At 68.7% G+C, this 95,861-nt stretch carries 82 protein-coding genes and 1 tRNA gene; 37 read left to right on the top strand and 46 right to left on the bottom strand.

The annotated features are described in order from the left end of the window. The 6 genes from groL to ACJ8AT_RS32975 all read left to right on the top strand — a co-directional run. The coding region (groL, locus tag ACJ8AT_RS33000; RefSeq protein WP_407741926.1) for a chaperonin GroEL at positions 1-1,263 on the top strand (1,263 nt) is incomplete at its 5' end. 146 nt (positions 1,264-1,409) lie between these two features. Next, a complete protein-coding gene (gene grxC, locus ACJ8AT_RS32995) occupies positions 1,410-1,667 on the top strand; it encodes a glutaredoxin 3 (protein WP_407741925.1) in 258 nt (85 codons plus the stop codon). A gap of 92 nt (positions 1,668-1,759) precedes the next feature. Then, positions 1,760-2,170, top strand: coding sequence for a hypothetical protein (locus ACJ8AT_RS32990; protein WP_407741924.1), 411 nt, complete (start codon positions 1,760-1,762; stop codon positions 2,168-2,170). 65 nt (positions 2,171-2,235) lie between these two features. Then, positions 2,236-3,261, top strand: coding sequence for a hypothetical protein (locus ACJ8AT_RS32985; protein WP_407741923.1), 1,026 nt, complete (start codon positions 2,236-2,238; stop codon positions 3,259-3,261). Positions 3,262-3,361: 100 nt separating this feature from the next. After that, positions 3,362-4,753 (top strand): sigma 54-interacting transcriptional regulator, encoded by a 1,392-nt coding sequence (locus ACJ8AT_RS32980; RefSeq protein WP_407741922.1) that lies wholly within the window; start codon positions 3,362-3,364, stop codon positions 4,751-4,753. Between the two features lie 36 nt (positions 4,754-4,789). Further along, the gene (locus tag ACJ8AT_RS32975) at positions 4,790-5,983 is read left to right on the top strand and encodes a hypothetical protein (protein WP_407741921.1); all 1,194 of its coding nucleotides are present in this window, start codon (positions 4,790-4,792) and stop codon (positions 5,981-5,983) included. A gap of 125 nt (positions 5,984-6,108) precedes the next feature. On the opposite strand, the gene smc is transcribed toward ACJ8AT_RS32975, so the two are convergent. Next, positions 6,109-9,708, bottom strand: coding sequence for a chromosome segregation protein SMC (gene smc / locus ACJ8AT_RS32970; RefSeq protein ID WP_407741920.1), 3,600 nt, complete (start codon positions 9,706-9,708; stop codon positions 6,109-6,111). Between the two features lie 394 nt (positions 9,709-10,102). Here smc and ACJ8AT_RS32965 point away from each other — a divergent pair, with 394 nt between their 5' ends. Further along, complete coding sequence (locus tag ACJ8AT_RS32965; RefSeq protein ID WP_407741919.1) at positions 10,103-10,690, top strand: hypothetical protein; 588 nt, start codon at positions 10,103-10,105, stop codon at positions 10,688-10,690. Between the two features lie 9 nt (positions 10,691-10,699). Here the strand turns inward: ACJ8AT_RS32965 and ACJ8AT_RS32960 are convergent, their stop codons facing one another. From ACJ8AT_RS32960 to ACJ8AT_RS32945, 4 genes are all read right to left on the bottom strand, one after another. Further along, complete coding sequence (locus tag ACJ8AT_RS32960) at positions 10,700-11,647, bottom strand: hypothetical protein (protein WP_407741918.1); 948 nt, start codon at positions 11,645-11,647, stop codon at positions 10,700-10,702. A 576-nt stretch (positions 11,648-12,223) separates the two neighbouring features. Next, positions 12,224-13,360 carry an MBL fold metallo-hydrolase gene (locus ACJ8AT_RS32955; protein WP_407741931.1) on the bottom strand — a complete coding sequence of 379 codons (1,137 nt, stop codon included), beginning with the start codon at positions 13,358-13,360 and terminating at the stop codon, positions 12,224-12,226. A gap of 16 nt (positions 13,361-13,376) precedes the next feature. Further along, on the bottom strand, positions 13,377-14,783 hold the full coding sequence (locus tag ACJ8AT_RS32950) for a hemolysin family protein (RefSeq protein ID WP_407741917.1): 1,407 nt from the start codon (positions 14,781-14,783) through the stop codon (positions 13,377-13,379). A 4-nt stretch (positions 14,784-14,787) separates the two neighbouring features. Then, entirely contained in the window at positions 14,788-15,603 is an 816-nt protein-coding gene (locus tag ACJ8AT_RS32945; protein WP_407741916.1) for a tetratricopeptide repeat protein, read from the bottom strand. Positions 15,604-15,665: 62 nt separating this feature from the next. Between ACJ8AT_RS32945 and ACJ8AT_RS32940 the strand changes: the two genes are divergently transcribed. Then, positions 15,666-16,901: a CapA family protein gene (locus ACJ8AT_RS32940; RefSeq protein ID WP_407741915.1), complete on the top strand. Its 1,236-nt coding sequence runs from the start codon at positions 15,666-15,668 to the stop codon at positions 16,899-16,901. A 28-nt stretch (positions 16,902-16,929) separates the two neighbouring features. Here ACJ8AT_RS32940 and ACJ8AT_RS32935 read toward each other — a convergent pair whose 3' ends face one another. Beyond that, positions 16,930-17,058: a hypothetical protein gene (locus tag ACJ8AT_RS32935; protein WP_407741914.1), complete on the bottom strand. Its 129-nt coding sequence runs from the start codon at positions 17,056-17,058 to the stop codon at positions 16,930-16,932. 149 nt (positions 17,059-17,207) lie between these two features. Here ACJ8AT_RS32935 and prfA point away from each other — a divergent pair, with 149 nt between their 5' ends. The 4 genes from prfA to ACJ8AT_RS32915 all read left to right on the top strand — a co-directional run bounded on the left by prfA (position 17,208) and on the right by ACJ8AT_RS32915 (position 20,968). After that, positions 17,208-18,308 carry a peptide chain release factor 1 gene (gene prfA, locus ACJ8AT_RS32930; RefSeq protein WP_407741913.1) on the top strand — a complete coding sequence of 367 codons (1,101 nt, stop codon included), beginning with the start codon at positions 17,208-17,210 and terminating at the stop codon, positions 18,306-18,308. Further along, positions 18,305-19,183, top strand: a complete 879-nt coding sequence (gene prmC, locus ACJ8AT_RS32925; protein ID WP_407741912.1) for a peptide chain release factor N(5)-glutamine methyltransferase — start codon at positions 18,305-18,307, stop codon at positions 19,181-19,183. The genes prfA and prmC overlap by 4 nt, the downstream gene beginning before the upstream one ends. 12 nt (positions 19,184-19,195) lie before the next feature. Continuing rightward, positions 19,196-20,464, top strand: coding sequence for a UDP-N-acetylglucosamine 1-carboxyvinyltransferase (murA, locus tag ACJ8AT_RS32920; protein WP_407741911.1), 1,269 nt, complete (start codon positions 19,196-19,198; stop codon positions 20,462-20,464). Positions 20,465-20,578: 114 nt separating this feature from the next. Continuing rightward, the gene (locus tag ACJ8AT_RS32915) at positions 20,579-20,968 is read left to right on the top strand and encodes a zf-TFIIB domain-containing protein (RefSeq protein ID WP_407741910.1); all 390 of its coding nucleotides are present in this window, start codon (positions 20,579-20,581) and stop codon (positions 20,966-20,968) included. Positions 20,969-21,023: 55 nt separating this feature from the next. Here the strand turns inward: ACJ8AT_RS32915 and ACJ8AT_RS32910 are convergent, their stop codons facing one another. After that, positions 21,024-21,878: an NADase-type glycan-binding domain-containing protein gene (locus ACJ8AT_RS32910; protein ID WP_407741909.1), complete on the bottom strand. Its 855-nt coding sequence runs from the start codon at positions 21,876-21,878 to the stop codon at positions 21,024-21,026. Between the two features lie 138 nt (positions 21,879-22,016). Between ACJ8AT_RS32910 and ACJ8AT_RS32905 the strand changes: the two genes are divergently transcribed. The 4 genes from ACJ8AT_RS32905 (at position 22,017) to ACJ8AT_RS32890 (ending at position 25,917) form a co-directional block, all read left to right on the top strand. Beyond that, positions 22,017-24,077, top strand: a complete 2,061-nt coding sequence (locus tag ACJ8AT_RS32905; protein ID WP_407741908.1) for an ABC transporter substrate-binding protein — start codon at positions 22,017-22,019, stop codon at positions 24,075-24,077. Between the two features lie 71 nt (positions 24,078-24,148). Further along, positions 24,149-24,221: transfer RNA gene (locus ACJ8AT_RS32900), tRNA-Gly, on the top strand. 87 nt (positions 24,222-24,308) lie between these two features. Next, complete coding sequence (locus tag ACJ8AT_RS32895) at positions 24,309-24,767, top strand: radical SAM protein (RefSeq protein ID WP_407741907.1); 459 nt, start codon at positions 24,309-24,311, stop codon at positions 24,765-24,767. Positions 24,768-24,870: 103 nt separating this feature from the next. Then, positions 24,871-25,917 (top strand): SDR family oxidoreductase, encoded by a 1,047-nt coding sequence (locus ACJ8AT_RS32890; RefSeq protein ID WP_407741906.1) that lies wholly within the window; start codon positions 24,871-24,873, stop codon positions 25,915-25,917. Between the two features lie 3 nt (positions 25,918-25,920). Here ACJ8AT_RS32890 and ACJ8AT_RS32885 read toward each other — a convergent pair whose 3' ends face one another. Both ACJ8AT_RS32885 and serC read right to left on the bottom strand, forming a co-directional pair. Beyond that, positions 25,921-26,487: a chalcone isomerase family protein gene (locus tag ACJ8AT_RS32885; protein WP_407741905.1), complete on the bottom strand. Its 567-nt coding sequence runs from the start codon at positions 26,485-26,487 to the stop codon at positions 25,921-25,923. A gap of 9 nt (positions 26,488-26,496) precedes the next feature. Continuing rightward, positions 26,497-27,585, bottom strand: coding sequence for a 3-phosphoserine/phosphohydroxythreonine transaminase (serC, locus tag ACJ8AT_RS32880; protein ID WP_407741904.1), 1,089 nt, complete (start codon positions 27,583-27,585; stop codon positions 26,497-26,499). 131 nt (positions 27,586-27,716) lie between these two features. On the opposite strand from serC, the gene ACJ8AT_RS32875 reads away from it, so the two are divergent. The 4 genes from ACJ8AT_RS32875 to ACJ8AT_RS32860 are packed head-to-tail and all read left to right on the top strand — an operon-like array spanning position 27,717 to position 31,786. Beyond that, complete coding sequence (locus ACJ8AT_RS32875; RefSeq protein WP_407741903.1) at positions 27,717-28,292, top strand: RNA polymerase sigma factor; 576 nt, start codon at positions 27,717-27,719, stop codon at positions 28,290-28,292. Positions 28,293-28,296: 4 nt separating this feature from the next. Then, on the top strand, positions 28,297-29,079 hold the full coding sequence (locus ACJ8AT_RS32870; protein ID WP_407741902.1) for a hypothetical protein: 783 nt from the start codon (positions 28,297-28,299) through the stop codon (positions 29,077-29,079). 2 nt (positions 29,080-29,081) lie between these two features. Further along, on the top strand, positions 29,082-30,722 hold the full coding sequence (locus ACJ8AT_RS32865) for a caspase domain-containing protein (RefSeq protein ID WP_407741901.1): 1,641 nt from the start codon (positions 29,082-29,084) through the stop codon (positions 30,720-30,722). A gap of 23 nt (positions 30,723-30,745) precedes the next feature. Next, positions 30,746-31,786, top strand: coding sequence for a carboxypeptidase regulatory-like domain-containing protein (locus ACJ8AT_RS32860; protein ID WP_407741900.1), 1,041 nt, complete (start codon positions 30,746-30,748; stop codon positions 31,784-31,786). 12 nt (positions 31,787-31,798) lie between these two features. Here the strand turns inward: ACJ8AT_RS32860 and ACJ8AT_RS32855 are convergent, their stop codons facing one another. From ACJ8AT_RS32855 to ACJ8AT_RS32830, 6 genes are all read right to left on the bottom strand, one after another. Continuing rightward, positions 31,799-32,512, bottom strand: coding sequence for a DUF2063 domain-containing protein (locus tag ACJ8AT_RS32855; protein WP_407741899.1), 714 nt, complete (start codon positions 32,510-32,512; stop codon positions 31,799-31,801). After that, a complete protein-coding gene (locus tag ACJ8AT_RS32850; protein ID WP_407741930.1) occupies positions 32,509-33,354 on the bottom strand; it encodes a DUF692 domain-containing protein in 846 nt (281 codons plus the stop codon). Before ACJ8AT_RS32850 ends, ACJ8AT_RS32855 begins: the two co-directional genes overlap by 4 nt. A 78-nt stretch (positions 33,355-33,432) precedes the next feature. Continuing rightward, the gene (locus ACJ8AT_RS32845) at positions 33,433-33,729 is read right to left on the bottom strand and encodes a hypothetical protein (RefSeq protein WP_407741898.1); all 297 of its coding nucleotides are present in this window, start codon (positions 33,727-33,729) and stop codon (positions 33,433-33,435) included. A 74-nt stretch (positions 33,730-33,803) separates the two neighbouring features. After that, on the bottom strand, positions 33,804-34,460 hold the full coding sequence (locus ACJ8AT_RS32840) for a YceI family protein (RefSeq protein WP_407741897.1): 657 nt from the start codon (positions 34,458-34,460) through the stop codon (positions 33,804-33,806). Positions 34,461-34,554: 94 nt separating this feature from the next. After that, a complete protein-coding gene (locus ACJ8AT_RS32835; protein WP_407741896.1) occupies positions 34,555-35,961 on the bottom strand; it encodes a hypothetical protein in 1,407 nt (468 codons plus the stop codon). Positions 35,962-36,032: 71 nt separating this feature from the next. Next, the gene (locus tag ACJ8AT_RS32830; protein ID WP_407741895.1) at positions 36,033-37,250 is read right to left on the bottom strand and encodes a DUF1015 domain-containing protein; all 1,218 of its coding nucleotides are present in this window, start codon (positions 37,248-37,250) and stop codon (positions 36,033-36,035) included. Positions 37,251-37,628: 378 nt separating this feature from the next. On the opposite strand from ACJ8AT_RS32830, the gene ACJ8AT_RS32825 reads away from it, so the two are divergent. Together ACJ8AT_RS32825 and ACJ8AT_RS32820 are read left to right on the top strand one after the other, a co-directional pair. Further along, on the top strand, positions 37,629-39,215 hold the full coding sequence (locus tag ACJ8AT_RS32825) for a short-chain fatty acyl-CoA regulator family protein (RefSeq protein WP_407741894.1): 1,587 nt from the start codon (positions 37,629-37,631) through the stop codon (positions 39,213-39,215). Positions 39,216-39,272: 57 nt separating this feature from the next. Next, entirely contained in the window at positions 39,273-40,142 is an 870-nt protein-coding gene (locus ACJ8AT_RS32820; protein WP_407741893.1) for a tetratricopeptide repeat protein, read from the top strand. A 28-nt stretch (positions 40,143-40,170) separates the two neighbouring features. On the opposite strand, the gene ACJ8AT_RS32815 is transcribed toward ACJ8AT_RS32820, so the two are convergent. Continuing rightward, the gene (locus ACJ8AT_RS32815) at positions 40,171-41,829 is read right to left on the bottom strand and encodes a S41 family peptidase (RefSeq protein WP_407741892.1); all 1,659 of its coding nucleotides are present in this window, start codon (positions 41,827-41,829) and stop codon (positions 40,171-40,173) included. Positions 41,830-42,138: 309 nt separating this feature from the next. Between ACJ8AT_RS32815 and ACJ8AT_RS32810 the strand changes: the two genes are divergently transcribed. Next, positions 42,139-42,501, top strand: coding sequence for a hypothetical protein (locus tag ACJ8AT_RS32810; RefSeq protein ID WP_407741891.1), 363 nt, complete (start codon positions 42,139-42,141; stop codon positions 42,499-42,501). Positions 42,502-42,525: 24 nt separating this feature from the next. On the opposite strand, the gene ACJ8AT_RS32805 is transcribed toward ACJ8AT_RS32810, so the two are convergent. From ACJ8AT_RS32805 to ACJ8AT_RS32790, 4 genes are all read right to left on the bottom strand, one after another. After that, positions 42,526-43,866: a tyrosinase family protein gene (locus ACJ8AT_RS32805; RefSeq protein WP_407741890.1), complete on the bottom strand. Its 1,341-nt coding sequence runs from the start codon at positions 43,864-43,866 to the stop codon at positions 42,526-42,528. Between the two features lie 306 nt (positions 43,867-44,172). Beyond that, positions 44,173-44,529, bottom strand: a complete 357-nt coding sequence (locus tag ACJ8AT_RS32800) for a hypothetical protein (protein ID WP_407741929.1) — start codon at positions 44,527-44,529, stop codon at positions 44,173-44,175. A gap of 56 nt (positions 44,530-44,585) precedes the next feature. Further along, positions 44,586-45,365, bottom strand: coding sequence for a sulfite exporter TauE/SafE family protein (locus ACJ8AT_RS32795; RefSeq protein ID WP_407741889.1), 780 nt, complete (start codon positions 45,363-45,365; stop codon positions 44,586-44,588). Positions 45,366-45,513: 148 nt separating this feature from the next. Continuing rightward, entirely contained in the window at positions 45,514-46,407 is an 894-nt protein-coding gene (locus ACJ8AT_RS32790) for a hypothetical protein (RefSeq protein ID WP_407741888.1), read from the bottom strand. 127 nt (positions 46,408-46,534) lie between these two features. Here ACJ8AT_RS32790 and ACJ8AT_RS32785 point away from each other — a divergent pair, with 127 nt between their 5' ends. Further along, positions 46,535-48,133 (top strand): leucyl aminopeptidase, encoded by a 1,599-nt coding sequence (locus ACJ8AT_RS32785; protein WP_407741928.1) that lies wholly within the window; start codon positions 46,535-46,537, stop codon positions 48,131-48,133. Positions 48,134-48,147: 14 nt separating this feature from the next. Here ACJ8AT_RS32785 and ACJ8AT_RS32780 read toward each other — a convergent pair whose 3' ends face one another. The 7 genes from ACJ8AT_RS32780 to ruvB all read right to left on the bottom strand — a co-directional run bounded on the left by ACJ8AT_RS32780 (position 48,148) and on the right by ruvB (position 55,972). Then, complete coding sequence (locus tag ACJ8AT_RS32780; protein WP_407741887.1) at positions 48,148-48,837, bottom strand: hypothetical protein; 690 nt, start codon at positions 48,835-48,837, stop codon at positions 48,148-48,150. A gap of 90 nt (positions 48,838-48,927) precedes the next feature. Continuing rightward, positions 48,928-49,650: an orotidine-5'-phosphate decarboxylase gene (gene pyrF, locus ACJ8AT_RS32775; protein WP_407741927.1), complete on the bottom strand. Its 723-nt coding sequence runs from the start codon at positions 49,648-49,650 to the stop codon at positions 48,928-48,930. Beyond that, complete coding sequence (locus ACJ8AT_RS32770) at positions 49,650-50,759, bottom strand: DUF4388 domain-containing protein (protein ID WP_407741886.1); 1,110 nt, start codon at positions 50,757-50,759, stop codon at positions 49,650-49,652. The genes pyrF and ACJ8AT_RS32770 overlap by 1 nt, the downstream gene beginning before the upstream one ends. Before the next feature lie 144 nt (positions 50,760-50,903). Further along, entirely contained in the window at positions 50,904-51,992 is a 1,089-nt protein-coding gene (locus ACJ8AT_RS32765; RefSeq protein ID WP_407741885.1) for a DsbA family protein, read from the bottom strand. 58 nt (positions 51,993-52,050) lie between these two features. Next, positions 52,051-52,995 carry a UDP-3-O-acyl-N-acetylglucosamine deacetylase gene (gene lpxC / locus ACJ8AT_RS32760; RefSeq protein WP_407741884.1) on the bottom strand — a complete coding sequence of 315 codons (945 nt, stop codon included), beginning with the start codon at positions 52,993-52,995 and terminating at the stop codon, positions 52,051-52,053. Positions 52,996-53,437: 442 nt separating this feature from the next. Beyond that, positions 53,438-54,922 (bottom strand): hypothetical protein, encoded by a 1,485-nt coding sequence (locus ACJ8AT_RS32755; protein ID WP_407741883.1) that lies wholly within the window; start codon positions 54,920-54,922, stop codon positions 53,438-53,440. Between the two features lie 15 nt (positions 54,923-54,937). Next, on the bottom strand, positions 54,938-55,972 hold the full coding sequence (gene ruvB / locus ACJ8AT_RS32750) for a Holliday junction branch migration DNA helicase RuvB (protein ID WP_407741882.1): 1,035 nt from the start codon (positions 55,970-55,972) through the stop codon (positions 54,938-54,940). 100 nt (positions 55,973-56,072) lie between these two features. Between ruvB and ACJ8AT_RS32745 the strand changes: the two genes are divergently transcribed. The 7 genes from ACJ8AT_RS32745 (at position 56,073) to ACJ8AT_RS32715 (ending at position 66,476) form a co-directional block, all read left to right on the top strand. Continuing rightward, positions 56,073-57,311 carry a zinc-binding dehydrogenase gene (locus tag ACJ8AT_RS32745; protein WP_407741881.1) on the top strand — a complete coding sequence of 413 codons (1,239 nt, stop codon included), beginning with the start codon at positions 56,073-56,075 and terminating at the stop codon, positions 57,309-57,311. Further along, positions 57,308-58,381, top strand: a complete 1,074-nt coding sequence (locus tag ACJ8AT_RS32740; RefSeq protein ID WP_407741880.1) for a hypothetical protein — start codon at positions 57,308-57,310, stop codon at positions 58,379-58,381. Before ACJ8AT_RS32745 ends, ACJ8AT_RS32740 begins: the two co-directional genes overlap by 4 nt. Before the next feature lie 81 nt (positions 58,382-58,462). After that, positions 58,463-62,194, top strand: coding sequence for an isoleucine--tRNA ligase (ileS, locus tag ACJ8AT_RS32735; protein ID WP_407741879.1), 3,732 nt, complete (start codon positions 58,463-58,465; stop codon positions 62,192-62,194). 80 nt (positions 62,195-62,274) lie between these two features. Further along, complete coding sequence (locus ACJ8AT_RS32730) at positions 62,275-63,993, top strand: B12-binding domain-containing radical SAM protein (protein WP_407741878.1); 1,719 nt, start codon at positions 62,275-62,277, stop codon at positions 63,991-63,993. A 73-nt stretch (positions 63,994-64,066) separates the two neighbouring features. Then, positions 64,067-64,921 carry a tetratricopeptide repeat protein gene (locus tag ACJ8AT_RS32725; RefSeq protein WP_407741877.1) on the top strand — a complete coding sequence of 285 codons (855 nt, stop codon included), beginning with the start codon at positions 64,067-64,069 and terminating at the stop codon, positions 64,919-64,921. Positions 64,922-65,168: 247 nt separating this feature from the next. Continuing rightward, a complete protein-coding gene (locus ACJ8AT_RS32720; RefSeq protein WP_407741876.1) occupies positions 65,169-65,915 on the top strand; it encodes a DUF4846 domain-containing protein in 747 nt (248 codons plus the stop codon). Positions 65,916-66,020: 105 nt separating this feature from the next. Beyond that, complete coding sequence (locus tag ACJ8AT_RS32715; protein WP_407741875.1) at positions 66,021-66,476, top strand: VOC family protein; 456 nt, start codon at positions 66,021-66,023, stop codon at positions 66,474-66,476. 43 nt (positions 66,477-66,519) lie between these two features. Here the strand turns inward: ACJ8AT_RS32715 and ruvA are convergent, their stop codons facing one another. The 4 genes from ruvA to ACJ8AT_RS32695 all read right to left on the bottom strand — a co-directional run bounded on the left by ruvA (position 66,520) and on the right by ACJ8AT_RS32695 (position 70,057). Continuing rightward, on the bottom strand, positions 66,520-67,131 hold the full coding sequence (ruvA, locus tag ACJ8AT_RS32710) for a Holliday junction branch migration protein RuvA (RefSeq protein WP_407741874.1): 612 nt from the start codon (positions 67,129-67,131) through the stop codon (positions 66,520-66,522). After that, on the bottom strand, positions 67,128-67,709 hold the full coding sequence (gene ruvC, locus ACJ8AT_RS32705; protein WP_407741873.1) for a crossover junction endodeoxyribonuclease RuvC: 582 nt from the start codon (positions 67,707-67,709) through the stop codon (positions 67,128-67,130). The genes ruvA and ruvC overlap by 4 nt, the downstream gene beginning before the upstream one ends. 105 nt (positions 67,710-67,814) lie before the next feature. Further along, positions 67,815-68,561, bottom strand: coding sequence for a YebC/PmpR family DNA-binding transcriptional regulator (locus ACJ8AT_RS32700; protein ID WP_407741872.1), 747 nt, complete (start codon positions 68,559-68,561; stop codon positions 67,815-67,817). A gap of 53 nt (positions 68,562-68,614) precedes the next feature. Then, positions 68,615-70,057 carry a response regulator gene (locus ACJ8AT_RS32695; protein ID WP_407741871.1) on the bottom strand — a complete coding sequence of 481 codons (1,443 nt, stop codon included), beginning with the start codon at positions 70,055-70,057 and terminating at the stop codon, positions 68,615-68,617. 207 nt (positions 70,058-70,264) lie between these two features. Between ACJ8AT_RS32695 and ACJ8AT_RS32690 the strand changes: the two genes are divergently transcribed. Beyond that, entirely contained in the window at positions 70,265-70,921 is a 657-nt protein-coding gene (locus tag ACJ8AT_RS32690) for a hypothetical protein (RefSeq protein WP_407741870.1), read from the top strand. Here the strand turns inward: ACJ8AT_RS32690 and ACJ8AT_RS32685 are convergent, their stop codons facing one another. Continuing rightward, positions 70,922-71,992: a tetratricopeptide repeat protein gene (locus ACJ8AT_RS32685; RefSeq protein ID WP_407741869.1), complete on the bottom strand. Its 1,071-nt coding sequence runs from the start codon at positions 71,990-71,992 to the stop codon at positions 70,922-70,924. It lies immediately after the preceding gene. A gap of 96 nt (positions 71,993-72,088) precedes the next feature. Continuing rightward, entirely contained in the window at positions 72,089-73,465 is a 1,377-nt protein-coding gene (locus ACJ8AT_RS32680) for a sigma-54-dependent transcriptional regulator (protein WP_407741868.1), read from the bottom strand. Between the two features lie 250 nt (positions 73,466-73,715). Between ACJ8AT_RS32680 and ACJ8AT_RS32675 the strand changes: the two genes are divergently transcribed. Next, positions 73,716-73,919 carry a cold-shock protein gene (locus tag ACJ8AT_RS32675; protein WP_407741867.1) on the top strand — a complete coding sequence of 68 codons (204 nt, stop codon included), beginning with the start codon at positions 73,716-73,718 and terminating at the stop codon, positions 73,917-73,919. An 81-nt stretch (positions 73,920-74,000) separates the two neighbouring features. Here the strand turns inward: ACJ8AT_RS32675 and ACJ8AT_RS32670 are convergent, their stop codons facing one another. Both ACJ8AT_RS32670 and ACJ8AT_RS32665 read right to left on the bottom strand, forming a co-directional pair. Next, on the bottom strand, positions 74,001-74,249 hold the full coding sequence (locus tag ACJ8AT_RS32670) for a hypothetical protein (RefSeq protein ID WP_407741866.1): 249 nt from the start codon (positions 74,247-74,249) through the stop codon (positions 74,001-74,003). Continuing rightward, positions 74,246-76,225 (bottom strand): DUF5939 domain-containing protein, encoded by a 1,980-nt coding sequence (locus ACJ8AT_RS32665; RefSeq protein ID WP_407741865.1) that lies wholly within the window; start codon positions 76,223-76,225, stop codon positions 74,246-74,248. The genes ACJ8AT_RS32670 and ACJ8AT_RS32665 overlap by 4 nt, the downstream gene beginning before the upstream one ends. Positions 76,226-76,371: 146 nt before the next feature. Between ACJ8AT_RS32665 and ACJ8AT_RS32660 the strand changes: the two genes are divergently transcribed. Both ACJ8AT_RS32660 and fghA read left to right on the top strand, forming a co-directional pair. Continuing rightward, on the top strand, positions 76,372-77,484 hold the full coding sequence (locus ACJ8AT_RS32660; protein WP_407741864.1) for an S-(hydroxymethyl)glutathione dehydrogenase/class III alcohol dehydrogenase: 1,113 nt from the start codon (positions 76,372-76,374) through the stop codon (positions 77,482-77,484). Further along, entirely contained in the window at positions 77,481-78,332 is an 852-nt protein-coding gene (gene fghA, locus ACJ8AT_RS32655) for an S-formylglutathione hydrolase (protein ID WP_407741863.1), read from the top strand. The genes ACJ8AT_RS32660 and fghA overlap by 4 nt, the downstream gene beginning before the upstream one ends. A 10-nt stretch (positions 78,333-78,342) precedes the next feature. On the opposite strand, the gene ACJ8AT_RS32650 is transcribed toward fghA, so the two are convergent. From ACJ8AT_RS32650 to ACJ8AT_RS32640, 3 genes are all read right to left on the bottom strand, one after another. After that, complete coding sequence (locus tag ACJ8AT_RS32650; protein WP_407741862.1) at positions 78,343-79,452, bottom strand: Kelch repeat-containing protein; 1,110 nt, start codon at positions 79,450-79,452, stop codon at positions 78,343-78,345. Between the two features lie 243 nt (positions 79,453-79,695). Then, entirely contained in the window at positions 79,696-81,177 is a 1,482-nt protein-coding gene (locus ACJ8AT_RS32645; protein ID WP_407741861.1) for a serine/threonine-protein kinase, read from the bottom strand. A gap of 194 nt (positions 81,178-81,371) precedes the next feature. Further along, a complete protein-coding gene (locus ACJ8AT_RS32640; RefSeq protein ID WP_407741860.1) occupies positions 81,372-82,469 on the bottom strand; it encodes a hypothetical protein in 1,098 nt (365 codons plus the stop codon). A gap of 159 nt (positions 82,470-82,628) precedes the next feature. Between ACJ8AT_RS32640 and ACJ8AT_RS32635 the strand changes: the two genes are divergently transcribed. Continuing rightward, positions 82,629-83,843 carry a nitrate/nitrite transporter gene (locus tag ACJ8AT_RS32635; RefSeq protein WP_407741859.1) on the top strand — a complete coding sequence of 405 codons (1,215 nt, stop codon included), beginning with the start codon at positions 82,629-82,631 and terminating at the stop codon, positions 83,841-83,843. A 42-nt stretch (positions 83,844-83,885) separates the two neighbouring features. Here the strand turns inward: ACJ8AT_RS32635 and rtcA are convergent, their stop codons facing one another. After that, positions 83,886-84,902 (bottom strand): RNA 3'-terminal phosphate cyclase, encoded by a 1,017-nt coding sequence (gene rtcA, locus ACJ8AT_RS32630; protein ID WP_407741858.1) that lies wholly within the window; start codon positions 84,900-84,902, stop codon positions 83,886-83,888. Positions 84,903-84,997: 95 nt separating this feature from the next. Further along, complete coding sequence (locus ACJ8AT_RS32625) at positions 84,998-86,227, bottom strand: RtcB family protein (RefSeq protein WP_407741857.1); 1,230 nt, start codon at positions 86,225-86,227, stop codon at positions 84,998-85,000. Positions 86,228-86,369: 142 nt separating this feature from the next. Here ACJ8AT_RS32625 and rtcR point away from each other — a divergent pair, with 142 nt between their 5' ends. After that, positions 86,370-88,043: an RNA repair transcriptional activator RtcR gene (rtcR, locus tag ACJ8AT_RS32620; RefSeq protein WP_407741856.1), complete on the top strand. Its 1,674-nt coding sequence runs from the start codon at positions 86,370-86,372 to the stop codon at positions 88,041-88,043. Here rtcR and ACJ8AT_RS32615 read toward each other — a convergent pair. The 6 genes from ACJ8AT_RS32615 to ACJ8AT_RS32590 form a co-directional block, all read right to left on the bottom strand. Further along, positions 88,019-89,776 carry a hypothetical protein gene (locus tag ACJ8AT_RS32615; protein WP_407741855.1) on the bottom strand — a complete coding sequence of 586 codons (1,758 nt, stop codon included), beginning with the start codon at positions 89,774-89,776 and terminating at the stop codon, positions 88,019-88,021. The two genes, rtcR and ACJ8AT_RS32615, sit on opposite strands and share 25 nt — an antisense overlap. Before the next feature lie 109 nt (positions 89,777-89,885). Continuing rightward, the gene (locus ACJ8AT_RS32610) at positions 89,886-91,436 is read right to left on the bottom strand and encodes a hypothetical protein (protein ID WP_407741854.1); all 1,551 of its coding nucleotides are present in this window, start codon (positions 91,434-91,436) and stop codon (positions 89,886-89,888) included. A gap of 157 nt (positions 91,437-91,593) precedes the next feature. Further along, the gene (locus ACJ8AT_RS32605) at positions 91,594-92,898 is read right to left on the bottom strand and encodes an immunoglobulin-like domain-containing protein (RefSeq protein WP_407741853.1); all 1,305 of its coding nucleotides are present in this window, start codon (positions 92,896-92,898) and stop codon (positions 91,594-91,596) included. Between the two features lie 271 nt (positions 92,899-93,169). After that, a complete protein-coding gene (locus ACJ8AT_RS32600; RefSeq protein WP_407741852.1) occupies positions 93,170-94,798 on the bottom strand; it encodes an ATP-binding protein in 1,629 nt (542 codons plus the stop codon). A 31-nt stretch (positions 94,799-94,829) separates the two neighbouring features. Continuing rightward, positions 94,830-95,483 (bottom strand): hypothetical protein, encoded by a 654-nt coding sequence (locus ACJ8AT_RS32595; RefSeq protein WP_407741851.1) that lies wholly within the window; start codon positions 95,481-95,483, stop codon positions 94,830-94,832. A gap of 48 nt (positions 95,484-95,531) precedes the next feature. Further along, positions 95,532-95,861 (bottom strand): hypothetical protein (locus ACJ8AT_RS32590; RefSeq protein ID WP_407741850.1); only part of this gene is annotated, 330 nt, incomplete at its 5' end.

Below are 95,861 nucleotides of genomic sequence, written 5' to 3'. Positions count from 1 at the left end.
GAGGAGATCAAGTCGACCTCCAAGAAGGTCACCGCCAACGCCGAGATCGCCCAAGTCGGCTCCATCTCCGCCAACGGCGACAAGGAAATCGGCGACATGATCGCCAGGGCGATGGAAAAGGTCGGCAACGAAGGCGTCATCACGGTTGAAGAGGCGAAGGGCCTCGAGACCACGCTGGACGTCGTGGAAGGCATGCAGTTCGACCGCGGCTACCTCTCCCCGTACTTCGTGACGGATCCGGACCGGATGGAGGTCGTCCTGAACGATCCGTACATCCTCATCCACGAGAAGAAGATCTCGTCCATGAAGGACCTGCTGCCGATCCTCGAGCAGGTGGCTCGTGGCGGCAAGCCGCTGCTGATCATCGCCGAGGAAGTGGAGGGCGAGGCCCTGGCCACCCTGGTGGTGAACAAGATCCGCGGCGTGCTGAGCGTGGCGGCGGTGAAGGCGCCGGGCTTCGGTGACCGCCGCAAGGCCATGCTGGAGGACATCGCCACCCTGACGGGCGGCCGGATGATCGCCGAGGACCTGGGCATCAAGCTGGAGACGCTGACGCTGGCCGACCTGGGCCGCGCCAAGCGGATCACCATCGACAAGGACAACACCACGATCGTGGACGGCGCCGGTGGGCAGAAGGACATCGAGGCTCGCGTGAAGCAGATCCGCGCGCAGATCTCGGAGACCACCAGCGACTACGACCGCGAGAAGCTCCAGGAGCGCCTGGCCAAGCTCGTGGGCGGCGTGGCCGTCATCAACGTGGGCGCGGCCACCGAGACCGAGATGAAGGAGAAGAAGGCTCGCGTGGAGGACGCGCTCAACGCCACCCGCGCGGCCGTCGAGGAGGGCGTGGTGCCCGGCGGCGGCGTGGCCTACCTGCGCTGCGTCAAGGCGCTGGAGTCCATCAAGACGGACGCCGGTGAGAAGTTCGGCGTGGACATCATCCGCCGCTCGGTGGAGGAGCCCCTGCGCCAGATCGTCGGCAACGGCGGCCTGGAGGGCAGCGTGGTGGTGAACAAGGTCAAGGAGGGCACCGGCTCGTACGGCTTCAACGCCGCCACCGGCGTCTACGAGGACCTGCTGGCCGCGGGCGTGATCGATCCGGCCAAGGTGAGCCGCACGGCGCTGCAGAACGCGGCCTCCGTGTCCTCGCTCATGCTGACCACCGAGGCGATGGTGGCCGAGCGTCCGAAGGCGGACGATGACAAGGCCCCGGCCGGCGGCGGTATGGGCGGCATGGGCGGCATGGGCGGCATGGGCATGTAATGCCCCCTCCCTCGGCGCTCTGAGCGCCAGGGTGAGCACGGCCTCCAGTTCCCTCGTGGAACTGGGGGCCGTCTGTTTTTCCGAGGAAGGTGGCGCGCGGACGCCCCGCCTCTTAGCTTTAGGGAAAGACGATCCGGAGGGATTGCGTGAAACCCGTGAAGATCTACACCACGAACTACTGCGGCTACTGTGTCCGGGCGAAGGATCTGCTCAAGCGCAAGGGCGTGGACTACGAAGAGGTGGATGTCACCGGGGACGATGACATGCGAGCCCGGCTGGTGGAGATGAGCGGCGGCCAGCGCACCGTGCCGCAGATCTTCATCGGTGAAACGCACGTGGGCGGCTACTCGGACCTGTCCCAGTTGGATCGCGACGGCCGGTTGGACCCCATGCTCCAGGGCTAGGCAGACGGGCGGGCGAGCGTAGAGGGAGCTTCCCTGGCGTGACTACCTTCCTGAGAACTCAGGGACTTTCATGCGGAGAGGGAGGCAATCCGATGGCCGGTGAAGAGCAACAGACGGGGACGCGGGACGAGCACTACAACCTGATCAGCGTGCTGTACCACCTGCTCGAGGGCGCCGCGACGGTGGATCAGTACATCCGCGATGCCCAGCAGGCGGGAGATCAGGAGCTGGTCCAGTTCTTCCAGGACTGGCAGGAGGAGCAGCGCAACTTCTCCGAGCGGGCCAAGAACCTCCTCAGCGGCCGGATGGTCCACGCCGGAGCCGGCATCGGCGCCGCGGGCGGTGCCAGGAAGAAGGGCATCCTGGCCGGCGTGGCCAACAAGCGCGAGATGAAGGACGTCACCAACGCCAACGTGAAGTCCGGCGGCAACGCGAAGGATGACATCGTGGACGAGCAGTCCAAGGAGTCCTTCCCCGCCAGCGACTCGCCCGCCAAGTACTAGCCCCGGGCGTGGCCCCGTGGCGTCCGGCTGGATTCCGCGAGGCCAATGGTCTTGACTCACCGGCCGTGAACCGTGCCGGTCTGTCCTTCCTTGGCGCCGTCCTGTTGCTGGCCCTCGCGGGCTCCGCCTGCCGATCGGCCTACCAGGTCCAGCGCGATGTGCCCGCGGAGCTGTCCGCCTCCGCGGTGATGGTCTACCCGTTCCTCTTCCGGTGGCCCGAGCCGGCCTTCCGCTCCTTCGAGCTCTCGCAGCGGATGCTGGACGTGGCCCTGAGCGAGGCCGGCGAGCGGGCTCTCTTCTTTGGCCCCTCCGAGTTCAAGGTCTACCGTCCGGAGGATGACAACGCGTGGGCGGCCAGCAACGCCGTCACGCTGCTGGCGCCCTACCACCTGCGCCCGGAGCAGGGGCTGGTGCTGCGAGCCTGGGCCGAGCGCCGCATCCAGTCCGCGCAGGGCGAGCTGGTCGACGCCAAGGGCCGCGCCATCGGCCAGAGCACGCTGGAGGAGACCACCTACCTGGGCCATGTGGAGGTGCTCCACCCCTCCACCCGCCAGCGCGTGCTGGAGATCTCCGGTGAGGTGAAGACGGATCCCTTCGCCGAGCGCACCGACGAGGGCGCGGACCCTACTCCGGAGCTCACCGGCCTCATGGAGAAGCTCACCCGCGAGGCGCTCCGAGCCCTGGAGGAGCACCTCCAGGCCCCACGCGAGCCCTCCCCTGCCCCGGCCCGGGTGGCCTTCATCCCCTGGCAGGCCTTCGAGTACGCCGAGGAAGGCCGCCCCGCCCACCTGGGGGCGCTCGCCTCGATGGACCCGCTGGATGCCGAGGTGCTCCGCCAGCAGCGCCTGCGTTTCGCCAATCCTGGACTGGAGACAGCCGCGCTGGATCGCCTGCTTCGCCTCCCCGCCGGGTTGTACGTCCTGTCCGCACCCGAGGGTGGCAAGCTGGCTCCGGGAGACGTCATCCTCCAGTTCGAGGGCCACCCCGCACTGCCCCAGGTGCTGGCGCGGGCCCGGCTGGCTCCCACCCCGCTCCCAGCCCAGGTGCAGCCCGCCCGTGGGGGGACGACTTCTCAGATTCTCCTGCCTTGAGTTTGTTTGACTTGCCCCTCACGTCCAAACGCCCCTAAACAGGACCCACCCAGAGCGATCCGGGCTGCGGTTGGGGGCCCGGGCTTGAAGGCGAGTGCCCATGACCGACAGACCCGAAGTCACCCAGTCCGTCCTGACGGAAGCCGAAGGCCGCCCTGTTCGCATCCAGGTGCGTGAGTGGACCGTGGAGGTCGCCTCCGGGCCGGACAAGGGCAAGAAGCTCACCACCCAGGACTCGCTGGTACGGGTGGGCTCGGATCCCGCGAGTGATCTCGTCCTCACGGATCCCACCGTCAGCCGCCGGCACCTGGAGATCGAGCGCACCGCGCGAGGGCTGCTGCTGAGGGATCTCGGCAGCCGTAACGGCACCTACCTGGATGGGAGGCAGGTGCTCCAGGTGGTGCTGCAGTCCGGCGACAAGGTGCAGCTGGGCAAGACGAAGCTCAACATCAAGCCCGACACGCGCACCACCGAGGTGGAGGTGCCCTCGGGGGCGGACTCGTTCGGCACGCTGGTGGGCGCCTCGGAGCGCATGCGCCTGGTCTTCGCGGATCTGCGCCGCATCGCCCGCGAGGACATGAACCTGCTGATCGAGGGCGAGACGGGCACCGGCAAGGAGCTGGCGGCGCGCGCGGTGCACCAGCACTCGGCGCGGCGGCACGGGCCCTTCAAAGTCGTGGACTGCAACCTCATCACCGAGGAGAAGGCGGAGCGGGAGCTGTTCGGCTCCATGCGCGCGGCGGATGACGAGGAGAAGGGCGTGCGCGGCGTCTTCGAGGCGGCCCAGGGCGGCACGCTCTTCCTGGACGAGGTGGGCGAGCTGCCCCTGGCCCTGCAGCCCAAGCTCTTGCGCGTGCTGGAGTCTCGCGAGGTGCCCACGCTCAATGGCGGCGCGGTGCCGGTGAACGTGCGGGTGATCGCCTCCACGCACCGCAACCTGGAGGAGGACGTGCGCCAGGGCCGCTTCCGCGCGGACCTGTACTTCCGGCTGGCGGTGGCCCGCGTGCGCCTGCCGCCCCTGCGCACCCGGCGCGAGGACATCCCCGTGCTGGCCCACTCGCTGCTGGCGGCGCTCAAGGCCAACTTCGAGCTCACCCCGCAGACGCTGGCCCTCTTCGAGGGCTACGAGTGGCCGGGCAACGTGCGCGAGCTGCGCAACGTGCTGGAGCGCGGCGCCCTCATGCAGGAGACGGGCAACACCAGCTGGCTGGACTTCATGGCCCAGCCCCAGCGCAAGACCGAGGGCGCGCCCGCCGCTCCCACCACGAGCGTGGGCGCCCTGGTGGTGGTCATGAACTACCACGAGGCCAAGGATCGCGTGCTCGCGGACTTCGAACGCTTCTACTTCGCCGAGGTGATGAAGGAAGTGGGCTTCGACATGAAGGCCGCCGAGCAGCGCACCGGCCTGTCCATGCAGAGCCTCTATCGCCTGTTGAAGAAGAACGGGCTGCGCCTCAAGGATCTCAAGAACGCCGAGGGCCTTGATAAGTAAGCGCCCGCATTCCATCCCACGGAGGGGAAACCACACATGTTGCGTCGCCTTGCCATCGCATCCGTCATCTTCACCGCCGCCTGTGCGGGCCCGCAGAAGCCCGCGGGCCCCGCCGCCCCCACCACGGTGCAGGAGAAGATGCGCATCACCAACCAGCCGCCGTTTGATCTGGCCTCCTGCCAGCCACGCCAGCTCACCCTGCCTCCACCGCCCAACAATGGCCTCCTGGTGGGCGCGCTGCTCTCCACCCGGCCCCAGGTGATGGAGTGTCTGGTGGATCCCAAGAACCGCGGGCCCGCGCAGACCACCAAGGTCATGCTGAAGACCAGCGTCACGGACCAGGCCGCCACCAACACCATTACGGGCGAGAACCTCACGCCCGAGGGCCAGAAGTGCATCCAGACCCTGGTGGACAAGGCCATCCAGCTCCAGCCGCTGGAGAAGGGCGCCAAGCCCGTCGAGGCCCAGGCGGAGATCATCCACGAGCTGAACAACAGCCCCTCGGTCACCTTCGGCGTCAACGAGGGCTCGGACTTCTCCGGCACCATCCGGCTCGCCCAGGAGCAGTGGTGTGAGTGCTACGCTCCCTTCACCACCCAGGCCCCGCCGGTCCTCACCGCGAAGATCAAGCTGAAGAAGGGGGCGGCGACGCCGGCCGATGTGACCTTCGAGCCCAGCGGCAGCACCGAGGGGGATCAGCTCGCGGCCTGCCTCAAGTCGAAGATCACCGCCCTGCCGGCCAAGGTCAGCGTGGACGAGCTGAACTTCCCCCACCGCTTCATCCACTTCCACTCCGGGGCCAACGAGGCCCTGGCCAGCCTGCCGCCGGAGCTGCGCTTCTACCAGCTCGAGGGAATCCGCAGCCAGCGCACCGCGGACACCGCCGTCGCCTTCGGCCAGCGCGCCAGCGCGGCCGAGACGTATGACGCCCTGGTGGCCAAGTACCAGAAGACCAAGGACTGGCACCTCGTCAACGATCTGAAGGAGAAGTGCGCCGCGCTGGTGCAGTCCGCGGACAACTGGATCAAGGCCATCGAGACCCAGCAGGCCGCCGAGCAGCAGACCGTGACGCTCGTTGGAGAGCTCAAGGCCAAGGACGAGGGCTGGGCCGCCGTGGAGACGGCGAGCCAGACGGCGCTGGCCAACACCCAGAAGGATCTCGACACCGCCAAGCAGCGCCGCCAGCAAGACGAGGCCGCCTGCCCCAAGGAGAAGCCCGCCAAGAAGTAGTCACCTCGAGCGGAGACGACGCTCCCGCCAGGCACTGGCGGGGGCCTCGGTGAAACGAAGGCGCGGGACCCGCTCAAGGGCCCGCGCCTTTTTCGTCTCCCGCGGGATGACGGACGAGGGAGCGCTCAGGCCGCGGTGACGTTGTCGTTGGCGGCGGTGGCCTCGCGGATCTTCACGCTCACCAGCTTGGAGATGCCGGGCTCCTCCATGGTGACACCGTACAGCGTGTCGGCCACCTCCATGGTCCGCTTGTTGTGGGTGATGAGGATGAACTGAGACTGGTTGCTCATCTCCTTCACCATCTCGTTGTAGCGGCCCACGTTGCCCTCATCCAGCGGCGCGTCCACCTCGTCCAGGAGGCAGAAGGGCGTCGGCTTGATGAGGAAGATGCCGAAGATGAGCGCCACCGCGGTGAGCGCCTTCTCGCCGCCGGACAGCAGGTTCACGCTCTGCAGCTTCTTGCCCGGCGGCTGGGCGACGATCTCCACGCCCTGCTCGGCGCCGGGGCCCTCGTTGGTGAGCACCAGGCTGGCCCGCCCGCCGCCGAACAGCCGCGGGAACACCGCCTGGAACTTCTCGTTCACCACGTCGAACGTCTGCTTGAAGCGCTCGCGGCTCGTGGCGTCGATGCGGCTGATGGCCTCCCGGAGCTGCTCCAGCGTGGCCGTCAGATCCTTCTTCTGCGCCGCCAGGAAGTCGAAGCGCTTGCTCAGCTCCGCGTGCTCGTCGATGGCGGTGAGGTTGATCTCCCCCATCTTCTCCACCTGGGCGCGCAGATCCTTGAGCTCCTCCTGCGTCTCGGGCGCCAGCGGCGCCAGCAGGTGGTAGTTGTGCAGCTCGTGCGCCAGCTCCACCTGGTGCCGCTCGCGGATGCCCGCTGACAGGTGCTCCAGCTCCAGGGCGATCTCCCGCTCCTTGAGGGAGATCTGCGACAGGCCCTGCATCAGCTCGTCCAGGCGGCCGCGCAGCTCGCGGAAGCTGGTGTCCTGCTCGCGCACCTCGGCGGAGGCGGCGGCATGGGCGGTGCGGCGGCTCTCGAACGTCTCGGCCGCCACGCGGTGCTCCTCGGCCCGCTTGGCCCGGGCCCCCTCCGTCTCCTCCGTCTTTCGCCGCAGCTCTTCCAGGCGCGTGGTGCCCTCGCCCACCGTCACCCGGAGGCGGTGGACGCGCTCCTCCATCTCCCGGCGCTGGGTGATGAGGCTCTCCAGCTCCTTGCGCGCCGACTCCCCGCGCTCGCTGCCGGCGGCCACCTTGATGCGCAGCCCCATCAGGTCCGCGGACGCCTTGTCCGCGCGCTGCTTCAGCGACTCCAGCTCGCTGGAGAGCTGCCGCACGCGCTCCTCGCGCCCCTCGCGGTCCGCCTGCCCGTGAGCCACCTCGCCGCGGCTGTTCTCCTCCTCGTGCACCAGCGCGCCGTGCGCGTGGGCGAACTGCGCCTCCTCGGCCTCCACCGAGGCCAGCCGCTCGCGCACCCGGGCCAGATCCTCGCTGGCCTTGTGGAGATCCTTCTCCTGGCTGGCGAGGTTCAGCTCCTCGGCGTGCTGGTTCTTCGCCAGCCCCTTGAGGACGCTCTCCGCCTGCCCCATCTGCTTCTGGAGCGTGTAGTGCCGGGTGAGGATCTCGTTGTAGCGCTCCTCGACCCGGGCCACCTCGCCGGCCAGCTCGGCGATCTCGCGCTTCTTCTGCAGGGCGCCCACGGCCGCGCCCTCGCGCTCGCCGCCGGTGAGGGTGCCATCCGAGCGCACCACCTCGCCCTCCAGGGTGACGAGGGTGCACGGAGGTCCGCCCGCGGCCGCGTAGGCCCGCGCCGCCGCCATGTCCTGGACGATGATCACATCCCCGAGCAGCAGCCGCACCACCGGCTGCAGGGACTCCTCGCACTTCACCTCCGCGAAGGCGCTGCCGAGCACCCCCGGCCGGCTCAGCTCCGGCTCCACCACGGGCGCCAGCCGCTCCAACGCGGGCACCGGGAGGAAGCTGCCGCGGCCCTCGGAGGCCGTGCGCAGGTACTCCACCAGCTCGAAGCCCTTCTCCGGGCTCTCGACGATGACGTGCTGGAGCCGCTCGCCCAGCGCCGCCTCCACCGCGCGCTCGAAGCGCGGCGGCGCAGTGAGCACATCCGCCACCAGGCCGAAGATGCCCTGCTCGCGGAACTGCTGGCCAGCGCGCACCATCACCGCGCGCACGCCGCGATCGAAGCCCTCGTAGTTCTTCTGGAGCTCCTCCAGCGAAGCCAGCCGGCTGCGCTTGTCGGACAGCTCCTCGCGGAGGCTGATGACCTGGATCTCGCTCTCGGCGAACTCGGCGCGGGTGCGCTCCAGGGCCTCTTCCTCATGAGTCTTCCGCTCGGCCAGCTCCATCGCGTTGTGGCGGCTCTCCTCCACCATCTGGAGCACCTGCCCACGAGCGCGATCCAGCTCCTGCTCCTGGGCGCGCAGGGCCTCGGTCTCCACGCGGTTCTTCTCGCGGCGGGCCTCCAGGTCCGTGCGCTGGCGCGCGAGGTTGACGAGGTTGGACTCATGGTTGGCCAGGCGCGCCGCTACGGCCACCAGCCCCGCGCGCTCCTGCTCCAGCCTCAATGCCACTTCCGTTTGCAGGTGCGTGGCGCGGCGCTGCTCCTCCTGCGCCACCTGCATCGCGACCTCGTCCTCCTTCCACGCCCCGGCGATGCCCGACAGCTCCGCCTCCCGAGCGGCCATGGTGTCGGCCACCTCGGACTGGCGGGCCAGCAGCGCGCTCAGCTCGCTCTCGGACTGGGCCACGCGGGCGCTGGTCTCCTCGAGATCCTTGCGCCAGTAGGCCAGGTCCTGATCATCACGCTGCACGGCGCTCGCCAGCGCGTGCACCTCGCCGGAGAGCTTCTGCAGGGCGGCGGACTCCTCCTCCAGCTCGGCGCGGCGCCGGGTGATGCCCTCCTCCAGCTCGCGCACCCGGTCCAGGTTCTCGCGCTCCTCGGAGCCCAGGCTCTCCAGCCGGGCCTGGAGCACCTTCTTCTCCGCGTGCAGCTCCAGGAAGCGGTGCGCGGCGGCGTGCAGATCAATGTCCCGCATGCGCGCCTTGAGCTTCTTGTACTTCTCGGCCTTCTTCGCCTGCCGGGCCAGCGTATCGAGCCGCTTCTCCAGCTCGTTGGTGATGTCCGTGACGCGCAGGAGGTTGGCCTCGGTGGCCTCCATCTTCCGCTCGGCGGCCTTGCGCCGGGTCTTGTACTTGGTGACGCCGGCGGCCTCCTCGATGATGGAGCGCCGATCCTCCGGCTTGCTCGAGACGATCAGGCCCACGCGGCCCTGCTCGATGATGGAGTAGGCCTTGGTGCCCACGCCGGTGCCCAGCAGCAGCTCCGTGATGTCGAGCAGGCGGCAGGTGGCCTTGTTGATGAGGTACTCGGACTCGCCGCTGCGGAACAGGCGCCGGGTGACGGTAATCTCCGGGAAGCCCTGGTACTGGGGCGCGAGCTGATCCGTCTCCTCGAGGGTGAAGGTGATGGACACCTCGGCCATGGACAGCGGCGGCTTGTTCTCCGAGCCGTTGAAGATGACGTCCTCCATGCCGCGGCCCCGGAGGTTCTTGGCGCTCTGCTCGCCCATGGCCCAGCGGATGGCGTCCACGACGTTGGACTTGCCGCAGCCGTTGGGGCCGACGATGCCTGTCACGCCGTCGTCGAAGCTGAAGACGCTGCGCTCCATGAAGGACTTGAAGCCGGTGATGTCCAGGCGCTTGATTCGCATCCAGCGGGCTCCTGTGGGGCTTGGTGCGCGAGAGGTGTGAATTCGCTCCAAGGCCGAAAAATCGGCCCCGGAATGTGGTCAGGAGTATCAGTCACGCGTGACACGATCAAGCGTGACCATGCAGCGTGTGACCATACATCTTGAATGTAGCCCTGTACCGCCAGGGGTGGACGGCAAGGGGTTGAAAAGTAAGAGATGCACCCTACCTTCCCGGTGATCCTTCTGGAGGCAGCCTACGTACGCGCCCTTACTCGTCCTCTCGGTCCTCGTAGGAGCAGCGCCCGCGGGTCTACCCCAGCGGTCTGACACGCCCCCCGCCGAGGCGGCCTGTCCCAACCCCTACTTCCCTCTGGAGGAGGGGCTGAAATTGACCTACCGGGCCGGATCCTCCGAGTTGACGATCTCGACCCGGGAGGTGACGGCCACCCCCGAGGGGCTCAAGGGACTCCTGGCGGTGGATCTGAAGGGGAAGAACGGCCAGACGGAGGCCTTCTGTACCTCGGAGGGAGTGCGCACCGAGCTTGGCGGCCTGGAGGGGACGCTGCTGTCGGCCTCGGGGATGCAGGTGGAGGTGGTCTCCGCCGAGGGCGTGGCGGTGCCGCCCGCGGCGCGCATGGTTCCCGGGGCGTCGTGGAAGAACTCGCTCTCGGTGAAGATGCAGCCGCCCGCGGGTTCGAAGATGCCGGGCGGCATGGTGTTCGCCAGCACGTTCGACAAGGAGGCGACCGTCCTCGGAGAGGAGGAGGTGACGGTCGGCGGGGGCACCTTCAAGGCGCTGAAGGTGAAGAACACCACCACGGCGCGGGCCAGCCGCGCGGGCGCTCAGGGGCGCTCGGTGGAGAGCTTCATCTGGTTCGCTCCCGGGGTGGGCATCGTGAAGATTGCCACCGGGGGCAACACGGACCTGGAGCTGCTCAAGGTGGAGCGGCCCGCGGCGGTGCAGAAAGCGCCGGCTCGCGGCAAGAAGAGCTCGAAGCTCTGAGCAGGAGGGCTACCGCTTGGAGCGGGACTTGGGAGCCTTCGTGCCTCGGGGGGGCTTTCCGGCTGGGCGGGCTGCGGTCCCCTCCTCGAAGAGTTCCCGCACAGACCTGGCCGTCGCCGCCCTGCGCAGCCAGAGCTTGAGTTGCTCCTGCTCGCCGCAGGCCAGGATTCGCTGACGGCTGGCGTCATCCACCTCGAGCCCCCGGGCGTCGAGCACCTCGAGTAAGGCTACCCGCTCGCCCTCGTGACGGCCTTCCTGGAGCCCCTCCGCGCGGCCTTGGGCGAGCCACTCACGGAACAAGGGGAACTGGGGCTCGTAGTTCGTCTTCATCAGTGCCTCCAAGGCTCTGCGGGCTGCTTCCCTCAGTGAGGAGAGGGCCAGGTCAACGTAAAGGCGGACGCGCTCGGCTTCAAGGCCCTGTACCGCGGCCAGGACTGTCTGGGCGATGGCCTGTCCCACCTCGGCCTGCCCATGCGCCATGACGGACAACACCGCTAACTCCGGATCCCTGCGAGCCGCCTGCTCGTCGGTGAGCACGGGGATGGCGGCCGGACCGGCCACCAGCGGTTGGAGCACGAAGCCGGGGTGGCCCAGCTCGATGGGCTGCGCGCACCAGCGAGCCACCGCCTCGTCGGGAGCCACCACCAGGAGCGCCGTCGGACAGTTCACCCGAGACCGCAGGCTGGTCAAGTACAGCGGCCACGTCTTGCGCTTGTCCTCATCCCGCGACAACTGCACCTCGACGACGATGGCGAAGACAGGCTGGCCCTCCAACAGCAGCACGACGAGGTCGGCGCGGTACTCGGTAGGCACCACCTCGGTGAGCTCGGCGGACTCCACGCGCGCCTCGGACCAGGACGGCAGCTCCAGGCCGAGCGCATCGCGCAGCAGCTCGGGCGCCAGTGTGGGGCGGTTGCGAAACAAGAGCAGGAGTCCCTCGTGCTGCATGGAGGCCATGGCATGGCACCCTACGCGAGGGGTCTGACCTGACACGTCTCCAGCGCTCGTCCCTACGCCACGGGGCAGCGCGGCCGCCAGCCGATCTCGGGATGCGCTCACGCCCGCCCAGGCTTGGCGTAGGCTGCTCACAGGTGGAGGGAGCAGCTCCCTCCCCTTCCACGAGGCCCACCATGGAGAGAGCGTCCCCTCCCAGCCTGCACCCGGCCTTCCTGCCTCCAGGCACGCAGGTGGGGCACTGGCGCGTGGTGGACTGGGGGGACGCGGTCCCATCCCCGCCCATCTCGTCGAACGAGGCGGCGGCGATGCGCAGCGGCTCTCCGCCGTCCTCCCGGGGAAGCTCGCGGAAGTGGAAGGGGAAGCCATCCCCATCCTTGTCCTTCGTCCAGCCGTCCTTGCCCCCCTCACCGAAGGCGAGCACGGCCTCGAGCTCATCGATCAGCGCGGTGATGATGAGCACGTCGTACCGGCGAAACCCCACGTCACGCTCCTTCCGATTCCCGGCAACAGCCTGCCGTGAGGAGTACCCAAGGAGTCAAGCTCCACCGCTGACTCAAGCCACCAGAGTTGCTCGAGTCAGTTCATCTGCGTGGAGACGATGGGATCCTGCGCCCCCGTCCTCCAAGGTAGCTCCGGCCACCAGCGCTCCACCACGGGCGGTGCGCTCGGCTCGACGCTCTGGCCCGGCCTCGGCGCGATGACCGTCTCGCCCGTCTGTGCGGCGGCCGCGAGCACCCGCTCGATCGGCTCGGTCCAGCCATGCGCGGCAAGAGCGAACAGCCCCCAGTGCACCGGCAGCAGGACACGCCCCCGGACCATCCGGTGCGCCATCACCGCCTGCTCGGGCCCGATGTGCCAGTCCGGCCACGCCTTGTGGTACTGCCCCACCTCGATCATCGTCACATCGAAGGGCCCCAGCCGCGCGCCAATGTCCTTCATCGCCGGGAACAGCCCCGTGTCACCCGAGTAGTAAGCGCGGTGCTGCGGCCCCACGAGCGCGTAGCCCGCCCACAGCTTCGCGTCCTTGTCGATCCCGGTCCGTCCCGAGGCATGGCGCGCGGGAGTGCACACCACGTCGAGCCCGCCCACCCGAGTCCTCTCCCACCAGTCGAGCTCGACGATGTGAGCCTCGGGCACTCCCCACGAGGCCAGATGCGCCCCGACGCCAAGCGGCACGATGAAGGTGGTGTTCCAGTCCTTCATCGCCGAGAGCGTCCCGTAATCAAGATGATCGTAATGGTCGTGCGAGATGACGACAGCATCGATCGCGGGCAGCTCCCCGAGCGGAATCGGAGGGGGATACCAGCGGCGCGGCCCTGCCCAGCCCAGCGGCGAGGCGCGGTCGCTCCACACCGGATCCGTGAGCACACGGTGTCCATCGATCTCAATCAGCACCGACGAGTGCCCAAGCCACGTGACCCGCAAGCCGGAGGCGGGCGGCGTCTCGAACCGCTGGCGGTTACCCGTCACCGTGGGCACGGGCTGCTTGGGGCTCACGTCCGGGCTCGGGTGGGACATGGCCGTCACCGAGCCCCAGGCATCGTTGATGAGCGGCTGCGGGTTCTCGAAGTGGCCGTCCTTCCACTCCGGTGAGCGCTCCATCCGTGCGAGTCGCGAGCCCTCGGCGCGGTGCCCCATGGCCGTCCACGCGTCCGCGACAGTGCCAACCACCACGATGGCCGTCAGTGCCCCGATCCACCGGGCCACACGCATCAGTCCGCGGCGCACTTCACCCCGTCCCGCGTCCAGACGGTGACGGCGAAGCCGCACCCGAGGACGCCGGGCCCGCGTTTCCATCCGCGGGGGCCGCCGTGGCCTTGGCCGCGGCCTGGGGCTCCACCGTCACGCGCACCACCCGAGGCCCATCCACCTCGTCCACGAGGATGCGCCACATGTCCAGCTTGAGGCTGTCCCCCTTCTCCGGAACTCGCCCCAGCTTCGTCATCAGGTAACCGGCGATCGTCGTCACCTCGCCCTTCTCGTCCTCCGAGAGATCGAAGTTGACGTCCAGCCGCTCCTCCAAATCGTCCAGCTGCGTCGTGCCCGGCAGCTCGAACCGGCCGCCCGGCAGCGAGCGCACCTCCTCCATGCGCCGGCCCAGCTCCGCCACGTCGCCCACCACCTCGGCCACCACGTCCGCGATGCTCACCAGCCCCGAAGTGCCCCCGTGCTCGTCCACCACCAGCGCCATCTGCCGGCGCCGGCGGCGGAACTCCGACAGCAGCTGCTCCATCGTCACGTTCTCCGGCACGAACAGCACCGGCCGCTGCACCTGGGCCAGGCCCCTCAGGTCCCCCTTCGACAGCAGGAAGAACAGGTCCTTGGCGTTCACCACGCCCTCCACCTGATCCAGGCTCCCGCGGCACACGGGCAGCCATGTGTGCCCGGCCGCGCGCGCGTCCGCGATGCACTTCTCCAGCGGCTCCTCCACGTCCAGGAACTTCACCTGGTTGCGCGGCACCATCACCTGCCGAGCCGTCTTCTGCGCCATCTCCAGCGCCCGCTCGAGCAGCTCCGCGCGAGAGCTGGTGATGGAGCCCGCCTCCGCCGAGCTGTGGAGGATGACGCGCAGCTCGTCCTCGCTGTGAGCCTCTTGGGTCTCGCTGGCGGCATGCAGCCCGAAGAGGCGCAGGATGCGGCTCGCCATCCCGTTGAGCAGCACGATGGCCGGGTAGAACAGGAAGTAGAAGAGGCGCATCGGCAGCGCCACCGCGAGCGTGGTCGCCTCGGCGCGCTGGATGGCCAGGCTCTTGGGCGCCAGCTCTCCGACGATGATGTGCAGGAAGGTGATGATCGCGAACCCGATGGCCGCCGCCACGCTGTGGCCCACCGTCTCGCGCGCCGACTCGGGGACGAACCGGGAGATCACCGGCTCCAGCAGGCGCGCGAACGCCGGCTCACCCAGCCAGCCCAACCCCAGCGACGCCAGCGTAATGCCGAACTGCGTGGCGGAGAGGTACGCGTCCAGCTTCTCCACCATCCTCAGGGCCATGCCCGCGCCCGGCGTGCCCTCGTCCACCAGCGCCTGCAGGCGCGTGGTGCGGATCTTCACGATGGCGAACTCCGTCGCCACGAAGAAGCCGTTGGCGAGCACCAACAGAATCGCCAACCCCAGGAAGATCCATTCGCTCGCCATCGCGTCAGAACAGCGCTTCGAACTCGGGATCGCCCTTGAGCGAGTCGAACATGGGATCCGTCGACAGCCAGCCCATCACCTTGGCCCGGTCCGCCGCCAGCGCCTTCTGGAGGTACGCCACCGCGTCCTTGGGGCGCCCCCAGAGCGCGTACAGCGCCGAGAGGTTGTAGTTGAGCAGCAGATCCTCCGCGTTGAGCTCGCGCGCCTTGCCGTACGCCCGCTCGGCCTCCGCGTAGAAGCCCTTCTGCGCGTAGCAGATGCCCAGGTCGAGCTGGGCCTCGAAGTTGTCCGGCTCCAGCCGCACCACGTCCTTGAGCTGATTGATGGCCGAGCGGTAGTCCCCCTCGTCCATCTGCAGGGCGGCCAGCTCGTGGCGGGGGAAGGCGTCCTGCGGGTCCAGCTCGATGGCGGTCTGCAGCTCGCGCATGGCCTCCTCGAGCCGGCCCTGGTCCGCGTAGGTGAGCCCCAGGTTCAGGTGGGCGTCCGGGTACTCGGGGTCCAGCTCGATGGCCTCCTTGTATTCCTCGATGGCCATCTCGGCCGCGTGGGTGGAGAGGAAGCAGGCGAGGTTGTAGTGCGCGGTGGCACTCTCGGGCTCCAGCTTCAGCGCCGTGAGGTACTCGCCGAGCGCCTCGCGGAACTGCTTCTGCTCCGCGTACACGGTGGCGAGGTTGTCGTGGGCGTGGGCGGAGGCCGGATCGAGCTCGATCGCCTTCTTGAACTCCTTGATCGCCTCGTCCAGCCACCCGCGGTCAGCCAGCTCGATGCCTCGCGAGTTGTGCTCGTCGGAGAGCGCGATGTTGTCCTTTTCCCGGGCCATGAATCGCGCGGCAATCTACGCGTCGCCAATCGACGGGCGCAAGGTAGAGTTTCCCAACACTTATGCGCCGTGCCGCCCTCCTGCTCCTGCTGCTCGCCGCCTGCGCTCGCAGGCCCATCCCCGCTCCAGAACCCGCTCCGGGCGCCGCGCCTCCCCCGCCCGCCGAGGGAGCGAGCGTCCCGGCACCTCCGGCCCAGCCGGCTGTTACCGGGAAGACACCTGCGCCCACCGCGAAAGAGCCCGGAGCCCCGGGAGCCCCGGGAGCCCCGGTGCGCCCCGTCACCCTGGTGATTGGCGGCGATGTAACCGTGGGCCACCACTATGAGGAGTACTTTGATCAGCAGGTGTCGATCGGCCGCACGCGCGAGGAGATGTTCGCCTACGGCTTCAAGGAGGTGAAGGCGGTGGCGGACTCGGGAGACCTGTTCCTGGTCAACCTGGAGTGCCCCTTCACCGACAGCGCCGACAAGCTGCCCAAGAACTTCAACTTCCGCGCGCGGCCGGAGCTGGTGAACACGCTGCTGGCCGGCGGCGTGGACGTGGTGAGCCTGGCCAACAACCACATGATGGACTACGGGCCACAGGGGCTGGTGGACACGCTGATGACGCTGGAGCAGGCGAAGATCCCCCACTTCGGCGCGGGCCGCACCCTGGCCGAGGCCCGCCGCCCCGCCATCCTCACCGTGGGCGGCATCCGCTTCGCCTTCCTGGGCTACTTCTTCCTCGGAGACCGCAACATCGAGCCGCCCCAGGTCTACGCCACCGAGACCACGCCTGGGGTGGCCGGCCACTACTCGGACGTGGACGCGATGGAGAAGATGCTGCGCGAGGACATCCTGGCCGCCAAGGCCCAGGCGGACGTGGTGCTCCCCTTCTTCCACTGGGGCGTCGAGAGCACGTACACCCCGCTGCCGTATCAAATCCGGCTGGCGCACGCGGCCATCGAGGCGGGCGCGGCGGGAGTGCTCGGCAGCCACCCGCACGTGCTCCAGGCCATGGAGCTGCACCAGGGCGCTCCGGCCATCTACTCGATGGGCAACTTCGTCTTCGGCGGCAACTGGAACCCCAAGGACAAGCGCAGCGCGCTGCTCAAGGCCCGCTTCTCTCCGGGGGGCTACCTGTCGAGCGAGCTCATCCCGCTCAAGACGGACCGCTACCCGGAACTGCCCATGCAGCCCATCGTCGCCACGGGCGCGGAGGCCGAGGACGTGCTGCGGCTGCTGGCGGCCAGCTCGGCGGGGCTTCCTCGAATGCTGCCCGAGCTGGAGCCCTACCGCCCGGCAGGCCCTCCCCCCTAGTCCTCAGGGAAGGGCCCGCGCCAGCGGATTACTTGTGCTTGGCCTTGTTGCTCTGGCCACGCGGGGCGCGAGCGCGACGGCGCTTGAGGGACGCCTTCTTCGTCTTCGCGCGGTTGGACAGCTTCTTCTTGCTGCGATTTCCCTTCTGGGCGGGCATGTTCAAGCACTCCAGTGCAGTTGTTGAGCCGCAGTGTAGCGGCAACGGGCGCCCTTCTTTCACGCTCCTGCCCAAGCTTCCAAGGAATTTCTTGACGCCCTCCGCCCTTGCCAGCGGCCAGCCAACGGGGCAATACCCCGGGAACGACGATGATTGACAAGCTTGAAGAGGTCGAGCGCCGGTTCGAGCGCCTCACCGCTGACCTATCCAACCCGGAAGTGCTCGGAGACTCCACGAAGCTCCAGAAGGTCTCCAAGGAGCGGGCCGGGCTGGAGAAGCTCGTCGAGACGTTCCGCGCCTACCGCAAGGTCCTGGATGACTTGAAGGAAGTGGAGGCCTGGCTGGATGGAGGGGACGCGGACGAGAAGGCCTACGCCCGCGAGGCCCTGCCCGGGCTCAAGCAGCAGCGCGACGATCTGGAGGCGCAGCTCAAGATCCTCCTGCTGCCCAAGGATCCCAATGACGAGAAGAACGTCATCCTGGAGATCCGCGCGGGCGCCGGCGGCGACGAGGCCGGCCTGTTCGCCGAGGAAGTCATGCAGATGTACCTCCGCTACGCGGCCCGCAAGGGCTGGTCGGCGGACATCGTGGACATGAGCCCCGGCGGCGCGGGCGGCGTGAAGGACGCCACCATCACCCTGTCCGGCGATGGCGTCTACAGCCAGATGAAGTACGAGTCCGGCGTGCACCGCGTGCAGCGCGTGCCGGCCACCGAGGCCCAGGGCCGCATCCACACCTCCACCATCACCGTGTCGGTGATGCCCGAGGCCGAGGACGTGGACATCCAGATCAACCCGGCGGACATCGAGATGCAGGTGATGCGCTCGACGGGCTCGGGTGGACAGAGCGTGAACACGACGGACTCGGCGGTGCGCCTCATCCACCACCCCTCGGGCATCGTCGTGAAGTGCCAGCAGGAGAAGAGCCAGACGAAGAACCGCGCCCAGGCCATGCGCATGCTGCGCGCCAAGCTCTATGAGATTGAACAGGAGCGCATCCGCAACGAGCGCGACTCCATGCGCCGCGGCCAGGTGGGCACGGGGGACCGGAGCGAGAAGATCCGCACCTACAACTTCCCGCAGGACCGGCTCACGGACCACCGCATTGGCCTGACGGTGCACAACCTGCCGGCCATCATGGCGGGGGGCGTCGAGGACGTCATCACCGCCTGCCGCACCTACTACCAGGCCGAGGCCCTCAAGCAGCAGACCGGCGGGGGCCCCGGCTCCGGCCCCACCGCCCGCGCATGACCGAGACCTGGACCATCCGCAAGGTCCTCACCTGGACGACGCAGCACTTCGAGAAGCGTCAGGTGGACTCGCCGCGGCTCACCGCCGAGATCCTGCTGGCGCACGTGCTGAAGACGAGCCGGGTCCGCCTGTACGTGGACCTGGATCGCCCGCTCGCCAAGGAGGAGCTGGCCTCCTTCCGCGCCCTCATTGAGCGGCGCATGTCCGGCGAGCCCACGCAGTACCTCACCGGCATGAAGGAGTTCTACAACCGCTCCTTCAAGGTGGACGCGCGGGTGCTCATCCCCCGCCCCGAGACGGAGCTGCTGGTGGAGGCCGCGCTGCGCGTGCTGCCCAAGGACGCTCCGAGCCGAGCCCTGGACGTGTGCACCGGCTCGGGCTGTATCGCGATCAGCCTCGCCTCCGAGCGCCCCCAGGCCTCCCTCCTGGCCACGGACGTATCGCCGGACGCCTGCGCGCTCGCTCGGGAGAACGCCGAGGCCCTGGGCGTGGGCGCCCGCGTCACCGTCGTCCAGGGAGATCTCTTCGCCCCGGTGCCGGCGGATGCGCGCTTCCAGCTCGTCGTCTCCAATCCGCCCTACATCGCCTCCGGGGAGATTCCGGGGCTGTCGGCGGAGGTGCGCCGGGAGCCTCACCTGGCCCTGGATGGCGGGAAGGACGGGCTCATCGTCATCCGCCGCGTCATCGAGGGGGCCCGCCGGTGCCTGCTGCCTGGCGGCCTCCTTGCAATGGAGATTGGAGAAACCCAGGGCAACGCTGTCCGGGAGCTGCTTCAGGCCGCGGGATTCGAGGACGCGCGCGTGGAGAAGGACCTGGAGCGGCGGGACCGCCTGGCATTTGGGACACAACCTGCGGCCACCGCGCCACAGGGGTGAGAGACAGGACCGATGGACAAGATCATCGTCAAGGGAGGCCCCGCGCTGCACGGGGAGGTGAAGGTGTCGGGAGCCAAGAACGCCGCGCTCCCCATCCTGGCCTCCTCGCTGCTGGCCGACGGGACGAGCACCTACCGCAACGTGCCGGATCTGGTGGATGTCTCCACCATGCTCAAGGTGCTCGAGACCATGGGCTGCGAGTCCGAGCGCCTCACGGGGCGCCAGAAGAACGTGTGCACGGTCTCCGTGGGCAAGCACATCACCCCCGAGGCCCCGTACGAGCTGGTGAAGACCATGCGCGCCTCCGTGCTGGTGCTCGGGCCCCTGGTGGCCCGCTACGGCCGGGCGCGCGTCTCCATGCCGGGCGGCTGTGCCATCGGCGCGCGGCCCATTGATCAGCACCTCAAGGGCCTCAAGGCGCTGGGCGCGGAGATCACCCTCACCGAGGGCTACGTGGAGGCCCGCGCCAAGCAGCTCAAGGGCGGCACCGTCAACTTCGATTTGATCACCGTCACCGGCACCGAGAACGTGATGATGGCGGCGGTGCTGGCCAAGGGCCGCTCCGTGCTGGAGAACTGCGCCCGCGAGCCGGAGATCGAGGAGCTGGCCCGGGTGCTCAACAAGATGGGCGCCCGGATCGAGGGCGCGGGCACCTCCGTGATCACCATTGACGGGGTGGACTCCTTACGTCCGGTGGAGCACGCCATCCTGCCCGACCGCATCGAGGCGGGTACCCTGCTGGTGGCCGCGGCCATCAGCGGCGGGGACGTCCTGGTGAAGCACGCCGTGCCCGAGCACCTGGAGGCCGTGGTGCTCAAGCTGCGCGAGGCCGGCTGCACCATCACCACCGAGAACGGGGGCATGCGCTGCAAGGCGCCCAAGACCATCCGCCCGGTGGATGTGACGACAACCGAACACCCCGGATTTCCAACGGATATGCAGGCTCAGCTCATGGTCCTCATGTCCGTGGCCCACGGCACCTCGGTCATCTCGGAGAACATCTTCGAGAACCGCTTCATGCACGTGGCGGAGCTGCACCGGATGGGGGCGGACATCACCATCCAGGGCCCCACCGCCGTGGTGAAGGGGGTGAAGAAGCTGTCGGGCGCCCCTGTGATGGCCACCGACTTGAGGGCCAGCGCCTCGCTGATCCTCGCCGGCCTCCGGGCCGAGGGGCGCACCGAGGTAGCCCGCGTCTACCACCTGGACCGGGGCTACGAGCGGCTCGAACGCAAGCTGCGGAGCCTGGGAGCGGACATCCGGCGCGTGAAGGAGGCTTGAGGGTTCACTGCCAACAGAACGACCGGGGGCGGTTGCATCCTGAAATTTGGCCGCCCTATCATTCTCCTACTCACGGGGAGCATGCCTCCCCCCACCAGGAGAACGAACCGCCCCATGGATTGCCCCGCTTGCAACGTCGAGATGGCCGATCTCGAAGGGGACGAATTGGCGTTGCGGAAGTGTGGAGAATGCGGCGGACTGTGGATCGACGTCGCCGACCTCAACCGGGTCCTGCTCCACAACAATCTTCCCGGTCTGGAGAGTCTGGGCGGCAAGGTCGACACGGAAGCACTCACAGGCCAGTGTCCCGAGTGTCAGGTGGACCTCGTGCGCATCACCGGCGGTGATCGCAACCACCCCCTCAGCTACGACTCCTGCGAGTCCTGCGGCGGGATCTTCCTGGAGTCGGAGTTCCAGGACGCCACCGACGCGAAGATCGCCATCAAGGAGATCATCGACTTCTTCAAGGCCTTCAGCGCCAAGAAGAAGTCCGCCGCGGTCTAGCGCTGCCCAGGAGAGGTCGCGGACCCTTCTGCTGCCGCGGTTGCGAACCGCTCGCTCAGGGGCGGCTGCGGAAAGGCTGTTTCCACGCGTCCGGGAGATCGCCCTCCAGGGTGAGCGTGTAGGCCCCCGTCGAGCCCTCGGCCTCCGCCCGGTTGAAACGGGTCGACACCTTGCCCTTCTTCGGCAGCTCCAGTGACAGCCGGGAGCTCGAGGCGGAGTAGGTGCCGGTGACGACGCTCGGCTCGCCGCCTCCCAGCGGCTCGTGGACGAAGCGGTACGTCCCATCCACGTAGAAGGACAGGAACCGGTCCGGCGCGCCCTCCAGGCCCCCGAACCAGGTGCCCAGCAGCGCCGCCATGCGCGTGTCGTACTTCAGGGAGGGGGCCAGCTTCGTCCCGTTCAGCGGCTTGCCCCCCGAGTAGAAGACGACGTCCGTGAGGCACACCGGGGCGTGGGGCTCCGAGCCGGGAAAGGTGTCCTTCACCTCGAGGGTGATCCACGCGCCGGACACGGGCGGGTTGAGCGGGATGGTCTGCTGGCCGCGCTTGTCCTCGAGGGTGAAGCTGCGCGCGGTGTCCTTGCCCTCCAGGGCGATCTTCTTCGCCCGGGCGTACGCCTTGAAGGCGTCCCGCTCCGAGCCGTTGCCCGTGTAGACGCGCACCTCGTCCACGGTGGCCACGCCCTTGAAGCCGATGGTCATCACAGGCCGAGCCCCCTCCCCTTGAGCGGCACACCAGACGGTGGAGTCGCGAGCGTCGAGCACGTTCAGCGGGTTGTAGCGCCCGGGGTGGGAGTCCTTGTCGAGGTAGTCCTCCGCCTGGGCGTAGCCCACGGAGGGAGGCGGCGCGGCGAAGGCGGACGGGGCAGCGGCGAGGATCAACAGGCTGGGCAGGAGCAAGGGGCGACGCATGGCGGCCCATCTTGGATCGGTCTCCGAGTGACTCTCCAGTCCACGGCAAGTCAGGATGAAAACGGGGGCTCCGGTGTTTGCGGTGCTTGACACCCAGTCCCCACGGGGAAGAGTAGGCGGCCGATGCGAGCGAACGCGATGCGACATCTGGGCTGGATTGCTGTGTGCGCCGTGCTGGCCGGCTGCCCGAAGAAGGGCCAGGAGGAGGTCGCCGACGCGGGACCTGTGGACGCCGGCCCGGACATGTTGAGCGAGAAGGAGCCCAACGAGCGTCCGGATCAAGCGCTGACGCTGGCGCGCGACGCCGTGGTGAGCGCCGCCCTCGGGGCCGATCCCGCCAAGGCGGACGAGGACTGGTACCGGCTGGCGCCCCCGTCCGCACGCACCGCGGACGTCACCGTCTCGGGCATCCCGGGTGGGGATGTGACGCTCGAGGTGTATGACCGGGACCGGAACCGGCTCGCGCTGGTGAACAGCGAGGGAGAGGGCAAGCCGGAGCACTTCCCCAACCTCTACGTCGAGGGCGAGCGCTATGTGCGCGTGGCCTCGGCGCGCAAGGGCAGCGGTGGCGCGTACACCCTCACGGTGAGCTACCGGAAGCCCAGTGAGGGCGAAGAGCACGAGCCCAATGATCGCGCCGTGGACGCGACCCCGCTGACGCTGGGGCAGACCGTGGCGGCCTATATCGGAAGCTCGGGAGACGAGGACTGGTACCGCATCGAGCTGCCTGGACAGGAGGCGAGCCCCCCCGCTCCGGCACCCACCGGCGGCACGCCTCCAGCCCCGGCCCCGACTCAGGCTCCTGCGCCGACCACACCGACGACTCCGCAACCGTCGACGACTCCGACGCCTGCGCCGACTCCGACGCCCACCGAGGGCGCCGCGCCTACGACGCCCCAGGGGACACCGCCTTCCGGTGAAGGTTCCACCCCCACTGCGGTTCCCTCGGGAGAGACGCCTCCCACCGAGGGCGCTACACCTCCGGCGGATGGCACCACCACACCGTCCACGGGTGGAACGGCCGCGGCGCCCGCTCCCGGCGCGCCCACGTCTCCTGATTCTGGCACCACCACGGACCCTTCCACCGGCGCGGCCTGGGCCTTGGGTCAGGCGATCGATGCGGGCATGAAGGTGCCTCCAGAGCTGCCGGGCGTGGCGCTGAAGATCGAGCTGTCCGCCATCGAGGGCGTGCGGCCGGAGTTGGCGGTGCTCTCCGCTGCGGAGGCGCCCCTGTTCTCGCTGCGCGGCAAGGAGGGCGAGGCGCTCGCGCTGCGCAACATCGGCGTTCGCGCCGCGGACAAGGTCATCTACGTGGTGGTGAAGAGCACCTGGAGCGGCACGGGCAAGGAGGGCAAGCGCGGCTACAACGCGACGACTCCGTACACCCTCTCCGTCTCGCTGGAGGAGGCGGGGGCCAACGCGGAGCTGGAGCCCAACGACGAGCTCTACAAGGCCACGCCCATCATCGGCTCGGGCTTCAAGGAGGGCTTCCTCGCACCGAAGAGCGACGTGGACTACTACGTGCTGAAGACCACCGAGCCGGTGCTCGCGAAGGTGGAGCTGTCCGGGGTGGATCGGCTGGACCTGGTGCTGTCGGCGGTGGATCCGCCGACGGGCGACGGGGCGCAGGAGACGGTGACGCTGCGGGCGAACGACGGCGCCATCAAGGAGCCCGAGCGCCTCAACAACGTGTCCTGCAACGGCACCTGCTACTTCAAGGTCGAGGGAGCCGCGAAGAAGATCGGCGGCAAGTGGGTGAAGGACTACGAGAACGCGGACCAGCCGTACCGGATCACCCTCACCACGGTGCCGGACAACGGCAGCGAGGAGCGCGAGCCGAACAACACGCCTGATCGCGCCACGGACCTCACCTTCGGCAAGGCGATGCGCGGCACGATCTACCCGACGAGGGACGTGGACTACTTCCGGTTGGATCTGTCGGACCGGCCGGTGCGCACGCCCATCCGGGCCACGCTGCTGGGCATCCTCAAGGTGGACGTGGGGCTGTACCTCCACCGGCTGGGCGCGGACGGCAAGCTGGCGCTCGTGCAGACGTCCGATCGCGCCAAGGGCGACCAGCCGGAGAACATCCGCTACAGCGCCGAGCCGGGCGTCTACATCCTGGAGGTCCGCGACGCGCGCAACCGCGAGTCCAACTTCCAGGACCCGTACCAACTCACCGTGGAGGAAGGTGAGTAGCGCAGCGGACGCCGCTGTCACTTGTCGTTGACAAGGCAGGGCCGGACTCCTACCTTGGGCTCGCTTCGGTCGCGGTGGTAGCTCAGTTGGTAGAGCACGAGCTTCCCAAGCTCGGGGTCGCGGGTTCGAATCCCGTCCGCCGCTCAACAAAAGGCCGGTAGCTCCACACTCGGGGCTACCGGCCTTCGTGTTTCCGAGGCTCCCCGAGTGGCCTTGACTGGGGAGCCCTACGTGGCCACGCCGAAGCGGCGCTTCCAGGCCATCGAGCGGCTCGCGGCGGCGGGCCTCTCCGTGGCGGTGTCCGTGGCCCCCATCATCCCGGGCCTCAATGACGAGGACATCGCCAAGGTGCTCACGTCCGCGCGCGAGGCCGGCGCCACCCGGGCCCACTACACCCTGCTGCGCCTGCCCGGCCCCGTGAAGGACGTCTTCGAGGAGCGGCTGCGCGAGAAGCTGCCCCTGCGCGCCGAGCGGGTGCTGCACCGCATCCGGGAGACTCGGAGCGGAGAGCTGTCGGATCCCCGCTTCCAGCACCGCATGCGCGGCGAGGGGATCTACGCTCAAACCATCGAGCGCCTGTTCGACACGGCGGCGCGCAAGGTCGGCATGCGGATGTCCTCCATGACGGAGACCGCGCCCACCACCTTCCAGCGGCCGGCGCGGCCCTCGGCCCAGCTCAGCCTGTTCTGAGCAGCCTCGGGCCCCTCAGACTGCGTGCACAGCAAGCCTCACCGTGGGATATGACTGTGTCCGCGGGCAAACCGCGGCGCGTGAGGACCTCGAGGAGGGGGAAATGAGCACCATTCTGGTGACCGGCGGGTCAGGCTTCATTGGCAGCCATTGCATCCTGCAGCTCCTGGCCGCGGGCCACCAGGTGCGCACCACGGTGCGGAGCCTGAAGCGCGAGGGCGACGTGCGCTCCATGCTGAAGCAGGGCGGCACCGAGCCGGGCGATCGCTTGTCCTTCGTCGCCGCGGATCTCACCAGCGACGCGGGCTGGCCGGAGGCCGTCGCGGGCTGCGAGTACGTGCTGCACGTGGCTTCGCCCTTTCCCCCGGCCGTCCCCAAGCACGAGGACGAGCTGATCGTGCCCGCGCGTGAAGGCGCGCTCCGTGTGCTGCGGGCCTCGCGCGCCGCTGGCGTCAAGCGCGTGGTGCTGACCTCCTCGTTCGCTGCGATTGGCTACGGCGAGCAGCCACATGACAAGCCGTTCACCGAGACGAACTGGACGGCCATCGATGACCACGTGTCCGCCTATGTGAAGTCCAAGACTCTGGCCGAACGAGCGGCCTGGGACTTCATCGCCAAGGAGGGCGGCCTCGAGCTCTCCGTCGTCAATCCGGTGGGTGTCCTCGGCCCGATTCTCGGGCCTGACTATTCGACTTCGATTCACCTGGTGAAGCGCATGTTGGACGGCGCCCTACCCGGCTGCCCAAAGCTCTATTTTGGTGTCGTTGATGTGCGAGACGTCGCTGACCTGCACATCCGCGCCATGACTCATCCCGCCGCCAAGGGCGAACGCTTCATCTCCGTCGCTGGCGATTTCATGTCGATGCTCGACATTGCCAAGGTGCTGAAGGCCCGCATGGGCGCGGTGGCCAGGAAAGTGCCGTCCTTCCAATTGCCCAACTGGCTGGTGCGCATCGCCGCGATGCGTGATCCGGCGATACGGCAGTTCGTGCCTCAGCTCGGCAAGAAGAAGAACGCCACCAACGAGAAGGCCCGGCGCATGCTGGGCTGGGCTCCTCGCTCGAACGAGGAGTCCATCGTCGCCACCGCCGAGAGCCTGGTGCAGCTCGGGCTTCTGAAGGACACCGCCTCGGCGGGCTCGGCTCGCTGAAGCTCAGTCCTCCTTGCCGAGCATCCCGTTCTTCAGATCGCCATCCACCGGGTTGCTGCCGAGCCACACGCCGAAGAGGGCATCCGCGAAGTCCTTGCCCTCCACCGACATCTCCTGCCCGCTCTTGCTCGCCACGCGCGTGCCCTTGCCGGGGACGTAGGTGATCGTCAGCTCGTCCCCCTTCTTCAAATCAGGGATGGCCGCGTTGAAGGTGTCCAGCCGCGCCTTCAGCGCCGGCATCTGCGCCTTGTTGTTCTTCTCCACGCCGTCGGTGATGGCCTCGGTGATCTTCCCCTTCTCCAAGTCGCGCAGCATGCTCATGCGCACGACCTTGGTCTGATCCGAGCTGATCACCTGCGCGGCGTCCTGTGTGGGGCTCTCCAGGTAGAGCCCCGCGGCGTAGACCTTGAAGACGAACTTCTTGCGCAGCCCCGCGCCGTTGAGCTTGAGCGTCTTGCCCTCGACGGTGGTGGTGTCGGGGAACTTCACTCCCGCCACCTCCTTCTCCGTGGCCAGAGCGGGCAGCGCGAGCGTCAGGGACAGCACCACAGCGGACAGTGTCGCTTTCATGGACTCCTCCTAGCCGTGCTTCTTGAAGAACTGATCCATGAAGGCTACCAGCGCCTTCACGTTCTCCACCGTCACCGCGTTGTACAGCGAGACGCGGATGCCTCCCGCGGTGCGGTGGCCCTTGAGCCCCACCATGCCCGCCTTCTTCGCCTCGGACACGAACGTCTCCTCGAGCGCCTCGGTGGGCAGCCGGAATACCACGTTCATGTACGAGCGCGACTCCTTCTCCACCGGCGCCCGGTAGAAGGCCGCGTTGCGATCGATGGCGCCGTAGAGCAGCTCGCCCTTCTCCCGGTTCCACTGCTCGATCTGCTTCAGGCCTCCCACGCCCTTGATCCACGCCAGCACGTTGCGGCACAGGTAGATCGCGAAGGTGGGCGGCGTGTTGTACAGCGAGTTGTTCTCCGCGTAGGTGCTGTAGCGGAAGATCTTCGGGATGTCCGTGCGCCCCTTGGCCATGAAGTCCTTGGCCACGATGACGAGCACGATCCCCGAGGGCCCCACGTTCTTCTGCGCCCCCGCGTAGATCATCGAGAACCGGCTCACGTCGATCGGCCTCCACAGCAGATCCGAGCTCATGTCCGCCACCAGCGGCACCCGGCCCGCCTCCGGGAACGTGTGCCACTGCGTCCCGTAGATGGTGTTGTTGCTCGTCATGTGGACGTAGGCGGCGGCCGGATCCAGCTGCAGCTCGGCCTGCTTGAGCACGCGCGTGTAGCCCTTGCTGGCGTTGAGGGCCGTGCCCGCGATGCGCGGCTTGCCGTAGTACTTCGCCTCGTCCAGGGCCTTCTCGCTCCACACCCCCGTCATCAGGTAGTCCGCCGAGGCCCCCGCGGTGAGGAAGTTCATCGGCACCTGGGCGAACTGCTGCGAGGCGCCTCCCTGGAGGAACAGCACCTGGTGCGTGGCCGGAATGCCCAGCAGCTCGGTGAGCAGGGAGATGGCCTCGTTGTGGACGGCCTCGTACTCCTTGCCCCGGTGGCTGTGCTCCATGATCGACATCCCGGACCCTTGGAAGTCCAACAACTCGTCGCGGGCCCGCTCCAGCGCCGGCAGGGGCAGGCCGGCGGGGCCGGCATTGAAGTTGATGACGCGCATGGCTGTGTCCTTTAGGAAGTGAACCGCGCCGCCATTCTCTCCGACGGGCCCTCGGGGGCCAGCATGAAGAGCAGGCGGGGTGTGACACGTGGCGTGTGGCCGACAGGCGGCTCCGGAGGTCAGGAGGACAGGTGGGTTCCTCAGAGGAACTGGCAGAGTGGGTGCGGAGGGCCGCGCGGGGGGAGGAGTCCGCCTTTGGAGAGCTGTACCGGCGAACACGGCCCCTGGTGGCCCGGCTGACCTCGGGGTTTGCCGCGCTGGATGCGGATGAGGTGGAAGACGTGATCCAGGAGACTTACGTCCGAGCGTTCAAGGCGCTGCCCCGGCTCAAGGAGCTTGGGGCCTTCGAGGCGTGGCTCCTGTCCATTGCCCGCAACCGGGCGCGCACCCGCCTGGAGCGGAAGACCCATCAGCGGCGGCTGGAGGACGAGACCCAGGATCCTCAGCCCGAAGCCGTCCCCGCCCTGCCCGAGGCGCTCCAGGTGGAGCGGGACATCGCCGTGGTGCGTCAGCTCATCTCCGAGCTGCCCGAGGGCGAAGAGAAGAAGACCGTCCAGCTCTTCTACCTGGAGGGAGAGCTGTCCGCGCGCGAGATCGCCGAGCAGCTCGGCGTGGGCAAGAGCGCGGTGACCATGCGGCTGGAGCGGTTCCGGGCGCGCATCAAGCGGGAGCTGCTGCGGCGCGTGCTCGCCGGGCGGTGGGAGTGATGTCATGAAGCACCTTGATGCCCAGACGCTGAGCGCACTGGCCGCCCGGGAGCCCGAGGCGGTGGCCTACTTCCGGGAGCACCTGGCCTCCCCGTGCGACGTCTGCGAGGAGTTCCTCGCCCAGCACTCCGGCCCGGGCCTGCTCGAGGGGCAGGTGGACTCGCTCCTGCTCGGGCTGGTCCCTCCGAAGGAGGCCGCGCTGGACGAGGTGGGCTGGATGCGCCTCAAGCGACGCCTGCGCACACCCAACCACCTCGGCCGGTGGGTGGGAGTGGCCGCCGCGGTGGCGGCCTGCGTGCTGGGTGGGGTGCTGGTGCCGCGCCTGATCGCTCCTCCCCGGGAGCAGCGCTGGAATGGGGTGAAGGGCTCGGGCCGCATCGCCCTGGAGCTGGTGGCGGCGGCTCGAAGCGCGGAGGGCCAGCTGCGGCGGTTGGATCCGGAGGCGGCGGTGCAGCCGGAGGATGTGCTGCTCTTGCGCTACCACTCCACCGAGGCGGGCAGCGCCCTGCTCTTCCAGCAGGTGGACAAGGGGACCCCCGAGCGGCTCGGCAGCTTCCGGCTGGAGGCGGGCACGCACGATCTGGAAGGCCCCCAGGGCCTCACCGGGGTGAGCCTCACCGGCGAGCAGGGGACGGTGACGCTGTGGCTGGTGGCCTCTCCGGCGGGTGAGGAGCTGTCTCCGGATGAAGTCCAGAAGGCGTTAGAGGGCGGAACGGCCCAGGGAGACAATCCGCTGTCCGTCGCACGGTTCGACGTCTTCGTTCAAAACGGCCAGAATCCGCGCTGATCGTGAAGCGCCTCGTCCTCATCCTGCTCGGAGCCCTCGTGGCCTGCGCGAGCCCCTCTGCCCACGAGAAGGGCGGCCTGGTGCCGCTCAAGCTCGACGAGGCGGCGTTGTCCAATGCCTACGCCCCGAGGCGCCTCGCCCTGCTCGTCGGCATCTCCGAGTTCCAGGATCCGCAGTGGCGCAACCTGCGCTACTCGGAGAAGGACGCGCAGGATCTGGCCACGGCGCTGGGGGATCCGGCGCGCGGGCACTTCGATCAGGTGCGCTTGCTCACCCGGCCTGATCAGACGACGCGCACGGCCATCCTCGCGGCCCTGAAGGAGCTGCAACAGGAGGCCACCCGGCCGGACGACGTGGTGGTGGTGTACTTCTCCGCGCACGGCACGCTGTCCCGGGATGGGCAGGGCGAGCTCAAGCGCTACCTCGTCACCCAGGACGCCTCGTACCGGGCCATCTCCCAGACGGCGCTGTCCATGGACGTGCTGAAGGCGGAGTTCGACAAGCTGCCCAGCCGGCGCCGGCTGCTGGTGCTGGCCACCTGCCACAGCGGCAGCGGCAAGTCCCTGCTGCCCAAGGAGCTGGAGGAGGAGCTGGCCGGGATCAAGTCCGGCTTCTACGCGCGCCCCCTGGAGGAGTCGAGCCGCGCCTCCATGGTGTTCGCCGCCTGCGACTGGGGCGAGACGGCCCGCGAGGACGAGGGCCTGCAGAACGACATCTACACGTACTTCCTCATCGAGGGGCTCAACGGCTCGGCGGATCGCAACGCGGACGGCGCCGTCACCGCCACCGAGGCGCATGACTACGCGCGCCGCCGCACCTTCGCCTTCACGCAGGGGCGCCAGCGCCCGTCCGCGGAGATCCTCGAGGTGGGGGCGGATCCGGTGGTGCTCTCCGGCAGCATCGATCGGCTGGGGCGCCCGGAGCTGTTCTCGTACAACCCGCGGCTGGATGGCTTCACCCTCAAGGTGGATGGCGAGGCGCGCACGGAGCTGCCCGGAGGCACCGCGGTGGTGCCCGGCCACCGCACCGTGGAGCTGACCAAGGGTGACTCGGTGCTGGTGCGCCGCGAGGTGGACATGAACGCGGGCGAGCGCCTGCCGCTGGAGCAGCTGCTGGCGGAGACCTTCCCGCACCGCTCGCTCTCGGTGATGGGAGGGCTGTTCTCGTTCGTGGATGGGCAGAGCCGCAAGGAGCTGCTGCCCGCCTCGCCCGAGCTGGGCGTGGTGCTGCGGCTGGAGGATCGGCCGCTGCAGGACTTCAGCCTGATGCTGGACGTCAGCGGCAGCCACGGCCGGCACAGCCTCCAGCTCGTCCCGGGCTCCGAGGTCCCCTTCGCCTATACCCGCTTCTCCGCCGGTGTGGGCATGCCCTACCTGTGGCGCTGGGACCGGCTGATGGTATTCGCCGGGCCGCGCGTGGCCGCTCTGTACCTTCGGCGGTCCTTTGATGTGGAGGCTTTCGTCGGAGGTCAGCAGTACTTCACCGTGAGCCCCGGCGTGGTGGGCGGCGCGGTGTGGCGGCTCGGCGACAGGCTGGAGCTGACCTCCCAGATGCAGATGATGCTGACGTACGTCGTGGTCGATGGGCAGGGGCAGGCGGTAGGCTTCACCGGCTGGCAAGCCGGGATGGGGTATCGCTTCTGATGCAGCGCGCACTCCACATTGCGATGGCTGTCGTGCTGACCGCGGGCACGGCCGGCTGCGGCGATCTGGAGAACGCGCCCTTCCTCGTCGGCACCGTGCATGGCCAGCTCACCGAGAGCGATCCCTCCGTGGCCTATGTGTCCGTGTTCGACTCTCCGGACGTGCGCGGCCCCGTGGCGGCGGATGGCTCGTTCACGCTCGAGGGCGTCCCGGCGGGCAAGGCCGAGCTGTTCATCATCGCCTCCTCGAGCAAGGCCCTGCGCCAGCCCGTGGTCGTCCAGGGCGGGCAGTCCGTCACCGTGGGCCTGCTGACCCCGAAGGAGGCCAGCTTCCTGTCCGTGCGGGTGAAGGCGCCCGATCACCAGGACATCGACGGGGCCACCGTGTCCGTGGTGGGCACCCCCTTGCAGCAGCTACCTTTGGAGGAGATGGAGCGGCTGAACATCGGCCCACTTCCGGATGGCTGCTACACGCTGGGCGTCTCGATCTCGGGCTTCCCGGATGTGACCGCCGAGACGTGCGTGAGCGCCGGTGAGCAGAAGGAAGTGAGGGTGAACCTGCCCGAGCCGCAGGGCGGGTGCTCGGTGACGGGGTGCGAGGACGACTTCCGCTGTGCCCAGGACGGCCGGTGCGTGGAGTGCCTCGAGGATTCGCAGTGCGGTCTGGGCCTCACCTGCCGCGGCTTCCAGTGCGAGGACGGCCCGCTGTGCACTCCCTGCGATGGGGACTGGAAGTGCCACGCCGGCTCCACCTGCCAGCCCCTGCCCGAGGGGGGCTCGGCCTGCGTGGTGAAGTGCTCCCAGTCCACCAACTGCGATGATGGCTTCACCTGCCAGAGCGGCCTGTGCCTGCCCGACACGGCCCAGTTCTCCGGGTGCGGCGGATACCGCGGGGTGGGCATGAGCTGTGATGGGGATCAGCACTGCCGCGACCTGGGGCTCGTCAACGGCCTCTGCCTGGAGGGCCTCTGCACCTTCCGGTGCACCACCAAGGCGCAGTGTCCCGCCCACTACTCGTGCGAGGACGGTGTCGGCGGCCGCGTGTGCCGGGCAGAAGCTCCCTGAGCCGAGGCGGCGCTACGGCCCGAGCACCAGGCCGTCCCGGGAGCACTCCTCCACCGCTCGGCGCACGTCGTTCTCCGCCACGCCTGTCGCCTCCGCCACGTCGCTCGACGACAGCCCCTCCATCGCCATCTTCAGCGCCAGCAGGGCCCGCTCGTGGGCCGACATGAACCAGGTGGTCAGCTCGCGAGGATGGCGCCACAGGAACACCATCTCGTCGCCCGCCTCGGGAGCCTGCGCGCTGCCCTTCTCGCGGACATAGGCGCAGAGCCGGAACGGGTGCTGGAGCACCGTGAGCGTCGGGTTCACCGTGAGCCGCTCCGCGCGCTCGGGCACCTGCTCCTCCGAGACGTACACCGCCCAGTCCGCCCACTCGAAGCGCGCGAGCGCGGGGAGAAACTCCGGCAGCCCCTCGGCCACGGCCACGTCCGCCAGAAAGGCGGGGAAGGCCTCGCCCATCCGGTTCATCTCATGGTGCCGGGCTGGGCGCGTGGCGGTGTACCCCTCCACCAGGCGCGTCCAGCACTCGGGAGTCACACTGGCCAGGGTGAGCGGGTAGAGCTTCTCCAGCGTGGTGCGCACGTGGCCGCGCACGAACTGCCCGTAGATGGCCACGCGTGAGGGCGGCGCGTTCCAGCCCGGGTACTCGGCGTGGAGCCGCTCCTGCCGGGAGGGATCCGCGAGGAAGTCCCCCATCGAGTCGAAGAAGTGCCGCAGGCTGGGCTTCATCGCGCCACCTCCCGCAGCACCGCGCGCGCCCGGTCCGCCTCGTCCATCACCGCCTCCATCGAGGGGATGGCTTGATCCCACTCGATCAGCGTGGACACCGGGCCAGAGCGATCCAGCACGTAGCGGTAGAGCGACCAGACCTCGTCACAGACCGGAGCGCCGTGCGTGTCGATGATGACGTCCGGGTAGCGATCGTGCCCGGCCAGGTGGATCTGCACCACGCGCTCCAGCGGCAGCGCGTCCACGAAGGCGCGCGGGTCATACCCGTGGTTCTGCGCGTTGACGTAGATGTTGTTCACATCCAGCAGCAGGCCACAGTCGGCCTGCTCGGCCACGTGGCGCAGGAAGTCGGCCTCGGCCAGCGTCCCGCCGGGCATGTTCGCGTAGTAGCTGGGATTCTCCAGCAGGAAGGGGCGGCCCACCCGGGCCATCACCTCGCGGACGCGGGGCACCACGTGCTCGACCACCTCCTCATTGAAGGGGAGCGGGAGCAGATCGTGCAGGTACACCCCACCCAGCCGCGAGTAGCACAGGTGATCCGAGAAGAAGGGCGCGTCCACCCGCTCCACCAGCGCCGCGAGCCGGGTGACATACTCCTCGTCCAGCGGATCCGGCCCGCCGATGTTCAGCCCCACGCCGTGCGGCAGCACCGTCCAGCGCTCGGCGCACGCGTCCAGGGTGTGCTGGGGGCGGCCGCCCAGGGCCAGGAAGTTCTCGGGGATGATCTCCAGCCAGTCAACGGTGCGCTCGGTGGCAGGCAGCGTCTCGTAGAAGCTGCGCCGCAGGCCGATGCCGGCTCCCAGCGGTTGAAGTCCATGCCTCTGCGCGTAGCTGTTGGACACGTGGAGATCCTCGGCTGAAAACAACACGGGCGGCAGGAAGTCTCCTCCCCACCGCCCGCGTCGACTCAAGACAGGTGCTTACTTCTTGCCGCCACACGAGCCGGCGCCGCACTTGCCCTCAGAGCCCTTCTCCTGGGTGGGAGCCGCGCTGGAGCCCTTGCACGAGGACTCCGTGCCCTTCGGGGCAGCGCTGGTGCCCTTGCACGAGGACTCGGTGCCCTTCTGGGCGCCGGTGCCCTTGCACGAGGACTCCGTGCCCTTGGTGGCCGCGTCGGTCGAGGTGGTGCCCTCGGAGGCCTTGTTGGACGCACAGCCGGTGGCCAGCGCGCCCAGCGAGAGGGTACCGACGATGGCAGCCAGAGCCTTGACGTTCATGGATGATTCCTTTCGGGATTGCGTTGAGAGGTACTGCGTTGGGGTACTGCGTTGGGGGTACAACCTTGGCGCTACTACAGCTTGAACTGCGTGGAGCCCCAGGCGTCGACGGCGACGTCCGCGACCTCGCCGACCTTGAGGATCAACGCCTTGGTCCGCTTCATCCCGTACGCCTCGATCGGGATGCGGAACTTCGCGCGCAGGCGGAGCAGATCGCCCGGAGCGCGGTTCTTCGTCTCGGCGCTCTCCTTGAAGAGCACGGCGGTGACCTCCACCGGCTCCTCGCGGGTGACGCCGCGAATGGTGAAGTTGCCCTTCGTCTGCACCTTGACGGGCTTGTTGGGCTCGAGCGCCTCGGGCAGCTGCACGTCCTTGAACTCGAAGATGACGTCCGGGGTCTTCTCCGCGTCCAGCCAGCGATCGTTCAGCAGATCCTCGTCGCGCAGATCATTGCCCGTCTTGATGGACTTGGCCGGCACCGTGAAGCGGCCGCTGGCCTTGCTGTTCTGCACCGTCACCGAGCCCTTGAGCTGGTTGGACAGCCCGTTGATGACCTCGAGCGGCCCGTCGAGCATGAAGGTGACGGTGTCGCGGTGGAGCTCGTCGTTATAGGTGAACGTCTGGCTGGCCGAGGCCGCAGGAGCGGCCGGCGTCTTCGCGGGCGCGGACTGGGCGCCCACGGCCAGCGGCAGGAGGGTGGCAAGAATCAGTACGGCGGAACGCACGGACATGGTGACCTCATCTCTACGAAAGTGGGCGCACTGTGGATGCATGTTCTACGCAGAGGCCGCGCCGACGGTTACGGGCCGAATTTTCCGGCTGTGTTCATTTCTCCGCGCGGCTCGCGCTCTGTCCGTCCAGTGCCTCACGCAACACACTATCCCGAGCCGGTTGAAGCTTGACGCCGCCCGGAGTGGGCGTCACGCCGAGTTCTTGTAGCAAACCTTCCAGTCCGGCAAAAGCTGGGCGACGCAGTTCCTCGGACAGCAGCGCGTCAAAGAGGGGGCGCCCGGCTACCGCATCCACCGCCGCTCCATAGGAAGCTACAGTGGCAGTGGATCCTTGCGTAGCCAGCAGTTCCAGCACGTCCTCCAGCCCCCGCCGGTTGCCGGTGGCGCGCCGCAGCTCCACGTCGATGCGCAGGGCGAGCCAGGCTCCCACCCAGTAGATCCCCGGGGGCTCGTCCTCGTCGATCATCTCCTGGATGGTCCGCCCGTGAGCCTGCTGCCTCCCGCGCTGGAAGCCGTTGAGCAGCTCTTCCCACGAGCGCTCGGCGGAGTGCCTACCCGCGCGAGAGCGGGCGATCTCCGTGAGGTAGGTGGCCAGCCCCTCCGAGATCCACGGCGTGCGCGGGAGGATCGCGGGGTGGGTCAGGTGCAGCATCTCATGGAGCGCCACCCAGTCCTCGGAGAGCGCATTGAGCGTCGTGTCCTGGCCCACCAGCAGGGCGACGCTGGGCGGCGTGCTCCACATCACCATGCCGAAGACGTTGGCCTCGTCATGCCCCGGCACCGGATAGACGACCACGGTGATCCGCGGGTAGGGGAAGTCGCGCCGGATCTTGCGCACCTCCTCGCCCGTCTGGCGGAGCCAGTCACAGAGCTGTGCGTCCGTCAGGTGCGTCATCCGGCCCTCGATGGCCACGTCCATCACCGCGTCCGTCAACTGCGCCCGGCAGCGCCGGCCACCAAAGCCGTGGATGCCCGAGTCCACGAGATCATCGGCGCTCAGGTGGTACAGCCCTCCCGGCCCGGGCTGCCACGGCAGCAGCACGTCCCCGCCCTGCATCGAGAGCTCCACCTGGATGTCCGGGTCCGCCACGCGCGGACGGATCAACCAGGCCTTGCCCGCGATGAGCCACGCATCCCCCTGCCCCATGCCAGCGAAGGAGTCCCACCTGCGCTTGCGCTTGTGCCGCTCTCCCAGCGGATAGTGGTAGCGGAGGAAGCGCGTGCCGGAGGGGACGCTCACCTCCCCGTCACGCACGGACAGCGCGTGGGCCTTGCCCGTCTCGTCATAGGCCTCGACGGTGTCCACCCCGCCGCCGTCGGTGAAGAGGAAGTCCTCGGGCGCATCGTGGACGAGCACCACCTCCACGTCGATGGCGGGCTCGGGCCCGTGCACGTAGGTGACGTTGTAGCGCAGGGCCGGGTTCGCCTCCTCGGTCCGCTCGGCCCGCAAGGCGGGAGCGACCTCGGGATGGCAGGCGCCCAGCCCCACGCACAGGAGCACGAGGCCCAGCCACTGGAGGGCGGGCCTCGCATCCCCTCTTCCGGTCCTCTTTGGCAGGGAGCGGCTTCGCATCAGAACAGGTGCAGCACCAGACCGCTGCGCAGCTTGGGCTCGAACCAGGTGGACTTGGGAGGCATGATCTCGCCCGCGTCCGCGATGGCCATGAGCTGGTCCAGGCTCGTCGGGAAGAGGGAGAACGCTACCTTCCACGCCCCGCCGTCCACCAGCCGCTCCAGTTCCTGCATGCCCCGGATGCCTCCCACGAAGTGGATGCGCGAGTCCTTGCGCGGATCGCCAATACCCAGCAGCGGCTCCAGCACGTTGCGCTGGAGGATCGTCACATCCAGCACGCCTGTGGGCGTCTGCTCGAACGTCCCTGGCTTCGAGGTGAGCTGGTACCACTGGCCGCCCAGGTACATCCCGAAGCGGTGCACCTGATCCGGCTTCTTCTGGGCGCCCTGCTTCACCTCGAAGCGCTCGCCCAGCCGCCGCAGCAGCTCCTCCGGCGACTGTCCACGCAGGTCCTTCACCACGCGGTTGTAGTCGAGGATCTGCATCTGATCGTGCGGGAAGATCACCGCGAGGAACCGATCATGCCCGCCGCCCTCGCCGCGCTGACGGCGCCGCGCGTGGACCCGCGAGGCCGCCGCGGAGCGATGGTGCCCGTCCGCGATGTAGAGCGCCGGCACCGCGCGGAACGCCTCCTGCAGCCGGGCATTGAGCGCGCCGCGCACCACCCAGAAGGTGTGGCCGATCCCGTCCTCGGTGGTGAAGTCGTACTCGGGAGCGCCGCGAGTGCCCTCCTCCACCAGCGCGCCGATGGCCGCCGAGGTGCGGTAGGTGAGGAACACCGGCTCGTCATTGCCCCCGAGCTCGTCCACGTGCCGCGTCCGGTCGTCCTCCTTGTCCGCGCGCGTCAGCTCGTGCTTCTTGATGAGGCCGGCGTCGTACTCCTGCACGCTCGCGGCGGCCACCACGCCCGTCTGCACGTGCGCGCCCATCCGCTGGCGGTACAGGTAGAAGCACGGCTCGGTGTCCTGCTTCAGCCAGCCCTGGCTCTGGAAGAGCGCGAGGTTCTCCCGGCCCTTCGCGTACACCGCGTCCGAGTGCTCGTCCGTGCCGGGCGGCAGATCAATCTCCGGCCGCGAGACGCGGAAGAAGCTGCGCGAGTTGCCCTTCGCATACGCGCGAGCCTCCTCGGCGTTCACCACGTCATAAGGAGGTGCCACCAGCTGCTGCGCCAGTTCCTTCGGAGGGCGAAGGCCACGGAAGGGACGGAGTTCGGCCAAGGAGTCGCTCCAGGGTCAGGGTCCGAGCCCCAGAGGCTGGCTCAAAGGCCCCGGCGATGCGAGCCTCATCTGTTGTACCCCGCTCCCCGAGGGATGCTCGGTCCTCCCATTTTCATGGCGCAGCGTGTCAGTAAACCCTTGACCATGGGGTAAAATGCCCCGGGGCTCCTCGTGCATGAATGGATGTAATCCCCCGGAAAGACTCTCTTTTTCCGGGAATGAACGCTCCGGGACTGTTAGGGGCCTGCCTGTTCGTTGCCCCTGAGACAGGGGCGCTCCCCTCACGAAACGTTGATTGCAAATCGGTAAATCGATTTGCACAGTGCGCCCCAGCGTGGCGGACGCGGGCCTGAACGCCTCGCAATGTAGGACAAGGTAATGAACGAAAACGCACTCAACGCGAACGTGGGCCTGAAGCTCCGGGGCCTGCGGCTGGCGCGCAACATCAAGCAGACGGACGCGGCGAAGGAGCTGGGGGTGTCCCCGGCGTACCTGAACCTGATCGAGAAGGGCAAGCGGGTGATGCCCTTCCCGCTGCTGTGGAAGGCCCTGCGCTACTTCGATCAGGATCCCGAGCAGTTCATGTCCACGCTGGGCGAGGGCCGGGTGGACGAGGCGCTGGCGAAGCTGTTGGACGAGCCGCTGCTCAAGAGCCTGGATATCGACTCGGAGTCGCTGCAGAGCCTGTCGGCCGAGCCGAAGCTGGCGGGCACGGTGGCCGCGCTCTTCAACCTCTACAAGAACACGCGCACGCAGCTGGAGAACGTGCTGGCGCAGCTCTCCAACGAGGAGCGCACCCGGGCGCAGTCGAACGACGGGCCGGGCCTGCGCTACGACTACTCGCCCTTCGACGAGGTGAGCGACTTCCTGGAGTCCCACCGCAACTACTTCCCCGAGCTGGAAGAGCAGGCGGACGCGCTGCGGCGGGACTTCAAGCTGGAGCGGCTGCTGACCAGCTCGCAGCTCATCCGGCTGCTGGAGGAGCGGTTCGGCTTCCGCGTGGGGTTCGAGCGGGGCCCGAGCGGCTCGTCCGTGGTGCGGCGCCTGGATCTGACGGAGCAGACCCTGACGCTCTCGCCGGATCTGACCGAGCAGCCGCTGAAGTTCCAGGTGGCCACCTCGATCGGGCTGCTGCTGATGGACCGGACGAAGCTGGTGGAGCGGATCGTGGGCGCCGGCCGCACGCGCCACGCGGAGACGCTGCGGCTGATCAAGGTGAACCTCTCCAACTACTTCGCCGGCGCGCTGATGCTGCCGTACGGGGACTTCTTCAAGGAGGTGGAGCGCACGCGCTACGACGTGGAGCTGCTGTCCAGCATCTTCGGCACCACGTACGAGACGGTGGCCCACCGGCTGTGCAACCTCTCGGATCCCAAGCGCATGGGGCTGCCGTTCCACTTCCTGCGCGCGGACATCGCCGGCAACATCTCCAAGCGCTACAGCGGCACGGGGCTGAAGTTCGCCTCTGGCGGAGGCTCGTGCGGCAAGTGGGCCGTGCACCTGGCCTTCCTCAACCCGGGCCAGCTCACGCGGCAGTACTCGATGATGCCGGACGGCACCGCGTACTTCTGCTTCGCCAAGGTGCAGCTCCAGCCGATTGAAGGCTCCATCGTCAAGGGCACCGCGTACTCGATTGGCCTGGGCACCCACGCGGAGAACGCGAAGTACCTGGCCTATGGGCTGCCCACGAATGATCTGCGCAAGGACGCGGTGGCCACGGGCATCACCTGCCGGTTCTGCGAGCGCACCGACTGCAACCAGCGCGCGGCGGCCAGCTACCGCTTCGCCTTCGCCTTCGACGAGTACACCAAGAAGGACTGCTTCTTCTCGCCGCTGCTGGTGCACGAGAAGGGCGACAAGGGCGAGCGCGGGGACAGCGGCGACCGGAATGGCGCCGATAAGAACGGCCGGCAGGAACTGCTGGACAAGCAGGCCCGGCGCCGCAACAAGGAGACGGAGAGCTGAGCTGACCCCGGGGGCTGAGCTCCCCTTCCCGCCTCACCCGTTGAGAACCATTCGCCGATGAGCCTGACGGACACCGAACGCACCCATATCGAAGCGGCCCTCCAGAAGCAGCGCGACGCGCTGGCCGCCCTGCGCTTCACCGGCAGCCCGGTGGAGGTTGGCCAGGGCTTGATCCAGCTCGCCGAGCTCCATGGGTTGCTCGAGGATCACGCCGCGAGCCGCAAGCACTACGAGGAGGCGCTGGGCCTGTTCAAGACGGCGCACCACAAGACGGGCCAGGCCCAGGCGCTGTACGGGCTGGGCGTGGCGCGCGCCCAGTTCGATGACCACAAGGGCGCCATCGAGCGCATCGCCCAGGCCGCGGCCCTCTACAACGAGGCGAAGGACAAGGAGGGCGAGGCGCTGTGCCGGGCCTGCATCGGCGAGAGCCTGCGAGCGCTCGGGCACACCGAGGGCGCCGAGGAGAAGTACCAGGAGGCGCTCATCCTCTTCCGGCAGACGCGCAACACGGAGCGGGTGGCCGCGCTGCTGATGGACATTGGCGACATCCGCATGGAGGCCGGGGACTACAAGCGCGCCCGCGAGCGCTTCCTGGAGGCCCTCACGCTGCTGGAGAAGGGCCACGAGCCGGAGCCGCTGGCGCTCTGCCAGTTGCTGCTCGGCGAGGCGGAGGGGCTGCTCGGAAACCACGAGGGCGCGAGGCCGCACCTGCTCCAGGCGGTGGAGCTGTACGCGCAGCTCCATGATCACGTCTTCGAGGCCCGGGCCCGGTGGGACTTGGGAATCGCCTGCTACCAGCAGAAGGATCTGCCAGCGGCGAAGGCTCAGTTCGAGGCCGTGCTGCCGCTGTACGAGGAGCAGGGCCGGGCCGAAGAGGCCGAGAAGGTGCGAAAGGTGCTGGCGCACTTCACCGCGAGCGGGGCGTGAACCCGGGGGGCGCCCCTGACGAGCGCTTCTACGCGCCAGAGGCGATCAACTGGCCCGCGCGATTCAAGAGATCGACGTTTTGATGGAGGATGTCATCGCGGGTGTATCGATGGTGGACATCCACCTCCACGCCCAGCCCCTCCACGGGAATTCCGCGCATCGCCCCCACGCGCGTGGACCTTCGCATCGCCACATTCATGGAGGCCCCGCGTGCCAGGTACTTCAAGCCGCTGCCCTCGATTCCGGCCTCCACCAGCAGCTCGTGGTTCCAGACGTTCGCGCCACCCGCACCGGTCTGCCTGTCCGTGCCGATGATCTTCCCGAGGCCGTGATCCTTGAACCCCGCGACGAAGAAATCGCAGGCGCTGTAGCTCTCCGCATCGCAGATGAGGACCACCGGCCCCGTGTAGATCCGGCCAACGCTGTTCGCCTCGTCCACCGAGGTCAATGGAATGCCCTGGGAGAACAACTCTCCTGTCACGACTCCCAGGTTGAGTGACCTCCTCCACGGTTCGAGCCAGTCGTACCGCTCGGCGAGGAGCCGGACGAACTCGGTACACCGAAGCGAGACCGGCTCCGGCTCGATGCGGTTGGGGCTGAAGAACTGGAGGAGCCGCTCCCCCGCCATGACGACCCCGCCGGGGTTTCCGCGCACGTCGATGATGAGGCCATTCCGAGGCAGGAGCCGGATGATCCGCTCGGCCTCCATGACGAAGGCCTCCACCTCATCGCCGACCATGAAGTTCCAGATGCGCAGATACCCGAACTTGCCGCTCTGTGTCTCCGCGACGCGGAAGGACAGGCTCTCGGGAAACACGGTCTCGTCCGCGGCGGTCCCACCGATGAGGGTTTCCGCGGAGTCCGCTTCATGCTCGCGGCCCGCCGCAATCTCCAGCTCCCGCCGCAGGCGATCCGGCACGAACAACATCTTCTTCAACCGCTGCACCTGCATGGCTTGCGCGTTCATGCCCAGCGCCGTCGCGCTCCTGGACTGCGGCTCGGGTTGCAGCTCGAACGGGATGAGGCTGTCGGTGACGAGCCAGGGATGCGTCAGCACGGCGGGCCCCTTCTTGCCGAGGTACGACAGCATCACGAAGTCCTCTTCCGGAGGAAGATCGTACGCCAGTGTCCGGGTGGTCAGGGCTTGAAGCGCCGCCCGGAACCGCGCCGCGTAATTGGCCCCCGACATGGATCTGCCCAAGCGCTGGATCCGGGAGTGCATCGGCTCGCCATTCCAGTGCGTCACCTCCACACCGGGTACGAAGTCCTCGCCCAGATCCATTGCCGGGGGAAGCTTCGTCACGATGTAGCGCGGCTTCCCCGCGTCATCGAAGTACTCCTCGATCAGGAAGGGCAGATACGCGCGCAGGGCAGACCAGGGCTCCGGCAGCACCATCCGGGTATGAGGATCGCGGATGCCTGTGGACAGCTGAATCACAGCCGCCATGAACGAGAGATCATCCGGATAGAAGTCCACGTTCGCCCGGAGCAGCCGGGCCTGCTGCGCGAGCCTCACCCCCAGCATGCTCTCCTTCAAGGGCAGGTGGACGTAGAACCTGTCCAGCGTCACCTCCAGCTGGGTGGCCATGAGCAGCTTCTCGTCCCGGGACTCGAAGATGGGGCGCTCGCGAACGGAAGACAGCAGCAGCTTCGTACTGTCTACCGGAGCATCGTTTGGAGGGCTCATGGCCGATGGATCAGCCTACCTTGGCCCCCCCTGGCTACTGGCTCGCGGGTTGGGCGCCCTGTACGAGTCTGAACTCAGGCCCTAGCTTCCTGGGAGCAGCCAGGGAAGAGGCTGCCGAGGGCCCATGACCAGATGAGAAAGACATGGAAGCTTCTTGGAGCGCTCCTGGTATTCGTGGCGCTATTCATCATGGGCCGTAGCACTCTGGCAGCGGAGCAACCGGTGACCTATGCGGCGAGCCCGGCGGCCCGAGGACTGATCTCCCTGGGCTCCCAAGCCGTGACCGTGACCCTGGAGCCGACGGCACGCATGAAGGAGTTGGAAAAGCCGGGGCGCAGCTCCGCTGAGGGGAACATGTTCCTCAAGTTCGAGGACCTGCGCGTCAAGCGCCCGCTCGGGGTTGTCTACAACGTCTTCCTGAACCTGCCGCCCCATGCTGAACCGCGGGCGGACTCTCCCTCCTACGTCGGGACGCTCTCCTTCTTTGGAGTCACGGCGGAAGCACGCTCCCCCAAGTCCATCGCCATGCCCATGGAAGCGCCCCTTCAGCGGCTGTTGCGCGGGGGCCGGGCCATCAGCCCGATGACTGTCACCCTCCTCCCCACGCGGCCCCCCGCCAGTGACGCCGCGCCGACGATCGCGCGCATCCTGCTCGTGGGTGAAAACCCATGACCGAGCGAGGGGCCATGCGCCCGTTCAGCGAACCAACAGCGCCATGTCACCCACCGCCGGATTGGAGTTCACCGCGGGCTCATCCGAGGGAAGGAACGTGATGCTGGGAGGCTCGTCGCGTAGCAGGCCCTGCTTCTTGAGGGAGGCGAGCTGTTCGGTGATGTCGAGGTAGCGCACCTTCTGCGTGGGCGCTCCACCTCCATGCCCGGCATGCGGGATGACATCGAAGAACCCGATGGTCCCCACGTAGTAGGCGCTGCTCTGAGGCGTGCCCTCCTTCTCCGGTGGCATCCCCAGGTAGACGTTGAAGATCATGTTGGGCTGGGCGGTGGCGCTCAGCATGAGCTTGAGGAACATCTGCCGCGAGCCAGCCGCGGTCTTCAAGCTGGGCACCGACGTGGCCCCCCCAACCGGAGCCGAGCGTTCGAGCTTGACCCGAAGCGGCGACCTCCCCAGGGGCCCGCCTCGGGCCGCGAAGAGCGTGCTCGGCGCCTGGGTGCCAGCCGCGGTGTTGAGCCGGAACGTAGGCGCCGGGGGCTTGAGGAGGGCGTCGTACGTGTAGCCGAGGGCAGCGGTATCCAGAAAGTCCTTGATCACCGGCTGCACAGACTTGCCGTCCGGTCCCGCGAACGTGAACGAGCTCGACAGCCAGTTCGGGTCCGTCGGGTTCTCGCGCCCCGCCGCATTCCAGCTTGCCCAGATCCGGTCGATGTTGGAGTGGTGGATCCAGAACACCGGGTCCCCTGCCGCGGTAGGGACAGCCCCCATGTTCGTGTCCGTGCCCGTGAAGACGTGGACCAGACCGTGCGGCGAAGAGTCGAGCAGGGAGCAGAAGCCGGTGTCCCCGCTGTAGGATCTCGCCCTCATCGCCAGGAGGTTGAGGGCTGCCGCGGGCGCGTCATTGGCGGCCGTGATCGCGGCCCCGCTGTTCACATTCCCCGCGGGAGAGAGCGTCCGGCTCTCCTGGAAGAGCGACTTGAAGACAGGATCATCCGGCATGCGGAACTCAGGTGGAACCGCTTGCTGTCTCGGATCGGTGTAGTCCCAGTAGGGCAGCGTGAACGTGGGATCGCCCGAGACCTGGCGGATGATCTGTTCGAAGTAATAGACATACATCCGATGCCAGGGCAGGAAGTTGTCCTCAAGTTGCCCGAGATGGGACTGGCACGTGCTCCACGCCGCCTCTGCCAGGCTCCTGTTGTCACTGGGCTGGGTGCCATAGATGCGATTGATCTCGTTGCTCTTCCCCGTCATGTCCTGCGGGCCATTCACGAAGTGGGTGTACCACTGGAAGGTCCACGACAAGGGATCGCCATCGGGCTTCGCCTTCATGGCGGCGACAGCCTTGGCGTAGGTAGCCAGCATCGCCTTACCCTTGGGCGACGCCGCGTTGTATCGGATGGCCGGAGCCGCAGCGAAAGCCTTGGTGAAACCTGGAGCCAGGCCGAGCCCCACCCCAGCCACACCCGCCGCTTTCAGAACAGAACGACGTGAAATGCTGCCCATCGATTGTCCCCCCTCGTTGGATCTGTTGCCATTGAAGGCCACGATCTCGCCGCCTTGGCCAGTGCCAAGACAGCCAGCCAGCGCCACACACCCGTCAGATGTGTGGCAACAGACAACGAACAGGAGCTCTATGATTGGCAGCTCACCGCCGCGACCACCGCTTGCTCAGGCGCTGATGCCGGCGCCCACCGCGAGCGCCAGCAGGCCGAGCACGCCCGCGGCGTACAGGGTATAGCGCCACTCGCCGCGCAGCCCGAGCATGGCGCCGGCCACCACCAACCGCGCCACCGGCGTCACCAGCAGCAGCGACGCCGCGCCCTTGCGCAGGGTGTCGATGGCCACTTGCACCGTCTGCGACTGCGGCAGCGCCTCCAGCCCCAGCGACGCCAGGAACATCCCTCCGCTGATCACCGCGCCGCCTCGAAGGATGCGAGCAATCCACCGCTCTCCCGCCACCGAGCGCCCCACCCGCGCGGGGGCTCGGGCGGGTGCTGCCTTTGGCGCTTCCGTCTCAGCCACCACCGCGTTCGCCTTGGCCACCGCCTCTGCAGGCGGAGGCGTCGGTGCCGCGGCCTCGCTCACTTCCACACGCTCGGCCACAGTCCTTCCCCTCCCTTCCAGAACATCTGCGCCGCCACCACGAGCAGCACGATCGCGAACAGCTTCTTGAGCACCGCCGTGGGCACGCGCGGCATCAGCCGGCTGCCAAAGTACGCCCCGGCCAGCACTCCCACGATCAGCGGAGACACCAGCGCCAGCTTCACCTGCCCGCGCCAGGCATAGGACGCCACGCTCGCGGCCCCCGTCACGCCGATCATCAGGTTGCTCGTGGCGCTGGCCACCTTGAAGGGCACCCGCATCCCGTAGCTCATCAGCGGCACCTTCAGCGGCCCGCCGCCCACGCCCAGCAGCGCCGACAGCCCCCCCGCCACGAACGAGCCCGAGATCCCCAGCGGGTAGTTCACCGGCGTGTACTCGGCGGTCACCGGCTCCTGCGCCGGCGAGCGCACCAGGAGGATCTGCAGAGCGACGTAGAAGGTGAACAACCCGAACACCACCGCCACCATGGCCGGAGCCAAGTAGGCCGCCAGCAACCCTCCGGCAATGGCGCCCGTCACCGTGGCCAGCTCCAGCGAGAGCCCCAGGCGGATGTCGCTCAGGCGGTTGTCCACGTAGCTGGCCGCGGACGCACACGAGCTGGCCACCACGCACATCAGGCTCGCCGGCACCGCCTCCTCCAGCGGAAGGTGGAAACCGAACACCAGCAGCGGCACCAGCACCACTCCTCCGCCGATGCCGAGCAGTGCGCCCGCCAGGCCCGCAAGACCACCCGCGGCGATGAGGAGAAAAACCGTCATTGCCCCGAGGATAGGGGCGCGATCCTGCTTCGGATAGCGGCATTCCCCCCTACCTCCCTTGCTCGGCTGGTCGGCCGCTGGCCTCGAACTCACGCATGAGACTCGAGGCCAGCGGGAACGTCAGGAACCGGGCAACGCAGCCTGTTGATCACGCGGCGTAGGCGCCAATCGTCCCCTCGGGAAACTCCTCGAGAAAACGAGCGCGCGTACGCGGGGTGAACGTGCCCCGAGCCATGTAGATCAACAGGCGGCGGAGGATGCCACGGGTCTGCTCCAGCGCGGCGTCCACCTCGGCGGCGAAGTCGAAGCCATCGTGGCGGTACAGCTCGTGGAAGCTGAGCTGCGAGTAGGCGGGCAGCGCTCGCGTCCGCCCCAGCGGGCTGGAGAGCACCATCCCCATCAGGTAGAGCCCCCTCACCCACCCGTCCACTTGCGCCTTCGTGGGGGCCTGCCCCACCCGCTCCTGCGAGGAGAGCCGGACGAGCTCGTAGATGCCTCGGCCAATGCCCCGGTACGGAAAGCCGGTGCTCTTGGTCACCTGGAACCGCTCGCGTATCCGCGCGGTGCCCAGCGTCTCCAGGCCGTGCAGCTCCCGCAGGTAGAAGAGCGTCTGCGCCCACTCGATCTGCCGGTGCGCGTCCAGCGCCGTCTCCTCCTTGCGCCGATGCAGGGCCACCAGCCGATCCACCTCCGGGTGCAGCCGTCGATCCAGGCACAGGTGCGTGAAGTAGCCGGCCAGCAGCGCCAACCCCGCCTCGGTGCCCACCAGCGCGCCGGTGGCCACCAACTCCCCCATCTTCAGCCCCAGCCCCACGGGCGCGCGCTCGTGGTACAGCCGCACGAACGTCGGTAGCTCCCGCTCGGGCAGCAACGCGGCGAGCCCCCCGCGCAAGCCCTCGCACAGCGGCAGATCCGGCAGGGCTGCTCCGAAGCGCGCGTACGGGAGATCCTCGGTCAGCGCCCGTGAAATATCCGGCGGCAGGTCGCCCGGGTGGGCGGCGAGCTGCTCGATGGCGGTCAGGTGCAGCAGCAGCGTGGGCATACGCGTTAAGAGCTACCCAGCGCTCTGCGTCATTGCAACGTTCACGTGAAGCCGACGCTTTGCGTCCAACAAGGGTGGGATTACAGTCCGCGCCGTTTTGCCTACCCCCCAGGAGTCCATCCTCACCATGAACTTCAGCTTCGTCCCGGCGGAGGCCGTGCGGACAGACAGCGCCATGCTCGTCATCCCCTTGCTCGAGAGCGATCTCGGGGACACCGCGCCCGCTGCACTGGCGGCCGCCGACAAGGGCTTGGAAGGCAAGCTGTGCGCTGCCGCTACCCAGGAAGGCTTCAAGGGCAAGGCCGACCAGACGCTGATGATGCACACACTGGGCAAGCTGCCAGCCGAGCGCGTGCTGCTGCTGGGCCTCGGCGCTCGCGCGAAGTTCACCCCCGAGGTGCTGCGCCTCGCCGCCGGTCGCGCCGCGAAGACCGCCCAGAAGCTCAAGCTGACCGAGCTCACCTTCATCGTGCCGGACACGGCGCCCGCGGACGTGGTGGTACGCGCCATCGCCGAGGGGCTGCTGCTGGGCGTCTACAAGTTCGACCGCTACAAGACCGGCGGCAAGGAGGAGAAGAAGGCGCCGGGGCTGGGCACCGTGCGGCTGGTGCTGCCGGAAGGCTCGAGCAAGAGCGCGGAGCTCCAGGAGGCGGTGGAGCTGGGCCGCCGCGTGGCCGAGGCCACCAACTGGGCGAGGGATCTCGTCAACGAGCCGGCCAACGTGGTGGATCCGAACCGTCTGGCCCAGGCCGCACAGGAAGTGGCGAAGGACTCGGGCCTCAAGGCCACCATCGGCGGCCGCCGCGAGATCGAAGGCCTCAGGATGGGCATGTTCCTGGGTGTGGCCCAGGGCAGCGCCCACGAGCCCCGGCTGATCCACCTGGCCTACGTCCCGAAGAACCCGAAGGACGCCAGGCGCGCGCCGCTGGCGCTGGTGGGCAAGGCCATCACCTTCGACTCGGGCGGCCTGTCGCTCAAGCCCGCCGACTCGATGGTGGAGATGAAGACGGACATGGCCGGCTCGGCGGCGGTGCTGGCCGCCATGCGGGTGATTGGCGAGCTCAAGCCGCCCTTCCCCGTGCACGCCTTCATCGGCGCGTGCGAGAACATGCCCTCGGGCACCGCGTACCGGCCGGGAGACATCCTCACCTCGCGCCTGGGCAAGACGGTGGAGATCACCAACACGGACGCCGAGGGCCGCCTGGTGCTGGGCGACATCCTCGCCTGGGCCGTCGAGCACAAGCCGGCGGCCATCGTCGATCTGGCCACGCTGACGGGGGCCTGTGTGATCGCCCTGGGCAACTACATCGTGGGCGCGTTCGGTGACCACGACGCCACGGTGGAGCAGGTGCTCACGGCGGCGAAGACGGCCGGCGAGGAGTTCTGGCGCATGCCCGTCACGGAGCTGCAGAAGGACTCGCTGCGCTCGGAGGTGGCGGACATGAAGAACGCCGGCGAGCGCTGGGGCGGCGCCATCAACGCGGCCCTCTTCCTCAAGGAGTTCGTGGGCGACACGCCGTGGGTGCACCTGGACATCGCCGGCCCCTCCATCAGCCCCAAGGAGCGCGGCTACTTCAACAAGGGCGCCACGGGCGTCGGCGTGCGCACGCTCGTCGAGCTCGTGCGGCTCCGGGCCACCTCACCCGAGAGCGCGCAGGCCGAAGCGCCCGCCGCGCCCGTCAAGCCCGCCAAGGGCAAGGCCCGGGGCAAGCCGGCCCGAGCCTGAGCCACCGCTCGCGCTTACAGATCGATCGGGATGGGAGCGCGGCCTGACCCGCCCTGTCCCGAGTCTTCCTCCCTGGGAACGGGTTGCGGCTTGGGAGCCGGTCGCGCCGCGGTGAGCTCGGGCAGCGGATGCACCGACCCAAAGAGGGCCTCCACGCTGCGCGAGACGTCCTCCGGGGCCCCCGCGGGCCAGGTCGCGAGCATCATGAAGACCCGGCCCGGACTGCCCTCCGTCACCGCCACGCGGCCGCGCACGCCGTCTCCCACCTGGAAGTCGAAGCCCACGGCGTTGTCGGACAGCGCGATGGGCTGCGGATCCGAGGCGACGAAGCCCGGCTGCTCGCGCAGGCCCGCGTTCAGCCGCTCGGCGAACTGAATGGGCGTGGCCACCGCCGGTGCCACCTGCAGCACCACCTGGGCGCCGCTCGTGCGGTGCTTGAGGACAATGGGGATGGCCAGCCCCTCGGGAGAGTTCTGCTCCTCCGTCTCGTCGAGCTGCCACTCCGCGGTGGGCCGGACGATCTCGAAGCCCAGATCCTCATCCACGTAGCGGCGTGCCGAGGAGTGATGTTCCTCTCCGGGAGCCGCCCGCGAGAGCTGCGCCTTCGAGTCCGCCCGAGGTGTCTTCACCACCGCGGACCGCGAGGCCCCACACGCCGTGCACAGCAACACCGCGCCCCAACCCAGCACCCCCAACCGACCCATATGCCCACCCCCACCCCAACCGCGTGATCGCGAAAGTGGGCACGCAGGCTGTGTGTGACCAGTGGGGCTGGCGTAGGAGGCGGCGCTCTGTCAGGCGGCGGAAACTTCCTCGGCGATCGCGCGGGCCGCGGCGAGCGGATCCGCGGCCGTATGCACGGGGCGGCCGATCACGAGCAGATCCGCACCCGCCCGGATCGCGAAGGCCGGAGTCTCGGCGCGGGCCTGATCTCCCTTCTCCGCACCCGCGGGCCGGATGCCCGGCGTGCACAGCAAGGGCGAGGGGCCGAGCAAGCGGCGGAAGCCCTCCGCCTCGCGCGGAGAGCACACCAGGCCATCCACTCCCGAGCCGACGGCGAGCCGCGCCAGCCGCTGGGCCGCCGCCTCTGGAGTGCCGGTGAGTCCCACCGCCGCCACATCCTCGGCGGACAGCGAGGTCAACACCGTCACCGCGAGCACGCGCGGCGCGGCATGTCCCTGGGCCTTGGCTCCCTCGCGAGCCCCGCGCACCGCGGCCTTCAGCATGGCCTCGCCCCCGGCGGCGTGGACGGTGAGCAGCGCCACCCCGAGCGCCCCGGCGCGCGCGGCGGCCAGCTCCACCGTGTTGGGAATGTCGTGCAGCTTCAGATCGAGGAACACCTTCGCGCCCAGCTTCTGGAAGGCCACCACCGCCGCCGGGCCATGCTCGACGAAGAGAGAGAGCCCCACCTTGGCGTAGCCCATGTGCGGAGCCACGCGCGAGTACAGGGAGAGCCCCTGCTCCAGCGGCAGATCCGCTGCGAGCGCGAGCCGCTCGCGCGCAGCGGAGGCCGTGATCACGTCAGCCCCTCCTGGAGGGCGCGGTAGGTGAGGAAGAGCTGCTCGGCCAGGTAGTTTGGCAGCACGTTCTGCGCGGAGAAGAGCGCGTAGGAGACGAACGCATCGAGCGCCTCCAGCGTGAGCGCGCGAGTCAGCGCCTCGTCTCCGCTCGCCACGTTGCGGCGGATCTGCTCCACGTCCACGCGCCCTTCCTTGTCGATCAGCACGCTGGCGTACGCCTCCTCCAGCCCCTGAGGAGGCGACTTGAGGAAGCTGTGGAACATGCTCACGTCCTTCCCCACCTCCACCACGGCGCGGTACACCAGCGCGAGCAGCAGGTTGTAGCGCTCCTCGGGGCTGGTGATCTCCGAGGCGAGGACCTCCGCCGGAGGCTGGGACTTCTTGGGAGGCGCCGCCGCGGGCTCGACGACGAGCGAGCCCCCGCGCACGCGCTCCTCCACCCACGTGAAGAAGGAGTGGAGGCTGCCTTCATAGGCGGCGCGCAGATCCTTCACCGTCACGCCCTGCTTCGCCTTGGTGGCCAGCGCCTCCTCTCCGGGAGGGAAGCCTCCGGCGCCGGCCACCAGCCGCAGCTCGTCCGGGAAGTGGCGGCGCAGCCGGTTGGTGGCCTCACCGCGCTTGATGCCCTGGATGACCAGCTCCTTGGTGCGCTCGGGGAGCTTGACGATGTCCCCCAGCGGCGGCGGAGCCTCCATGAAGATGAAGCTGCCCTCCATCATCTCGAAGAGGTTCAGCACCACCTCGCGCACCAGGAACGTCATGGCGTTGTAGAGGTTGGCCTCGGAGACCATGCCCTCCTCGGTGAGCACCTGGCCGATGCGCCGCGTGGGCTTCACCTTGCCGACAGCCTTGGTGAGCTGGTCCGGGGTGAGCAGCCCCAGCTGCACCAGGGCGGCCCCCAGGCGCTCATATTTCTCGGAGGAGGTGACGAACACCACCTGCCCGTCCCGGAACGACACCGTGCGGCGCAGCGTCCCGTGCTGGACGATGAGCTGGCCGCTGCGGATGCCGGACAGGACGTAGGAGAAGACGTCCTCCATGAAGAGCGAGCCCAGGTTGCCGGCGAAGAAGCCGATTAAACCCGGGGGTTCACGGAGGAGCACCATCCCCTCGGGCGCATGGAAGTGCGCCGCGAAGGGACGGTTCGGCGAAATGCCGGTGGCGATCGGTCGCTCGAGTTCGAGAGATGCCGTCTCGCCGGTGATGCGGGGAATGGCCTTAGGACGTGGAGAATGTGCCACGCGCCCAGTCTACTTCTTCTTCTTCAACTCGGAGTCGATGATGGCCTTGAAATCGTCAGCGGGTACCGCGCCCGACAGGGCCACCCCGTTGATGAAGAAGGCTGGGGTGCCGCTGACCCCCGCCTTCTCACCCGCGGCCTGATCCTTCTTGATCTGCTCGGCCTTCTTGCCGGAGTCCAGGCACTCGTTGAAGCGGGCGGCGTCCAGGCCCAGGTCCGCGGCGTACTTCTTCAGATCGTCCACCTTGAGGGCCTGCTGGTTGGAGAAGAGCTTGTCGTGCATCTCCCAGAACTTGCCCTGATCCTGGGCGCAGGCGGCGGCCTCGGCGGCCTTGGGGGCGTTCTCGTGGAAGCTCAGGGGGAAGTGGCGGAACACCAGGCGCACCTTGTCGCCGTAGCTCTTCACCACCTCGTCCACCGTGGTGCGCGCCTTGCCGCAGAACGGGCACTGGAAGTCGCTGAACTCCACGATGGTGACCGGAGCGCCCTCCGGGCCCTTGGACGGGCCGGTGGCCTCCACCTGGGTGCGCTTCTCGGGCAGCATGTTCTGCACGTCCGCCTTGGACTTCAGGTCGGCGAAGAAGGCCTGCGCCTTGTCACGCTTGGCCTGCTCTCCCAGCATGTTGACAATCTGGGGCTTCACCTGCTCCAGCGTCACCTCGGCCGGGAGCTGGCCGCCCGCCTTGGCCTGGTCGAAGACCTTCTGGATCTCCGCATCGCTCGGCGGGGCGACCTTCTCCTCGACCTCGGCCTTGAGGAGCGCGTCCTCGTTGGCCATGCCGCGCTTCTTGGCCTCGGCCTGCACCAGCTTCTCGATCACGTAGCCGTCGAGCCCGCGCTTGAGCAGCTCCTGCTTCTTCTTCTCGAGGTCCGCCAGGGGCGCGCCAATGCGCGCGGTGAGCTCCCCGTAGGTGACCTTCTGCTCGGCGCCGTCCAGCTTGAAGGTGCCGACGACCTGATCCGAGGGCAGATCACACTGAGCGCCGGCGGCATTGGTGCTCGCGGTGGTAGGAGAGGCCGCGGGAGACGTCTGCTTGTTGCAGCCGGCGGCGAAAGAGGCCGCCAGGAGCGCGGCAAGGACAAAACGGGAAGGGCGCATGGACATGGGTCCGGCGTCTTATCCGAGGTGTCCTGTGCCTCGCAAAAGAAAGTTCGGTTCAGGCGACCAGCGGCTCCAGGTCCAGCCCGCTCGCCAGCTCGGGCAAGCGCACCTCTGCCCGCTCCGCGTCCACCGGCCGGCCCTGCACCACCTCGTAGCAGCTCGGATCCGCCAGCACCTTCTGCACCAGCTTGTGGTTGAGCGCGTGCCCCGTCTTGAAGACCTTCAGGTGGCCCACCACCGGGCGGCCGAACAGGGACACGTCCCCGATGGCGTCGAGGATCTTGTGGCGGACGAACTCGTCCTGGAAGCGCAGCCCCTCGGGGTTGAGGATGGAGGACTCGTCCACGACGATGGCGTTGTCCAGCGAGCCGCCGCGCGCCAGCCCCAGCTTCTTCATCATCTCCACGTCCCGAAGGAAGCCAAAGGTGCGCGCCCGGGAGATCTCCCCCGAGAAGCAGCGCTCGCTCAGCTCGAGCTCATAGGACTGGATGGAGATGAGCGGGTGCTTGAAGTCGATGGAGCAGCTCACCCGGAAGCGGCGGGCGGGGGCCAGCGTGGCCTCCTTGTCCCCCTCCGTCACGGTGATGGGCTTCTTGATGACCAGGTAGCTGCGCCGCTCCTCCAGCTCGCGCACGCCCACGCTCGTCACCATCTGCACGAAGTGCTCGGCGCTGCCGTCCATGACGGGCACCTCGGGGCCATCCAGCTCCACGCGCACGTTGTCGATGCCCAGCCCCGCCAGCGCCGACAGCAGGTGCTCCACCGTGCCCACCTTCACCCCATCCTTGCCCAGGGTGGTGGCCAGCGAGGTGTCCACCACGAACTCGGAGCGAGCCGGGATGGCCACCTGGCCCGCGGTGTCCGTGCGGACGAAGACGATGCCGTGATTGGCCGGGGCCGGCCACAGCGTGAGGTTCACCGTAACGCCCGAGTGGAGCCCTAGGCCCTTGCAGGAGACGGGCTCGGAGATGGTGCGCTGGTTGTCGGGGAACAAAGGCATTGCGGTGTCGCCTCTCTCACTGCGTCGGTGCGGCCGGTCTCGCCGCTCGGGCTCTCCGGAGCAGGCCCGGATGTTCACTTCTGGCGCTGATGCGCCGCCTGTTTGAGAGCAAACCGCGTGCCACTTGAGCGGTCCCCCAGGCCTTGGCCGACGGCGCTGGGGACTCTCGTAGGCCATTGAAACAACTGGCCTTTTTTCCGTGCTGGCGTGAGGCCCGCGCGCTGGCTTGGGCCTCCCCCCCTCAACTGACTGGGTCCCTTCCCCTCCACCGTGACATTGATGTCCGAGATCCATCACTGAGGTACCACGAACCTGTGGCCTGTTGAACACCCAGGCCGTGGCGCAACGCGTCGGGTCCATAGCGCAAGAGAGCGCCAGGACGCAAACGCACCTCGGATCATAGGGGCGTGTGGGATTGGGCGGGCCCGTGCCGTGTGGGAGATCAGCGGCCGGTAGGGGCCAGGAAGCGGTCCCGCAGGGCCTCGGCTTCCTTGCGATCAAAGGTGCGGCCCTGGAGGAGCACGCGGCGGCTGACCGAGGAGAAGGTGCTCTCCAGCGTCGGGGTGAACTGGCGCAAGTCCTCGGCGAGCCGGTGACGGATGCTGGGGCCTTCGGGCGGCCAGGGCAGCTCCACGAGGAGCGCGGCGAAGCGATCGAAGGTTTCGTAATCCGAATAGCGCAGCAGCTGGTAGCTCACGTCCTGGAAGTAGCCCAGGTAGGACTTGAGGGCGGACAGAGCGCTCTCCGCGGCCGCCCCATCCTCCGAGCGCAGGGCCTGCTCGGTGGTGCGGCACAGCTGGCCGAAGACCCAGAGATCCTTGCGCAGGCGCTGAGCCATGGCCTCGGGGGCCACGAGCTTCTGGAAGGAAGCGTCCGAGGAGGTGCTCGCGGGCTCGAGCGCCTCCACGAGCGCCACCACCTGGGAGCGGAACAGCGCGGTGAAGGCGATGGCGGCCTTCATGGAGGCGTCCGGGGCGTCCTCCGCCAGGATCTCCCGGGCGATACGGTTGGTCTCCTTGGCGATGTCCCGCGCGGCCCGAAGGCTGGCGGCCTTGAGTCGCTTCGGCCCCACCTGGGTCGCCAGCTCATCGCGGAAGAAGCCCACCAGGCTCACGGCCTCGCTGCGCACCAGGGCGAGCACCACACGCGCACGCCGGGGCGTGGAGTCCTCGCCCTCCTGGCCCACATAGGAGAGGTAGCGCAGCAGGCGGAACAGGGCGAGGAAGGCGGTGGTGAAGGGAGCGCGGAGCTCGTGCGGCTGGCCGGCGAGCAAGTCGAGGATGCGCACCGAGCGGATGCGATCGTACTCGATGCGGAACTCCAGCGGCCGGAAGGGGCGGAAGTAGCGGTTGAGGACGATCTCCCGCAGGGCCAGGTTGCCCACGTCAGTGAAGAGGGCCAGGCCGCACACGGGCAGCTTGAGCAGGTGATCGATCAGGTTGCGCAGGGACTCGAAGGCCTCGCGCAGGACGAAGAGGCTCTCCTGGGGCGTCTCCTGATCAAGCTCCTGCTCGATGAAGGCGCGGCGGACCCGGTCATCGGTGAGCTGCGTCTCCACGTACTTGCGGAACACGCGCTTGGAGTCCGAGTCCGGATCCAGCAGCCGGCGGGCGATGCGAATGGCGCGGTGGATGGCGTCGCGGACGTCCTCGAGCTCCTCGTGGAAGTCCCGGGTGACGAGCGGGCGATCCTGGGTGTTCACCACCACGTTGTGGAGGTTGAAGTAGCGCTCCACGCCGCGCAGGAGCAGCTCGAACTCGAAGAGCTGCTCCTCGCGGCCCTCGATGCTGACGCCGCGCAGCCAGCGCTCGCGCTCGGCGAGGGCGGCGCTCCGGGAGGACTGCGTGGCGCGCATCAGGTCCGCGTAGAAGTCCCGGGCGACGTGGGGCGTCGTCTGGGTGGGCTCCTTCGCGCGTGCCTGGCTCATCGGAACGGATTCCTATCAGAAGAGGCTGCCCTGGGGTGAAGCTGGCGGGGGCGTCTTCTTGAAATAGCCGTAGGCGCGGTGGGTGGCCATCCGGCCCCGAGGCGTCCGCTGGAGGAAGCCTTCTTGGAGCAGGAAGGGCTCGTACACGTCCTCGATGGTGTCGCGCTGCTCGCCCACACTGGCGGCGATGGTCTCCACGCCCACCGGGCCGCCGCCGAACTTGTCGATGATGGTCAGCAGGATCTTCCGGTCCATGGCGTCCAGGCCGCTGGCATCCACGCCGAGCCGGTCCAGCGAGCTTCGAGCCAGCTCCAGGGTGATGCGGCCCTCGCCCTCGACCTGGGCGAAGTCGCGCAGCCGGCGCAGCAGCCGGTTGGCGATGCGGGGCGTGCCTCGCGAGCGGGTGGAGATCTCCTTGCTGGCGTCGCGGTCCAGCGGAATGCCGAGGATGCGCGCCGAGCGGTTGAGGATGAGCTCCAGGTGCTTGGGCTCGTAGTACTCGAGCCGCTCCTGGATCTGGAACCGGTCCCTCAGCGGCGAAGTGAGCAGGCCCGTGCGGGTGGTGGCGCCGATGAGGGTGAAGGGCGGCAGATCGATCTTCATCGCCCGGGCGGCGGGGCCGGTGTCGATGGTGATGTCCAGCCGGAAGTCCTCCATGGCCGGGTAGAGGTACTCCTCGACGGCGGCGTTGAGGCGGTGGATCTCGTCGATGAAGAGGACGTCTCGCTCGTTGAGGTTGGTGAGCAGCCCGGCCAGATCGCCCTTGCGCTCGAGCGCGGGGCCGCTGGTGACGTGGATGCCCACGCCGAGCTCCGCGGCGATGATGTGGGCCAGCGACGTCTTGCCCAGGCCCGGTGGCCCTGAGAACAGACAGTGATCGAGCGCATCCTTGCGGTTGCCGGACGCGCGCACGTAGACCTTGAGCTTCTCGACGACGGCGTCCTGCCCCACGTACTCGTCGAAGGTGCGAGGCCTCAGCGAGGCCTCCAGGCGGACGTCCTCCCCCAGCGCCTCTTCGGACAACGTCTCGGACTTCCGCTTCGTAGCCATTTCGGTGTTCACCCTAGCAAGAACGGCGCGCGTGTTTCCGGCCATCTCCTGGCGCTAGACTCGCGCGCCATACCGGCTGGTTGGCCAGGGAGCGCACGACGTGAAGGGTCTCGTCTTCGATCTGTCCATCCCCAAGTACGTGCTCGCCAAGAGCATTGGGGGGCTGTATCCGAAGGTGCACTATGGCGCGGGCAGCTGCCTGTCCCTGCGCGAGCTGCCCTCGCCCACCCCGCCGGGCCCCGAGTGGGTGCGCCTCAAGCCGCTGCTGGCGGGCCTGTGCGGCTCGGACATGTCGACCTTCTTCTTCAAGGCCAGTCCGCAGTTGGAGCCCTTCAATAGCTTCCCGGCGGTGCTGGGGCACGAGATCCTCGCCGAGGTGACGGCGCTGGGCCCCGATACACGCGGAGTGGAGGTGGGACAGCGCGTGGCGGTGAACCCGCTGCTGCCGTGCCGGCTGCGAGGCATCCAGCCGCCGTGCAAGCCGTGCGCGGCGGGCCAGGAGAACGGGTGCGAGCGGACGGCGGATGGCTGCCTGGCGGCTGGGCAGATGCTCGGCTACCAGAAGGAGCTACCGGGGGGGATGGGCACGGAGATGGTGGCCCACCCATCCCAGCTCTACGCGGTGCCGCAGGGGGTGTCGAACAAGGCGGGAGTGCTGGTGGAGCCACTGTCGGTGAGCCTGCACGCCGTGCTCAAGGCGGGGCTGCGGGATGAGGACCACGTGCTGGTGATTGGCGGTGGGCCGGTGGCCTTCGCGGCGCTGTGGGCCATCCGAGCGCTGGGGCACCGCAGCCACGTGACGCTGCTGGCGACGGAGGAGTACCAGCTGAAGCTCGCCCGGCAGCTCGGCGCGGACGAGGCCTTCCGGGTGCGAGATGACGCCACGGAGGCCCAGGAGGTGGCGCGGCTGACGGGGGCTCGGCTCTACAAGCCGGTGATTGGACCGCCCGCGCTGACGGGGGGCTTCGAGGTGACGATCGACTGCATCGGCAGCGCGGCGTCCGTGCAGGACTCGCTGCGCTACACGCGGGCGCTGGGGCGGGTGGTGCTGGTGGGGGCGGCAGGCATCCTGGAGCGGGTGGACTGGACCACGGTGTGGCGTAATGAACTGACGCTGCGCGGTTCGTATGTGTATGGACCCGAAAGCTTCCGAGGCGAGCGCAAGCACACGTTCGATCTGGTATTGGAGTTGCTTGCTCGCCGGGAGGGTCCAGATCCCTCCGTGCTCGTCACCCACACCTTCCCGCTCTCGAGGTACCGAGAGGCCATCGAGGCAAACCTGGCGCGAGCGCACTACCAGTCCGTGAAGACGGCCTTTGATCTGACGGTGACCGCATGACTTCGAACTTCCGAGCCCTTCCCTCCCTCGCCCAGGCCCGTGCCGAGCGAGTGCCTGGCCTCCGCCTGCAGCAGCTGCGCCGCTCGGCGCTCGAGGCGCGAGAGTCCTTCGTGGCCGGCGGGCAGGTGGCCGCGGTAGCCACGTGCGATCTGATCACGTTCCCGTACCCCACGCAGTTCGCGTTCAGCGGGGCGGCGATGTCTCCGGCGCCGTACGCGATGATCAAGAACCGGATGCAGGTGGTGCAGTTCCTGGAGGATGGGGAGCGGCGCACGCTGCTGTTCAACCCGAGCGACTACGAGCGCGGGTACGCGGCGCCCTTCTACCGGAGCCTGCGCGAGCGCTACGGCGACTTCATCTCGGACAATGTGATGTCCACGCGGCATGGGACGGTGCAGAGCCACCTGGCGGCGCTGGGGCTGACGCCGGAGGACGTGGACTACATCGCGTTCGATCACCTGCACATCCAGGACGTGCGCGGCTGGCTGGGAGGGGATGGGGCGTCGGCGTACTTCCCGAGGGCGAAGCTGCTGGTGCAGCGGGCCGAGTGGGAGGGAGTGAAGAGCCTGCACCCGATGCAGGCGGTCTGGTACGTGCCGAACGGCACGGCGGGAGTGCCCGAGGACCGGGTGGTGCTGCTGGACGGGGATGTGTGGCTGGGGCCGGGAGTGGCGATCCTGTCCACGCCGGGGCACACGCTGGGGAACATGTCGCTGGCGGTGGCGACGGACCGCGAGGTGTTCGTGGTGAGCGAGAACGGGATAGCGACGGAGAGCTACACACCGCTGCAGTCGGGCATCCTGGGCGTGCGGAGCTTCGCCGAGCAGATGGGGTTGGAGGTGGTGCTCAACGGCAACACGCGCGAGCACTCGCTGGAGCAGTATTCGTCGATGGTGGTGGAGAAGCTGTTCGCGGGATCGTCTTCAATCGATGGGGCGTATGTGAACATCCACCCGTCCTCCGTGCTGACGGCATCCATCCTGGCTCCGGGCCTGTCACCCACGGTGGTGCTGCCCGCGCCGAACTTCGGAGACGTGCGCCCGTACACCGCAGCCCGCCGCGCCGCATAGAGTCCTTCGGTGGCCGAAATGGCCTGGGGGGCTCACACAAACCCCCATTCCGGGCCGCCTGGATGCTATCTGTCCGGGGTCATGGCTCAGCCCCTCTTCGCCACGGTCCCCAACGAGATCGACTTCCCTGCCGACGAGCGCCGCATCCTCGCCTTCTGGAAGGAGCGGAAAATCTTCGAGCAGACCCTCCAAGGCCGGGACACTGCCCCCGTCTTTGTCTTCTACGAGGGCCCTCCCACCGCCAACGGTCTGCCTCACAACGGGCACGTCCTCACTCGTGTCATCAAGGACCTGTTCCCCCGCTACAAGACCATGCGCGGCTTCCGCGTCCCTCGCAAAGCCGGCTGGGACACCCACGGCCTCCCCGTCGAAGTGGAAGTGGAGAAGGAGCTCCGCATCCACGGCAAGGCCGAGATCGAACGCTACGGCGTCGAGCCCTTCACCCAGCGCTGCATCGAGTCCGTCTTCCGCTACACCAACGAGTGGGAGCGCCTCACCGAGCGCATCGGCTTCTGGGTCGACCTCAAGGACGCCTACGTCACCTATCACCGCAGCTACGTCGAGAGCGTCTGGTGGGCCCTCTCCGAGCTGTTCCGCAAAGGCCTGCTCTACCAGGGCCACAAGATCGTCTGGTGGTGGCCCCAGGGCGGCACCGCGCTCAGCTCCGGCGAAGTCGGCATGGGCTACCGCACCGTCGATGATCCCAGCGCCTATGTCGCCTTCCCCTTGAGGGGCTCGCCCGACACCGCGCTCCTCATCTGGACCACCACGCCCTGGACCCTCCCGTCCAACATGTTCGCCGCCGTCAACCCCTCGGTGGACTACGTCACCGTCGACGCGGGCGATCGCAAGCTCATCATCGCCGCCGCTCTTCGCGACGAGCTCGCCAAGAAGCTCAAGAAGGACCTGCCCATCCTCGAGACCCAGAAGGGCAGCCAGCTCGTCGGCCGCCGCTACTTCCCTCCCTTCGACGTCTACTTCCAGCGCGCGGGCTCCACCGAGCTGCCCCTCAAGGACGGCGGCTCGGACTCGCCCGCGTGGCGCGTGATCGGCGCGGACTTCGTCACCCTCACCAGCGGCACCGGCATCGTCCACATCGCGCCCGCCTTCGGCGAGGACGACTACGACGCCTTCCGCCGCGAGCGCACCCGCTTCACCAAGCCCGAAGCCCTCGAGATGTTCTGCGCCATCCGCCCCGATGGCACCTTCTCCGAGGAGTTCCCCGGGCTCACCGGCAAGTTCGTCAAGGACGCCGACAAGGACATCACTCGCACCCTCAAGGAGCGCGGCACGCTCGTGCTCGTGGAGCAGTACCGCCACGAGTACCCCTTCTGCTGGCGCGCCGATGATGATCCGCTCATCCAGTTCGCTCGCCCCGCCTGGTACATCCGCACCACCTCGGTGAAGGACCAGGCCATCGCCAACAACCGCGCCGTCAACTGGGTCCCCGAGCACATCAAGGAAGGCCGCTTCGGCGACTTCCTCGCCAACAACGTCGACTGGGCCCTGTCTCGCGAGCGCTACTGGGGCACTCCCCTGCCCCTGTGGATCCACTCGGAGACCGGTGAAGTCGAGGCCGTGCCCTCGCTCCAGGCCCTGCGCGACAAGCCCGGCAGCAACCTCGCCGCCGTCGAGGCCGAGCTCCAGGCCTTCCTCGCCCAGAAGCCCGGCGCCACCTCCGCCGAGCACCTCATCGTCCACAAGCCCTGGGTCGACAAGATCACCTACGAGAAGCCCGGCACCCCCGGCCGCTTCACCCGCGTCCCCGAGGTCATCGATGTGTGGTTCGACTCGGGGTGCATGCCCTTCGCGCAGTGGGGCTTTCCTCACGCCCCGGGCTCGCACGAGAAGTTCGGCCACGCCTTCCCCGCTGACTTCATCTCCGAGGCCATCGACCAGACCCGCGGCTGGTTCTACTCGCTGCTGATGATCAGCACGCTCGTCTTCGACGAGGAGACCCAGCGCCGTGCGGGCCTCACTCCGCCCCGCGGCTGGCCGCAGCCGTACAAGAGCTGCATCGTCCTCGGCCACGTCTCCGACAAGGAGGGCAAGAAGGAGTCCAAGTCCAAGGGCAACTACACCCCTCCCGAGATCATCCTCGACGAAGTGCGCATGGACTTCGCCGTGCTCGATGACAAGGCGGCGGGGGTGAATGGAGTGGCCGGCGAGGCGCTCATCGCTCGCGAGGATCTCGAGGGCCTGGACATCCAGGAAGGCGCCAAGGTGCAGCTCTTCCGTCCCGACAAGCCGGACACCGCCATCACGGTCACCGTCAAGGCCCACAAGAAGCTCAAGCGGCGGGTGCTGTTGCTGGCCAAGAAGGAGCTGGAGGCGCTCGGCGTGGCGCCCTCCGAGAAGGGCGCGGATGTGATGCCGGTGGAGGTGCCTCGGCTGGCGCCTTCCTCGCGCGTGGTGCTCAAGGATCCCACCAGCAAGGCTCCCGGCGCCGACGCGTTCCGCTGGTTCTTCTATGCGGCCAGCCCGACGTGGTCCAACACCCGCCACTCGCTCAGCAACGTGCGGCTCCTGCAGAAGGACTTCCAGGTCAAGCTGCGCAACGTCTACTCGTTCTTCACCATCTACGCGAACATCGACGGCTTCTCGCCCGCCACCGGCAACCCGGACTCCTCCGAGGTCCCCTGGCTCGCCATCCGCAAGAGCCAGGGCTGGCGCGATCCCAAGGCTCGCACCGTGTTGGACAAGTGGATCCTCTCCGAGGTCCAGCTCGCCCTGCGGGATGTGGCCAAATCGCTCGATGCCTATCAGGTGTACGAGGCCGCACAGCGGCTGGTGGCCCTGGTGGACGCGCTCTCCAACTGGTACCTGCGCCGCAGCCGCGACCGCTTCTGGGCTCCGGGCCTGGAGCAGGACAAGCTCGACGCGTACTTCACGCTGTACGAGGCGCTCACCACCATCGCCGCGATGGCCGCGCCCTTCATCCCCTTCTTCGCCGACGAGATGTGGCTCAACCTGGTGCGCCGGCCCTGGCCAGCCTCGCAGCCGGAGAGCGTGCACCTGGGCCGCTTCCCCGAGCCTGACGCGCGCCTGATCGACGAGGGCCTCGCCGCGGAGATGGGCGCGGTGCGCGAGCTGGTCTCCCTGGGCCTCAAGGTCCGCACCGACAACCGCCTCAAGGTCCGCCAGCCGCTGTCCGCCGTGGACGTCATCCTCGCCCGCTCGGAGCTGAAGGAGCGCGTCGCCCTCTACAAGGACCTGATCGCCGACGAGCTCAACGTCCATGAGGTGAACTTCCTGGAGGCTGGCCAGGAGACCGATGTGGTCCGCTACAAGGTCCGGCCGAACCTGCGCGCGGTGGGCAGCCGGCTCGGGCCCAAGCTGGCTCCCGTGCGCAAGGCGTTCGACTCCGCCGATGGCCGCATCCTCCAGCGCGAGCTCGCCCTCAAGGGCATGGTCGCCATCACCATCGACGGCGAGCGGATGGTGTTCCCCACCGAGGAGCTGGAGGTGCTCGTCGAGGCCAATCCCGGCTACGCCGCCGCGGGCGCGGGCGTGGGCGTGGTGGTGCTCCACACGGAGCTCACCGAGGCGCTGGTGGACGAGGGCCTGGTGCGCGAGCTGCTCGCCCGCGTGCAGGCGGCGCGCAAGGACATGGCGCTTGGCTACACCGACCGCATCCGCGTCTGGGTGGATGGGGATGCTCGCGTGCTCCGCGTCACCCAGGCGTCCAAGGAGCTCATCTCCCGCGAGACGCTCGCCTCCGAGTTGAACACCGGCCCCCAGGGCCTCACCGGCAAGGAGGAGGAGGTCAACCTCAACGGCCTGCCTGCTCGCATCCGCGTGGAGCGCGCCTGAGCCCCGCGGCCCTGGGCTTCAGGCGCAGGGCCGGTAACAAAGGCTATACTTGAGACGTTCGGAAGGTCGGGTTTCGTCTCATGCATGGCCGTCGTGTCCTCTCTCCAGTCCTCCTCCTCGGCGCCGGAACCGGTGAGGCCACCTGTGGGATCCTCTATCTCGCGAGCTACCTGCGACGAGGCGGGATCGAGGCCTTCGTCCGGCTCTACGATGGGGATGAATCCGAGCAAGAGGTAGCCCGCTCGCTCGAAGCCCTGGTGACCCGCGTACGCCCCCGGCTGGTCGGGATCAGCCTCAAGTGGTTCCACCATGTCCACCGCGCGCTGCTCCTGGCTCGGACGCTGCGCGAGATTGATCCCGAAATCCGAATCGTCGTGGGCGGCAACACCGCGTCGTACTGGTGGCGGGAGCTGAGCTCGTTCGACTTCATCGATCACGTCATCCTGGGCGACGGCGAGCGGCCCCTGCTGGCGCTCTGCCAGGGTGAGCCCTCCCCGCCCAACTGCGTCACCCGGACTCCAGACGGCGCGCCGCGGCGGTTGCCCCTGGAGTACGTGCAAGGCGCCACGAACAGCGAGGACGTCTACTACTCGCACTTCAAAGACATCTTCCTGAGCCAGCAGGATCTCCACGCCTTCTCGGGGTGGGTCGCGCCCGGCAAGGGGTGCGGCGAGAACTGCCTGTATTGCGGTGGGGCCCGCGGCAACCAGAAGGCGGCCTTCGGACGCGCGAAGCCGTTTCTTCGCTCCGAGGAGAGCGTGCGCCGCGACCACCAGGAGATCGCCCCCCGGACGTGGCAGATGCGCTACGACTTCTCGGGCAGCTCGGCGGAGTTTCTGCAGAGCACCTGGGCGGGGGTGGATCTCTCACGCCACTCCTGCACGTATTTCCTGTGGGGCGTGGCCCGGGTGGAGCTCATCGACGCGCTCGCCCAGACCTTCGAGCAGGTCTACATGGTGCTCGACATCGGCTGCTTCTCGGAGCAGCAGCGGCACGAGCAGATGCGCCGCGGCCTGCTCAAGCCGTGCGCCTCGGACCGGGAGCTCCTGGAGCTCATCGGCCACTGCCGCCGCCATCCGAACCTGGGCATCGAGGTCTCTGGAATCGCGGGCCTGCCCTTCGCCAGCGCCGCCACGCTCGAAGAGGAAGTCCGCCTGGTGGAGCGGGTGATCAACCTGGACTGCGTGGTGGGCTACCAGCGGCTCGAAGCTCAGCCCGGGGCGCTCGCCACCGAGCACCCCGCGCGGTTCGATCTGGTGGCCGAGGCGCGAACGTTCGCGGAGTTCCTCGACTACTTCGAGCGGCGCGAGCCAGGCGACGTGTCAGTGCCGATGCTGCGCTTCCGCGACGCGGCGCTCGAGGAGGCGGTGCAGCGCACGTCGGATCATGTGGATTCCCTCGCGTGGGAGCACCGAGCCGCGAGGCGAAGGATCGCGCTCAACGGACGCACGCGCCTGCTGAACACCGCTCCCTCGACGCTTCAGTTCAAGCTTGGGGATTGGTTGGGCCATCACCGGGTCCCCGCGAAGGTGGCACAGGAACAGGTGACCGTGGTGCGGTCGGTGGATGGAACAGGCATGGCCTGCGCACCGTCGGTCAGCCCGCGAAGGTTCACCGACCCGACGCTGGATCAGGGCGAGGACGGTCAGATCCTCCTGACCGCCCTGGCCGCCTTCGAGCGCCCAACGACAGTCGCCAGCGCGGTGACGCAGCTGGGGGCGAAGGTGAAGCTTGACCCGCGCTCGGCGCACGAGGTCATTGAGCATCTCGTGGACGGACGCTTCCTGCAGCCGGCGTGAGGTGCTCTTGTGCGTCGCCGCGCCCATGCGGGGACCCTGGTCATCCTGGACAGTGGTAGCCTGTCCCGCGGATATGAATGGCTTCATCAGAGACATTGAAGAGAAGGACTTCCAGCAGCTCGTCGTGGAGCGTTCAGCGGACGTCCCCGTCGTCGTGGACTTCTGGGCGGCCTGGTGCGGGCCTTGCCGCGTCCTGGGACCGCTACTCGAGCGCGAGATAGAGCGGCTCGGCGGCAAGGTGGAGCTGGCGAAGGTGGACACGGACGCCAACCCGGAGCTCGCACAGCGGTTCGGCATCCGCGGCATCCCCGCGGTGAAGGCGTTTCGGAACGGGAAGGTGGTCGCCGAGTTCGAGGGGGCCCGGCCCGCGCCTTTCCTCCAGAGCTGGCTGGCGCAGGTCGCGCCCTCCCCGGCAAGGCAGGCGCTGGAGAAGGCCGAGCAGGCCCTGGAGCGCGGGGCGAGCGCTGACGCGGAAGTGGAGCTGCGCAAACTGCTGGAGGAGCCGGAGGTGGGCTCCCGCGCGGCCTGGCGCCTGGCCCACGTGCTCCTGGGGCTGGGGCGGCTCGAGGAGCTCGAATCACTCCTCGGACGCGTGGATCCACGAAGCAAGGAGGCCGAGTCCCTCCCCACGCTCCGGCGCCAGCTCCAGTTTCATGCGGATGCGGCGGCGTACGGCGGGGAGGAGCGCGCTCGGGCCGCGCTCGCGGCCAACCCGGAGGATCTGGAGGCGCGCTATGCGCTCGGCAGTGCGCTCGCCGCCAGGGGAGAGGTGGAGGGCGCGCTGGAGGAGTTCCTGGGCATTGTGAGCCGCAACCGCAAGTTCCGTCATGACGGGGCCCGGCTCGCCATGCTCGCGCTCTTCGATCGCATCGGGCACGACAACGATCTGGTCCGCACCTACAAGCGCAAGCTCCAGGCTATCCTCTAGAAACACGAAAGCGTGGGCTCGCTCGCGGTGGCATGGGCCGCGGCACGAAAATCGATCAGGGGCCTTGGTACGTTGCACGGTGATGCGCTTGCTCCACTGGCTCCTTGTCGGCCTTCTGTCCACGCTCTCCCTGGGCGCAGCCACGCCCACGCCGCAGAGCGCTGCAGGAGTCGCGGAACCCACACCCGCGGATACCGAGGCGGGGCCCCACCTGCCCACCCGTGCGGAGCTGTCACGCTACCCATGGTTGTCCAAGAGCGTCCCGGTGCGCTCGCTGGAGGCCGCCATTGCCCCGCCCCCCGGCTTCACTCGGGTAGAGGTGAAGCCGGACTCCTTTGGGGCCTGGCTGCGCGGCCTGCCGCTGCGTCCCGCCGGCACGCCGGTGCGCGACTTCCTGGGCAGGGAGATCCTCCCGGGTGACAGTCCGCTGTTGGCGGCCGTGGCCGAGCTGGACGTGGGCACCGCCGATCTCCAGCAGTGCGCGGACTCCATCATCCGCCTGCACGCGGAGTGGCTCTGGTCTCGGGGCCAGAAGGACCGCATCGCCTACCGCTTCACCAGCGGGCATCTGGCCCGGTGGAGCGCGTACGCGGAGGGAGATCGCGCCGAGGTCTCAGGCACGAAAGTGAGCTGGGTGCGCACGGGCTCGGAGGCCCGCTCCCGAGCGGCGTTCCGCGCCTACCTGGACATGGTCTTCACCTACGCGGGGACCCTCTCGCTCGAGCGAGAGAAGAAGCGGCCCCCACGCGAGGACGTGCAGCCTGGGGATTTCATCGTGGCGGGAGGGAGCCCAGGCCACGCGGTGCTCGTGCTGGAGGTGGCGGTGAACGCGGCGGGAGAGCGGGTGGTGCTGCTCGGCCAGGGCTCCATCCCCGCCCAGGACTTCCAGGTCTTCACCCAGGGGCACAATGATCCGTGGTTCTCATGGGAGGGAGAGAAGCTCGTCACGCCCTTCTGGGATCCTTTCCCCTGGTCCGCGCTGCGCCGGCTTTGAGCCGCGCGCTACGCCGGCAGCTGGCGCGACGAAGGAGGAAAAGTCTTGCTCAGGCCGAGCAGCTTGATTCTTGATATCGCCCCACCCCGTAGCCAGGAGTACTTCATGCCGAAGAAGGTTCGTCCTGTTCCGAAGGGTTTCACCACCGTCACGCCGCATCTCTCGATCAAGGACGCCCAGGCGGCGCTGGCCTTCTACAAGAAGGCCTTCGGCGCAAAGGTGTTGGGGAAGATGATGGCCCCGGACGGCAAGGTGCTGCACGCGGATCTCCAGATTGGAGACGCCCGCGTCTTCGTCTCCGATCCGATGATGGACAACGCGCCGGGCTCCAGCTCCATCCACCTGTACGTGGAGAATGCGGACAAGGCGTGGAAGAAGGCGGTGGCCGCGGGCGCGCAGGTCGTCATGCCGCTGGACAACTCGTTCTGGGGAGATCGCTATGGAGTCCTGGCGGATGCGTTCGGCCAGAAGTGGTCCATCAGCAGCCATGTCGAGGACGTCCCCCCGGCGGAGATGAAGAAGCGCATGAAGGCGATGTTCGCGCAGCGTCAGCCGAAGTAGGAGTTCGCTGCCGCCGTCCGAGGATGGCAGGCACGTCCGCAGCTCAGGCCCCCGAGCGCAGCACCTTGAGGGCCTCGCGGAACAGGGCCTGGAACTCAGCCTCCGGCCCCAGCCGCTCTCCCGCAAGCTCCGCCGCCTTCTCCGCCTGCGGCGCCTTGTAGCCCAGGTTCAACAGCGCGGACACCAGGTCCGCCATTGGCCCCGCGGCTGGGGGCGAGGCCGTGGCTCCCTGCGCCACCGCCTCCAGGTGCAGCTCCTTCACCTTGTCCTTCAGCTCCAGCACCAGCCGCTCCGCCGTCTTCTTGCCGATGCCCTTGATCTTCGTCAGCCGCGCTACCTCGCCCCGGCTCAGCGCCGCCACCAGCTCCGGCACCTCCATCCCCGACAGCACCGTCATCGCCAGCCTCGGCCCCACCTGCGACACCGAGTTCAACAGCTGGAACATCTCCTCCTCGCCCCGCGTGAGGAAGCCGAACAGATCGAAGGCGTCCTCTCGCACCACCGTGCGCACCCGCACGTGCACCGGCTGGCCCTCCGCGGGCAGCTTGCCGATCGCCAATGTGGACAGGGCGACGCGGTAGCTCACCCCTCCCACGTCGATGATGGCTTCCTCCAGGCTCTTCTCCACGAGCGTTCCGCGCAGTGCCGCGATCATCGCGCCTCCGGGCGCCGGTAGGACGGACTCAGCCGATCCGCGAGCAACGCGGCCGCTCCCTTGCGGCTCTTGCTCCGGGCACTCCGGGAAGTGCCCACCACGAGCCCCGCCGCCCGTCCCTGGTTGAGGTGGCAGAGCGCCACCGCGAGGGCATCGCTGGCGTCCGCCCGTTCAATCGCTTCGAGCTTCAAGAGCGCACACACCATGCGCGCCACCGCGTCCTTGCCGTCCGCCCCGCCCGCCCCCACCGAGCGCTTCACGCGCGCCGGTGGATACTCGAACACGGGCAGCCCCTTCTGGGCCGCCGCCAGCAGCGCCACGCCTCGCGCGTGCCCCAGCACCAGCGCGCTGCGCGCGTTGCGGAACGTGAAGACGCCCTCCACCGACACTGCTTCCGGGCGGTACTTGCTCAGCGCGCCCGCCAGCTCGGCGTGCAGCACCATCAACCGGTGGGGCAGCGGAGCGTCCGGGTCCACCTTGATGACCCCGTGGCCCACGTGCGTCAACCGGCCGCGACGCTCCTCCACTACGCCATACCCCATGAAGCGGCTGCCTGGGTCTACGCCAAGGACGCGCACGTTCCTCTCCAGCTCCGACACACCCACCATCGGGACGACGAAACGGGTGTTCAGCCCTTGTAACGCGCGGGCCCCCACCTGTCGATCCCCCTCCGAGCCGCCGGCCTACTGCAACGACTCCATCAACGCCTCGTCGATCTCGAAGTTCGCGTAGACGTTCTGCACGTCGTCGTTGTCTTCCAGCGCGTCCATCAGCTTGAGCATCTTCTTGGCGTTCTCCCCCTCGAGCTTCACCGTCGTCTGAGGGAAGAAGTTCCACTTCTGCTCGCCCAGCTTCAGCCCGGCCGCCTCCAGGCTCGTGGCCACCGGGTGCAAGTCCGCCGGCGTGGTGCGCACCTCGAAGCCATCCGCCTCGAGGTTGATGATGTCCTCGGCCCCCGCCTCGATGGCCTTCTCCATCACCTGATCCTCGGTGGGGCCGGGCTTCACGGTGATGACGCCCTTCTTGTGGAACATCCACCCCACCGCGCCCTCGGCGCCCAGGTTGCCGCCACCCCGGCCGAACGTGGCGCGGACCTCGCTCGAGGTGCGGTTGCGGTTGTCCGTGAGGCACTCGACCAGCACCGCCACGCCCCCGGGGCCATAGCCCTCGTACATCACCTCTTCGTAGTGCTCGCCCTCCAGCTCGCCCGTGCCCTTCTTGATGGCGCGCTGGACGGTGTCACTGGGCATGTTCGCGTCCCGGGCGGCCGTGAGGGCCACGCGCAGGCGAGCGTTACCCGTGGGATCTCCACCCCCGAGCCGGGCGGCGACGGTGATCTCCTTGATGACCTTCGAGTAGAGCTTGCCCTTGGTCGCGCCCATCGCGGCCTTCTGCCGCTTGATCTTCGACCATCGGTTGTGACCGGACATGGTGCCGCGACTTGTCCCTTAACCCGGCCCGCTGAGTCAAACACTGTCCGCGCTCAGCGCACCGTCCGCGTCTCTCCCGAGGCCAGCTGGAACACCTCGACCGGCCGGGCTCGCGCCGCCTTCTCCTCACGGCGGCGTGCCGCCGGCTTCGGGAACGTCAGGATGATGGGGGCCGGCGGCCGGGTTACGGGCTCCTCCGCGGCCGGGGGCTCCACCACGTCGATGTCCAGGTCCAGCTCCGGCTCCTTCGAGGCTTGCTCCAGCGCGGCCGCCAGGGCGAGGGCGTCCTCCTGGCCCGGCTCCTGGGAGACTGGCTGGGGCTCTGGCTGGGGCTGCGCGGGGGGCGCCTCGGCCTCGAGGGCTTCCTCCAGGCGGGCCTCGTGCTCGGCGGCCTCGCGCTCCTCGGCCTCGCGCGCCTGCGCCTCTCGCGCCACCCTCGCCGCCTCGGCCTGCGGCTCGAGGAAGCGCGGCGCCTCCTGCACCCGCTCCCGCTCCTCCACGTGGCTTGCGGGCACCAGCACTCCCAGCACGAACAGGTGCATGGTCGTCTCGAACGCAATCACCTCCGGGAGCTGGCAGTCCAGCAGCACCGCGCGCACCGTGCGCCGCCCGTCGAACAGGCGCAGCAGGGCCACCACCTCGTCGGGCAGCTCGGACAGGTGCTCGGACAGGTGCCGGAAGTCCACCGTCAGCCTCGCGGCCAGCGGCACGCCCACCTCGCGCAGCTTCTCGAAGCGCTCCAGCCCGGGCAGCACCTGCTCGCGCAGGAACGCCCGATCCATCAGCAGCGAGCCTCGGTGCAGCTCAGCGCCGAACGTCACCCCGTACCCGCCGCTGCCAAAGCTCAGCAGGCGCCGGAAGCCCAGCACCCCGCGCTCGCCCTGGAAGCGCGCGTCCACCACCCGCCCGTCCCGGAAGGCGAAGAACCCATCTCCCTCCTTGAGCACCACCCGCCCCGAGCGCGTGCCCGCCAGCAGCGCACGCGCCACGTCCGTCAGCGGCAGCCGGGCCGAGTGCGCCTCGTACTGCGCCTCGCCCGAGCGCCGGCCCGCCATGAGCCGCGCCAGCGCCACCATGTCCTGCGCCGTCAGCGGCTTGGTCAGGTAGTCATCCGCGCCCACGCTCGCGGCCAGCTCCGGGTGGAACACCTGGCGGCGGCTGGCGATCAAAAACACCGGCAGCTGCGCCGTGCGCGGATCCGCGCGCAGGTGGTTGCAGAAGGTGAACCCGTCTATCCCCGCCAGCTCCGTCTCCGCCACGACAAGCTGTGGCAGGCAGTGCGTCGCCGACAGCTCCTCCCGGGCGTCCTCGGCGGTGGCCACCACCGCCACCTCGAAGCCCGCCTCGGCCAACCCCGTGCCGAGCCGGGACTGGTACTGCGCGTCCGGCTCCACCAGCAGCACACGCATGCGCTTGCCGCGCCGGCTCCGGGGGCTGAGTCCGGCGGCGGTAGAGGCTGGCTCGATGATGGTCGCGCGGGAGGTACGGGCAACCATGGGGGGCTCCAGGGGGTGGGGGGAATGTCGGGTTATCGACTCAAGTGGTAATAATCCGTAATAGCGGAAGTAATTTGCATCCTGCACCAATCTCAGGCTTCAAGAAAGTACCTGGAACACTTTTTTTTGATGGAGGTCCTGATTGTCGGGAATCAGGCGAGGCGGCGGAAAGGTCGACGGCTCGTTCCAGGGGCGTAAGGTGGGTGCATGACGCGCCCGGTCTTCCTGCTCACGCTCGTGTTCGCCCTCCCGGTGGCCGCGCAGGAAGCGACGGCTCCGGCGCGTGAGGAGTTCTCCTTCGGGACGATGGTGGCTCCCGCCGCCCTGCCGGATGGCTCCAGCGCGCTGTACGGGTATGTGGGTGTCCCCGAGATGGGGGCGGGGTATCGCCAGGGCATCTCCGGCTTCGAGCTCGAGGGCCGGGCCCGGCTGGACTACTTCCGGCTGGCGGGGATCTTCGAGGTGGGGGCTCGCCGGGCGGTGCTGAGGGAAGGACCGGCGACGTTCGCTCCGAGGCTCGGCCTGGGGTTGGTGCTCAACTCGGGCAGCCTGTACCTGGACGCGGACAACGCCCCCGGGGTGCTGGTGCGGATCAGCCCCGGGCTGGTGGTGAGCTGGAATGTGGCGGAGACGGTGGCCGTGGTGGGGCTGCTGGATGTGCCGATTGATCTCGGGGTGTCTCCCACGGGGGCGCACCGCTTCCAGGCGCTCACGGGCGGCGGCACGGAGCTCTACCTGGGCTCGGGCATTACGCTGCTGACGGCGGGGCAGATCGGCGTGGAGAACTTCAAGGCGCGGAACAAGGATCCGGTGACGCGCGTGGGCTACCAGGTGACGCTGGGCATTGGCACGCGGCTGTTCTGATCAGTTCCGCTCCGGGCGCTGGGGCGCGGGGCTCTTCGTGCCGCCGTCTTCCTGCCGGGGGCCGCTGTCCTTCAGCTGGAGGCTGTCCAGCCTCGGGTTCTTCGTGCCGCCTTCCCCGGCGGGGGCCGGGGGAACACCGCCGAGCTGACGGATCAGCTCTTGCGCCTTGGCGCAGGAGCCCTTGTCCTCGAGCTGGCACCCCTGCTGGAACCACGAGAGGGCCTGCTCCAAGTCCTTGGTCCCCCCCACGCCCTGGGCATAGATGAGCCCCATCGTGCGGCAGGACAGCGAGCCTCCCCCCTTGCAGGCCTGGGTGAGGATCCGGATGGCGCGGGGCACGTCGACCGGGGTCACCTCTCCGCGCGTGTAGGCCACCCCCACGTTGGCGCAAACATGGACGTACCCGGCCTCGCAAGCCTTCGACTCCACGGCGAAGGCGCGTGCCTCGTCCTTGGGCGCGAACTTGCCCTCCCGGAAGAGGGCCGCCAGGGTGGTGCGCGCAGGCAGGCCCCCCTTCGCGTCGCAGGCCTTCTCACACGCCCTCAGGACGAAGTGGCGGGCGTCCATCTTCTGCTGCAGCTCCGGAGGGATCTGCCCGTAGAGTTCCTTGGAGAACTTGCAGGCCAGGACGGGCTCCTGCGCGCACGCCTTGTCCAGGTACTGGTTCATGCGAGCCTCCCCTGTCTTCTCGTCCACGCCGATGGTGGAGTAGAAGGCGGCCGCGACGCAGCCCCCCGCCACCCCCTGCTCACACTGCTCGAGGATCGGGGCGAGGGACTCCTTGAGTTCGGCCCGGGCAACCTCCTGCTCCTGTTGGGTGTCCTGGATCCTGGCGAGCTGCTGCTGGACCTTGCAGGCGCGCGCCTCGCCGAGCTGGCACCCGCGCTGGGCCACAGAGGCGGCGCGCGGCAGGTCCCGCGGAACGCCTTGTCCCGCCCCGAGGATCACGGCCAGCGCGTAACACATCTCGCCCTTGCCTTGCTGGCAGGCGCGCTCCGCGCGTGCGACATCCTCGGCGGAGTAGGTCTGGGCCGCTCCAGGAGCAGGTACCAGGGCCAGGAAGGCGAGCAAACTCCCGCCGAGAACCGAAACCCAGAATCGAAGGTACCGAGAGCGCATCCCTCATCTTAGCCCTCGCCTCCGATGCGAAGTCGAGCCGGGAGCGCCTCACGTCAGCCCGTAGCGCTCCAGCTTCTTGAGCAACCCCTGCCGCGACAGCCCGAGCGCCTCGGCGGTGTGCGTGCGGTTGCCGTTGCAGCGGCGCAGGGCCTCTTCGATCTCGCGGCGCTCCAGGGCCTCCACCTTCTGCTGGAGCGAGGTGGCGCCGGGCGCGGGGGCGCGGGGGCGATCGCTGCCGGTGAAGGACAGGTCCTCGGGCTGAAGCTCTCGGCGGTCTCCCGCGAGCACCGTGGCGCGCTGCATCTCGTGGCGCAGCTCGCGCAGGTTGCCCGGCCAGCCGTGCGCCAGGAGCGCCTCGGTGGCCGCGTCCGAGAGCAGCTTGGCTCGGCCGTCCGGGCACAGGTGGGCGCACTGGTTGAGGAAGTGGCGTGCGAGCAACGGCAGGTCCGCGGTGCGCTCGCGCAGGGACGGCAGGTGCACCTCCACGCCTTTGATCCGCCAGTAGAGATCCTCCCGGAAGGTGCCCGCCTGCTGCAGGGCTCCGAGATCCTTGTTGGTGGCGGAGAGGCAGCGCACGTCCACGTGCGAGGGCCGATCGGCGCCCACCGGGAGGATGTCTCCCGTCTCCAGCGTCCGCAGCACCTTCACCTGGAGCGAGGGCGTCATGTCGCCAATCTCGTCCAGGAAGAGCGTGCCGCCATCGGCCTCGGCGAACAGGCCTCGGTGATCTCTCGTGGCGCCGGTGAACGAGCCCTTCACGTGACCGAAGAGCGCGCTCTCCAGGAGGTTCTCGGGCAGGGCGCCGCAGTTGACGGGAATGAACGGGCCGGCGCGGCGGCGGCTCTTGAGGTGGATGGAGCGGGCCAGCAGCTCCTTGCCCGTGCCGTTCTCGCCCGTAATCAACACGGGCAGATCACTGGCGGCGATGCGCTCGGCGAGCGAGACGGCGGCCAGGAACGGAGCGCTCTGCCCCACCATCGCCGTGTCCCCTCCCGCGTGGGCGAGCGAGGACTGCAGGGCCTCGACCTGCCGCTCCAGGGCCACCCGAGCCATGGCCCGCTGGACGACGACCAGGAGCACGTCCGGATCCACCGGCTTGGTGAGGAAGTCATAGGCGCCCAGGCGGATAGCCTCCAGCGAGTGGCGCGTGTCCCCGGCCCCGGAGATGACGAGCACCTTGGTGCCTGGACGGGCGGCGAGCAGCGCGCCGAGCTGCTCCAGCCCCGCGGACACGCTGCCGTCCGGCGGGAGCATCAGATCCAGCAGCACCAGCGGGAAGGCGCGCGCCTCCACGGCGGCTCGGGCGGAGGGGCGGTCCGCGGCCTCCAGCACTTCAAAGCCCGCGTCCCGCAGCAGGCCGGCGTAGACCTTGCGGAAGGCGGCATCGTCATCGACGAGGAGGAGCGGGTGCGGTGAGGGGCTCATGGAGAGGAGGCGGACAGAGGGGCGGCTCCATCATAGGGGCCCGGAGGCCTGGAGAAATGCGCTCGGCGTGGAATGGGGCCGCCTCGGCCTCTGTTGAATCGTGGCCACCCGAAGCGGAGGGCGCTCGAAAAAGCGCGCGCCCTGCTAGGCAAGTGCCTGGAACCGTGACACATAGCGGGTGGCTGCACCTGATCTGGGTGTACCACCGGCCCCTCTTCCTGGAGCCGGCCAAGAAAGAAGAAGAAGAGCAATGGCAACTGGTTCCGTGAAGTGGTTCAACGACGCGAAGGGCTTTGGGTTCATCACGCAGGACGGCGGGGGCGAGGATCTCTTCTGCCACCACACTGCGATTCAGGCCCAGGGCTTCCGCACTCTGCAGGAGGGCCAGAAGGTGGAGTTCGACGTGGCCCGTGGCCCCAAGGGCCTGCAGGCGCAGAACGTCCGCCCCATCTGAGCGCACGTTCCTGCTGAGACAAGGCCTGGTCTCCTTCGGAGGCTGGGCCTTTTTCATTGCGGGCCTGCCCGGCCCCTCGGCTCAGTCCGGCAGTGGCGCCTTCCGAGGCGTCCCCAGCAATTCGAGCGCTCGCGCCGCCACTCGGCAGAGCGTCTGGGCGCACGGCTCACAGCCTCCGCCACAGCAGCGGGGCCAGTGGCCCTCGGGGTTGCGTAGCAGCGGGCGGATCAGCGAGCGGTAGTACGCGGGCAGCCCCAGCTCCTCACTGGCGCGGTTGATCGCGGATTCGCGCTGGGACTCGGGCGTCTCCGAGCCTCCCTGCCCCGTCACCTCTGCTCCCTTCTCTTGCCATCCTGTGAACGCTCCCCGGCCGTCACCGCGATGCAGTGCTGGCGCTGGCTCACCCCGCGCAGCTCCACCTCGAAGCGATGCAGCTCCAAGCGCCCGAGCTCGATCTGATCGCGAATCTCCGGGTGCTCCAGCAGCCGCTCCAACACCACCACCTGCCCTCCCTTCGCCTCCGCCTGCAGCCTCGCCGCCAGGTTCACCGTGGTGCCGAACAAGTCCAACCGCTGGTTGGCTCGCACCGCCAGACACGGCCCCTCATGCAGCCCCACCTTCACCCGGAGCCCATGGTGGCTGTGCAGCCGCTCCGTCTCCCGCACCAGCTCCAGCGCCGCCTCGAAGGCGTCTCCCGCTCGCAGGAACGTGGCCATCACCGCGTCCCCCATCGTCTTCAGCACCGCGCCGCCATGGCGCTCCACCGCCCGCTCGGCGATGCGGAAGTGCTGCTCGATCAGGGCAAAGGCTCGCGCGTCGCCGATCTGCTCGTAGAGCGCCGTGCTCCCCGTCAGATCCGAGAACAACACCACCGTGGAGCCGATCGTCAGCTCCACGCCCGTGGCCGGCGCCTCGGTGGAGAACAGCTCGTGGAAGTCCCTCAGCGCGATCACGTCCCGGCCCAGCGCCGCCTCCGGCGCCCAGTCCGCCCGCTCGATCGAGAACTCCTCCTCGTGCGGTGTCTCGTTCACCAGCACCAGCGACACCCGCGAGCCCTCCGCCCCACCCTCCCCCGCCGTCACCTGCAGCGCTCCCGGATCCAGCGTCACCTGGAGCGTGGCCCCCGAGCGCACCGGCAGCCCCGTGCGGTAGCGCCGCATCGTCGTCCGCAGGGTGTAGGCGCCCTTGGGCAGCTCCAGCGTCACCTCTCGCCGGCCATTCGGCGGGACAATGAAGTTCGCGAGCACGTGCGGCCGGAACCACGGCGAGGCCACGCACCAGGTGCTCGTGGACACCATGCGGATCGCCGGGCTCACCCGGAAGATCGCCTCCACGTTCGACGCGAAGTCCAGGCCGAAGGAGCGATCGCAGTCAATGCAGTAGCCCTCGCGCTTCAGGTTCTCCAGGCTCGGGGCCTCCTGGGAGCCGCCCCGGCACATGGGGCACTCGAGCTGCCACTGGAGCTCGTACAGGCCAGCCCTCGCCGCGTGCAGGAAGCCCCGGAGCACCTCGCGCCGCTCGAAGCCCCAGGTGCGCGCCAGCTCGAAGGGGCGGATCTGCCCCAGCTCGTCATCGAAGCCCTCCCGGACGAACCGGAGGATCCGCTCCCGGAGCTCGGGGACCACCGGCGCGGTGGAGAAGCGCTGCGCCCGGTGCTGGAGCTCCTTCTCCTGGATCATCCCCCGGAGGCCGAACGCCGAGCCGTCCGGCTCCAGCCGCCCCAGCAGGTGCCGGGCCTGGATCACCGCGGGCGCGGAGCTCACCTCCAGGCAGCCCCGCTCCCGAGCGCTCGTGAAGAGCTGCTCCAGCGAGTCGAGGTAGTGCTTCAGCGCCGCCTCGATGGCCTGGAGGACCCGGGACTCCATCCGCGCGTCCAGGGGCGTGTCGCTCTCCATGTACGCGGTGAACGAGACCCGGGAGCCGCCCTCCGCGGGGAGCAGCTCCGCGCGGAAGCCGCCGAGCTGGGCCGGCCCGGACAGGTAGCGCCGCATGCCATGGATGCGCTGGCCCTCCACCCACTCGCCGCGCTCGAGCCACTCGGACTCGCCCCAGGACTGCATGGCGCGGCCGATGCGGGCCCGCACCGGCTGGCCCCCGGCCTCGAGCGCCGCGTAGCGGTACTGGGTGGGGTTGAGGCCCACCAGCCGATCCCACCGGTTGGAGTCCGCGACGAGCCCCCATACGAGCTCGGGCGGCGCGGGCAGATGGCGCTCCAAGGTCCTCGAGTACTGCGTCGTCATGGGCCCGAGCGTACTCCCGGCCTTCACTCCCGGCGAGAGCGCGGCCAGGGCCCGCGCGATGACCACTGGCGGATGCTTCCCGCGCGGGCGGCGTTCACCGGTGCCCGCTGGGCGCCCGGCGTGTATTTCGGCCCGCGCCCGCGCCCGCCCTCACCCTATAGTCGGCTCCCGGTGCCTCCCCTGCCGGGAAGGCCCCGCTGAGGGGAGACGACATGGACGTTCGTGCGGCGGTCGCGTTCGAGGCGGGCAAGCCTCTGCGCATCGAGACGGTGCAGTTGGAGGGCCCCAAGTCCGGCGAAGTGCTCGTCGAGCTGAAAGCCACCGGCGTCTGCCACACCGACGACTACACGCTGTCCGGCAAGGATCCCGAGGGCCTCTTCCCCGCCATCCTCGGCCACGAGGGCGCGGGCGTGGTGGTGGACGTGGGGCCGGGCGTCACCTCGGTGAAGCAGGGCGATCACGTCATCCCGCTCTACACGCCCGAGTGCCGGCAGTGTGAGTACTGCCTGTCTCGCAAGACGAACCTCTGTCAGGCCATCCGCGCGACGCAGGGCCAGGGGTTGATGCCGGATGGCACCAGCCGGTTCCGGCTCGGCAAGGAGCGCCTCCACCACTACATGGGCACCTCCACCTTCGCCCAGTTCACGGTGCTGCCGGAGATCGCCGTGGCGAGGATCCGCGAGGACGCTCCCTTCGAGAAGGTCTGCTACATCGGCTGCGGGGTGACCACGGGCATCGGCGCGGTGGTGTACACGGCGAAGGTGCAGCCCGGCAGCAAGGTGGTGGTGTTTGGCCTGGGCGGCATTGGGCTGAACGTGGTGCAGGGCGCTCGCATGGTGGGCGCGGACATGATCGTCGGCGTGGACCTCAACCCCGCGCGCAAGGCGCTGGCCGAGAAGCTGGGCATGACCCACTTCGTGAACCCGCGCGAGGTGGGCTCCGAGCTGGTGAAGCACCTGGTGGAGCTCACCCGGGGCGGCGCGGACTACAGCTTCGAGTGCATTGGCAACGTGGACACGATGCGGCAAGCGCTGGAGTGCTGCCACAAGGGCTGGGGCGAGAGCATCATCATCGGCGTGGCGGCCGCGGGGCAGGAGATCCGCACGCGGCCCTTCCAGCTGGTGACGGGGCGCGTGTGGAAGGGCTCGGCGTTCGGCGGGGCGCGCGGGCGCACGGATGTGCCGAAGATCGTGGACTGGTACATGGAGGGGAAGATCCAGATCGATCCGCTGATCACCCACACGATGCCGCTGGAGGGCATCCACGAGGCGTTCGACATGATGCACCGGGGCGAGTCCATCCGCAGCGTGGTGAAGTACTCATGACGGCTCCGCTGACGCTGGTGTCCGAGCAACGGTGCTTTGGCGGGACGCTGAGCTTCTATCGCCACCCCTCGGAGGCCTGCGGAGGGGAGATGCGCTTTGGTGTCTACGTTCCGCCCCAGGCGGCCACGCGCAAGGTGCCGGTGCTCTACTACCTGGCGGGGCTCACCTGCACGGAGGAGACCTTCTTCGCCAAGGGGGGCGCGCAGCGAGCGGCCGCGGAGCTGGGGGTGATGCTGGTGTCGCCGGACACGAGCCCTCGGGGCGCGGGCTTCCCCGGCGAGAGCGAGTCCTGGGACTTTGGCGTGGGAGCCAGCTTCTACGTGGACGCCACGCAGGCGCCCTGGTCCTCGCGCTACCGCATGTTCACCTATGCCACCCGGGAGCTGCCGGCGCTGGTGAACGCGAACCTGCCCGCACGCGAGGACCGGGAGGGCATCTTCGGCCACTCCATGGGAGGCCACGGGGCGCTCGTCTGCGCGCTGCGCCAGCCCGGGCGCTACCGCTCCGTGTCCGCGTTCGCTCCCATCTCCGCGCCCATGCAGAGCCCCTGGGGGAAGAAGGCGTTCAGCGTGTACCTCGGCGCGGACTCGCAGGCCTGGAAGGAGTGGGATGCCAGCGAGCTGCTGCGCAAGCAGCACGCGCCCCTGCCGCCGCTGCTGGTGGATCAGGGCACTCGGGACAAGTTCCTCACGGAGCAGCTCCACCCGGAGCTGTTCCAGCAAGCCTGCGCGGCCGCGGGGCAGCCCCTCACGCTGCGCACCCAGGAGGACTACGACCACAGCTACTACTTCGTCTCCACCTTCATGGAGGACCACCTGCGCCACCACGCCGCGGCACTGAATGCGTGAGGGCCTATCGTCACGGGAGGGGCTGCCACAGCTCCCAGGTCGTCTCGGGAGGCGCCTCGGGGGTGGGACGGTAGTTGCCCACCACCAGGAAGACGCCCGGGCCCACCGGGGCAAGCAGATGACCCGCGCGGGCCTGCGCGAGCGGTGGGCCCACGGACCAGGTGTGGCTCTGGGGATCCCAGAGCTCGACGGACTTCGTGGCCTCGAAGGGGCCTGAACCGAGCCCGCCAGACACTGCCGCCCGTCCGTCCGGCAGAGCGGTCAGCGCGAAGCTGGAGCGTGGCGTGGAGAGTGAGCCCGCGGGGCTCCAGCGCTCGGTGCGCGGATCCCACAGCTCCGCGGTGGTCAGGAGCTGGCCTTGGTGCCAGCCGCCGACGATGAGGATGCGTCCATCCGAGAGCGTGACGCCCTGGGCCTCCTCCCGTGGCTCCAGGAGCGCCCCTGCCGCCGTCCGCCAGGTGCGGCCCTCGGGCTCCCAGAGCTCGGTGCTCTGCTCGAGCGGCGGCGCGTAGTGCGTGCCTTCGATGATGGCGAAGCCCATGCCGTTGTCCCGGCCTCCCGCGATGATCACCTGCTGGCCGCTCAGGCACACGGGCCCGACGTGGTAGATGCGCACCGTCTGCCCCGCGGGCTCCCAGGCGCTGGCTCCGGGACGGAGCAACTCCGCCCGGGTGCCGCGCTCCAGGTCGTCATCGAACTCGGTGCCCAGCACCAGCACCGAGCCATCGGGCAGCGCACGCGCGACAGGACGGGAACGCGCCTCCAGGAGCGGAGGCCCCTCGCGGAAGCGCCGGGTGTCGGGCTCCCAGGAGACGGTGTCTTTCAGCTCTGGGTTCTCGTGGGTACGCCCTCCCACGAGGAGCACACGCCCATCCTTCAGCGCCACCGCCGCATGGTCTTGACGGGCAAAGGGCAGTGGCGGCAGTGGGATCCACTCCTGCTTCGAGGCGTCGAAGAACGACGCCGCGCCGGTCACGCGAGTCGTGGCTCCGATGCCATCCGGGTGCCACTCCTGTCCGCCAGCGAGGAGCGCACCGCCAGGAACGGGCGTCAGGCTGAAGCTTTCGAGCCAGATGCCGGAATACGGGACGCGCCCGGTGGGGGGTGGAGTGCGGGACATGCCCGCATCGTAACCGGATTGTGTGGCTCCCTTACTCAAGGTGGGCAAGCCTGAGCCTGAGCCCACGAGGAAGTCCCTGCTGGCTGCAACCTTCCAGAACCTGTCAGACAGTCAGACAGGTTTGCGCCATGCGCCACCAGCCAGCGGAGAGCCACCAAACTGGAACAAGTCCACATGAACAGGTGTGGCCGTGAGTGAAAGCGCCTGGAAACCCCTGCCTCGCGTTTGCACCTCAGCGCTGCGCTACGGCGATCCCGACGTGGATCGGCGTCGTGGAGGGTAGGAAGGCAGGTAACAGGCCCCCTGCCATTCGTAGGCGTCGTCCTTGCACGGGGGCGCAAGATTTCGCAGCCCGTACCAGCACCCTCCACGAATCTCTTCCTCGCCTCCCTTGGAGCACGGGGGCGTGCGCTGGCCGGGAAAAGGGCCGTCGGGCATGCGCAGCCCCACCACCGGCATGCATGTGTCCGGAAGCTCGGTGGAGAGCATGGCGATGGGAAAATCCAGTCCGCTGTCCCCTACGGCGGCGCTGCCACCCTCGCAGGCATCCGTGGCTCGGAGGAGCTGCGCCTCCTGCGGCCCCTGATGCGATGACATCCCTGCCAGCGCGGCGAGCAGCACCACACATGCAGCCAGCACGACTCGCCTCACCCGAGCGGGCGCGGCAGCAGGAGCACGCGCACGCATGGGGGCTGGCCCTGCGCTTCGGGCAGGGCGAGGTGCGGGCGGCGGTTCGCTCGCGGCGGGCCTCGGGCTCGCGGCTCTCGCGGCGGTAGCAGAAGAAGCCTCTCTGGGAAACAGGGGCAGGTCCGCCTCGGGCCCCGCGCTGCGCTCGGCCTGCTCCAGCGCCTCGGCGGCTTCCCGAGCCTGGCCATTGAACCGCTCGACCGGAGCGATGGACAGCAGGCGAAGGATGAGCGCGTCCAGCTCCGGCCCCACTTGGGAATTGAGCAACCGCGGCGCGTGAGGCCCGGGCCCCCCTTCCCTCCACACCTCGGCGTCCCTCTCCTGAGGGTGCGTGGGGGGTGGGTACAGCCTCGTCACCAGCCGGTACGCGGTGACGCCCAGCGCGAACAGATCATCGCAAGCGCTGGCCGGGTAGTGGACCGTGGGGTGGCGAGCGAAGGCGTGAACGAAGGCCCAGGCCTCCGGGCTGCGATAGGCGGCGGTGCCGGGAGGCAGCAGCCGAGAAGTGAGGGTGGCCGCGCCTCGGAAGTGCCCGGCCCCAAAGTCCGTGAGGAAGGGGTGTGCATCCGCCAGCCGCACCAAGATGTTGTCGCCTTTGACGTCGCGGTGCACAGCCCCGGCGGCATGCGTGGCTTCCAGCGCCCGAGCCATCTGCGCCAGCACTCGCAGCGCCTGGCGCCCCGTGAGGTCGTGCCCCTCGGCCCACTCGTACAGCGGCGTGCCCTCTATCCACTCCATCACCACGTACGGGAAGGCGCCGGAGCGGTGGTGCCACACGCCATGGTCTTTCAGTCGGGGCACATGAGGGTGCTGAATGCGCGAGAGCAGCTCCACCTCGCGAGTGAAGCGCGGATCTCGGGAGAAGTGGGCCAGCTTGAGGGCAAACGAGCCGTCCTGCTCGTGGCCTTCACGCTCCACCCGGTAGACGGTGCCGTAGGCCCCCCGTCCACCCCAGCCTCGAACGCACCAGGGACCTACGCGAGTGCCCGGCGGCAAGTAGGCGGGATCCACTTCCTGGGAAGAGGGGCTGGAGTCCATGGGAATGATTCTGATGCCTACCTATTGGGTCGGCATAGGAATTCAAACCCTGGCAGTCTACTCGATCCCCCTGGGCCAAGCGCCCCGGGTTCTGACCAATCAGAAGTCGATACCAGTCCGCTGCAAGTGAGTTGCCGACATACTGCTCCAGGCCACCACCATGTAGGTGAATGGCCTGGAGCGAGGCGCCTGCCTTATCGAGGCGTGGGGATCACCGTGGCGGTGACGGTGTTGGAGGCAGCCTGCGCATCGGCAGGCGGCATCGTCGTGCTGGAGGGGGCGACGAACGCGACCAGGTGGCTGTTGCCTGCGTTGGGCTGGAACTGCACCGAGCAGGTGGTGCCATAACCGCAGAGCCCCACCCGCGTGCCGGCCTCATCGTAGATCTGGATGTAGTACGGCGTGGGGCCGACGTTGGCGTTGGTGGTGGCCGTCACGGTCACCGTCGGGGAGGTAGTCGCGGGCGCGCTCAGACTGACGGACCAGCCGGGGGTGGCCCAGGTGACGTAGCTGAGCGGCGTGGACTCCTGGACTCCTGCCGGCGGGAAGGTGGCGCTGCTCTGCGAGAGGAAGGCCTTGTAGGCGTGCGTGCTGGCCGCCGACTGGCTGACCTGGACGCTGCACGAGGTGCCAAAGCCGCAGCTCTTGAGCAGGGTTCCGGCCGTGGCGTCGAAGATCTCGACGTAGAACGGTGAAGGCCCAACGTCCTGGTTGGTGGTGGCCGTCACCGTGGCGCTGGAGCCAATCGCCACGGTGTTGGTGGCGGACAGGGCCAGCTCGCCCCCGTGCCAGTACACGTCATAGTCGAACGACGAGGCCTGCAGGTACCCCGACGAGTCCTCGATGAGGGCCACGAACGAAGTGAACGTGATGGTAGGCCGAGTCACCGAGGCCGAGCACGTGGTGCCCGCGCCGCAGCTGGCGACGAAGGTGCCGGACTGCCCATCCCAGATGCGGATGTAATAGGGCGTGGGGCCGACGTCCGCGCTCGCGGTAGCGGTGAGCGTGGTGTACTGCGTGGGCCAGAGATAGGAGGAGGTGGCGCTCATCTTCACCGTCCAGGTGGTAGCCGCGGAGCGCATCCCCGGAGAGAGCCGCGGCTTGGGAGGGAGCTCCGAGCCCATCGTCACGCCGGGCTGAACGGGGGGAGCCACCGGCACGGGCTTGCCCACGGCGACGGCCGAGCCCGGATCGGCCGAGCCACTGGCCCCCTCCGCGAGCAGCGAGTCGGACTCCTGGGGACCACAGGCGACGAGCGATGCAGCGACAGCGAACATGAACCAGTTCTTCATAAGTGCCTCCAGACAGAGAAAACGGAAGGGAGTGCCCCCTATCGAGGGGAGCAGCTCCGCGGTCTGGACAAGGAACGAGGCACCCGCCGGATCTTCCCGGTTCATTTAAAGTCCGAATTTTCGGGTGGGATCCACCTCACTCACCTCACCGGAGCATCCATGCAGAAGACTTCCTTCTGGAAGGCCGGCCATACGCCGACTTTGCTGGCCGCGTTTTTCTACTTCGACCTCAGCTTCATGGTCTGGGTCATCCTCGGGCCGCTGGCGATCCAGATCGCGAAGGATCTCGGCCTCTCCGCTTCGCAGAAAGGCCTAATGGTGGCCACGCCGCTGCTGGCTGGCGCGCTGCTGCGCATCGCCATGGGCGTGCTGGTCGACCATTTGAAGCCGAAGCGCGCTGGCGTGATCGGCCAGGTCATCGTGATCGGCGGCCTTTTGTGGGCCTGGCTGGGCACGCTGCAGAGCTACGGCAGCATGCTGCTGCTCGGCCTGCTGCTCGGCGTGGCGGGCGCAGCCTTCGCGGTGGCGCTGCCGCTGGCGTCGCGCTGCTACCCGCCCGAGCACCAGGGCACAGCGCTGGGCATCGCCGGCGCGGGCAATTCCGGCACCGCGTTCGCCGCGCTGTTCGCGCCGTCGCTGGCGATCGCTTTCGGCTGGCAGAACGTGTTGGGCCTGTGCCTGCTTCCGCTCGGCGTGGCCCTGATCGTCTACCTCGTGTTCGCCAAGGATGCGCCTTCAGCGCCAGCGCCCAAGTCCATGCTGGAATACCTGCAGGTGCTCAAAGACAGGGACGCATGGGGGCTCATGTTCTTCTACAGCGTGACCTTCGGCGGCTTTTCGGGGCTGGCTTCGTCACTGACGATCTATTTCAATTCGGAGTACGGCCTGTCGCCGGTACAGGCGGGTTACTTCACCGCGGCCTGCGTGCTGGCCGGCTCGCTGGTGCGCCCATTCGGCGGCTGGCTGGCGGACCGCATCGGCGGCATCCGCGCGCTGTCGATGATGTACTTCCTCGCCGCGCTGTTCCTGCTGGCCGCCAGCTTCGGGCTGAAGTCGGCGGTCGCCGCGGTCGTCGTGTTCGTGTGCGCGATGCTGTCGCTGGGTACCGGCAATGGCGCCGTGTTCCAGCTCGTGCCGCAGCGCTTCCGCCACGAGATCGGCGTGATGACCGGGCTGGTCGGCATGGCCGGCGGCGTTGGCGGCTTCTATCTCGCCGCCAGCCTGGGCTACACGAAGCAGCTCACGGGCTCGTACCAGCTCGGCCTGACCCTCTTCGCGGGCCTGGCCATCATCGCGCTGGTGGGGCTCACGGCCGTGAAAGCGCGCTGGCGCACCACCTGGGGCAGCGCCGCCATGACGACGGCAAAGATCTGACATGCCGCTGACCGTCGCCTGGCAGGAGTACCCGGACCTGGCTCATCCGCGCACTTCGACCTCGCGCATCTCGGGTGACACCTCCCGGACGTCCACCTTCACGTCCAGGAAGTGCTTGAACGTCTCGAGCTGCGTCTGTGCGTGCCCGTCCAGCGGCAGCGTGCGGAACGTGCCGCCCTTCGCCAGGGCCTGCAGCAGCAGGAGCTGATCGCACAGGTGCTCGCCCACCGGCACCTCCGCGTCCAGATAGCGCTTCACCTTCTCCACCGCATTGCCCGCCACCTCCTCCGCCCTCACGCCCCGCTCCCCGAAGGCCGTGAACACCTCCGTCACGTGCTCGCTCTCCACCTCCAGCCACAGCACGTTGCCCGGCCCCTGCGAGCGCTTCAGCTCCTCCGTCCGCAGCTCGTGCGGCTTCCACTTCAGCTCCTGCTCCACCGTGGCCAGCTCCCGCTTCGCCACGTCGAACGGAATCTGCGCGATCAGCGCCGTCGCCTGCCGCCGCTTCACCGCCCCCCGCTCCAGCAGCGTCAACGGCTTCAGCGGCGCGGGCTCCACCTTCACCCGGAACTTCCCTCCTCCCGCCGGGAAGAAGCCGTGCCGATCCAGCACCGCCTCCACCTTCGGCCCCATGCGCCGCACCAGCGGCAGGTACGCCTTCTCCAGGAAGTCGAACGGCGGCGCCAGCGGGTTGTGCGTCCCGCCCTCCAGCACCAGCGTGGACGGGCCGCTCGCCACCATCAGCGCCGGCAGCACTGTCTGCAGCACCAGCGTCGCGCTCCCCGCCGTGCCCACCGCGAAGAAGTAGTTCCCCGCCGACAGCGCCCGCGGCTGGAACGTCAGCTCTCGCGAGCCCAGCTCCGCCCCCGCCACCTCCGCCGCGCCCACCTCCGCCGCCGCCTTCACCGCCGTCAGGTGCTGCCGCAAGAGCCCCGGCTTCTGCCGCCCCGCGCGGATGTTCACCATCTGGAACGGCGTGCCCGTCACCAGCGACAACGCCAGCGACGTGCGCAGCACCTGGCCGCCGCCCTCTCCCTTCGAACCGTCAATGCGCACCATGGCAAGTCCCTCGGCGTCCAAAATAGCGGCGCCCGCTCCCCCAACCTAGCGACCGATGGAGTCGGTCTCGGAGGGAGCGGGCGCCTCGAATACCCCTAACCCTTCACGCACACCACCTGACGCAGCGTGTGCACCACGTCCACCAGGTCCGCCTGCGCCGCCATCACCGCGTCAATCGGCTTGTACGCACCCGGCGTCTCGTCAATCACATCCACGTCCTTGCGGCACTCGATCCCCGCCGTCGCCTTGGCGTGGTCCTCGAGCGTGAAGCGCTTCTTCGCCGCCTCGCGAGACATCACCCGGCCCGCGCCGTGGCTGCACGAGTCGAACGCCTCCGGGTTCCCCTTCCCGCGGACGATGTACGAGCGCGCCCCCATGCTGCCGGGGATGATCCCGAGGTCTCCCTCGCGCGCCCGCACCGCGCCCTTGCGCGTCACGAAGCAATTCTTCCCGTAGTGGTGCTCGCGCGCCACGTAGTTGTGGTGGCAGTTCACCGCCGCGTCCGTCAGCCCGAAGGCCGGCAGCAGCTGCGAGGCCCGCAGCGCGTGCACCACCGAGTCCAACATGAGCTGCCGGTTGGTGGCCGCGTAGTCCTGCGCCCACTCCACCGCCTTCACGTAGTCCTGGAAGTGCTCCGTGCCCTCCGGCAGGTACGCCAGATCCGCGTCCGGCAGGTGGATGAAGAAGCGGCGCATGTCCTCCTTGGCCAGCTCGATGAAGTGGCTCCCAATCCGGTTACCCACCCCGCGCGAGCCGGAGTGCAGCATCACCCACACGTTCTGGGACTCGTCCAGGCACAGCTCGATGAAGTGGTTGCCCGTCCCGAGCGTCCCGAGGTGGCCCAGGTCCGGCCCACGGCCCAGCCGCGGGTGCTTCTCGAGGATGGCGTCATAGCCGGGCTTCAGCCGAGCCCACGCCTCACGGTGCAGGGCGGGTGCGTCCTGCCACGCGCCGCGATCGTTACGGCCGCCGTTGTCGGTACGGCCGTGCGGCACGGCGCGCTCGATGGCGGAGCGCACGGGGGCCAGGTTGTCCGGGAGCTGCTCGGCGCGCAGCGTGGTGCGCACCGCGATCATCCCACAGCCGATGTCCACTCCCACCGCCGCGGGGATGATGGCGCCCACCGTGGGCACCACGGAGCCGACCGTGGCACCGTACCCGCGGTGCACATCCGGCATCGCGGCGATCCACTTGTGGATGAAGGGCAGGCCCGCGAGGTTCTTGAGCTGCTTCTTCGCCTCGTCCTCGAAGGGGACGCCGACCGTCCACGCCTTGATGGGGTTCTTCCCCGACTCGTCCGACAGCACCTCGTAGTTGCGCTGCATGGCCTTGCCTTCCGTTTGTTCGCCCAACCCATGTGCCGGGCACGCGAGGCGGTAGAGCAGCCGGCATGCCAACCCGCTCTCCGAGGGGAGCGCTCTCCTGGCTGGCTGGTTTCCTATCCCATGAGATAAAGTCCTTATCCATATGGCGAAGGCTCAGGCGCGCAGGACGGTGGTGTTCGGGATGCTTGGGACCGTGCTCGATCAGGGGCAGGGGCCGAGGCGGTGGGAGAAGTGGCGCCCCACGGTGGCGCTGTGCCAGCAGGAGGACCTGCTGGTGAACCGGCTGGAGCTGCTCTATCCGCCCTCGGCGAGGGTGCTCGCGGCGACGGTGACGGAGGACATCCGCCAGGTGTCTCCAGAGACGGAGGTGCGGGGCGCGGTGGTGGACATCCAGAACCCGTGGGACTTGGAGCAGGTGTACGGGGCGCTGCTCGACTACGCGCGCAGCTATCCGTTCCAGCCCGAGCAGGAGGACTACCTCGTCCACATCACCACGGGGACGCACATCGCGCAGATCTGCATGTTCCTGCTGGTGGAGAGCCGGCACTTTCCTGGGCGGCTGGTGCAGACCTCGCCGCCGGCGGCACGGGACAAGGGGCTGGGCGGCGTGGGGGCCCACACCCTCATCGATCTGGATCTGTCGAAGTACGACAAGCTGGCGGCGCGCTTCGAGCAGGAGCAGCGCGAGGCCCTGTCCTTCCTCAAGGCGGGCATCGACACGCGCAACGCCGCCTTCAACCGGCTCATCGAGCGGATTGAGCAGGTGGCCATCCAGTCTCGGGCGCCGCTGCTGATGACGGGGCCCACGGGAGCGGGCAAGTCCCAGCTCGCGCGGCGCATCTACACGCTGAAGAAGGCGCGGAGGCAGGTGAGCGGGCCGTTCGTGGATCTCAACTGCGCGACGCTGCGCGGGGACGCGGCCATGTCCGCGCTGTTCGGGCACGTGAAGGGAGCGTTCACGGGAGCGGTGAATGACCGGCTGGGCCTGCTGCGGCAGGCGAACGGGGGCGTGCTGTTCCTGGACGAGATTGGCGAGCTGGGCGCGGACGAGCAGGCCATGCTGCTGCGAGCCCTGGAGGACAAGCGCTTCCTGCCGGTGGGCTCGGACAAGGAGGTGGAGAGCGACTTCCAGCTCATCGCCGGCACGAACCGGGACTTGCAGGTGGAGGTGGAGCGCGGGCGCTTCCGAGAGGACTTGCTGGCGCGCATCAACCTGTGGACGTTCCGGCTGCCCGCGCTGCGCGAGCGCCCCGAGGATATTCCTCCCAACCTGCTCTACGAGCTGGACCAGGCCTCGCAAGAGCTGGGCCTGCGGGTGACGATGAACAAGGAGGCGCAGGAGCACTTCCTGCGCTTCGCCACGTCGCCCGAGGCCCGCTGGAGCGGGAACTTCCGGGACCTGAATGCGGCGGTGCTGCGCATGGCGACGCTGGCCTCTGGAGGGCGGATTACGCGGGAGGACGTGGACGAGGAGCTTACCCGGCTGCGAGCGCAGTGGACGAAGGGCCCAGCTCTGGCGGCGACCGCGAGCTCGGTGGACCTGGTGGCGGAGGTGCTGGGTGCCGAGCTGGCGGCGGAGCTGGACCGGTTTGATCGGGTGCAGCTCGCGGATGCCATCGCCGTGTGCCGGCAGTCGCGCTCGCTCTCGGAGGCCGGGCGCGTGCTGTTCGCGCAGTCACGCGCGCGCAAGCAGAGCACCAACGACGCGGACCGGCTGAAGAAGTACCTCACCCGCTTCGGGCTGGACTGGGATGATGTCTCGGGACGCGCTGCGGAGGCTGACTCTCGCCTTCAGCGCCAGAAGCTGACCTCATAGGTGAGCGTCTTGTGCCCGCCCGGCTCGAGCGTGAGCGTCCACTCGATCTCGCTGTGGCTGTTGACGGCCGCCAGCCCGTTGCCACCCCAGTCCTCGGGCCGGAAATCATCCACCTTCGCCCGGCCATCGCCCGTCACCTCGTTCACCTTGCCCCCGGTGGACAGCCGGATCCGCAGCGGCGTGCGCTCGGCGCGCGGGTTCGTCAACGTGATCGTCCCCTTCTTCCGGATGAGCGCATAGCTGTTCCGGTTGCTCTGCAGCGCGTTCTGCTTGCGCTCCAGCTCCACCTCCTCGTGCAGGGCCCGCACGTCCGTGGCGACCGTGAGCGGAACCAGCGTGTCGCCCCCTCGGGGCGTGTAGGTGAGCAGCTCCTGGGCCTGCGGCACCTGCTCGCGCATCACCAGCACCGGGCCCGTGGTCCACGGGTACTGCGTACCGTTCTTCAGCTCCAGTTGGTGCCACACCTCCGCCCGCGCGAGCCGCAGCGGGGACGGACTCCCCATGGAGCTCCTCGAGTTCCCGTATTGGACGGTGTCCGCGTCGCCCTCGTTGCGGTGGACCTGCACATCCAGCGTGTAGAGATCCTGCGTCTTCACGTCCTCGCGCCACAGCGGGACGACGGCGCGCGAGCCCTTGGGCAGCTCCATCGCCGCGAGCGGGTGGATGAAGAAGTCGGGTGACTCGGCCGGCCCACCGAAGTCCGGAATCCGTGGGGCGTCGCCCTGCTCGTCACCGGCTGCACCGCCCCGCCACTCGCCCGCGCGCTGCGTGAACAGGGCGTTGTCCATCGGGCCCGCCGAGTTCATGAGCGAGGGCGCCGCCTGGGTCAGCGCGTTGCGCAGGACGCTCTCCAGGGACAGGGGAGAGGCAATGTCCCGGAAGCGGAAGTTCGGCACCCCCACGACGAGATCAAACGGCGCCCCACGGATGTCTTCCAGCTCGTTCACGAGCTCCGCCTGGAGCGCGAGTGCTCCTTCTCCCGCCTTCTTCGTCTCGAGCCGGTAGGTGGGGATCCAGCGGAGGCCCGGCGTGAAGTAGACGAGCCGCACCGAGAGGGCCTTCCCGGCGGCCTCGGCCCCGAAGTCGAACGAGAGCCGCTTGCGCCGCTCGGTGACTCGCACCTTCCTCTTGCACTCCAGCGAGAGCTCCGCGCCGGACACGCGGCGGATGTCCTTCCCGGCGAGCACCACCGTCCCCCGCTCGGGCACGGAGAGGGCAATCACCTGTCCCAGCGCGGGGGGCACCACGACACTGGCGGACCCGAGCGGGGCCGGGCGCGCGGAGCTCTCCTGCTCGGGAACAGAGGCCGCCGTCATGGGAATCAGGACGACAGTCCCCGTCAGCGTCGCGCCCTCGAGCTCGACGGTGACGCGCTTGCCGGGGTTCGCGTCGAGGATGGAGGCCGGGTCCGTGCAGGTGCCGCGCTCCTCTCGCTCCACCTCCTGCTCGCGCCACTCCGCGCGCATGGAGCGCAGGGCGGGCCCGTGGTCGCTCCAGGCCCAGAACGTGCCGAGCACGGCGGTGTCCGGCACCTCCTCCGTGAACGTGACGCCCCGCGAGTCCGCGACGGCCTCCGCCTGCTTCACGAGCAGGGCATACCCGTCCTTGAAGACCACCACCCGCTCGGTCTTGAGCGACAGGGCCCCCGAACGCCCTTCCCCCTTGTTCTCGGCGCCTTGCGCCACATACGTGCTCAGCAGCGCAGCCAGGATCCACGGGGTGCTGTGACGCATGTTGCTCCTTCCGTCTCTTTGCGGAGGCCAGTACGACCTCGGATCATGACGAAAGGTTCCCCGCACAGCCTGGAAAAGAGCCGCGGGCCTGACCGTTCAGCCCCGTCCCTCAGGCGCGCACCACGGCGACACGGCGCCCAGCGGGCGTCAGGGAACGGGTGGCGAGGGTGCGCTCGGAGATCGGGGGCTGTCCGCTGCGCCGATCGAAGATGACCAGCCAGCCGCTGTCGAGCCCCAGGCCCGCCAGATAGCCGTCCAACTGCCTCAGCCCTTCGTCCAGCGGATCTTTCTCGCCGTCGCGCCACACCTTCAGCTCGAGGGCCAGCGTGTCGGGGCCATAGCGCAGGCACAAGTCCATGCGCCCCATGCCGATGGCGTACTCGCGCTCCAGCGTTCCGCCGCCGTTGGCCACACGGTGCAGGAAGGCCATGAGGACCAGGTGCGGCGCGACCTCGTGGTAGGGCGCCGTGCTCAGCAGGGGCTGGCCGTGTTGCCGCCAGAAGGAGAGAAAGGCCTCCATGAGGCGGTCCATGTCCAGCCGTCCATCCGCGCGCCGCCAGGTGACAGGCTGCTGCGGCAGCGAGGCAAAGGCCGTATTCGCCAGCACGCGGGGGACGATCTCGCGATACAGCGGATTGGCGACCTCCAGCCCCCCGGCCTCCGCCATACGCACCAGGCCAAGATCCTGGGCGAAGCGCACATCATCCTCGGGCACATTGCCTAGGGTGAGCCCGGCGAGGATGGGCTCGAGGATGTGGCGCACGCGCGGCTCTCTCAAGCGCTCGGCGAGGCTGTCCAGGTGGGTGTCCTGGCGGCGGAGGAGGATCTCCTTGGCGGCGTCCACATGGGCGGCGGTGAGGGCCTGGGCACTGTCGGGCACCAGGTTCTCCACGATCTGCCGAGCCAAGGCATTAACCAGCCAAGGCTGGCCCTGCGTCCAGTAGAAGGCCCGATCGACAGCCTCGGGGAGGAAGGGCTGCCCGGTATCGGCGGTGTGCTGGGCGTAGAGCTCGGCCACCTCGTCCCGGGTGAAGTTGCGCAGGGTGAGGGACTCGACCTTGATGTTGAAGGGGCTGGAGGTGCCGAGCGTGTCGCTGCCGCCCGAGGCCATCTTGTAGTCACGCACATCCCGCAGACCGATGAGCGCAAGCGAGGCGGGGAAGAGCTGAGGACGGTTGCGGTAGCCGTCTCGGAGCTGACGGAGGATGGAGATCAACGTGTCGCCACGGAGCGCGTCGATTTCATCCAGGAAGACGACCAAGGGCTTCGGAGCAGCCTGGGCCCAGGCCTCAAGGGCGGCCCCCGTGCGACGGCCCGCAGGTGCATCCGTGAAAGGTGGCGGACACAATTCGGGTGGGAGCTGGGCACGCGCCGCGCTCTTCCAGCTATCGAGCACGGCGGCTTCAGCGGCACCGACGTCCTCCGGGAACGCGGCCCCCACCTCCATGGACAGGAGAGCGCCAATGAAACGCCCCTCTGAGGTCAGCTCCTGGGCAAGCGAGAGCAGGGCCGTCGTCTTGCCTACCTGTCGAGGAGCATGAACGACGAAGTAACCCTCCTGATCGATGAGGCGGCGAACCTCCGGCAGGCGTCGCATCGCCGGGAGCATGTAGTGGTAGTCCGGCCTGCATGGGCCAGCGGTGTTGAACCAGCGGGACATGGAAGGAAGGTAGCACTCCTCGGGCGCGTTGAGGCCCCGCGATGGTGCGTGGCCCCTCCTATTCGCCACTGCACTCCCTCGGGGCTGGGTGCCCGTCACCCTCGACGTGCTCAGGGGTCGAAAGCGTCCGAGCCCTGAGTTCAAGCCTAACAGCGCCTCACCAGGGGCAGGCCCCCACCTCCACGGTACGGGTGACAGGCGGAGCGCTGTTGCCTCCACTGTCCGTCAGCAGGTACCGCACGGTGTACACGCCCGGCACCCAGCCATTCACATAGTCCCCTGCTCGCACCACGGTGGGCGCCACGTCGCCGTAGCACGCGTCCGTCGCCTCCACTCCTGGGTCCACCCACGCGCTGCCGCACTGATGCGTCATGTGATCAGGCTCCTTCAACTTCAGCGTTGGAGCGGTCCGATCGTCCACGTGCACCGTCCGGAGGGCGCTCACCGTCTGCCCAGTGGCACTCCAGGCGATGTACTGGACCGAGTAGGTCCCCTCGGCGTGTACGTTGGGGCCCGGCCCATATGGATCCTGTCCCGAGTTGTACCGGTGCACGTCGAGAGGTCCGCACGTGTCCCACGCCTGCGTGCCAGGATCACTCCAGGTGTCCACACCGCACTCGAGCGTCATCTCGCTGTCCCCGTTGAGCGCCAGCGTGAGCGGCCCCCACTCCTTTACTGTCACCGTCGCCTCGCACGAGGACGACAGGCCTGCGGCGTCCGTGCACGTCAGCGTCACCCGTCGCGCTCCCGTCGAGTCAGGCTTCCCGGGGGTCTGCACACACTGGAAGGTATCCCCCACGTCCGGATCGTACGAGCCGTCATCCACGGAGTCCCTCGCCCCACACACTGGATCCGCCGGCACCGTCACATCATGGCAGCGCGCCACGGGCGGCCGGTTCGTGCTCCCACGGAACACCTCGACCTGAGTCTCACCGACAGCCATATTCCCCGCCGGATCGACCACCCTCACACGGACTGTCCGGAGCCCGGCCGGATCCTGGCTTGACGTCGTGAAAGGCACCGACTGCCCCGAGATCTCGAAATTCCCATCGTCATTGAGATCCCACGCGTAGCTGAGCGGCTCCCCCTCTGGATCGATCCCCGTCGCCGTCAGCAGCAGGGTGTCACCGGCACTGACACGGAACGGTCCCTCGAGGAACACAGCCGGTGTCCCAAGCGTGGGAGCGAAGCTGAGATACGAGTAGGCCTGCGTCGTGTAGGCCAGCTCGATCTCCTGGCTCAGCAGCGGAGCATTCCGCTCGTCTAGGAGCCGCACATTACGCAGGGTATAGGGCCCGTCCGCCCTCGACCGGTAGATGTCCTCCGCGCGGAAGCGCAGTTCCACCTCGTTGACGCCCACGCGAGCGGGCGCGGAGACCACGGTCCTCGAGACGACGCTCCCGTCTGCGGCGACCAACTCGGCGAAGACACCGAGATCGCCCTCCCCATAATCGGACTGCACCCCAAGAGTGACCGCCAGCGCGCTGTTCAGCTCCGGGACATCGTGGGTAGGGACGCCGCGCAGGACGTATCTCCCTGGTAGGGATTGGTGATGCTGTCTGAGCCCACATGGTCGACGTCCACAATGTGCCGCCGCCAGGTCCAGGTCATCCCCTTGCAATCGCAGGCGAACACCACCGCGGGAGTCACCATCAGAGCCGCTATGACAGCGGCGGCCAGCATGGCTACAACAGCCCGCGTCATAAACACTACTTTGGGGGTGTACCCTTTCCTCATAGAGGGTTCGCAGCAGCCTCTCGATCTTTTGTCGCGGCGGCCAGCACGGACTGCGCCTTCGGCAACTCCACCTCGAAGCGCGCGCCTCCCCACTCCGCGCGGCCCGCCGAGATACGCCCACCGTGGCGCTCCACGATTCCCCGCGCGATGGCCAACCCCAGCCCTGTGCCAGGCCGTGGCCCCTCGCGCTTGCGCCCCGTGACGAAGGGCTGGAACAGGCGCGGCAACAGCTCCGGCGCGATTCCCGGCCCGTTGTCCTCCACCACCACCCGCACCCGCTCCCCCGCCTGCGTGCAGCTCACCCGCAGCTTCGGTGCCGGCACGTCCCTCAGCGTCAGCAGGGCGTTCTCAAGGAGCACTACCAACACCTGGGAGAGCTGTGCTTGATCCGCCTCCAGCTCCAGCCCCTCCCCTTCCGGCTGCTCGAAGACTGCCTCCGGCGCCAGCGCCCCCAACCCCTGCCGCGCCGTCGAGTACGCCAGCGCCACCGTGGCCCGCAGGTCCACTCGCCGCAGCTCCAGGGGCCTCGGGCGGCCATAGCGCAACAGCTCGTCCACGAAGTGGCTCGCTCTGTCTATCTGCTCGCGCATCGCCGTGAGCGCCTCTGGATCCGTCCCTTTGCGCTCCAGCAGCTTCAGGTGCGCCGCGAGCACTCCCAGCGGGTTGCGCACCTCGTGGGCCACCGCCGACGTGAACTGCCCCAGCTCCGCCAGCCGCGCCGCCTGATCCGCCCGCTCCTCCTGCTTCACCAGCTCCTCGGCCAGCTGGCTCGCCGCCGCCCGGCCCTTGAACAGCCGCCGCCCCAGCCACTCCTGGAAGCCCTGCCGCACCGGCTCGAACGCCAGCGCCGCCAGCGCCAGCAGGAAGAAGGCTCCCACCCGGTACTCGCGCAGGAACGGCTGCCCGCTCCCCGCCATCAGCGTCAACACTCCGAACAGGAACCCCGCGGACAGCACCGCCGCCAGCGCCGAGTACAACAGGCTGCGCTCCAGCAGCCGCCGCTCGCTCTCCGCCTGGTGCCCGCCAATCACCTGCGCCAGCACCAGCAGCCCGCCCAGCACCAGGTACATGCCAAAAGGCAGCGCATACCCGCCCGAGAGCAGCAGCGCGTTGGTGATGCCTCCCGAGTACGTCAGCACTCCGGCAATCCCCACCCCGCGCAGCAACGGGCGGCGCTCGGCGGGAGCCACCCGGTACGCGCGCACCAGGTGGACGAGCGGCACCGTCGCCGCCACCACCGCCAGCGCCATGGCCGGCCAGAACAGGGGGCCTCGGGTCATCGCCAGCGGCCCGTAGAGCACCCCGGGCTCCACCGCGCCGAGCGCCACCAGCCCGAGCGCCACCAGATAGGCGAACGCCACCAGCCGGTACGAGCGCTGCCCCGTGACGTTGTAGGCCGCGTGGAGGAAGCCCGCGGCCGTGAAGGTCCCCATCGACACGAGGCGCTCTCCCAGCCACGCCGTACGTGGCATGCACAGCATCAGCAGCGTGCCGCTCCACGCCGCCACCGTCAGACAGTAGAAGGCCAGCCCCCGGGCATTCCGCGCTCGGAGCATGGCGGTGAAGCACAGCAGCAAGGCCACCGAGACGACGGGCACCAGGCTGTAGGCGAAGAGAGGCCCCATTCCAGGCGCACTCTGACAGAACCCGAGCCCGTCAGCCCGCCGCCAGCAGCCCCTCGGTCACCTCCTCCACGCTGGAGGCCACCGACTGGAGCAGCTCCACCAGCTCCGCGTCCGGCCTCCCCGCGAACCTCAGCAGCTGCAGCCGAGAGCCCATCTCCTCCAGCTGCAGCACCACTCGCTCCAGGTCCGCCGCCGTCCGCTCGCGCATCGCCGCCAGCCGCTCCATGTTCCGCAGCCGCGCCTGAACGCTCTGCACGCGCGGATCCTCGGGCGGCAGGCCGCGCCGGGACAGGGCCTCGAGCTGCTCGGAGGCCGCGGCCTTGTCGAACTCGGGCGTTGCCAGCAGCGCGTCCATCTCCGCCACCCGCGCCTCCATCTTCCCCACCGCGTCCACCAGCCCGCGCAGCCGGGCCACCTCGGGGCGCAGCACGTCCGCCGCGAGCCCCTCCACCTGCCCCACCGCCGCCAGCAGCCGGGACTGCGCGGCTCGGGCCGGAGGAGTTGGCTGCCCCGCCGGACGCACCGGCGCGAGCAGGAACGGCGCGTACACGGGCCAGAAGAAGACTCCGGCCACGAAGAGGAGCGCCCGCGAGCCCGGGCCCTTGCCCTCGGCCCGGAGCACGAGCGCCACCGCCACCACGCCGCCCAGCAACAGATACAGGATGCAGGTCTCCACGACGCCCATGGGAGGATCCTCCTCGCCTCGTCGGCGGGTTCAGCGGGTTGAGCGGGTTCACAGCCGCGCGCCGAGCGCCTCGCCCAGCCGATAGAGGGCCACCGGCGCCACCACCGTGTAGACACCTCCCCAGCACAGCACCAGCCGCCGCAGGAAGTGGCCCCGGCGCTTGTGGGTGATGGGCAGGTGCTCGGCCAGATCACAAAAGCCTCGGTACACGGCGCGGATGCCCAGCAGGCCCACGGCGAACGGCAGGCCCAGGCCCGCGAAGAGCGCGGCGCCCGGATTGTCGAACACGCCCACCACCGTCCCCAGCAGCCACGCCGTGTAGAACGGAATCACGCCCATCAGCAGCACGGACATGGTGGCCTGGGCTCGCAGCGCCTG

The organism is Hyalangium sp. (genome assembly GCF_045802625.1).
GTDB lineage: Bacteria > Myxococcota > Myxococcia > Myxococcales > Myxococcaceae > Hyalangium.
The sequence above is the reverse complement of the archived record's forward strand: the minus strand, read 5'-3'. Positions and strand labels throughout refer to the sequence as shown.

What these genes read in the sequence shown, in the direction of transcription:
- fghA (WP_407741863.1), top strand. Translation starts at nt 77,481, where the DNA reads ATGACGGCTCCGCTGACGCTGGTGTCCGAGCAACGGTGCTTTGGCGGG.
- ACJ8AT_RS32615 (WP_407741855.1), bottom strand. Translation starts at nt 89,776, where the DNA reads ATGCGTCACAGCACCCCGTGGATCCTGGCTGCGCTGCTGAGCACGTAT.
- ACJ8AT_RS32695 (WP_407741871.1), bottom strand. Translation starts at nt 70,057, where the DNA reads ATGGTTGCCCGTACCTCCCGCGCGACCATCATCGAGCCAGCCTCTACC.
- ACJ8AT_RS32795 (WP_407741889.1), bottom strand. Translation starts at nt 45,365, where the DNA reads ATGACGGTTTTTCTCCTCATCGCCGCGGGTGGTCTTGCGGGCCTGGCG.
- ACJ8AT_RS32910 (WP_407741909.1), bottom strand. Translation starts at nt 21,878, where the DNA reads ATGCGTCGCCCCTTGCTCCTGCCCAGCCTGTTGATCCTCGCCGCTGCC.
- ACJ8AT_RS32780 (WP_407741887.1), bottom strand. Translation starts at nt 48,837, where the DNA reads ATGGGTCGGTTGGGGGTGCTGGGTTGGGGCGCGGTGTTGCTGTGCACG.
- ACJ8AT_RS32680 (WP_407741868.1), bottom strand. Translation starts at nt 73,465, where the DNA reads ATGAGCCCCTCACCGCACCCGCTCCTCCTCGTCGATGACGATGCCGCC.
- smc (WP_407741920.1), bottom strand. Translation starts at nt 9,708, where the DNA reads ATGCGAATCAAGCGCCTGGACATCACCGGCTTCAAGTCCTTCATGGAG.
- ACJ8AT_RS32600 (WP_407741852.1), bottom strand. Translation starts at nt 94,798, where the DNA reads ATGGGGCCTCTCTTCGCCTACAGCCTGGTGCCCGTCGTCTCGGTGGCC.
- ACJ8AT_RS32660 (WP_407741864.1), top strand. Translation starts at nt 76,372, where the DNA reads ATGGACGTTCGTGCGGCGGTCGCGTTCGAGGCGGGCAAGCCTCTGCGC.
- ACJ8AT_RS32640 (WP_407741860.1), bottom strand. Translation starts at nt 82,469, where the DNA reads ATGAAGAACTGGTTCATGTTCGCTGTCGCTGCATCGCTCGTCGCCTGT.
- ACJ8AT_RS32975 (WP_407741921.1), top strand. Translation starts at nt 4,790, where the DNA reads ATGTTGCGTCGCCTTGCCATCGCATCCGTCATCTTCACCGCCGCCTGT.
- ACJ8AT_RS32765 (WP_407741885.1), bottom strand. Translation starts at nt 51,992, where the DNA reads ATGCGCCCTTCCCGTTTTGTCCTTGCCGCGCTCCTGGCGGCCTCTTTC.
- ACJ8AT_RS32990 (WP_407741924.1), top strand. Translation starts at nt 1,760, where the DNA reads ATGGCCGGTGAAGAGCAACAGACGGGGACGCGGGACGAGCACTACAAC.
- lpxC (WP_407741884.1), bottom strand. Translation starts at nt 52,995, where the DNA reads ATGCCTTTGTTCCCCGACAACCAGCGCACCATCTCCGAGCCCGTCTCC.
- ACJ8AT_RS32610 (WP_407741854.1), bottom strand. Translation starts at nt 91,436, where the DNA reads ATGTCCCGCTGGTTCAACACCGCTGGCCCATGCAGGCCGGACTACCAC.
- ACJ8AT_RS32645 (WP_407741861.1), bottom strand. Translation starts at nt 81,177, where the DNA reads ATGGACTCCAGCCCCTCTTCCCAGGAAGTGGATCCCGCCTACTTGCCG.
- murA (WP_407741911.1), top strand. Translation starts at nt 19,196, where the DNA reads ATGGACAAGATCATCGTCAAGGGAGGCCCCGCGCTGCACGGGGAGGTG.
- ileS (WP_407741879.1), top strand. Translation starts at nt 58,463, where the DNA reads ATGGCTCAGCCCCTCTTCGCCACGGTCCCCAACGAGATCGACTTCCCT.
- rtcA (WP_407741858.1), bottom strand. Translation starts at nt 84,902, where the DNA reads ATGGTGCGCATTGACGGTTCGAAGGGAGAGGGCGGCGGCCAGGTGCTG.
- ACJ8AT_RS32625 (WP_407741857.1), bottom strand. Translation starts at nt 86,227, where the DNA reads ATGCAGCGCAACTACGAGGTGCTGTCGGACGAGTCGGGGAAGAACCCC.
- ACJ8AT_RS32770 (WP_407741886.1), bottom strand. Translation starts at nt 50,759, where the DNA reads ATGGTGCTCCTCCGTGAACCCCCGGGTTTAATCGGCTTCTTCGCCGGC.
- prmC (WP_407741912.1), top strand. Translation starts at nt 18,305, where the DNA reads ATGACCGAGACCTGGACCATCCGCAAGGTCCTCACCTGGACGACGCAG.
- ACJ8AT_RS32855 (WP_407741899.1), bottom strand. Translation starts at nt 32,512, where the DNA reads ATGAAGCCCAGCCTGCGGCACTTCTTCGACTCGATGGGGGACTTCCTC.
- ACJ8AT_RS32825 (WP_407741894.1), top strand. Translation starts at nt 37,629, where the DNA reads ATGAACGAAAACGCACTCAACGCGAACGTGGGCCTGAAGCTCCGGGGC.
- ACJ8AT_RS32840 (WP_407741897.1), bottom strand. Translation starts at nt 34,460, where the DNA reads ATGTCCGTGCGTTCCGCCGTACTGATTCTTGCCACCCTCCTGCCGCTG.
- ACJ8AT_RS32885 (WP_407741905.1), bottom strand. Translation starts at nt 26,487, where the DNA reads ATGAAAGCGACACTGTCCGCTGTGGTGCTGTCCCTGACGCTCGCGCTG.
- ACJ8AT_RS32960 (WP_407741918.1), bottom strand. Translation starts at nt 11,647, where the DNA reads ATGGCCTCCATGCAGCACGAGGGACTCCTGCTCTTGTTTCGCAACCGC.
- ACJ8AT_RS32730 (WP_407741878.1), top strand. Translation starts at nt 62,275, where the DNA reads ATGCATGGCCGTCGTGTCCTCTCTCCAGTCCTCCTCCTCGGCGCCGGA.
- ACJ8AT_RS32635 (WP_407741859.1), top strand. Translation starts at nt 82,629, where the DNA reads ATGCAGAAGACTTCCTTCTGGAAGGCCGGCCATACGCCGACTTTGCTG.
- ACJ8AT_RS32805 (WP_407741890.1), bottom strand. Translation starts at nt 43,866, where the DNA reads ATGCTGGCTACCTACGCCAAGGCTGTCGCCGCCATGAAGGCGAAGCCC.
- ACJ8AT_RS32740 (WP_407741880.1), top strand. Translation starts at nt 57,308, where the DNA reads ATGACTTCGAACTTCCGAGCCCTTCCCTCCCTCGCCCAGGCCCGTGCC.
- ACJ8AT_RS32980 (WP_407741922.1), top strand. Translation starts at nt 3,362, where the DNA reads ATGACCGACAGACCCGAAGTCACCCAGTCCGTCCTGACGGAAGCCGAA.
- ACJ8AT_RS32860 (WP_407741900.1), top strand. Translation starts at nt 30,746, where the DNA reads ATGGCTGTCGTGCTGACCGCGGGCACGGCCGGCTGCGGCGATCTGGAG.
- ACJ8AT_RS32690 (WP_407741870.1), top strand. Translation starts at nt 70,265, where the DNA reads ATGACGCGCCCGGTCTTCCTGCTCACGCTCGTGTTCGCCCTCCCGGTG.
- ACJ8AT_RS32715 (WP_407741875.1), top strand. Translation starts at nt 66,021, where the DNA reads ATGCCGAAGAAGGTTCGTCCTGTTCCGAAGGGTTTCACCACCGTCACG.
- ruvA (WP_407741874.1), bottom strand. Translation starts at nt 67,131, where the DNA reads ATGATCGCGGCACTGCGCGGAACGCTCGTGGAGAAGAGCCTGGAGGAA.
- ACJ8AT_RS32950 (WP_407741917.1), bottom strand. Translation starts at nt 14,783, where the DNA reads ATGGCGAGCGAATGGATCTTCCTGGGGTTGGCGATTCTGTTGGTGCTC.
- serC (WP_407741904.1), bottom strand. Translation starts at nt 27,585, where the DNA reads ATGCGCGTCATCAACTTCAATGCCGGCCCCGCCGGCCTGCCCCTGCCG.
- ACJ8AT_RS32905 (WP_407741908.1), top strand. Translation starts at nt 22,017, where the DNA reads ATGCGACATCTGGGCTGGATTGCTGTGTGCGCCGTGCTGGCCGGCTGC.
- ACJ8AT_RS32845 (WP_407741898.1), bottom strand. Translation starts at nt 33,729, where the DNA reads ATGAACGTCAAGGCTCTGGCTGCCATCGTCGGTACCCTCTCGCTGGGC.
- ACJ8AT_RS32675 (WP_407741867.1), top strand. Translation starts at nt 73,716, where the DNA reads ATGGCAACTGGTTCCGTGAAGTGGTTCAACGACGCGAAGGGCTTTGGG.
- ACJ8AT_RS32945 (WP_407741916.1), bottom strand. Translation starts at nt 15,603, where the DNA reads ATGGCCCGGGAAAAGGACAACATCGCGCTCTCCGACGAGCACAACTCG.
- ruvB (WP_407741882.1), bottom strand. Translation starts at nt 55,972, where the DNA reads ATGGCTACGAAGCGGAAGTCCGAGACGTTGTCCGAAGAGGCGCTGGGG.
- ACJ8AT_RS32935 (WP_407741914.1), bottom strand. Translation starts at nt 17,058, where the DNA reads ATGCCCGCCCAGAAGGGAAATCGCAGCAAGAAGAAGCTGTCCAACCGC.
- ACJ8AT_RS32955 (WP_407741931.1), bottom strand. Translation starts at nt 13,360, where the DNA reads ATGCGTGTGGCCCGGTGGATCGGGGCACTGACGGCCATCGTGGTGGTT.
- ACJ8AT_RS32650 (WP_407741862.1), bottom strand. Translation starts at nt 79,452, where the DNA reads ATGTCCCGCACTCCACCCCCCACCGGGCGCGTCCCGTATTCCGGCATC.
- ACJ8AT_RS32785 (WP_407741928.1), top strand. Translation starts at nt 46,535, where the DNA reads ATGAACTTCAGCTTCGTCCCGGCGGAGGCCGTGCGGACAGACAGCGCC.
- ACJ8AT_RS32870 (WP_407741902.1), top strand. Translation starts at nt 28,297, where the DNA reads ATGAAGCACCTTGATGCCCAGACGCTGAGCGCACTGGCCGCCCGGGAG.
- ACJ8AT_RS32755 (WP_407741883.1), bottom strand. Translation starts at nt 54,922, where the DNA reads ATGAGCCAGGCACGCGCGAAGGAGCCCACCCAGACGACGCCCCACGTC.
- ACJ8AT_RS32810 (WP_407741891.1), top strand. Translation starts at nt 42,139, where the DNA reads ATGAAGGAGTTGGAAAAGCCGGGGCGCAGCTCCGCTGAGGGGAACATG.
- ACJ8AT_RS32820 (WP_407741893.1), top strand. Translation starts at nt 39,273, where the DNA reads ATGAGCCTGACGGACACCGAACGCACCCATATCGAAGCGGCCCTCCAG.
- rtcR (WP_407741856.1), top strand. Translation starts at nt 86,370, where the DNA reads ATGGCGAAGGCTCAGGCGCGCAGGACGGTGGTGTTCGGGATGCTTGGG.
- ACJ8AT_RS32595 (WP_407741851.1), bottom strand. Translation starts at nt 95,483, where the DNA reads ATGGGCGTCGTGGAGACCTGCATCCTGTATCTGTTGCTGGGCGGCGTG.
- ACJ8AT_RS32700 (WP_407741872.1), bottom strand. Translation starts at nt 68,561, where the DNA reads ATGTCCGGTCACAACCGATGGTCGAAGATCAAGCGGCAGAAGGCCGCG.
- ACJ8AT_RS32725 (WP_407741877.1), top strand. Translation starts at nt 64,067, where the DNA reads ATGAATGGCTTCATCAGAGACATTGAAGAGAAGGACTTCCAGCAGCTC.
- ACJ8AT_RS32915 (WP_407741910.1), top strand. Translation starts at nt 20,579, where the DNA reads ATGGATTGCCCCGCTTGCAACGTCGAGATGGCCGATCTCGAAGGGGAC.
- ACJ8AT_RS32890 (WP_407741906.1), top strand. Translation starts at nt 24,871, where the DNA reads ATGAGCACCATTCTGGTGACCGGCGGGTCAGGCTTCATTGGCAGCCAT.
- ACJ8AT_RS32815 (WP_407741892.1), bottom strand. Translation starts at nt 41,829, where the DNA reads ATGAGCCCTCCAAACGATGCTCCGGTAGACAGTACGAAGCTGCTGCTG.
- ACJ8AT_RS32790 (WP_407741888.1), bottom strand. Translation starts at nt 46,407, where the DNA reads ATGCCCACGCTGCTGCTGCACCTGACCGCCATCGAGCAGCTCGCCGCC.
- ACJ8AT_RS32940 (WP_407741915.1), top strand. Translation starts at nt 15,666, where the DNA reads ATGCGCCGTGCCGCCCTCCTGCTCCTGCTGCTCGCCGCCTGCGCTCGC.
- prfA (WP_407741913.1), top strand. Translation starts at nt 17,208, where the DNA reads ATGATTGACAAGCTTGAAGAGGTCGAGCGCCGGTTCGAGCGCCTCACC.